Annotated in this window: 103 protein-coding genes (2 of these 103 running past the window's edge); 64 read left to right on the forward strand and 39 right to left on the reverse strand. The window is 66.2% G+C overall.

Annotation, left to right across the window (positions count from 1 at the left end; translation table 11 throughout):
- On the reverse strand, positions 1-1,334 hold the 5' portion of the coding sequence (locus AC3WW4_RS00970; RefSeq protein ID WP_488826475.1) for a DUF1549 and DUF1553 domain-containing protein. It extends 1,009 nt beyond the left edge of the window; the window shows 1,334 of its 2,343 coding nt (coding positions 1-1,334); its start codon is at positions 1,332-1,334; the stop codon falls past the left edge of the window.
- Positions 1,335-1,787: 453 nt separating this feature from the next.
- Between AC3WW4_RS00970 and AC3WW4_RS00975 the strand changes: the two genes are divergently transcribed.
- The 7 genes from AC3WW4_RS00975 to AC3WW4_RS01005 all read left to right on the forward strand — a co-directional run bounded on the left by AC3WW4_RS00975 (position 1,788) and on the right by AC3WW4_RS01005 (position 8,532).
- Positions 1,788-3,395: a hypothetical protein gene (locus AC3WW4_RS00975; RefSeq protein ID WP_488826477.1), complete on the forward strand. Its 1,608-nt coding sequence runs from the start codon at positions 1,788-1,790 to the stop codon at positions 3,393-3,395.
- Positions 3,396-3,423: 28 nt separating this feature from the next.
- A complete protein-coding gene (locus AC3WW4_RS00980; protein ID WP_488826479.1) occupies positions 3,424-4,515 on the forward strand; it encodes an ABC transporter substrate-binding protein in 1,092 nt (363 codons plus the stop codon).
- A gap of 32 nt (positions 4,516-4,547) precedes the next feature.
- Positions 4,548-5,420 carry an ABC transporter permease gene (locus AC3WW4_RS00985; RefSeq protein WP_488826481.1) on the forward strand — a complete coding sequence of 291 codons (873 nt, stop codon included), beginning with the start codon at positions 4,548-4,550 and terminating at the stop codon, positions 5,418-5,420.
- A 61-nt stretch (positions 5,421-5,481) separates the two neighbouring features.
- Entirely contained in the window at positions 5,482-6,288 is an 807-nt protein-coding gene (locus AC3WW4_RS00990; protein WP_488826483.1) for an ABC transporter permease, read from the forward strand.
- Between the two features lie 59 nt (positions 6,289-6,347).
- Positions 6,348-7,157: an ABC transporter ATP-binding protein gene (locus tag AC3WW4_RS00995; protein ID WP_488826485.1), complete on the forward strand. Its 810-nt coding sequence runs from the start codon at positions 6,348-6,350 to the stop codon at positions 7,155-7,157.
- 37 nt (positions 7,158-7,194) lie between these two features.
- Positions 7,195-7,659 (forward strand): rhodanese-like domain-containing protein, encoded by a 465-nt coding sequence (locus AC3WW4_RS01000; protein ID WP_488826487.1) that lies wholly within the window; start codon positions 7,195-7,197, stop codon positions 7,657-7,659.
- A gap of 54 nt (positions 7,660-7,713) precedes the next feature.
- Positions 7,714-8,532 carry a cytochrome b/b6 domain-containing protein gene (locus AC3WW4_RS01005; protein ID WP_488826488.1) on the forward strand — a complete coding sequence of 273 codons (819 nt, stop codon included), beginning with the start codon at positions 7,714-7,716 and terminating at the stop codon, positions 8,530-8,532.
- A gap of 43 nt (positions 8,533-8,575) precedes the next feature.
- Here the strand turns inward: AC3WW4_RS01005 and AC3WW4_RS01010 are convergent, their stop codons facing one another.
- The 4 genes from AC3WW4_RS01010 to ahpC all read right to left on the reverse strand — a co-directional run bounded on the left by AC3WW4_RS01010 (position 8,576) and on the right by ahpC (position 12,944).
- Entirely contained in the window at positions 8,576-9,775 is a 1,200-nt protein-coding gene (locus AC3WW4_RS01010) for a sigma-54 interaction domain-containing protein (protein ID WP_488826490.1), read from the reverse strand.
- Positions 9,776-9,787: 12 nt separating this feature from the next.
- Entirely contained in the window at positions 9,788-10,510 is a 723-nt protein-coding gene (locus AC3WW4_RS01015; protein ID WP_488826492.1) for a helix-turn-helix domain-containing protein, read from the reverse strand.
- A gap of 137 nt (positions 10,511-10,647) precedes the next feature.
- Positions 10,648-12,204 (reverse strand): alkyl hydroperoxide reductase subunit F, encoded by a 1,557-nt coding sequence (gene ahpF, locus AC3WW4_RS01020; protein ID WP_488826494.1) that lies wholly within the window; start codon positions 12,202-12,204, stop codon positions 10,648-10,650.
- 164 nt (positions 12,205-12,368) lie between these two features.
- Positions 12,369-12,944, reverse strand: coding sequence for an alkyl hydroperoxide reductase subunit C (gene ahpC, locus AC3WW4_RS01025; RefSeq protein WP_488826496.1), 576 nt, complete (start codon positions 12,942-12,944; stop codon positions 12,369-12,371).
- Positions 12,945-13,385: 441 nt separating this feature from the next.
- Here ahpC and flhD point away from each other — a divergent pair, with 441 nt between their 5' ends.
- The 7 genes from flhD to AC3WW4_RS01060 all read left to right on the forward strand — a co-directional run bounded on the left by flhD (position 13,386) and on the right by AC3WW4_RS01060 (position 20,590).
- Entirely contained in the window at positions 13,386-13,709 is a 324-nt protein-coding gene (gene flhD / locus AC3WW4_RS01030; protein ID WP_488826498.1) for a flagellar transcriptional regulator FlhD, read from the forward strand.
- A 48-nt stretch (positions 13,710-13,757) separates the two neighbouring features.
- A complete protein-coding gene (gene flhC, locus AC3WW4_RS01035; protein ID WP_488826500.1) occupies positions 13,758-14,294 on the forward strand; it encodes a flagellar transcriptional regulator FlhC in 537 nt (178 codons plus the stop codon).
- A gap of 92 nt (positions 14,295-14,386) precedes the next feature.
- Positions 14,387-15,037: an ABC transporter ATP-binding protein gene (locus AC3WW4_RS01040; protein WP_488826502.1), complete on the forward strand. Its 651-nt coding sequence runs from the start codon at positions 14,387-14,389 to the stop codon at positions 15,035-15,037.
- Positions 15,027-17,729 (forward strand): FtsX-like permease family protein, encoded by a 2,703-nt coding sequence (locus AC3WW4_RS01045; protein WP_488826504.1) that lies wholly within the window; start codon positions 15,027-15,029, stop codon positions 17,727-17,729. The genes AC3WW4_RS01040 and AC3WW4_RS01045 overlap by 11 nt, the downstream gene beginning before the upstream one ends.
- Before the next feature lie 209 nt (positions 17,730-17,938).
- The gene (locus AC3WW4_RS01050; protein ID WP_488829670.1) at positions 17,939-18,985 is read left to right on the forward strand and encodes a lipocalin-like domain-containing protein; all 1,047 of its coding nucleotides are present in this window, start codon (positions 17,939-17,941) and stop codon (positions 18,983-18,985) included.
- 42 nt (positions 18,986-19,027) lie between these two features.
- Entirely contained in the window at positions 19,028-20,251 is a 1,224-nt protein-coding gene (locus tag AC3WW4_RS01055) for an NAD(P)/FAD-dependent oxidoreductase (RefSeq protein WP_488826506.1), read from the forward strand.
- Positions 20,252-20,377: 126 nt separating this feature from the next.
- Positions 20,378-20,590: a hypothetical protein gene (locus tag AC3WW4_RS01060; protein WP_488826508.1), complete on the forward strand. Its 213-nt coding sequence runs from the start codon at positions 20,378-20,380 to the stop codon at positions 20,588-20,590.
- A 57-nt stretch (positions 20,591-20,647) separates the two neighbouring features.
- Here the strand turns inward: AC3WW4_RS01060 and AC3WW4_RS01065 are convergent, their stop codons facing one another.
- From AC3WW4_RS01065 to AC3WW4_RS01075, 3 genes are read right to left on the reverse strand one after another with little or no spacing between them, the layout of a single operon-like run.
- A complete protein-coding gene (locus AC3WW4_RS01065) occupies positions 20,648-21,742 on the reverse strand; it encodes a 6-pyruvoyl trahydropterin synthase family protein (protein ID WP_488826510.1) in 1,095 nt (364 codons plus the stop codon).
- A gap of 28 nt (positions 21,743-21,770) precedes the next feature.
- Positions 21,771-23,111, reverse strand: a complete 1,341-nt coding sequence (locus AC3WW4_RS01070; protein WP_488826512.1) for a sigma-54 dependent transcriptional regulator — start codon at positions 23,109-23,111, stop codon at positions 21,771-21,773.
- A gap of 9 nt (positions 23,112-23,120) precedes the next feature.
- On the reverse strand, positions 23,121-24,407 hold the full coding sequence (locus AC3WW4_RS01075; RefSeq protein WP_488826514.1) for an acetate kinase: 1,287 nt from the start codon (positions 24,405-24,407) through the stop codon (positions 23,121-23,123).
- Between the two features lie 527 nt (positions 24,408-24,934).
- On the opposite strand from AC3WW4_RS01075, the gene AC3WW4_RS01080 reads away from it, so the two are divergent.
- The 4 genes from AC3WW4_RS01080 (at position 24,935) to AC3WW4_RS01095 (ending at position 28,004) form a co-directional block, all read left to right on the forward strand.
- Positions 24,935-26,338: a hypothetical protein gene (locus AC3WW4_RS01080; RefSeq protein WP_488826515.1), complete on the forward strand. Its 1,404-nt coding sequence runs from the start codon at positions 24,935-24,937 to the stop codon at positions 26,336-26,338.
- A gap of 74 nt (positions 26,339-26,412) precedes the next feature.
- On the forward strand, positions 26,413-26,778 hold the full coding sequence (locus tag AC3WW4_RS01085; RefSeq protein ID WP_488826517.1) for a hypothetical protein: 366 nt from the start codon (positions 26,413-26,415) through the stop codon (positions 26,776-26,778).
- Positions 26,779-26,790: 12 nt separating this feature from the next.
- Positions 26,791-27,480: a C39 family peptidase gene (locus AC3WW4_RS01090; RefSeq protein WP_488826519.1), complete on the forward strand. Its 690-nt coding sequence runs from the start codon at positions 26,791-26,793 to the stop codon at positions 27,478-27,480.
- Positions 27,480-28,004: a hypothetical protein gene (locus tag AC3WW4_RS01095; RefSeq protein WP_488826521.1), complete on the forward strand. Its 525-nt coding sequence runs from the start codon at positions 27,480-27,482 to the stop codon at positions 28,002-28,004. The genes AC3WW4_RS01090 and AC3WW4_RS01095 overlap by 1 nt, the downstream gene beginning before the upstream one ends.
- On the opposite strand, the gene AC3WW4_RS01100 is transcribed toward AC3WW4_RS01095, so the two are convergent.
- The gene (locus AC3WW4_RS01100) at positions 28,001-28,969 is read right to left on the reverse strand and encodes an oxygenase MpaB family protein (protein WP_488826522.1); all 969 of its coding nucleotides are present in this window, start codon (positions 28,967-28,969) and stop codon (positions 28,001-28,003) included. The genes AC3WW4_RS01095 and AC3WW4_RS01100 overlap by 4 nt on opposite strands.
- A gap of 403 nt (positions 28,970-29,372) precedes the next feature.
- On the opposite strand from AC3WW4_RS01100, the gene AC3WW4_RS01105 reads away from it, so the two are divergent.
- Positions 29,373-31,883, forward strand: a complete 2,511-nt coding sequence (locus AC3WW4_RS01105; protein ID WP_488826524.1) for an adenosylcobalamin-dependent ribonucleoside-diphosphate reductase — start codon at positions 29,373-29,375, stop codon at positions 31,881-31,883.
- Between the two features lie 275 nt (positions 31,884-32,158).
- On the forward strand, positions 32,159-33,781 hold the full coding sequence (locus AC3WW4_RS01110; protein WP_488826526.1) for a methyl-accepting chemotaxis protein: 1,623 nt from the start codon (positions 32,159-32,161) through the stop codon (positions 33,779-33,781).
- 21 nt (positions 33,782-33,802) lie between these two features.
- Here the strand turns inward: AC3WW4_RS01110 and AC3WW4_RS01115 are convergent, their stop codons facing one another.
- Positions 33,803-35,032: an MFS transporter gene (locus AC3WW4_RS01115; protein WP_488826527.1), complete on the reverse strand. Its 1,230-nt coding sequence runs from the start codon at positions 35,030-35,032 to the stop codon at positions 33,803-33,805.
- A gap of 174 nt (positions 35,033-35,206) precedes the next feature.
- On the opposite strand from AC3WW4_RS01115, the gene AC3WW4_RS01120 reads away from it, so the two are divergent.
- From AC3WW4_RS01120 to AC3WW4_RS01135, 4 genes are all read left to right on the forward strand, one after another.
- The gene (locus tag AC3WW4_RS01120) at positions 35,207-35,800 is read left to right on the forward strand and encodes a hypothetical protein (protein ID WP_488826529.1); all 594 of its coding nucleotides are present in this window, start codon (positions 35,207-35,209) and stop codon (positions 35,798-35,800) included.
- Between the two features lie 204 nt (positions 35,801-36,004).
- Positions 36,005-36,472, forward strand: coding sequence for a (2Fe-2S)-binding protein (locus tag AC3WW4_RS01125; protein ID WP_488826531.1), 468 nt, complete (start codon positions 36,005-36,007; stop codon positions 36,470-36,472).
- A complete protein-coding gene (locus tag AC3WW4_RS01130) occupies positions 36,472-38,751 on the forward strand; it encodes a xanthine dehydrogenase family protein molybdopterin-binding subunit (RefSeq protein WP_488829671.1) in 2,280 nt (759 codons plus the stop codon). Before AC3WW4_RS01125 ends, AC3WW4_RS01130 begins: the two co-directional genes overlap by 1 nt.
- A complete protein-coding gene (locus AC3WW4_RS01135) occupies positions 38,748-39,437 on the forward strand; it encodes a nucleotidyltransferase family protein (RefSeq protein WP_488826533.1) in 690 nt (229 codons plus the stop codon). The genes AC3WW4_RS01130 and AC3WW4_RS01135 overlap by 4 nt, the downstream gene beginning before the upstream one ends.
- On the opposite strand, the gene AC3WW4_RS01140 is transcribed toward AC3WW4_RS01135, so the two are convergent.
- The gene (locus tag AC3WW4_RS01140; protein WP_488826535.1) at positions 39,404-39,733 is read right to left on the reverse strand and encodes a hypothetical protein; all 330 of its coding nucleotides are present in this window, start codon (positions 39,731-39,733) and stop codon (positions 39,404-39,406) included. The two genes, AC3WW4_RS01135 and AC3WW4_RS01140, sit on opposite strands and share 34 nt — an antisense overlap.
- A 116-nt stretch (positions 39,734-39,849) precedes the next feature.
- Between AC3WW4_RS01140 and AC3WW4_RS01145 the strand changes: the two genes are divergently transcribed.
- On the forward strand, positions 39,850-42,189 hold the full coding sequence (locus AC3WW4_RS01145) for an esterase-like activity of phytase family protein (protein ID WP_488826537.1): 2,340 nt from the start codon (positions 39,850-39,852) through the stop codon (positions 42,187-42,189).
- Positions 42,190-42,281: 92 nt separating this feature from the next.
- Here the strand turns inward: AC3WW4_RS01145 and AC3WW4_RS01150 are convergent, their stop codons facing one another.
- Both AC3WW4_RS01150 and AC3WW4_RS01155 read right to left on the reverse strand, forming a co-directional pair.
- Positions 42,282-43,934, reverse strand: coding sequence for an acetolactate synthase large subunit (locus tag AC3WW4_RS01150; protein ID WP_488826539.1), 1,653 nt, complete (start codon positions 43,932-43,934; stop codon positions 42,282-42,284).
- A gap of 139 nt (positions 43,935-44,073) precedes the next feature.
- Complete coding sequence (locus tag AC3WW4_RS01155; RefSeq protein ID WP_488826540.1) at positions 44,074-45,699, reverse strand: FAD-dependent oxidoreductase; 1,626 nt, start codon at positions 45,697-45,699, stop codon at positions 44,074-44,076.
- 76 nt (positions 45,700-45,775) lie between these two features.
- Here AC3WW4_RS01155 and AC3WW4_RS01160 point away from each other — a divergent pair, with 76 nt between their 5' ends.
- From AC3WW4_RS01160 to AC3WW4_RS01175, 4 genes are all read left to right on the forward strand, one after another.
- Complete coding sequence (locus tag AC3WW4_RS01160; RefSeq protein ID WP_488826542.1) at positions 45,776-46,804, forward strand: AraC family transcriptional regulator; 1,029 nt, start codon at positions 45,776-45,778, stop codon at positions 46,802-46,804.
- Positions 46,805-46,902: 98 nt separating this feature from the next.
- Positions 46,903-48,321, forward strand: a complete 1,419-nt coding sequence (locus AC3WW4_RS01165; protein WP_488826544.1) for a coniferyl aldehyde dehydrogenase — start codon at positions 46,903-46,905, stop codon at positions 48,319-48,321.
- A gap of 103 nt (positions 48,322-48,424) precedes the next feature.
- Positions 48,425-48,931 (forward strand): hypothetical protein, encoded by a 507-nt coding sequence (locus tag AC3WW4_RS01170; protein ID WP_488826546.1) that lies wholly within the window; start codon positions 48,425-48,427, stop codon positions 48,929-48,931.
- Between the two features lie 49 nt (positions 48,932-48,980).
- Positions 48,981-50,168, forward strand: a complete 1,188-nt coding sequence (locus AC3WW4_RS01175) for a pyridoxal phosphate-dependent aminotransferase (protein ID WP_488826548.1) — start codon at positions 48,981-48,983, stop codon at positions 50,166-50,168.
- A 79-nt stretch (positions 50,169-50,247) separates the two neighbouring features.
- Here the strand turns inward: AC3WW4_RS01175 and AC3WW4_RS01180 are convergent, their stop codons facing one another.
- The gene (locus AC3WW4_RS01180) at positions 50,248-50,493 is read right to left on the reverse strand and encodes a hypothetical protein (RefSeq protein WP_488826549.1); all 246 of its coding nucleotides are present in this window, start codon (positions 50,491-50,493) and stop codon (positions 50,248-50,250) included.
- Between the two features lie 223 nt (positions 50,494-50,716).
- Between AC3WW4_RS01180 and AC3WW4_RS01185 the strand changes: the two genes are divergently transcribed.
- On the forward strand, positions 50,717-52,129 hold the full coding sequence (locus AC3WW4_RS01185) for a TAXI family TRAP transporter solute-binding subunit (RefSeq protein WP_488826551.1): 1,413 nt from the start codon (positions 50,717-50,719) through the stop codon (positions 52,127-52,129).
- A 51-nt stretch (positions 52,130-52,180) separates the two neighbouring features.
- On the opposite strand, the gene AC3WW4_RS01190 is transcribed toward AC3WW4_RS01185, so the two are convergent.
- From AC3WW4_RS01190 to AC3WW4_RS01200, 3 genes are all read right to left on the reverse strand, one after another.
- A complete protein-coding gene (locus AC3WW4_RS01190) occupies positions 52,181-53,476 on the reverse strand; it encodes a type II toxin-antitoxin system HipA family toxin (protein ID WP_488826553.1) in 1,296 nt (431 codons plus the stop codon).
- Between the two features lie 3 nt (positions 53,477-53,479).
- Positions 53,480-53,791: a helix-turn-helix domain-containing protein gene (locus tag AC3WW4_RS01195; protein ID WP_488826555.1), complete on the reverse strand. Its 312-nt coding sequence runs from the start codon at positions 53,789-53,791 to the stop codon at positions 53,480-53,482.
- A 389-nt stretch (positions 53,792-54,180) separates the two neighbouring features.
- Positions 54,181-55,659 carry a hypothetical protein gene (locus AC3WW4_RS01200; RefSeq protein WP_488826557.1) on the reverse strand — a complete coding sequence of 493 codons (1,479 nt, stop codon included), beginning with the start codon at positions 55,657-55,659 and terminating at the stop codon, positions 54,181-54,183.
- A gap of 74 nt (positions 55,660-55,733) precedes the next feature.
- Here AC3WW4_RS01200 and AC3WW4_RS01205 point away from each other — a divergent pair, with 74 nt between their 5' ends.
- Genes AC3WW4_RS01205 through AC3WW4_RS01215 form a run of 3 tightly spaced genes read left to right on the forward strand, consistent with a single transcriptional unit; the run spans position 55,734 to position 58,041 of the window.
- Positions 55,734-56,348 (forward strand): class I SAM-dependent methyltransferase, encoded by a 615-nt coding sequence (locus AC3WW4_RS01205; protein WP_488826559.1) that lies wholly within the window; start codon positions 55,734-55,736, stop codon positions 56,346-56,348.
- Complete coding sequence (locus tag AC3WW4_RS01210; protein ID WP_488826561.1) at positions 56,345-57,271, forward strand: phosphorothioated DNA-binding restriction endonuclease; 927 nt, start codon at positions 56,345-56,347, stop codon at positions 57,269-57,271. Before AC3WW4_RS01205 ends, AC3WW4_RS01210 begins: the two co-directional genes overlap by 4 nt.
- Positions 57,272-57,297: 26 nt before the next feature.
- Complete coding sequence (locus tag AC3WW4_RS01215; RefSeq protein ID WP_488826563.1) at positions 57,298-58,041, forward strand: HNH endonuclease; 744 nt, start codon at positions 57,298-57,300, stop codon at positions 58,039-58,041.
- Positions 58,042-58,121: 80 nt separating this feature from the next.
- Here AC3WW4_RS01215 and AC3WW4_RS01220 read toward each other — a convergent pair whose 3' ends face one another.
- The 6 genes from AC3WW4_RS01220 to AC3WW4_RS01245 all read right to left on the reverse strand — a co-directional run bounded on the left by AC3WW4_RS01220 (position 58,122) and on the right by AC3WW4_RS01245 (position 60,954).
- Positions 58,122-58,361, reverse strand: a complete 240-nt coding sequence (locus AC3WW4_RS01220) for a hypothetical protein (protein ID WP_488826565.1) — start codon at positions 58,359-58,361, stop codon at positions 58,122-58,124.
- Between the two features lie 14 nt (positions 58,362-58,375).
- A complete protein-coding gene (locus AC3WW4_RS01225) occupies positions 58,376-58,615 on the reverse strand; it encodes a 4Fe-4S binding protein (protein WP_488826567.1) in 240 nt (79 codons plus the stop codon).
- A gap of 26 nt (positions 58,616-58,641) precedes the next feature.
- Positions 58,642-59,973 (reverse strand): HipA domain-containing protein, encoded by a 1,332-nt coding sequence (locus tag AC3WW4_RS01230; RefSeq protein ID WP_488826569.1) that lies wholly within the window; start codon positions 59,971-59,973, stop codon positions 58,642-58,644.
- Positions 59,970-60,236 carry a helix-turn-helix transcriptional regulator gene (locus AC3WW4_RS01235; protein WP_488826571.1) on the reverse strand — a complete coding sequence of 89 codons (267 nt, stop codon included), beginning with the start codon at positions 60,234-60,236 and terminating at the stop codon, positions 59,970-59,972. Before AC3WW4_RS01235 ends, AC3WW4_RS01230 begins: the two co-directional genes overlap by 4 nt.
- Before the next feature lie 180 nt (positions 60,237-60,416).
- On the reverse strand, positions 60,417-60,629 hold the full coding sequence (locus tag AC3WW4_RS01240) for a 4Fe-4S binding protein (protein WP_488826572.1): 213 nt from the start codon (positions 60,627-60,629) through the stop codon (positions 60,417-60,419).
- A complete protein-coding gene (locus AC3WW4_RS01245) occupies positions 60,562-60,954 on the reverse strand; it encodes a nucleotide pyrophosphohydrolase (protein WP_488826574.1) in 393 nt (130 codons plus the stop codon). Before AC3WW4_RS01245 ends, AC3WW4_RS01240 begins: the two co-directional genes overlap by 68 nt.
- Positions 60,955-61,075: 121 nt before the next feature.
- Between AC3WW4_RS01245 and AC3WW4_RS01250 the strand changes: the two genes are divergently transcribed.
- The 3 genes from AC3WW4_RS01250 to AC3WW4_RS01260 are packed head-to-tail and all read left to right on the forward strand — an operon-like array spanning position 61,076 to position 65,603.
- Positions 61,076-62,467, forward strand: coding sequence for a sensor histidine kinase (locus AC3WW4_RS01250; RefSeq protein ID WP_488826576.1), 1,392 nt, complete (start codon positions 61,076-61,078; stop codon positions 62,465-62,467).
- Positions 62,464-62,838 (forward strand): response regulator, encoded by a 375-nt coding sequence (locus tag AC3WW4_RS01255; protein WP_488826578.1) that lies wholly within the window; start codon positions 62,464-62,466, stop codon positions 62,836-62,838. Before AC3WW4_RS01250 ends, AC3WW4_RS01255 begins: the two co-directional genes overlap by 4 nt.
- Positions 62,835-65,603, forward strand: a complete 2,769-nt coding sequence (locus AC3WW4_RS01260; protein WP_488826580.1) for a two-component system response regulator — start codon at positions 62,835-62,837, stop codon at positions 65,601-65,603. The genes AC3WW4_RS01255 and AC3WW4_RS01260 overlap by 4 nt, the downstream gene beginning before the upstream one ends.
- A gap of 14 nt (positions 65,604-65,617) precedes the next feature.
- Here AC3WW4_RS01260 and AC3WW4_RS01265 read toward each other — a convergent pair whose 3' ends face one another.
- A complete protein-coding gene (locus tag AC3WW4_RS01265) occupies positions 65,618-65,758 on the reverse strand; it encodes a hypothetical protein (protein WP_300157981.1) in 141 nt (46 codons plus the stop codon).
- A 48-nt stretch (positions 65,759-65,806) separates the two neighbouring features.
- Positions 65,807-67,984: a C1 family peptidase gene (locus tag AC3WW4_RS01270; RefSeq protein ID WP_488826581.1), complete on the reverse strand. Its 2,178-nt coding sequence runs from the start codon at positions 67,982-67,984 to the stop codon at positions 65,807-65,809.
- A 186-nt stretch (positions 67,985-68,170) separates the two neighbouring features.
- Here AC3WW4_RS01270 and AC3WW4_RS01275 point away from each other — a divergent pair, with 186 nt between their 5' ends.
- Both AC3WW4_RS01275 and AC3WW4_RS01280 read left to right on the forward strand, forming a co-directional pair.
- Positions 68,171-69,697, forward strand: a complete 1,527-nt coding sequence (locus AC3WW4_RS01275) for a flavin-containing monooxygenase (RefSeq protein WP_488826582.1) — start codon at positions 68,171-68,173, stop codon at positions 69,695-69,697.
- Between the two features lie 37 nt (positions 69,698-69,734).
- Complete coding sequence (locus tag AC3WW4_RS01280; protein ID WP_488826583.1) at positions 69,735-70,601, forward strand: metal-dependent hydrolase; 867 nt, start codon at positions 69,735-69,737, stop codon at positions 70,599-70,601.
- Positions 70,602-70,658: 57 nt separating this feature from the next.
- Here the strand turns inward: AC3WW4_RS01280 and AC3WW4_RS01285 are convergent, their stop codons facing one another.
- The 3 genes from AC3WW4_RS01285 to arfB form a co-directional block, all read right to left on the reverse strand.
- Positions 70,659-73,172 (reverse strand): DUF2339 domain-containing protein, encoded by a 2,514-nt coding sequence (locus AC3WW4_RS01285; RefSeq protein WP_488826584.1) that lies wholly within the window; start codon positions 73,170-73,172, stop codon positions 70,659-70,661.
- A gap of 109 nt (positions 73,173-73,281) precedes the next feature.
- The gene (locus AC3WW4_RS01290) at positions 73,282-74,373 is read right to left on the reverse strand and encodes a sensor domain-containing diguanylate cyclase (RefSeq protein ID WP_488826585.1); all 1,092 of its coding nucleotides are present in this window, start codon (positions 74,371-74,373) and stop codon (positions 73,282-73,284) included.
- Positions 74,374-74,521: 148 nt separating this feature from the next.
- Entirely contained in the window at positions 74,522-74,935 is a 414-nt protein-coding gene (gene arfB, locus AC3WW4_RS01295; protein WP_488826586.1) for an alternative ribosome rescue aminoacyl-tRNA hydrolase ArfB, read from the reverse strand.
- 77 nt (positions 74,936-75,012) lie between these two features.
- Between arfB and AC3WW4_RS01300 the strand changes: the two genes are divergently transcribed.
- The gene (locus AC3WW4_RS01300; RefSeq protein ID WP_488826587.1) at positions 75,013-75,660 is read left to right on the forward strand and encodes a SagB/ThcOx family dehydrogenase; all 648 of its coding nucleotides are present in this window, start codon (positions 75,013-75,015) and stop codon (positions 75,658-75,660) included.
- Here AC3WW4_RS01300 and AC3WW4_RS01305 read toward each other — a convergent pair whose 3' ends face one another.
- Positions 75,661-75,951 carry a hypothetical protein gene (locus tag AC3WW4_RS01305; protein WP_488826588.1) on the reverse strand — a complete coding sequence of 97 codons (291 nt, stop codon included), beginning with the start codon at positions 75,949-75,951 and terminating at the stop codon, positions 75,661-75,663.
- 140 nt (positions 75,952-76,091) lie between these two features.
- Here AC3WW4_RS01305 and AC3WW4_RS01310 point away from each other — a divergent pair, with 140 nt between their 5' ends.
- Together AC3WW4_RS01310 and brnQ are read left to right on the forward strand one after the other, a co-directional pair.
- On the forward strand, positions 76,092-76,532 hold the full coding sequence (locus AC3WW4_RS01310; protein WP_488826589.1) for a CBS domain-containing protein: 441 nt from the start codon (positions 76,092-76,094) through the stop codon (positions 76,530-76,532).
- 62 nt (positions 76,533-76,594) lie between these two features.
- Positions 76,595-77,908 (forward strand): branched-chain amino acid transport system II carrier protein, encoded by a 1,314-nt coding sequence (gene brnQ, locus AC3WW4_RS01315; protein WP_488826590.1) that lies wholly within the window; start codon positions 76,595-76,597, stop codon positions 77,906-77,908.
- Positions 77,909-77,919: 11 nt separating this feature from the next.
- Here brnQ and AC3WW4_RS01320 read toward each other — a convergent pair whose 3' ends face one another.
- On the reverse strand, positions 77,920-78,384 hold the full coding sequence (locus AC3WW4_RS01320; protein WP_488826591.1) for a MarR family winged helix-turn-helix transcriptional regulator: 465 nt from the start codon (positions 78,382-78,384) through the stop codon (positions 77,920-77,922).
- A gap of 534 nt (positions 78,385-78,918) precedes the next feature.
- Between AC3WW4_RS01320 and AC3WW4_RS01325 the strand changes: the two genes are divergently transcribed.
- The 3 genes from AC3WW4_RS01325 to AC3WW4_RS01335 all read left to right on the forward strand — a co-directional run bounded on the left by AC3WW4_RS01325 (position 78,919) and on the right by AC3WW4_RS01335 (position 81,328).
- Entirely contained in the window at positions 78,919-79,194 is a 276-nt protein-coding gene (locus AC3WW4_RS01325) for a metal/formaldehyde-sensitive transcriptional repressor (RefSeq protein WP_488826592.1), read from the forward strand.
- Between the two features lie 69 nt (positions 79,195-79,263).
- Positions 79,264-80,376 (forward strand): S-(hydroxymethyl)glutathione dehydrogenase/class III alcohol dehydrogenase, encoded by a 1,113-nt coding sequence (locus tag AC3WW4_RS01330; protein ID WP_488826593.1) that lies wholly within the window; start codon positions 79,264-79,266, stop codon positions 80,374-80,376.
- Between the two features lie 244 nt (positions 80,377-80,620).
- Positions 80,621-81,328, forward strand: coding sequence for a hypothetical protein (locus AC3WW4_RS01335; RefSeq protein ID WP_488826594.1), 708 nt, complete (start codon positions 80,621-80,623; stop codon positions 81,326-81,328).
- Between the two features lie 66 nt (positions 81,329-81,394).
- Here AC3WW4_RS01335 and gyrB read toward each other — a convergent pair whose 3' ends face one another.
- The 3 genes from gyrB to dnaA form a co-directional block, all read right to left on the reverse strand.
- Entirely contained in the window at positions 81,395-83,950 is a 2,556-nt protein-coding gene (gene gyrB, locus AC3WW4_RS01340) for a DNA topoisomerase (ATP-hydrolyzing) subunit B (protein WP_488826595.1), read from the reverse strand.
- Positions 83,951-84,079: 129 nt separating this feature from the next.
- Positions 84,080-85,201: a DNA polymerase III subunit beta gene (gene dnaN / locus AC3WW4_RS01345; RefSeq protein WP_488826596.1), complete on the reverse strand. Its 1,122-nt coding sequence runs from the start codon at positions 85,199-85,201 to the stop codon at positions 84,080-84,082.
- Between the two features lie 870 nt (positions 85,202-86,071).
- Positions 86,072-87,577, reverse strand: coding sequence for a chromosomal replication initiator protein DnaA (gene dnaA, locus AC3WW4_RS01350; RefSeq protein WP_488826597.1), 1,506 nt, complete (start codon positions 87,575-87,577; stop codon positions 86,072-86,074).
- Between the two features lie 326 nt (positions 87,578-87,903).
- Here dnaA and rpmH point away from each other — a divergent pair, with 326 nt between their 5' ends.
- The 4 genes from rpmH (at position 87,904) to yidC (ending at position 90,658) form a co-directional block, all read left to right on the forward strand.
- A complete protein-coding gene (rpmH, locus tag AC3WW4_RS01355; RefSeq protein WP_290729357.1) occupies positions 87,904-88,038 on the forward strand; it encodes a 50S ribosomal protein L34 in 135 nt (44 codons plus the stop codon).
- Positions 88,039-88,146: 108 nt separating this feature from the next.
- Complete coding sequence (locus tag AC3WW4_RS01360) at positions 88,147-88,662, forward strand: ribonuclease P protein component (RefSeq protein ID WP_488826598.1); 516 nt, start codon at positions 88,147-88,149, stop codon at positions 88,660-88,662.
- Between the two features lie 68 nt (positions 88,663-88,730).
- Complete coding sequence (yidD, locus tag AC3WW4_RS01365; RefSeq protein ID WP_488829672.1) at positions 88,731-88,985, forward strand: membrane protein insertion efficiency factor YidD; 255 nt, start codon at positions 88,731-88,733, stop codon at positions 88,983-88,985.
- Positions 88,982-90,658 (forward strand): membrane protein insertase YidC, encoded by a 1,677-nt coding sequence (yidC, locus tag AC3WW4_RS01370; protein WP_488826599.1) that lies wholly within the window; start codon positions 88,982-88,984, stop codon positions 90,656-90,658. The genes yidD and yidC overlap by 4 nt, the downstream gene beginning before the upstream one ends.
- A 105-nt stretch (positions 90,659-90,763) precedes the next feature.
- Here yidC and AC3WW4_RS01375 read toward each other — a convergent pair whose 3' ends face one another.
- On the reverse strand, positions 90,764-91,756 hold the full coding sequence (locus AC3WW4_RS01375; RefSeq protein ID WP_488826600.1) for a sterol desaturase family protein: 993 nt from the start codon (positions 91,754-91,756) through the stop codon (positions 90,764-90,766).
- Positions 91,757-91,928: 172 nt separating this feature from the next.
- Here AC3WW4_RS01375 and mnmE point away from each other — a divergent pair, with 172 nt between their 5' ends.
- The 6 genes from mnmE (at position 91,929) to AC3WW4_RS01405 (ending at position 97,094) form a co-directional block, all read left to right on the forward strand.
- On the forward strand, positions 91,929-93,359 hold the full coding sequence (gene mnmE, locus AC3WW4_RS01380; protein ID WP_488829673.1) for a tRNA uridine-5-carboxymethylaminomethyl(34) synthesis GTPase MnmE: 1,431 nt from the start codon (positions 91,929-91,931) through the stop codon (positions 93,357-93,359).
- A gap of 169 nt (positions 93,360-93,528) precedes the next feature.
- Positions 93,529-93,996, forward strand: a complete 468-nt coding sequence (locus tag AC3WW4_RS01385) for a cyclic nucleotide-binding domain-containing protein (protein ID WP_488826601.1) — start codon at positions 93,529-93,531, stop codon at positions 93,994-93,996.
- A gap of 104 nt (positions 93,997-94,100) precedes the next feature.
- On the forward strand, positions 94,101-95,099 hold the full coding sequence (locus tag AC3WW4_RS01390; protein ID WP_488826602.1) for a KpsF/GutQ family sugar-phosphate isomerase: 999 nt from the start codon (positions 94,101-94,103) through the stop codon (positions 95,097-95,099).
- Complete coding sequence (locus AC3WW4_RS01395) at positions 95,099-95,686, forward strand: KdsC family phosphatase (protein WP_488826603.1); 588 nt, start codon at positions 95,099-95,101, stop codon at positions 95,684-95,686. Before AC3WW4_RS01390 ends, AC3WW4_RS01395 begins: the two co-directional genes overlap by 1 nt.
- Complete coding sequence (lptC, locus tag AC3WW4_RS01400) at positions 95,683-96,288, forward strand: LPS export ABC transporter periplasmic protein LptC (RefSeq protein WP_488826604.1); 606 nt, start codon at positions 95,683-95,685, stop codon at positions 96,286-96,288. The genes AC3WW4_RS01395 and lptC overlap by 4 nt, the downstream gene beginning before the upstream one ends.
- Before the next feature lie 32 nt (positions 96,289-96,320).
- The gene (locus AC3WW4_RS01405) at positions 96,321-97,094 is read left to right on the forward strand and encodes an SDR family oxidoreductase (protein ID WP_488826605.1); all 774 of its coding nucleotides are present in this window, start codon (positions 96,321-96,323) and stop codon (positions 97,092-97,094) included.
- Between the two features lie 48 nt (positions 97,095-97,142).
- On the opposite strand, the gene AC3WW4_RS01410 is transcribed toward AC3WW4_RS01405, so the two are convergent.
- Together AC3WW4_RS01410 and rbp are read right to left on the reverse strand one after the other, a co-directional pair.
- Positions 97,143-97,661 (reverse strand): hypothetical protein, encoded by a 519-nt coding sequence (locus AC3WW4_RS01410; RefSeq protein ID WP_488826606.1) that lies wholly within the window; start codon positions 97,659-97,661, stop codon positions 97,143-97,145.
- A gap of 210 nt (positions 97,662-97,871) precedes the next feature.
- Entirely contained in the window at positions 97,872-98,345 is a 474-nt protein-coding gene (rbp, locus tag AC3WW4_RS01415) for an RNA-binding regulator (RefSeq protein WP_488826607.1), read from the reverse strand.
- 277 nt (positions 98,346-98,622) lie between these two features.
- On the opposite strand from rbp, the gene AC3WW4_RS01420 reads away from it, so the two are divergent.
- Positions 98,623-99,615 (forward strand): hypothetical protein, encoded by a 993-nt coding sequence (locus AC3WW4_RS01420; protein WP_488826608.1) that lies wholly within the window; start codon positions 98,623-98,625, stop codon positions 99,613-99,615.
- On the opposite strand, the gene AC3WW4_RS01425 is transcribed toward AC3WW4_RS01420, so the two are convergent.
- Complete coding sequence (locus AC3WW4_RS01425; RefSeq protein WP_488826609.1) at positions 99,604-100,416, reverse strand: SDR family oxidoreductase; 813 nt, start codon at positions 100,414-100,416, stop codon at positions 99,604-99,606. The two genes, AC3WW4_RS01420 and AC3WW4_RS01425, sit on opposite strands and share 12 nt — an antisense overlap.
- An 18-nt stretch (positions 100,417-100,434) precedes the next feature.
- Between AC3WW4_RS01425 and AC3WW4_RS01430 the strand changes: the two genes are divergently transcribed.
- Positions 100,435-100,842: a YchJ family protein gene (locus tag AC3WW4_RS01430; RefSeq protein ID WP_488826610.1), complete on the forward strand. Its 408-nt coding sequence runs from the start codon at positions 100,435-100,437 to the stop codon at positions 100,840-100,842.
- Between the two features lie 109 nt (positions 100,843-100,951).
- Complete coding sequence (locus tag AC3WW4_RS01435; protein WP_488826611.1) at positions 100,952-101,971, forward strand: sterol desaturase family protein; 1,020 nt, start codon at positions 100,952-100,954, stop codon at positions 101,969-101,971.
- Here AC3WW4_RS01435 and AC3WW4_RS01440 read toward each other — a convergent pair.
- The gene (locus AC3WW4_RS01440) at positions 101,943-102,194 is read right to left on the reverse strand and encodes a YkgJ family cysteine cluster protein (RefSeq protein ID WP_488826612.1); all 252 of its coding nucleotides are present in this window, start codon (positions 102,192-102,194) and stop codon (positions 101,943-101,945) included. The genes AC3WW4_RS01435 and AC3WW4_RS01440 overlap by 29 nt on opposite strands.
- Before the next feature lie 211 nt (positions 102,195-102,405).
- On the opposite strand from AC3WW4_RS01440, the gene mnmG reads away from it, so the two are divergent.
- The 4 genes from mnmG to AC3WW4_RS01460 all read left to right on the forward strand — a co-directional run bounded on the left by mnmG (position 102,406) and on the right by AC3WW4_RS01460 (position 107,506).
- On the forward strand, positions 102,406-104,487 hold the full coding sequence (gene mnmG, locus AC3WW4_RS01445; RefSeq protein ID WP_488826613.1) for a tRNA uridine-5-carboxymethylaminomethyl(34) synthesis enzyme MnmG: 2,082 nt from the start codon (positions 102,406-102,408) through the stop codon (positions 104,485-104,487).
- Positions 104,488-104,828: 341 nt separating this feature from the next.
- A complete protein-coding gene (gene rsmG, locus AC3WW4_RS01450) occupies positions 104,829-105,503 on the forward strand; it encodes a 16S rRNA (guanine(527)-N(7))-methyltransferase RsmG (protein ID WP_488829674.1) in 675 nt (224 codons plus the stop codon).
- The gene (locus AC3WW4_RS01455; RefSeq protein ID WP_488826614.1) at positions 105,500-106,666 is read left to right on the forward strand and encodes a hypothetical protein; all 1,167 of its coding nucleotides are present in this window, start codon (positions 105,500-105,502) and stop codon (positions 106,664-106,666) included. The genes rsmG and AC3WW4_RS01455 overlap by 4 nt, the downstream gene beginning before the upstream one ends.
- A gap of 33 nt (positions 106,667-106,699) precedes the next feature.
- Complete coding sequence (locus tag AC3WW4_RS01460; protein WP_488826615.1) at positions 106,700-107,506, forward strand: ParA family protein; 807 nt, start codon at positions 106,700-106,702, stop codon at positions 107,504-107,506.
- On the opposite strand, the gene AC3WW4_RS01465 is transcribed toward AC3WW4_RS01460, so the two are convergent.
- Positions 107,486-109,585: a hybrid sensor histidine kinase/response regulator gene (locus AC3WW4_RS01465; protein ID WP_488826616.1), complete on the reverse strand. Its 2,100-nt coding sequence runs from the start codon at positions 109,583-109,585 to the stop codon at positions 107,486-107,488. The two genes, AC3WW4_RS01460 and AC3WW4_RS01465, sit on opposite strands and share 21 nt — an antisense overlap.
- Positions 109,586-109,646: 61 nt before the next feature.
- Here AC3WW4_RS01465 and AC3WW4_RS01470 point away from each other — a divergent pair, with 61 nt between their 5' ends.
- The 3 genes in view from AC3WW4_RS01470 to AC3WW4_RS01480 are tightly spaced (at most 44 nt apart) and all read left to right on the forward strand, a layout consistent with a single transcriptional unit that may run on beyond the window.
- Positions 109,647-110,549, forward strand: coding sequence for a ParB/RepB/Spo0J family partition protein (locus AC3WW4_RS01470; RefSeq protein WP_488826617.1), 903 nt, complete (start codon positions 109,647-109,649; stop codon positions 110,547-110,549).
- 44 nt (positions 110,550-110,593) lie between these two features.
- Positions 110,594-111,376: a class I SAM-dependent methyltransferase gene (locus AC3WW4_RS01475; protein ID WP_488826618.1), complete on the forward strand. Its 783-nt coding sequence runs from the start codon at positions 110,594-110,596 to the stop codon at positions 111,374-111,376.
- 36 nt (positions 111,377-111,412) lie between these two features.
- A protein-coding gene (locus tag AC3WW4_RS01480; protein ID WP_488826619.1) for a flavin reductase family protein crosses the window boundary here: on the forward strand, positions 111,413-111,893 show its 5' portion. Its footprint extends 23 nt past the window's final position; only the first 481 of its 504 coding nucleotides appear in the window; the start codon lies at positions 111,413-111,415; its stop codon lies off the right edge, out of view.

The raw sequence follows: 111,893 nt of genomic DNA on the forward strand, positions 1-111,893 counted from the left end.
CACAGGGCGGGGATGCCGGGCTCCACCGCTTCGAGCGGACGCTCGTGGATGCCGCCAAAGCGCACATGGGTGGGTGGGACCTCCTTGTTGCTCAGCTCCAGTGCGGTGGTGTACTGGCCCAGTACGCGGGTGGGCTTGAGCTTGTCGAACTTCTTGAGCTCGACCGACAGGCGCTTGTATTCCTTGTACTTTTCGATGTTGTCCGCGTTGTAAGCCGGGAAGCCGGGCTTGGTCGTGTCTTCCAGATAGCCGGCGATGTCGGCTTCGCTGGCCACGGCATCCTTGCGCCAGTTCACCCAGCGATCGAGCGCGGTCCATTCGCTTTGCGGCTTGAAGATGGCGTCGCGGCTGTCGGTCAGGTAGCGCTCGTTGTGGAACTTGCGACCGGCTTCCCGCACGGAGTCCAGGATGGCCTTTTGCTGCGCGCGGATGTCCTTGGTGGCCTCCTGGTAGGTGGCCAGCGCTTGCTGATACTCCTTGTCGTAGGCGGTCTCCGAGCCCTTGGCCAGCGGCGTCTTCTCGTTGAAAGCGGTGTTGGCAAAGAAGGCCTGCAGCTGGAAGTACTCCTTCTGGCTGACGCGGTCGGCCTTGTGGTTGTGGCAGCGTGCGCAACCGATGGTGCTGGACAAGAACACCTCACCGACCATGTCGGTCAGGTCGGTCTCGATCTGGTACTTGCGCTGCACCAGATCGCGTGAGTTGTAGTTGTCGGGGTAGCCGGCCAGAAAGCCGGTGGCGATGCGCGCCGTCTGGTTGTCGGGCCACAGCTCGTCGCCGGCAATCTGCTCCTGGATGAAGCGGTTGAAGGGCTTGTCGGCGTTGAATGCGTCGATCACGTAGTCGCGGTAGCGCCAGTTGTTGTGGCGGGTGCGGTCTTGCTGGAAGCCGGTGCTGTCGGCATAGCGGGCCAGGTCCAGCCAGCGGCGGGCCTGGCGCTCGCCGAAGCGTTGCGAGGCCAGCAAGCGGTCGACCAGCTTGGCGTGGGCGTCGGGGGACTTGTCCTGCACGAAGGCCTGAATCTCTTCCGGCGTGGGCAGCAGGCCCCAGGCGTCCAGGGTGGCGCGGCGGATGAAGGTGGCGCGGTCGGCGTCCTTGGAGGGCTTCAGCCCTTTGGCCTCGAGTGCCGACAGCACAAAGGCGTCCACCGGGCTCCGGACCCAGCTCTTTTGCTGGACGGTGGGTGGGGCCGGATCCTTCACCGTTTGATAGGCCGACCAGGCCTTGGGGGCCGCCGCACGAGTCGGTGCAGCCGTGGCGCCCGAGGGCGCGTCTGCGGCCCACGCCGATGTCGCGGCGGCGCCCACGACCAGAGACAGATATATCGCCTTATTCATCTTTCATTACCCCTTAGCCCTCATGCGGATTGCGCATGTGTTTGACCGAATTGCACATAAGCCTGTTTGGCTGCGTCAGCGCAGAAGCGAATCTCGGTGTCCGATGTGATTCGTGCTGCTCTGTGCGCGCTGCTGGCCCTTCATTGCAACTATCGAGCCAGCTTTTTTGGGGTGGGGCTTCTGGGTTAATTGTTTTGCCAAGTTGTTGTTTTTATTGTGTATTTGTATTTTTAATATGGGTATGAACAAGGGGCATGCACAAAGGCGTTGAGCAAGCGGTGTGGGCCCTGTTGGTTAATGCGCACGGGGCATGTTGAAAAAACAGCAACCCATATTGATAAGTCAGCAGAAACCCTCAAAAAAACCACCAAAAGGCTGGCACGGCTTATGCGTAATTGGGTTTCAAGTCGATTCGCAATCCATTCGTTCCGGCATATCAAGGAGTCATTCAAGGTGCATTCGTTCAAAACCAACGTGCTGGCCAGTGCTGTGGTGCTGGCGCTGTCCGGCGCAGCCGTTCACGCTCAGCCAGCCAGTGAAATCCGTTCCCTCAAAGGCACGGTGGAAGACCTGCGCAAACAGGTGCAGGAACTCAAGAAGAGCAGTCCCAAAGCGTCGGCCAGCTCTCTGGAGCAGGCCCGCATCGATGAGCTGACCAAACAGGTCAACGAGCTGCGTGCGCTGCTGACGCAGCAACAGCAATCGGCCCAGGCTGCAGCCCAAACCGTGGCCGCCGCCGGTGGGGAAGAAACCAAAGAGGCGCTCGAAGCGCGCACCCCGGCCACCCAGGCCGACATCACGGGCCTGCGCGCTGACATCGAGAACTACAAGTACGACCAGTCCCGCCTGCAGGAGCGCAACATCCCCAGCGTGACCCGCAACACCCGCATCGGCGGCTCGCTCACGCTGCGGCATGACTTCAGCAATCCCGGTGCAGCGAGGTCAGCCTCGTCCAGCGGCAATGGTCCGACCGACCTCCGTCAGAGTGGCTTCAATGCTGCGGCCTTTGGCCTGAACTTCTCAGGGAACCTGTTCCGCGATTACGCCGAAGGTCGCAACCTCACCTATCGCCTGGCGCTGACCTCGGACAACACCGCCGCCAGCGGCAAGACGGGCATCAACCTGACCGACGCCTACCTCCGCTACAGCTTCAACCCCTCCACCGGCAACCCGGAGGACCCGCTGGGCACGATCACGCTGGGTCAGCAGACGGTGGCCTTCGGTCAGGACGCACAGGCGCTGGACCCTGAAGTCAAGGCCGTGATCGGCAATGCCGGCTTCGTCTCCGGTCTGGGCCTGAACAACCGCCAAGTGGGCTTGGTGGTGGCGGGCGACGTCAGCCCCTATGTGGACTTCACCAACAACTACCGCGCGCCGCTGCTGTCTTACTCGCTGGGCTTGTTCAACGGCAACGGTCCCAACAAGGCCGACAACAACGACTACCGCGACATCGCTGCGCGTCTGGTCTACACCTTGCCGGTGGACTACAACAGCTGGTTCCGCCAGTTGCAACTGGGGGCTTCCTATTACCGCGGCTACCTCTCACTGGGCCCGGCCAGCACGACGGCGGTGACCACGGCCACCGAGAAGGGCCGCAACGACATCTTCGGCTTCGACGTCAACTGGACGCACCTGCCGTTCTCGGTGTCCTATGAGTGGGCTTACGGCAAGCAAGAGCTCTACAAGCTCGACACGCTGGTCACCACAGGCAAGAACGCCGATGGCTACAAGCGCGGCGTGGGCCAGTACATCAACCTGGGCTACACCTGGGGCGAACAGTTTCTGGCCAGCTCACGCCAGCAGGGCAAGTTCGACGACTACTGGCCCAAGTCCTACCAGGCCTTCGTGCGCTTCGACACCTGGGACCCCAACCGCAGCGCCCTGGTCAACGACGACAAGAAGGTCGCCACCACGCTGGGTTTGAACGTGTTCTTTGCCGAGACCACCAAGCTCCAGGTGAACTACGTGCGCACACGCAACCAACTCAACGGCAAACCCTCCACCGAGGCTGCGCCTGAAACCAACAACCTGTGGCAAGTCCAGCTCAACGCCACGTTTTGACCCCCTATCTGATTTCGGAGAGATACCCATGAAACGTCGTTCCTTCAACTCGGCAGTGGTCGCCGGCCTCGGTGCCCCCGCCCTGATCGGCCTCAGCAGCCAGGCCCGCAGCCAGGCCCGCAAGCCCACCACCATCCGCATCGCCTTCTCCAACGCCGGCACCGGCGGTCGTCCCATGTCCTCGGGCACCTATCCGGCCAACGCCGCGCTGCTCGGTGACATCGAGAAGGAGTTCGCCGCCGATGGCATCAAGATCGAATACAAGTACTTCATCGGCGCCGGCCCGGCCACCAACGAGAACTTCGCCAACGGCCTGCTCGACTTTGCCTTCAGCCACGGCGACCTGCCCGTGCTGGTGGGCCGCTCCACCGGCCTCAAGCACAAGGTGATCCTGTCCAACGGTCGCCTGGGCGACGTCTACCTGGTGGGCCCCGCCAGCTCCAACGCCAAGAGCGTGGCCGACCTCAAGGGCAAGACCCTGTCGGTGCAAAAGGGCACGGCCACGCAGTTGCAGCTGTACCGCGTGCTCAACAAGTTCGGCTTCGACGATCCGGAAAAAGAGTTCCGCATCATCAGCCAAATCCGCGATGACCAACGTGCCTCGCTGGCCACCGGCAACATCGCCGGCTGCCTCGACACCCCCTTCGGCCTGGAAGCCCGCGGCGTGGCCAAGCGCATCACCGAGGTGTTTGACGACCCACTGATCTCCTCGCCAGGCACCGTCTGGGTGGGCGAGGCGTTCGAGCAGCAGTACCCCGACATCGTGCAGCGCGTGGTCACCGCCCTGGTCAAGCGCGCCCACTGGAGCACGCTGGAGGCCAACCGCGAAACCCAATACCAGCTGTGGACCCGTTCGGGCACGAACACCTACATCGACAACAAGCAGACCTGGGGACGTGTGAAGGACCTGCGCACCCGCATCAACCCGCTGTTGGACGACTACTACGTGGGCGGCCTGGTCAAGGCCATCGAAGAGGCCAAGAAGTACCGCCTGCTGCGCCGCGAGGTCAAGCTCGACGGCTGGATCGAGCGCAAGTACCTCAACCACGCGCTCGCTGAGCTGAAGCTGGAGACCTACTGGCCCACGCAAGACGCCAACGGCAAGTTCATCCGCACCTGATGCGCCGCGTCTGACTTTCTGGAGATTCCCGCATGAGTGCATCCATTGACGACCGTTCGGTCTTCCCAGCCCTGGCGGTGCCGCCTCGGGCCACGCGCTGGCCTGACATCGGCGCCCACGGGGCCACCGCTGCCACCTGGCTGGGCGGGCGGCTGCTGCGCACCGGGCTGGCCTTGATCGTGCCTCTGCTGGTGTGGGGCCTGTGGTGGGTGACGGCCGCACGCCAGTGGCTGCCCGAGCAGATCCTGCCGGCCCCGGCCTACGTGTGGGAGTCTTTCGAGATCGTCTGGGACAGCGGGGAGCTGCTCACCCAGGTGCAGCACAGCGCCCGGCGCGTAGCTTGGAGCTTGCTGCTGGGCGGGGGCAGCGGGCTGATCCTGGGCTTCGCCCTGGGGCTGTCGGCCACGCTGCGCGCCTACCTCCTGCCCACGTTCCGCGCACTCACCCAGATCCCGGTGCTGGGCTGGATCCCGCTGCTGATCATCTTCGTGGGCATTGAGGAGGCGCTCAAGCTCTGGGCCATTTCCCTGGCCGTGCTGCTGCCGGTCACGCTCACCACGCTGGACAGCATCACCGCCATTCCCCGTGCGCACATGGAGGTCGGCCGCGTGTTCGCCTTCTCGCGCTGGCAGACGATCACGCGCATCGTCTTGCCCGCCGCCGTGCCGGGGCTGTTCAGTGCCGTGCGCCAGGGCGTGATGCAGGCCTGGCTGACGGTGATCTTTGTCGAGCTGCTGGCCTCCAGCGAAGGACTGGGATTCTTCATGGCCTACAGCCGCTCACTCGGCCAGATCGACCTGGTGATCGTCTCGATGTTCGTCATCGGCGCCATTGGCCTGGGCGTCGACGCGGTGTTGCGTCTGCTTGAAAGTCGCCTGCTGGGCTGGCGACTTTCGGCCTATTGACAGGATCACCCATTGAGCCAGCGATCGTCCCCCCTTCTTTACACGTCAACGGAGTCTGCCCGTGTCCACGTCTTCTGAATCTTCTGTCCCTCGCTCGGTCGCCAGCGGATGGCCCGACCTGCGTCCCTGGGTCTTGCCTTTTGCCTTGGTGGTGCTGTGGGCGCTCGCCACCTCGCGTGGCTGGGTAGACACCAAGGTCGTGGTGCCACCCACTCAGGTACTGGCCACGGCCTTGCAAGAGCTGTTCAACCCGACTTTCTACAACGGTGTCGCGCTGAGCCTATGGCGCGACCTCTCCGGCCTGGCGCTGGGTGTCACCGCCGGCGTCTTGCTCGGGGTGCTGTTGGGGGTGTCGCCCCTGGCGCGCTGGCTGATCGGCCCCACCTTCCACAGCCTGCGTCAGGTGTCCTTGTTCGCCTGGCTGCCGCTGCTGGCCGCCGTGGCCGGCTCGGGGGACCTGTCCAAGATCGTCTTTGTGGCGTTCTCCGCGTTCTATCCCATGGTGCTGGCCACGCTGGAAGGCGTGCAAAGCGTGAGCGCCGCCCATGCCGAGGTCGCCCGTGTGTATGGCTTCACTCGCACCCAAACCCTGTGCCGCCTGATCCTGCCGTCGGCGGCGCCTCAGATCCTGTCGGGCTTCAAGCTGGCGTTGATCTACGCCTGGCTGGGCACCATCGGTGCGGAGTTCCTGCTCTACGACTTCTCCAATGGCCTGGGCCAGATTGTCATCAAGGGGCGCTCGGCCTTTCGGGTCGACGTGATCCTTTTCGGCCTCTTCGTCATCGGCCTCATCGGCTTTGGCTTCGCACGCCTGACCACCGTGCTGGAGCAGCGCCTCTTGCGCTGGCGTCCTCCCGCACTGCACTGAGCTGTGCGCCGCCCTTCCTCTTTGTTCACCGCATCTTGTTCCCAGAAAGGAGCCTTGCCATGGCCCATGCAGGCACCATCGACATCCGTCACCTTCACAAGCAGTACGACGTCAAAGGCCAGCCCCTCAAGGTGCTGGAAGACATCAACCTGTCCATCCGGCCGGGTGAGTTCATCAGCATCGTGGGCTCCAGCGGCTGCGGCAAGTCCACCCTCTTGCGCCTGATCATCGGCCTGGAGAGTGGCTACAGCGGCGACCTGCTGCTCGACGGCGAGCGCATCCAGGGCACCAGCCTGGACCGCGGCATCGTCTTTCAGGAGCACCGCCTGTTCCCCTGGCTCACGGTCGAGCAGAACGTTGCGCTGGGCCTGCTCAATGCGCCCGGCACACAAGCCGCCAAGGACAAGAGCGTGCAGGAGCACATCCATCTGGTCGGCCTCAAAGGCTTCGAGAAAGCCTATCCCTATCAGCTCTCCGGCGGCATGTCGCAACGCGTGGCCATTGCGCGCGCCCTGGTCAATCGCCCCGAGGTGCTGTTGCTCGACGAGCCCTTCGGCGCCCTGGACGCGCTGACCCGCACCCGCCTGCAACAGGAGCTGCAGCGCATCTGGCAGGCCGAAGGCATCACCGCCATCCTGGTCACCCACGACGTGGAAGAGGCCGTCTACCTGGGCGACCGCGTGGTCATCATGCAGCCGCGCCCCGGGCGCATCCAACGCATCGTGGACGTCGATCTGCCTCGACCCCGTGACCGCGTGGCGGCCAACTTCACCGCCATCAAGGACGACGTGCTGAGCGCCTTCAGCCACGAGATCCACCATGCCACCGTGGCCGAGCGTGCCGAGCGCGCCATTCCTCTGGCTGCCTGACCGCAGCTCTACCTCTGCCCCTCACATTCACCGCATCATGAAACTGCTCTCTATTCTGTTTGCCCTGACCGTCTCACTCGGAGGCAGCACGGCCCTGGCCCAACAAGCCGCCACGCCCGCAGCCCCTGCCGCCAGCGCCTACGTCCCCAAGCCCTGGATCTACAAGACGCCCAAGCTCAACAAGGCCCAGGTCGACGCCTTGCTGGCCAAGCCTGAAAAGCTGTTGATCCTCGACGTGCGCCGCCCAGACGAGATCGCCAAGTGGGGCGGTTTCCAGGCCTACCTGAATGTGCAGCTGGAAGACCTGCCGCACGCCGTGGCCTTCATCCCCCGCGACCGCCTCATCGTGCCCGTCTCCATCCGCGCCAACCGCGGTGGTGATGCGGGCGACTTCCTCACCGCACTGGGCTTCAAGGTCGCAGGTGCCACCGGCACCGAGGACTACCGCGAGGCTGGCGGCACGATCTACAAGCCCCAGCCTCCCGCCCCTGCGGCGAAGTGATCCCATTGCCCGGGCGCGGCCCCACCTCGCCCGGCTTCACCTGAGCTCACCATCATGGAACAGACCCAAACCCTGCCGCCGCATGACACGCTGGTCGGCGCCACCACCGCGTCGGATGCGGCCACCACCTCCACGCCTCGTCATCGCATCCGCTTGTGGGACCTGCCCCTGCGCGTCTTTCACTGGTCTTTGCTGGCGGCCGTGAGCGCGGCCATCGCCACGGGCCTGGCGGGTGGCGAATGGATGCCGTTGCATAGCCAGGCCGGCCTGGCCATCGTCGGCTTGCTGAGCTTTCGCATCGTCTGGGGCCTGTGGGGCTCGACGTATGCGCGCTTTCGCACCTTTGTGCCGTCGCCATCCACCTTGCTGGCCTACCTGCAAGGTCGCTGGCAAGGCGCCGGCCACAACCCGCTGGGCGCCTTGTCGGTGCTGGCCTTGATCGGGGTACTGGCCGCCCAGGTGACCACCGGCCTGGTGGGCAACGACGAAATCGCCTTCACCGGACCGCTGGCATCGCAGGTCGATGAGGCGCTGTCGCTCAAGCTGACCGGTCTGCACCACCAACTCGTCAATGTGCTCTACCTCCTGCTGGGTCTGCACGTTGTGGCCATTGCGGTCCACACCTTCATCAAGAAGGACCCGTTGGTCAAGCCGATGGTCACGGGTTGGAAAGAGGTCCCGGCCACGGCAACGGTGCCCCGTCGTGCCGGGCCGGTGGCCTTCATCGTGGCCTTGGCCGTGGCCTTGGCGGCGGTCTACGCGGCCAGCGGTCAATGGATCGCCTCGGCGCCCGAGCAGGACCAGGTCAGCGAAACGACGTCTGAGGCCCCCGCAGCCAGCTCGGCCCCTCAGCCTCAAACCCCGTCGTGGTGATCACGCGCCCGCGCTCAGGCCGTGAGGCCTCGGCGCGGCGCCGTCAAAAGCCGACCGCGTGGGCCTCGCCCACCTCGGCGCCGGCGTCCTCATCCAGGCTGCCCAGCAAACCGTGACGCTTGAGCTGGGTTCTCAGCATGTTGCGCGTGATGCCCAGCACCTTGGCCGAACGCACCTGGTTGTGCCCCGCAAACGCAAAGGCCGCATGCACCAGGGCCGATTCCACCTTGTTGAACAGATCGTTCTCGCCCTGGGCCAGCAAGGCGCTCAGCACCTCGGTCAGCTGTGCCAGGTCGGTGTCGGGCGCCGTCTCACTGCGCAGCCCGCGGGCGGGATGGTCAATGACCTGGCCGGCGCTGCGCGGCACGCTTTGCGCGGCTACGCCCCCCAGCCCGCCCACCACCAGCTTGCCCTCGGGCGCTGTGCCCGGGTGATGGGCTGTCAGCGGAATCAACTTGATGTCTTCCGGACGGATCAGCTCATCGCGGCAAACGATCAAGGCAAAGTGGATGACGTTCTCCAGCTCGCGAATGTTGCCCGACCAGTGATAGCTCAGCAACGCCGCCTGTGCGGCCTCGCTCAGCTGCACCTCTTGGCGATTCAGCCGCGAGCGGTACACCGTGATGAAGTGACGGGCCAGCGGCAGGATGTCGGCCGGGCGCTCGCGCAAGGGCGGCAGGCGCACGCTGGCCACGCTCAGGCGGTAAAACAGATCGGCGCGAAAATGCTGCGCCTCCACGGCACGGGCCAGGTCGATGTTGGTGGCCGCCACCAGGCGCACGTCCAGCGGAATGCCCCGCCGTGAGCCCAGGCGCACCACCTGCCGCTCCTGCAGCACCCGCAGCAGCTTGACCTGCAAAGCCAGCGGCAGGTCGCCGATTTCATCGAGGAACAAGGTGCCGCCATTGGCCGCCTCGAACCAGCCCGCGCGGGCCTGCGAGGCGCCGGTGAACGCACCGGCCTCATGACCGAACAGCTCCGCATCGATCAGGGACTCGCTGAAGGCCCCGCAGTTCACCGCCACGAACGGCCCCTTGCGGCCGCTCACCTGGTGGATGTGGCGGGCAATCAGCTCCTTGCCCGTGCCGGTTTCGCCCACCACCAGCACGGTGGCATCGCTGTGGGCAATGCGCTCCACGTCCTGCAGCAGGTCCAGGGAGGCGGGGTCATGAAAGACCAGCGCCTTGGCGCGGATCGACAAAGGGGCCGCGGCCGAATCGGGCAAAGTCAGAAGTCGTTCCATGGTGTTTTCTTGTCAGCCCACCGGCAGGGTGCGGATCAGCACAAACGCCTGCACCTGCACCTGTCCGTGGTTGCGCCACAGCAATTCGTGCGACGCCTCGTACTGCAGCGCCTCACGGGGGCGCACCAGATGCCGCACCTCACCGAGCATCACGTCCAGCACCCCGGTGGCAACGGTCACATGGATGCGCCGGGGCACCTGCGAGATCGGCAGACGCAGGCTGGAGCCCGGGGCCAGACGCAGCTCATGAAAGGCCTCGCCCGCGACATCGCCCAGGTGCTGCAGCGAGCGCAACTCGGCCTCTCCCGGGGGCAGCGTGAACGGGCTGTCGGCCGGCGGTTGGAGCAGCAGCACCGGCGCCTCGTGCGAGGCCTCCAGGAACCACGACACCGACACCCCCAGGGCTTGCGACACCTGCCACAGCGTCTTGATGCTGGGGATGCTCTTGCCCTGCTCGATCTGTCCGAGCATGGCCCGCGACACGCCGCTGCGGCTGGCCAGATCGTCCAGCGACAAGCGATGCTGCTTGCGCAGGCGCTTGAGGTTGCCGCCGACCAGCGACAGCACCACCTGCTCCTCGACCCCGGGCTTGCCCACCGGTGGCGGCATCACGCGGGTGGAAACCTCCCGCCGCGGCGAGCCGATCGGCGAGCCCCGGCCCAAAAAAGCCGCATCGCGCCACGGCGTGCTGGGCGGGCTCACGGGGGCGTCCTGGCGATAGATGATGTCCGTCATGGACGCGAACGATAGGCCGGGCCCCGCGAAAAGAAAACGACCCTTTCTGCATGGCCATGTTCGCTTTGCGCATGAGCCTGCGCTGCGCCCATGAAAAAACCCGGCACCAGGCCGGGTTGCATGAGGGGTGACGCCGATCAGGCGCGGATCAGGTGATCGAAGGCGCTCAACGCAGCGGTGGCACCCGCCCCGGCGGCGATCACGATCTGCTTGTACGGCACCGTGGTGCAGTCGCCGGCGGCGAACACGCCCGGCACACTGGTGTGGCCCTTGGCGTCGATGATGACCTCGCCGAACTTGCTCAGCTCCACCGTGCCCCGCAGGAACTCGGTGTTGGGCACCAGGCCGATCTGCACGAACACGCCTTCGAGCTCGACCAGTTGCTCGACACCCGTCGCACGGTCCTTGAACTTCAGGCCGTTGACCTTGCCGTTGGCACCGGTGATCTCGGTGGTCTGGGCGTTGGTGTGGATGGTCACGTTGGGCAGACTTTGCAGCTTCCTGACCAACACGGCGTCGGCCTTGAGCTGGTCGGCAAATTCCACCACCGTCACGTGGGCCACGATGCCAGCCAGGTCGATGGCCGCCTCGACACCCGAGTTGCCGCCACCGATCACCGCCGTGCGCTTGCCCTTGAACAGCGGGCCATCGCAGTGCGGGCAGTAGGCCACGCCCTTGTTCTTGTACTCGGCCTCGCCGGGCACGTTGACATTGCGCCAGCGCGCACCGGTCGAGACGATCACGGTCTTGGACTTGAGCGAGCCGCCATTGGCCAGCTTCACCTCGATCAGGCCACCGGGTTCCGTCGCCGGGATGATGGCTTCGGCACGCTGCAGGTTCATGATGTCCACGTCATAGGCTTGGGCGTGGGCTTCCAGGGCCGCAGCCAAAGCTGGGCCATTGGTTTCCAGCACCGACGGGTAGTTCTCAATGCCCATCGTGTCGTTGACCTGACCACCAAAGCGCTCGGCGGCCACACCGGTGCGGATGCCCTTGCGGGCGGCGTACACGGCAGCCGCGGCGCCAGCGGGGCCACCACCCACGACCAACACGTCATACGGGGCCTTGGCGCTGAGCTTGGCGGCATCCTTGGCGGCGGCGTTGGTGTCCAGCTTGGCGACGATCTCGCCCAGCTCCATGCGGCCCGAGCCAAACATCTGGCCATTGAGGAACACCATGGGCACAGCCATGATCTCGCGCTCGGTCACCTCGTCCTGGAAGGCGCCGCCTTCGATGACGGTGGTCTTGACCTTGGGGTTCAAGATGGCCATGAGCGAGAGCGCCTGCACCACGTCCGGGCAGTTGTGGCAGCTCAGGGACATGTAGACCTCGAAGTTGAAGTCACCGTCCAGACCCTGAATCTGCTCGATCAGGTCTTGCTCTTCCTTGGGTGGGTGACCGCCCGTCCACAGCAGGGCCAACACCAGCGAGGTGAACTCGTGGCCCAGGGGCAAGCCGGCAAAGCGCAGGCTGTTCGTGGCGCCCACGCGCTGCAGCGTGAACGAGGGCTTGCGGGCGTCTTGCCCGTCGGTCTTCAAGGTGATCTTGTCGGCGCGCAGAGCCTGGATGGTCTGCAGCAGGTCCAACATCTCACGGGAGTTCTCAGAGTCGCTCAGCGATGCGACGATCTCGAAGGGTTGCTGCACACGCTCCAGGTAAGCGCCGAGTTGTGCCTTGAGGCTATCGTCCAACATGTGTTTGTTCCTTATGTATCAAGCGACTTTGAGAACCGGCCCCCTTTCTGACAAATGAAAGGGCGACCAGGGGGCACCCCGGCGAGCCTCATGAGCCCGCAGGGTGTGCATCTTCAAGCAAGTGATGAGGTCAGGCCTCAACACAGATCAAACCGAGGTTTGATTTAGATCTTGCCAACCAGGTCCAGCGAAGGGGTCAGGGAGGCGGCGCCTTCCTTCCACTTGGCGGGGCAGACTTGACCAGGGTTGGCGGCAGTGAACTGGGCAGCCTTCAGCTTGCGCAGGGTTTCCGACACGTCACGGGCGATTTCGTTCGAGTGAACTTCCATCGTCTTGATGATGCCTTCGGGGTTGATGATGAAGGTGCCGCGCAGAGCCAGGCCTTCTTCAGGGATGTGCACGCCGAACGCGTTGGTCAGCTGGTGCGTCGGGTCGCCGATCAGGGGGAACTTGGCCTTGCCGACGGCGTCGGAGGTTTCGTGCCACACCTTGTGCGAGAAGTGGGTGTCGGTGGTCACGATGTAGACCTCGGCACCGGCCTTCTGGAACTCGGCGTAGTTGTTGGCCGCGTCTTCGATTTCGGTGGGGCAGTTGAAGGTGAAGGCAGCCGGCATGAAGATCAGCACGGACCACTTGCCCTTCAGGCTCTCTTCGGTGACGGTGATGAATTCACCCTTACCGGCGCGGTTCACGAAGGCTTCGGTCTTGAACGGCTGAACTTGCGTGTTGATCAGAGACATGTGTTTGTTCCTGTGAGTGGTTGGTAATGAGGGTTGAGAAGACAACGAAGTGAATCTTAGGCGATCCGTTTGCATATAGCGAATTGATTGATCGTATTCACCCAATTGCTTGAGGCTATCAGAGGATATGTCATCCGCCTGTCAGACAAACGGCCAGACCTGCCGGGGCTCAAGCGGAATGTCACCGCCCCACGACCGGGCCGTTAGCACGAGATCGTGCCTGACTCGCAGTGCCTGTGCTGACAAATGCACCGGCTTTCCCAAGCAATTGTCTGGATGGCTTCTGGGGTCTTTTTCCGACCTTCTGTCAGGCAAATTCCTACACGCCTTGTAGCCGGGAGCCGACCCGTCTTACAGCCAGTCTCCTATCAAGAAAATTGGCCGTTGTTTGCACAATAAATCCATCGACAACGCGAACGACATCGCGACAAGGAGACCGAGATGAACAACGAACAGATCCTCGCCGAAATCCGCGAAACCAACCTGTCTTACCTGATGCTGGCGCAGAACCTGATCCGCGCCGATCGTGAACAGGCCCTGTTCCGCCTGGGCATCTCGGAAGAGTCCGCCGACCGCCTGGTCTCGCTGTCCCCCGCTCAAGTGTTGAAGGTGGCATCGAGCAACACCCTGGTGTGCCGCATGCGTGTCGACGACGATCTGGTCTGGACCCTGCTGACCAACCATGGCAAGGGCGCCGGCAGCGACAGCACCTCCCGCCTGCACGCCGCCATCCTGATGGCTGGCAAGCATCAGGAAGCTGCTTGAGCCGCCCCCTGATCCAGATCTGACAGAACCACACCCCGGAGTCCCACCATGCGTAGCAAGAGCCTGTTGACCGAAGTCAAGCAAATCGACCGCGCCATCACCCTGATCCACCTGGGTGCCCGCCTGCAGGTGCTGGAGTCCGAGACCGATCTGTCCTACGAGCGCCTGCTGCGCCTGTACAAGGAAGTGGCCGGCAAGTCGCCGTCCAAGGGCCAGCTGCCGTTTTCGACCGACTGGTTCATGACCTGGCAGCCCAACATCCACGCCAGCCTGTTCCTCAACATCCACGAGTACCTGAACAAGGCCTCGGAGATGGACGAGATCGATGCCGTGATCAAGGCCTACCAGCTCTACCTGGAGCAGACCGAGACCCAGGGCCTGGAGCCGCTGCTGTCGGTGACCCGCGCCTGGCGCCTGGTCAAGTTCATCGACAACGGCATGTTGACGATGACCAAGTGCAGCAAGTGCGGCGGCCACTTCGTCACCCATCCCCATGAAATCGGTCGCAACTTCGTGTGTGGCCTGTGCAACCCGCCCGCCCGTGCCGGCAAGGGCAAGGCCGCTGGCGCCCTGCAACTGCACTGATCCCTGTCGTTTTCTCTTGTTGTCGTGTTGAACGGGCCTCTCGGGGCCCGTTTTTTTTCGTGGGTGTGCCGCTTGCCGATATGCTGCGGCTCATGCTGCATGTCCATCAACTGAGCAAGCGTTACGGCACCGAGCCGGTGTTCTCCCACGTCGACCTGGACGTCGCCCCCGGCGAGTTCGTGGCCATCGTGGGCGAGTCGGGCGTGGGCAAGTCCACCTTCCTGAACTGCCTGGCGGGGCTCGACAGCGTCTCGGGCGGCACGGTGCGGGTGCAGGGCACCGACCTCACCGCGCTGGACGAAACGGCGCAGGCGCTGTTTCGGCGCCAGCACCTGGGCTTCGTCTTCCAGGCCTTTCACGTGCTGCCGCACCTGAGCGTGGCGCAGAACGTGGCGCTGCCGCTGATGCTGCTGGGCACGTCCGATGCGCAGCGGGTGGACGCGGCCCTGGCGTCCGTCGGGCTGGGCGGCCTGGGCGAGCGCCTGCCGCAACAGCTCTCGGGCGGGCAGTTGCAGCGTGTGGCGATTGCGCGCGCGCTGATCCACCGGCCCGCCTTGATCCTGGCCGACGAGCCCACCGGCAACCTCGACCCGCAGACCGCCGAGACCATCATGGACGCGTTGGTGGCGGAGACGCGGGCCCACGGCGCCGCCTGCGTGATGGTGACGCACTCCACGGCCGCCGCACGCCGCGCCGACCGCGTACTGCGCCTGACCCGCGAGGGGCTGCGCGATGCGGCCTGAGGGCGGCGCGCCCCGGCTGTCGTCCCCCGTGGGGCGGCTGCTGCGCACCTTCTCCTGGCAGGAACTGCGCCACCACGGCCTGCGCCACAGCACCGCGGTGCTGGCGGTGTTGCTGGGCGTGGCCCTGGCGTTTGCGGTGCACCTGATCAACGCCTCGGCGCTGAGCGAGTTCAGCGCCGCGGTGCGCTCGGTCAATGGCCAGGCCGACCTGAGCCTGCGGGCGGCACGCGGGACACTTGATGAAACGCTGTACCCCAAGGTGGCGCAGCGCCCCGAGGTGGCGGTGGCCAACCCGGTGATCGAACAACAAACCCAAGCGCGTCGGATCGCGGCGCCGCGTCGCGAGGGTCCGGCCGCTGTCCGGGCCGGCGGCGCCTCGGCGGTGGCCGCCTCGCCCGCATCGCAGCCGCTCACGGAGCCCTCATCAGGCGCAGCCTCCCCGCCCGTGGCCCTGCGCGTGCTCGGCCTGGACCCGCTGGTGGCCGGCCCGCTGACGCCGCTGCTGGTGCCGCGCCTGGCCACCGACGTGCCGGGCATCGACCGCCTCCGCCTGTTCGCGCCCGACAGCATTTCGCTCAACGCCGCCGCGCAGCGCCAGCTCGGCGTGCAGGCGGGAGACACCCTCGCGGTGCAGGCCGGCCTGCGCTGGGTGACGCTCAAGGTGGTGGGCACCGTGAACGCAGGCGGGGGCCCCCTCGGCGTGATGGACTTGGCCGGCGCGCAAGACACCTTTGCCCTGCACGGCCAGCTCAGCCGACTGGATGTGCAATTGCAGGGCGGGGCCCAGCCCGAGGCGCTGCTGCAAGCGCTGACCCTGCCGCCCGGCGTGATCGCCGATTCGCCCGAGGCCGCCACGCAGCGCGTCTCCAACGTGTCGCGCGCCTACCGCGTCAACCTCACGGTGCTGGCCCTGGTGGCGCTGTTCACCGGGGCCTTTCTGGTGTTTTCCATCCTGGCGCTGTCGGTGGCCAAACGCCAGCAGCAGTTCGCGCTGCTGGGCGTGCTGGGTCTGAGCGGGCGCGAGCGGCTGCAACTGGTCCTGTGGGAGTCGACCGCCATCGGCCTGCTGGGCGCAGTGCTGGGCCTGGCCGTGGGCACGGGCCTGGCGGCGGCCGCCCTCAAGCTGCTGGCCGGTGACCTGGGTGGTGGCTACTTCCCCGGCATCGCGCCCACGCTGCAATGGTCGCCATGGGCCGCACTGCTCTATGGCGCCTTGGGCGTGGTCGCCGCCATCGTGGGCGGGCTGCTGCCCGCACGCGCCGCGCAGCGACTGGCCCCGGCGCAGGCCCTCAAAGGCCTGGGTGACGCCCCCTCGGGCCGCACTCAGCAATGGGTCGGCCCGCTGCTGCTGATCGTCGGCCTGGGGCTGACCCAGTTGCCGGCAGTGAGTGGCCTGCCGCTGTTTGCCTACCTCGCCGTGGTGGCGCTGCTGGTGGGGGGCATCGCCTGCGTGCCCGCGGCCGTCGGCGCGGTGCTCAGCCTGTGGCCGCGCGCCCCACTGGCCCGCCATGCCGCCTTGATGCTGTCCGTGGAACGCGCCCGGCGGATGCGCCACACGGCCACCGTGGCCACCGCCGGGGTGGTCGCCAGCCTAAGCCTGTCGGTGGCGCTCACCGTGATGGTGACCAGCTTCCGCGGCTCCGTCACCCAATGGCTGGATGTGGTCCTGCCCGCCGACCTGTACGCGCGCACCGCCAAATCCGCCAACGGCGCCGAAGCCATGCACCTGGACCACCGCTTTCTGAACGCCATCGCCGCCTTGCCCGGCGTGCAGCGCGCCACGGGCATCCGCGTCAGCAGCCTGAGCCTGCGCCCTGATCAGCCTGCCGTCGCCCTGCTGGCCCGTCCGGTGGGAGACGGCCCGGGTGACGACGCCCCCGGCCGCAGCCTGCCCCTGGTCAGCGATGCCCTCCCGGCCCGCCCCGGCCTGGTCAGCATCTACGTGAGCGAGGCCATGGTGGACCTGTACGACGCCCGCCCCGGCACCACCTTGCAACTGCCCCTGCAGGCCGGCCAGCCGCCGGTCACCGCCTGGGTGCGCGCGGTGTGGCGCGACTACGCCCGTCAGCAAGGCGCCATCGTGATCGGCGAAGCCGACTACCAGCGACTGACCGGCGACACCGGCCTGAACGACCTGGCCCTGCACCTCGCACCTGAGGCCCGCACCGCCGACCTGCAGACGGCCATCCGCGCCACGGCCGCCGCGCAAGGCTTGGACGGGGCCTTGCTGGAGTTCGCCGAGCCACGCGAGATCCGCCAGACCACACTGCGCATCTTCGACCGCAGCTTCGCCGTCACCTACTGGCTGCAGGCCGTGGCCATTGGCATCGGGCTGTTCGGCGTGGCGGCGAGTTTTTCGGCGCAGGTGCTGGCGCGGCGCAAAGAGTTCGGGCTGCTGGGCCACCTGGGCTTCACGCGGCGGCAGATTTTGGGCATTGTGGCGGGCGAGGGCGCGGCGCTCACCAGCGTGGGCGCCTTGCTGGGCCTGGGGCTGGGCATCGCGGTCAGCATGGTGCTGGTGCACGTCGTCAACCCGCAGAGCTTCCACTGGACCATGGACCTGCTGCTGCCCTGGCCGCGCCTGGCTGCGCTGTGTGCCAGCGTGGTGGTGGCCGGCACGCTGACCGCGCTGCTGGCAGGCCGCACCGCCGTGGGCCGTGACGCCGTGCTGGCTGTGAAGGAGGACTGGTGATGCCGGATTCGGACCCGAACCCGCTGATGACGCCCCCGATGAGTCAGGACCTGGCGGCCCGCCGCCGCTGGCTGCAACAGGCGTTGGGCCTGCCCCTGCTGGGGGTGACACCCACACTGGGACTGGCTCAAACCCTGAGCCAGAATCAGCCGATGGCCCCTGCGCTCCCGGTGCGCCCCGCTGATCCGCTCTCGGCCCCGACCTCGACCATGCCGTCCGGCGACCGCAGCGCCCTGGTGCGCCCGGGCAACCCCCTGCGCTTTCCGCTCGACCACGGCGCCCACCCGGGCACGCGTACCGAGTGGTGGTACCTCACCGGCGCGCTGCAAGGCCGCGCTTCGGCCTCATCACCGGCGCAAACCTACGGCTTCCAGATCACCTTTTTCCGCTCACGGGTAGACGTGGCCGCGCACAGCGCCAGCCGCTTTGCTGCGCGCCAGCTGATCTTTGCGCACGCGGCAGTCACCGACCTGCAGCACGGCGAGCTGCTGCACGACCAGCGCATCGCCCGCGCCGGCTGGGGCCTGGCTGACGCGGCCGAGGGCGACACCCACCTCACGCTGCGCGACTGGCAGCTGCACCGCTCGGGCGAGGTCGACCACAGTGTCTACCGCAGCCGCATCCCGGCACGCGCCTTCCAGCTCGACCTGCGTTTCACGCAGACCCAGCCGGTGCTGCTGCAAGGGCAGGCCGGTTTTTCGCGCAAAGGTCCCGAACCGGGCCAGGCCAGCCATTACTACTCGCAGCCGCATCTGGCGGTGACCGGCAGCCTGCGCCTGCACGGCCAGACGCTGACCGTGCAAGGCCAGGCCTGGCTCGACCACGAGTGGAGCGAGTCGCTGATGCACCCCGAAGCCGTCGGCTGGGACTGGATCGGCATGAACCTGCAAGGCGGCGCCGCGCTCACCGCCTTCCGCCTGCGACGCAGCGACGGCAGCACGCTGTGGAGCGGCGGCAGCTGGCGCGCGCCAGGGCAAGCCGCCCGCATCTTCGGCCACCCCGAGGTGCGCTTCACGCCCGGTCGCACCTGGCTGAGTCCCGCCAGCGGCGCTCGCTACCCCGTCGAGTGGACGGTGGACACGCCCGCCGGCCGCTTCCAGGTGCACGCCCGCCTCGACGCGCAAGAGCTCGACAGCCGAGGCAGCACCGGCAGCACCTACTGGGAAGGCCTGAGCGAGCTACGCAACGCCCAAGGCGCCGTGGTGGGCAGCGGCTACCTGGAGATGACCGGCTATGCCGGCGCCCTGGTGCTGTGAAGCGTCATGGCCCCCTGAGCCGCCGCTACACTGGCGCGCACCATGAACCTGTCCATCGACCTTCTCCCAGCCACGTGTGACGTGCTCATCGTGGGCGCCGGTCCGGCCGGCAGCGCCGCGGCCCTGACCCTGGCCCGCGCCGGCTTGGACGTGGTGCTGATCGACCAGCACACCTTCCCGCGCGACAAAGTCTGTGGCGATGGCCTCATCCCCGATGCGCACCAGGCCCTGCGCGAGCTGGGCGTGCTCGACGAGGTGATGCAGGTGGCCCAGCCCGTCCACCATGTGCGATGCGTGGGCCCGCGTGGCGGTCAACTGGATGTGCCCGGCGAGATGGCCGTGCTGCCGCGCCGCCTGCTCGATGACATCGTCTGTCGCGCCGCCGTCGCGGCCGGCGCCCGCATGCATGCCCCCGTGCGCTTTCAAGCCCCGCTGGAGCGCGACGGTCGCGTGATCGGGGCCCGGGTGCAGCACGGCGACACGCAACGCGAACTCCACGCCAGCTGGGTGCTGCTGGCCAGCGGTGCCGTGCCCCAGGCCCTGCTGGCCGCCGGCATGGCCGAGCGCCAAGCCCCCAGCGGTGTGGGCCTGCGCGGCCACATCCGTCACCCCGGTCTGAGCGACCGCGTCCAGGGCCTGGAAATCGTCTGGCACCGCGCCCTCAGCCCCGGTTACGGCTGGATTTTCCCGTGCGGCGATGGCGTCTTCAACATCGGCGTGGGCCTGACGGACGGCGTCGATGGCCAGCGCGCCAAGGGCAAGCTGAACCTGCGCCAGATCTACCAGCGCTTCACCGAGGTCCACCCCCTGGCCCATGAACTCGTCACCCACGGCACCCCGCTGGGCGAGCTCAAAGGCGCGCCCCTGCGCTTCAGTCTGGAAGGCGCCCGCTTCAGCCGTCCCGGCCTGCTGGTGTGCGGTGAGGCGGCCGGCAGCACCTACTCCTTCACGGGCGAGGGCATCGGCAAGGCGCTGCAAACGGGCATCCTGGCGGCCCGCACCCTGATCGACGCGCGCCAGCAGTCGATGGACGACGCGGCCACCCGCACCCATTACGAAGCCCAGCTGCGTGCCCTGCAACCGCGCTACCAGATGTACCGCAAGGCCAACTGGGTCAACCGCCAGCCCTGGCTGGCCGATCTGGTGATCTGGCGGGCCAAGCGCAGCCCGCGCATTCGCCAGCGCATCGCCGGCCTGCTCAATGAAACCAGCAACCCCGCTCGCCTGCTGACCTTCAAGGGTCTCTACAAGCTGTTCACCGAGTAAACCGACGCCCGTTCACCCCTGCCCGTCCCCGCCCAGGGTCGATACCGACTTGTGTTCAACGACCTTCGGATCTACAACCGCTGTTCAGGCTGCGCTCTTGCGGCCCACGACGGATCAGGAGGCACGATGGACGGCACCCGACCTCACCCCTTGTCGCTGCGCCAACGCCTGCGACAGGTCACCACCCTGGCTTGCGCCCTGATGGCGCTGCTGGGCTTGTGGAACCTGCTGAGCGCCCGACCGATGCACGGCATGCTGGCCTTGGCCGCGTCGCTGTTGCTGGTGCAGGGCAGCATCTGGGGCCGCAGGGCGCGGCACGCGCCCATAAAGCGCCCATAAGCCGGCCGCGAACCGCCCATGAACGGCCCCTGAGGCCGTCGCAATGCCGCGTGGCCCTCAGATCGGCAGGGCCGGCCCTTCGTGGCCGAGCAGCGCAATCGCGCCACTGCCCCGGGTCTCGTACAGGTCCACCCGGTCCACCTGGGGCAGCACCTTGCGCGCCTCGGTCAAGATCCAGTGCGACAGCGACGCTGTGTCGCAATCGTCCAGCCCCGGCAACTCGTGCAGCGGGTGGTGGTCCAGCGCCTTGAAGATCGGGTTGAAGCGGTCCTTCACATCCCCGAAGTCCACCGTCCAGCCCATCACCGTGTCCAGCGGCGCCGACAGGTGCAGGCGCAGCGTGTAGGTGTGGCCGTGGATGTGGCTGAGCGGGTCGTCGCTGGGCGCGTGGCGCAGGAAGAGGGCGCTGTCGAGCGTCATCTCCTTCCAGATGCGGTAGTCCGTGCCATTGAAGTTGGCGCCACACGAGCCGGTCTCGTACACCGTCACCCACGACAACTCCGGCAGCACGTCCTTGAGCCGGTCCCACAACCAGCCCGCGATCACCTCGCTGGTCGGATTGGCCAGGCCCTCGATGACGTTGAGATAGCGCTGGTGCAACTGGTAGTGAAAGGGCGCCCACACCTCGTCGAGGTGGTCGTAGTCGATGCTGATGTCGCGCCCGCCCGCATCCTGGTTGGCGTGCAAGATGACCTCGAAGCCATGGCCATGCAGGCGCCCGCACTTGTGCCCCAGGGGCACGTTGGGCAGCTTGTGCGCCGACTGAAAGCGGTAACGCCGCCAGACATGGGCCTGGTCGTGGCGGTCCAGATCGACACCCTGGTCGGCCGTGCTCTGGATGCCCACCTGCTCCAGCCCCGGCACGTCCAGCCGGTCGCGCAACCAGCGCGCCAGGTTCTCGTCGGTGGGCAGGGGCAGCACCTCGTTGAGCAGGCGGTAGTCCAGCGGCGCGGTGCAGGCCTGCAGGCGCTGGCTCAGCGTGCTCACCTGCGCACCCGGAAACGGCGCCCAGTCGTCCGGCAAGGCCGCGCGAATGCGGGCTACAAAACTGTGGCCATGCAGGCGGTGGCTGGGGTGGTCGTCCGGCAGCACGCCCACCTGGCGGGCCGATTCGAAACCACAGGACGCGGTGTGCAGGGTGGTGAGGCTCATGACCTGTATTGGATCACCATCGTGCCCCTCATTGCGCGCGCGCCTGCAGACCATGCTTGTCCATCAGGCGGTACAGCGTCATGCGCGAGACCCCCAGCTCACGCGCGGCGCGGGTCACATTGTGATCCAGCCGCCCGAGGGTCAGGGTGATGGCCTCCCGCTCGGCCAGCAGACGCGCAGCATCCAGCCCCACCGCCACCGCCTCGCAGGGATCGCCCAGCCCGAGGTCGGCAGGCGAGATCAGCCGCCGCTCGCTCATCACCACGGCACGCTGCACCCGGTTGCCCAGCTCGCGCACATTGCCGGGCCAGGGATGCGCCAGCATGGCCGCGCGGGCCTCGGCGCTGAAGCCGACCACCCGACGGGAGTGCCCCTGTTCCAGGCACTGGTGCAAAAAGTGCTGCGCCAGAATCGGGATGTCGGAGGCACGCTCCCGCAGGCTCGGCACGGCGATGGGCAAGACATTGAGCCGATAGAACAGGTCTTCCCGAAAGCGCCCCGCCGCCACGGCCTGCGACAGGTCCACATGCGAGGCCGCGATCACGCGCACATCCACTGTCACACTGCGCGTCGCGCCCACGCGCTGAATGGTGTGCTCTTGCAAGAAGCGCAGCAAATTGGTCTGCAGCTCCAGGGGCAGATCGGCGACCTCGTCCAGGAAAATGGTGCCCCCGTTGGCCGCCTCGATCAGGCCTTGCCGGGCCGCGTTCGCCCCGGTGAAGGCACCGCGCTCGTGACCGAACAGCTCCGTCTGGATCAAGGTGGGGGCGATCGCCCCGCAGTTGACCGCCACAAAGGGCTGGTCCGACCGCCGCGAACTCTGGTGGATGGCGTGGGCCGTCAGCTCCTTGCCGCAGCCACTCTCGCCGCCAATGAGCACCGGGGCATCGGTGCTCGCCACCTTGCGGATCTGCTGACGCAGGCGGTTCATGGCCGGGCTGTTGCCCGCCATGCCCATGCGCTGAACGTCGCGCTGCAAGGTCGCGGCACACCGGCGCAGCTCCGCCCGGCACAAGGCATGACGCAGCGTGACGCTCAGGGCCGGCCAGTCCACCGGGTGCGTGTGGTGGTCAAACACATGGTCCAGCAACAAATCACACAGGTCGGGCGAGGTCAGCGCGTCCGCCGGCACCAGCCCCACCCACTCCAGCGGCAGATCGTGCAGACACAACTCAACACGGTCGAGCTCCATCGGGGCGAAGTCCCACAGGCACAGGAGCCCGACCAGAATGCGCTCTTGCGCCAGGATGCGCTGCGCCTCGCCCAGATCATCGGCGGGCAAGGCCAGCCAGTCATGGGCGCGCAGCTGCTCGGCGAGCACCGCGACGCTGGCCCCGCGGCTGAGGCACAGAACTTTTTGCAGCGTCATGGGGAACCCTCAAAAGGAACGCGGCATCCTGAAGTTGATGCTGAGGTCCGGGGTGTCACGCGTCAGGCCCGCGCCCACCGAGACGTTGAACGACGTCTTGTCGTTGTAGCGATAGGAATAGCCCATCAGCAGGCTGGCCAGTTGCGTGCGCACCGAGCCGGCCACCGCCTGGCCGTTCTGTTTCGTGCGGCCCACCGAGTTCAGCTCCACACCCAGGCTGAAGGACGCGCGCTCGTTGAGCGCCAGCCCCATGCCGAAGTTCAGCCCGATCACCCCGCCCGGCGCCACCGTGCCGATGAACTCCCGCTCACCGGCCCGCACCAGGCGGTTGATGTTGTTGCGCTTGAAATTGTAGGTGTAGCTCACGCCGCCAAAGAACACCGCCGGGTCGGACGGCATCAACCATGTCAACGAGGGCTGCAAGGAGTAAAAGCCCGATCCGGTGGGCAACTGCAGGGGCAGGCCGGTCCCGCGGTCCGGGCCGTCACAGCGTGTGATGCAGTCCGTCTCCACGTCGAACGGATCCTTGCCCGTGCGGGACTTGAAACGCAAGGCACCAATCAGGTAGGGCCGGGTGTCCGAGCCATCGGTGAGTTGGTAGCGGGCCGCCACCTCAAGGTCACCCAGCGCCTTGCCACGCGCGCCAAACACCTTGTCCGACGCGGCGCCCAGGGCGTACTCCCGGCTGATGGTCGAGTCGCTGCGGTACACATAGGGCACCTTGCCCTCGATCTCGAAGCGACTGGTCAGGCCGTAGCGCGCCGTCAGGGCGCCCGTGAGCGTGTTGCGCTTGATTTCCCGCACGTCGATCAAGCCTATCAACAGCGCCGGGATGATGGTGTAGCCCACCAAGGCCACCCGGTTACTCGACGAGTACGCGTACTGAACGGAGGGCTCCAGCACCAGTTGATTGCGGGGCGTCAGGATGCCGGGTTGCTCGAACAAATTGGCCATGGCCGCCGGCTGAGGCTCGGCGCTGGGGGCCACGCCGACACGAACCGCCCGTGGCTCTCTCTCGGCCGCCGCGCTGGCCTGCGCTGGCGCCACCTCCTGGCCCAACGCACGTTGCAAGGACTGGCGCAAATCCTGCTGGCGCGCCTCTTGCTCGGTCACCGCTTGCTTGAGTCGGCGGATTTCTCGGTCTTGCTCGTCGAGTTGCTGCTGCAGCGCCTGCGGGCTCGCCAGCGCAGGCTCGTTGGAGCCCGTGGCATTTTGTGCATGCGCCGCCAGCATCGGCAGGGCCAGCAGGGCCCCAGCGAGCGCCGTGCACACCCCTGGGTAGGCTTCCTCGTTCATGGCGGACATCCCTGTGTGAAGGTGGTCGTACTGCCATGACCATCGATTAATGCACTGCAGCATAGGCAGGACCCGTTGATGCCCGCAAGCGCAAACATGTAAGTAGACGTAACCGATCGCAGCAAAAATGTCCGAATGTCTCAGTCCTGAGACGGCCTGCTCGCGGGCCGCTCTGAGGTGTGCGCGCCGCGTGCCACCCTGATGGGGGAGGGCGACCGTCACGCCACCGAGACACCTGACAACCCTCACGTCGCGTCGATGTCAGAGGGAGGGCAAGGCACGGCGCGCAGCCCCTTGTCCCGGCCCAGTCACACGGATGTGACAGTGCTGCCAGGCGAAGAGCCCTGCCACCGGCGATGGCGGCGTTGCGCCGTCTGGCTCCTCCGCCTCCGCCCTGAGTGGCTGCGTGTTTCGGACATTTCGTGACGAAGTTGGCACGTTGCATGCAATGGGGCTTCCTGTGGTGCGGTCACGCACCTCACGTGAGGTCTGTTTTCACATCAACGCAGTCAACTTTCGGAGGCTCTATGAAAAAGACACTTCTGGCTTCGGCCATCACCCTGTTGCTGAGCAGCGCTGCCATGGCAGCGAGTGGCCCGATCACCCAAACCAACGGTGAGGGCGACACGGGCACCAACACCAGCACGGTGAACGACAGCAGCACGGCCACCAAGAACGTCACGAGCAAGTCCAACAACACGGACAGCAGCACGAACACCAAGACCGTGACCGAGGACTCGGGCAACACCAAAACCGTGACGAGCAAGTCAAACAACACCGACAACAGCACGTACACGAAGACGGAGGACTCTGGCAACACCAAGACCATCACGAGCAAGTCCAACAACACGGACAACAGCGTCTCGACCAAGACCGAGGACTCGGGCAACACCAAGACCATCACGAGCAAGTCCAACAACACCAGCACCAAGACGTTCACCAAAACGGACACCCGGACCGACAGCAGCACCAACAAGCATTCCGGTGCGGCCAAGGCCATCGGTGATCGCTCGGCCGCCCTCAACAACGGCTCGACCGGCACGTTTGACAACGCCTTCAACGTGACCACCATCACCGCCCACAGCTCCCTCAAGGGCGTGGTGACGGGCAACAGCGCCTACGGCTTGGGCAACAGCGCGACCAACAGCGGATCGGCGGCGGGCGGCAACGCCAAGGGCGGCGCCGCGGGCGACGGTGGCAACGCCGCAGCCATGGGCAAGGGCATCGGTGGCAAGGGCACGGGCGGTGACGGCGCCAAGGGCGGCAGCGGTGGCTTTGCCAAGAACGGCGAGATCGACAACGGTGGCGCCAAGAATGGCGCTGTGGACGGTGGCAAGGGCGGCAGCGGCTTTGGCGGCAAGGCCAGCAGCAGCGATACCGGTGGCTACGCCAAGGCCCACACTGGCAGCGGCGGCGACACCGGCAGTGCCAATGCCAAGAGCAAGGCACCCAACGACAACGGTACCGCCACGTCCTATGGTGGCAACACAGGGGCCGGTGGCGCGGGTGGCGCCAGTGGCACCCAAACCGCGACGGGCCCGGCCAGCAGCCACACCGGCGGTGCCGGCAGCGGTGGCGCGGGCGGGACCGCAAGCAACGGCAATGCCACCTCGACCGGCGGCAGCAACGGCAACAACACCGGCGGTGCCGGTGGGGCCGGCGGCAACGGCTCGGGCGGCGTGGCCGGTGCGGGCAATGGCGGCACCAACACGGCCAGCGCGGGCGCTGGCGGCAGCGGCACCGGCGGCACGGGTGGCGCAGGTGGCTCGAACTCGGTCAACGCCGGCACCTTCAGCCTGGCCAACACCATGACCAGCGTGGGTCAATCGGCCGCCGGCATCATGATCGCCAGCCAGAACAGCGGACTGTCGTCCCTGATCCAGCAGAGCGTGAATGTGCAGGCCAACCTGGGCGTCGGTCGCGGGCAATAAGCCTGTGACCTCGGCATCGACCCCACCGGGTCGATGCCGACTGCACGTCTCCACCACACAAGATGGGAGTAACGATGAAGCCGATCGATACCCGCAGGCTGACGCGTCTGGCCTTGCTCGTCGCATTGCTGCCTGCACACGCACTGGCTCAAACCGAGAGCCTGCCCACCCCGACGACGGGGACCACGCGCAGCGCGTTCGCCCAACCCGTGGCCACGCAAGCCCTGGCCGGCATGCGCGGCGGCAGCGAGTGGGTGAGCAGCAACATCAAGCTGCTCGGCACCACCGCTGGCAACACCGCCGACCATGTGATCACCGGCAACAATGCCATCAGCGCGGGCGCGCTGGCCAACATGAGCGGCATCCCGCTCGTGATCCAGAACACCGGGGCCAACGTGCTCATTCAGAACGCGGTGATCCTGCAACTGCAAATGAACTGAGCGGAGTTCGCCATGCGCACGTTGTTGATCCCGCTGTCACTGGCCCTGATGCTGGGCAGTCCTGCCTGGGGCCAGGCACCTCGGGCCTATCTGCCCTCACTGGGCCAAGGCGACGTGAACCTGCCCTTGGTCAGCCTCCGGCAAGCCAAGATGGCCGGCACGTTGCGACAGCAGTACGACTTCAGTTGCGGCTCGGCGGCGCTGGCCACCTTGCTGACACACCACTATGACCACCCCGTCACCGAGACCGAGGTGTTCATGCAGATGTACGAGGTCGGCGACCAGGCCCAGATCCAGCGCGAGGGCTTTTCGCTGCTCGACATGAAGCGCTTCTTGCAATCGCGCGGCTTCGTGGCCGACGGCTTCGAGTTGCCGCTGGACAAGCTGCTGGAGGCCCGCACGCCGGCCATCGTGCTGATCAACGAGAACGGCTACATGCACTTTGTCGTGGTCAAGGGCCTGCGGGGCGAGCGCGTCCTGATCGGTGATCCGGCCAACGGCACACGCAGCCTGTCGCGTGAGGCCTTCGAGGCGCATTGGCCCAACCGCTTGCTGTTCGTCATCCACAGCCACATGAACATCGCCCGGTTCAACCAGAGCTCCGACTGGGCTGCGGTCCCGACCGCCCCGTTGACAGCCGGCATCAGCCGGGAGGGGCTGATGGGCATCACGCTGCCCAAGCACGGCCCGGGAGATTTCTGATGCAGACGCCCCTTCGCGCGCTCCTATTCAGCCTCGTCGGCCTGTGGGCCTGCGGCGTCAGCCAGGCACAGGAGACCTCGCCCCCGCCGGCCGACCCTCGCCCCATCTGGTGGGCCGTGGGTGATCAGAAGCTGTCGCAGCTGCGCGGTGGCTTTGACCTGGGCTCCGGACTCTTCGTCTCCTTTGGCATCAGCCGGGCCGTCTACATCAACAACCAGCTGGTCACCACCACCTCATTTCAGACCAGCGGTCTGGACAAGTTGACCCAGGTGCGGTTTGCCGAACTGGCCCAGCAACTGAGCGCCCTGCAGCAGGTGGTGCAAAACGGCCCAGGCAACACCGTGGACGCCAGCGTCCTGACCGTCCCGCTGGCCACCTACATTCAGAACACCCTGAGCAACCAGACCATCCGCACAGAGACCGTGATCCAGGCCACCACCAACGGTGCCGCCTTGATGCGGCTCATGAACCTGCAGTCCACGATCAATGATGCCGTGAACCAGGCGATCGGTGGGGCGCGTTAAGCAAACGGGCAGCGACCTGCCGCCGCCGGGTCAGACTCGGCGGCGGCAGGTGTGGCATGAGGCGCTTTGCTCTCCGCCCGCTGCAGGTGCACCGGCTTGAGCTGCTCGATGCGGTAGCGGTTGCCGGGGTAGCTGCGGTTGGGCGTGTCGGCCAGGCGCAGCGGGTAGGCACCCAGGCGGGTGCCACGGCGCAGCCAGCCATGCGCGCGCAAGCCCCCGCGCACCAGCGCAACGAACCAGCGCGGCGGCTTGCGGACGCCCACCGCGGCCAGGAACAGCGCGTCATCGTCGAACAGGCTGTAGACCACCGGCGCCACCAGGCCCTTGAGCGGCCAGGGCAGCCAGGCTTGCCCCACCCGTAGCGTGTCGCGCGCCACCTGGGCACTGGCCTCGCACGGCTTGAAATGACGCTGCTTGTAGCCCTCGATGAAGGCATCGAACGCGGCCTTGGTCGGAGGGATGTCGCTCAGGCCCATGCGCCGTCCGATCTCCACCCAGAAGTTGAAGCCGGCCTCGCGCTCGTGCGCGGTCATGGGCCGGCGTGCGTAGACCTTGCTCCAGCGCAGCGGAAACTCGATGAAAGTCCACAGCACGAAGAGGTAGTCGTCGTTGGGAATGCGGTAGTGCGCGTGGGTGCGGTTGATGCGGTCAAGCGCCTGCGCGCCCGCCTCGCTGTCCCAGCCCGCTTCCAGAAAATGCCCGATCAGCAGACGGGTGTCGTCGTAGCGCTTTTGGCCATGCTCGCGGAACTCGCCCGTGCGGTTCAGCAGGGTGGAGACCGAGTCGCTGCCATAGGTGTAGAACAGCGCCAGCTCCAGCGCGCGCTGCATGTCCCAGGCCATATCGTACTGGCCCATCAGGCGCACGATGCGCTGGCAATCCTCACGCGCATCCAGCGCGGCGATGGTGCGGGCCACCTCGGAGTTGGGGAACAGGCCCCAGCGCTTGCGGAACGGTTCAGACATGGCGGCAACTCCCTGGATCTTCGTGTGCATCGCAGTGTCGCCGCTGCGGGTGCCGCCGCCCTGTTCGGCCCGCCACCACCGGAATGTCCCGGGGAGCAAAAGACGCCAAACCTCACACGAGGGAATACCCTGATCTGCAGGTCAAGCACCCGCTCCCTGCGACGCAGCCGGAGCGGCGCGCAGGCATACTCTCGCCCTCCCTCACGCCCCTCAGGCGCGGCCCGCTCGGCGGCGACCGCCAACAACCCTGGGACAGGCAGGGGTATCCACCCCGTCCCACGAATCGTTGCGGCGGCGCAAAATCCAACCCTCCCGACGTAATACAGTCGAGGCCGTCCTGTGCCGCCGCGTTCCGTCCGCGCCCGCACACTGCGGCCCGTTCAACCCCTCTCATTTGCTTGTCATGACCCACACCACCGATCTCGCGCTCCCACCTCAAGAGGCCTCCATCGACGTCCTGCTGGAGAAGTACGCCGAGCCCGGTGAGACCTCGGTCGACGACGTGCGTCGCCGCGTGGCCCAGGGCCTGTCGACCATCGAAAAGACCCCTGCAGCCCAGCAGCAATGGGCCGAGACCTTCTACACCGCCCAGCGTGACCTGGGCGTGGTGATGGGCGGGCGCATCAACGCCGCCGCCGGCCTGGCCGACACCGCCGCCACCCTGATCAACTGCTTCGTGCAGCCCGTGGGCGACGCCATGATTGGCGCCGACGGCCAGATCGGCATCATGGACGCCGCCTCGCAGGCGGCCGAGACCATGCGCCGTGGGGGTGGCGTGGGCTACAACTTCAGCGCCATCCGTCCCAAGGGTGGTTGGGTCAAGAAGACCAACTCGCGCGCCTCCGGCCCGGTCAGCTTCATGAAGGTGTTCGACCAGGTCTGTCAAACGGTCGAATCGGCCGGCGCACGCCGTGGCGCCCAGATGGGCGTGCTCAACGTCTCGCATCCGGACATCGAAGACTTCATCGTTGCCAAGCGCACACCCGGCACCCTGAACAACTTCAACGTGTCGGTGGGCATCGTCGCGGGCTTCATGGAGGCCCTGGCGGCCGACGGCGACTGGGAGCTGGTGCACGCCGCCCAGCCCCACCCCGAAGTGCCCGACACCTACCAGCGCGAAGACGGCCTGTGGGTCTACAAGGTGGTCAAGGCCCGCCACCTGTGGGACACCATCATGAAGTCGACCTACGACTTCGCCGAACCCGGCGTGCTCTTCCTCAACCGCATCAACGAGGAAAACAACCTCGGCTACTGCGAAACCATTGAGGCCACCAACCCCTGCGGCGAGCAGGCCCTGCCCGCCTACGGCTGCTGCGACCTGGGTTCGATCAACCTGGTCAGCCACGTGCGCAACGCCTTCGAGCCGAACGCCAGCTTTGACTTCGCCTCCTTCGAGCAAGGCATTGCCGTGGCCGTGCGCATGCTCGACAACGTGCTGGACGCCACCGTGTGGCCGCTCAAGGAGCAGGGCACCGAATCGGCCGCCAAGCGCCGCATCGGCCTGGGCTTCCTGGGCCTGGGCGACGCCCTGGTGATGATGGGCCTGCGCTACGACAGCCCCGAAGGCCGCGAGATGGCCGCCAAGATTTCGGCCACGCTGCGCGACGCCTCGTACGCCGCCTCGGTGGAGCTGGCCAAGGAGCGCGGCCCCTTCCCGCTGTTCAACGCCGAGCAGTACCTGAACACCGGTGCGTTTGCCAAGCGCCTGCCCGAGAAGCTGCGCAAGGATATCCGCAAGCACGGCCTGCGCAACTCGCACCTGCTGTCGATCGCGCCCACCGGCACCATCACCCTGGCCTTTGCCGACAACGCCACCAACGGCATCGAACCCGCCTTCTCGTGGACCTACAACCGCAAGAAGCGCATGCCCGACGGCGGCCACCGCATCTACGCCGTGGAAGACCACGCCTACCGCGTCTACCTGAGCCGTGGCGGTGACCCCAAGAGCCTGCCCGAGGCCTTCGTGTCGGCGCAGGACATGAGCGCCATCGCCCACGTGGAAATGGTGGCGGCCGTGGCCCCCTTCATCGACGCGGCCATCTCCAAGACCATCAACGTCCCGGCCGACTACCCCTTCGCCGACTTTGCCGACCTGTACCTGCAGGCCTACCGCATGGGCTTGAAGGGCATCACCACCTACCGCCCCAACGCCACGCTGGGCGCCGTGCTGTCGGTGGACACGCCCGCAGCGGCCCCGGCCGCCAGCACCGCCCCGAGTGGCACCGGCCGCAACGACGACGATCCGCTGCGCAAGCAGTTCGACTCGCGTCCGATGGGCGACTTGGAGGGCATCACCTCCAAGGTCGAGTACATGACCTTTGAAGGCAAGCAGGCCGTCTACGTCACCGTCAACTTCCTGCGCGTGCAGGGCACGATCGACGGCCAGGACGTCACCATCGAGCGCCCGATCGAGTTCTTCATCCCCGGCGGCCAGACCTCGGACGGCCAGCAGTGGATCACGTCGAGCATGCGCCTGCTGTCGATGGTGGGCCAGTCCGGTGGCTCGGTCGCCAAGGCCGTCGCCTCAATGCGCAAGGTGGTATGGGACAAGGGCCCCGTGCGCTTCGGCATGATCGAGCGCGCCGACGGCACCGTGGCACCGCGCTTCCACGACTCCGACGTGGCCGCCATTGGCTTTGCGCTGCAGCAGATCCTGGCCAAGCGCGGCTTCCTGGACGCCGAAGGCAACCAGGTCCCGGCCCTGCAACTGGCCTCCCGCCTGGCACGCCGCGACGAAGAGCTGGGCCACCACCTGCAGCCCACCGATTACAGCATCACCGCGTCGAGCGGCAGCCACGGCCACACCGTGCCCAACTCGGGCAAGAAGTGCCCCGAGTGCGGCGCCCATGAGATGCACAAGGTGGACGGCTGCATGAAGTGCGCCAACTGCGGCGCCATAGGCAGCTGCGGCTAAACCCCCGTCGGCACCACCCGGTGCCCGACGCCCCCTTCGCGCCCCCTGGAACCCAGCGTTCCAGGGGGCGCGGCGCTTTGGCATCGACCGGCCTCACGGGAACACGCCCAACCCAGGGTTAGCGATAGGGAAAGTGGCGTCATTTCACGACAGTTTGGGCCAACCCACCTTTTAGGATCACCAATTTGGTGCGCGAAAGCCGTGCAATGGCCGCCGTTTTGGCGGTGCGATGTGGGCACCCTGATCCTGGAAAGAGACCTATGAATTTTCGAGATATGAAAATCGCCACCCGGCTGGCTTTGGCATTTGGCTTTCTGGTGGTGATGATGGGCTTGGTGGGGGCTCTCAACGTGCACAAGGCCCGCGCGATGGAACACTCGCTGCGCGACACCATCGACCGGCGCATGCAGATCCTGCGCGACCTGGGCGAGTTGCGTGACGCGCACAACTTCCAGGCCCAGAGCCTGCGCAACGCCTTGATGAACACCTGGCCGGACGCACTCAAGGATCAGATCGATCTGATCAACGCGTCCCGCCAGTCGGTCACCGAGGTGCAGGCCCGTCTGGCGCAGCAGATCCAGTCGGACGCGGCCCGGCCGGTGTTCGAGCAGGCCCTCCAGAGCTACCGCCCTTACAGCCATGAGGTGAGCCGCGTGCTCCACGCCCTGGGCCAGGAGGACCTCAAGGCCGACGCCGAGATGATGCTGGACACCGAGGTGCGCCCCCCGCAGGAGGTGTACTTCCAGCACCTTCAGGCCCTGACGCGCATCGAGGGCGAAGAAGCCGATGCCGCCTCACAGGCCTTGATCGCCACCACGCAGAGCATCGTCTGGACCGCACTGGCCGCCGTGTCGCTGGTCGTGGTCGCCGCAGTGCTGATGGCCATCGGCATCATCCGCTCGATCACCCGCCCACTGCATCAGGCGGTGGACGTGGCGCGCGCCGTGGCCGCCGGCAACCTGAACGTGCGCATCGACGCCCAGGGGCGCAACGAAACGGCCCAGCTGCTGCGCGCCTTGCGCGACATGCAAGATGGCCTGCTGCGGGTCGTGAACGCCGTGCGCCAGGGCTCCGACACGCTGCTCAACTCCAGCGCCGAAATCGCCCGGGGCAATCAGGACCTGAGTGCCCGCACCGAAAACCAGGCCAGTGCTTTGCAGGAGACCGCCGCCTCGATGGACGCGCTGGGTCTGACCGTGAGCCAGAACGCTCAGCATGCCCACGCCGCCAACGAGCTGGCGCAGAGCGCTTCGCAGATCGCACAGCAGGGCGGCGAGGTGGTGGCCGAAGTGGTGACCACGATGCGCGGCATCAGCGATGCCAGCACCCGCATTGCCGAGATCATTTCGGTGATCGACGGGATCGCCTTCCAGACCAACATCCTCGCCCTCAATGCCGCTGTGGAGGCCGCACGAGCCGGTGAGCAGGGCCGCGGCTTTGCCGTGGTGGCGGGGGAGGTACGGCACCTGGCCCATCGCAGCGCCGAAGCTGCCCGGGAGATCAAGGGGCTGATCCAGGACAGCGTGACGCGCGTGCAAAGCGGCTCCGCCCTGGTCGACCGCGCGGGCGCCACGATGCAGGAGGTGGTGACCAGCATTGCACACGTGACCCACATCGTGGCCGAGATCACGGCGGCCAGCAGCGCGCAGCGCGACAGCGTTTCTCAGGTCGGCGAAACGGTGGCCCACATGGACCAGTCCACCCAGCAGAACGCTGCCTTGGTGGAAGAGATGGCGGCGGCGGCCCTGGGCCTGAACACACAGGCGCAGGAGCTGGTGCGTGCGGTGGCGGCCTTCAGGGTCAACGATGCTGGACACCCCGATCGCACGAGCACCGCGGTCACCGAGACCGTCACAGGCTGGGGCAGCCTCCCCCGTACCGCAGTGCACCTGGCATGACGGCCTGAACGCCCCCCCGGCTCAGCGCCAGGCCTGCGCCACCCGCGCGTGGGTGGGGTGACGGTCCAGCCAGCCCACCAGGGCCACACAGCCCAGGGCCGACAGCGCCGTGCCGATGCCAAAGGTCCAGACATAGCCCAGCGCGTCGCCCACCACCCCACCGGCGATGCCGCCCAGGCTGCCCACCCCCACGACCACGCTGGCCAGCAAGGTGAAGTCCGTGCCCGCATGGGCGGGGTCGGACGCGTCCATCATCAGCGCGAACAGCGCCACGGTCGCCATCGTGCCCACCACGCCTTCGGCCACCGTCGCCCACCACAGCAGCGGCATGCCGCCCCAGCCCAACGCGGCGGCGATGTAGAGCCCGAAGGTCAGCGCCTGGCCCAGGCCGGTGCACAGCATGGCCGTGCGGCGGTTCACCCGCACCATCAAGGCTCCGCCCAGCAGCGCCCCCGCCAGGCTGGCGCCCGAGCCCACCGCGCCCTTCATCAGCGCAATGGTCTCCTTGCCCACACCCTGGTCACTCACAAACGGGGTGATCAGGCTGCTGACCATCTGATCGCCAAAGCGAAAGCAGAACACCAGCGCGGCAAAGGTCAACATCCCGGGGGCCAAGGCCCGGTGCCACCAGCCCAGCGCCAACTGCTTGGCCGGGAGAGGCCGCGCGGCGGCAAGGGTGGCGCCGGGCTCGGGCACGCGGGCCGGTTCGCGCATGCGCCACACCGGCCAGGTGCTGAGCGCCAGCAGCGCCGCCATCAGGACAAACACCGTGCGGCCATCGCTGCGGGCCCACAGCCATAGCAGGCCGCCGCCGCCCAAGATCATGCCCAGGCGGTACGCCCCCACCTGGATCGCATTGGCCAGCCCCCGTTCGCGCGCCACCAGCAGGCGCACGGCGAGGCCATCGGTGACGACGTCCTGGGTGGCGGCCAGCAGGTTGAACACCAGTACGGCCCACAGCAGCCCCTGGCTCGTGGCATCCAGGTTGAGCGCAGCGAGCGCCAGGGCCGCCACCACCGAACACCCTTGCAGCCCCAGCAACCAGGTGCGCCGTGCGCCCCGGTGGTCGACCCACGGCGCCCACAGGAACTTCAACAACCAGGGCAGGGCCAGCAACTGCAGCAGGCCGATGGCGGTGAGCGACCAGCCCGCCTCACGCATCAACACAGGCAAGGCCAGTGTGAAGAAACCGAAGGGCAGGCCCTGGGCGGCATACAGGCTGGTCAACAGGGCAAGGGGGTGGCGTGACATGGGTCCGACAGGAAATGCGCAGACCCGCATGTTGGCAGATTCGCCACCATGCAACGCCTTCAGGAAAGCGCCACGATTTCTCGTTTCACACCCCGCCGGGACTTGTGCAAGCCCCGGCGGCGGTGGCAAGCTGTGGCTGACGCGTCGTTGTGTGATGCGTGTGCAGGAGGTGCCATGCTGCGTCCTTCGAAACTCTCCCGCTGTGGCTGGGCCCTGTGCCTGCTGGCTGGCCTGAGCAGTGCCCGTGCCGCCTGGATGCCCGATGAGCCGGACACCGTCGCGCACCTCTCCTCGCTCACCGCCTCCCAACCGCCCGTGCTGGGCGCTTTTTTGCGGGCCGAGCGCCCCTGCAGCAGCGCCACCCTGGGCGAGGCGGTGCAGCTCATCTATGAACAGGACGCGCCCGAGCAGGCTCAGGCCTTGGCGCAGCAGTGCCTGCGCGAAGCCCACCACCAGGACCACGCCGTCAAGCGCCTGATCGCCGTGCGCATCCAGGCCCTGCTGGCCATGCGCTTTCGCGACCTGGACACCCTGCATCAGGCCGGACAGGCCCTGATCCACCAACGCGTGCTGCCCGAATATGTGCCCGACGGCCACATGTGCCTGGCCTTCACCTGCCTGGCCCAGGGCGACACGCAATGTGCCCGCCAACACCTCACCGAGGCACGTGCACAGTTCACCGCCCTGCGGATTGCCCACGCGCTCGACCAGCTCGTGCCGCTGGAGCAGGCCTTGCTCCACATGGAGTCGCAAGACCCTGCGCCCTGACCCTGTGCGCCCACAGGCTTCGACCCGGCCATGTCCCTCCTGACGATGGGGTGAAACAGCCCCCTATGGTGCCTCTTGACCCGAGCCGTTAGGGTTCGGTTTGCTTGCGTCAGATGGTTGTCGGCAGCGCCAGCGGCGTGATCGTGTTGCGCCTGCGCTGACCTTCGGCCTGCACCCGAACTGCCCCTCACCCCCACGCCCATCATGACCACCCTTCATATCAACGGCCGTGCGCAGCAGGTTGACCTGCCCGACGAAACCCCCTTGCTGTGGGCCCTGCGCGATGAACTGGGCCACACCGGCACCAAGTTCGGCTGCGGCATGGCACTGTGCGGCTCCTGCACCGTGCACGTCGATGGCCAAGCCACCCGGTCCTGCACCCTGCCCATCGGCACGGCCAAGAACCACAAAATCACCACCATCGAAGGCATGGAGAACGACCGCGTCGGCCGCGTCGTGCAAGCCGCCTGGACCGAACTGGGCGTGGCGCAATGCGGCTACTGCCAGGCCGGCCAGATCATGTCGGCGGTGGCCTTGCTGAAACAAAACACCCGCCCCACCGACAAGCAGATCGACACCGCCATGAACGGCAACATCTGCCGCTGCGGCACCTACCCCCGCATCCGCGCCGCCATCCAGCTGGCCGCCCGCCGCCTGCAAGGAGCCGCATGATGAACGAGACCTTGCACACCACCCGCCGCACCTTCCTGCAAGGCAGCCTGTCGGGCCTGCTGCTGTCGGTCGGCTTCAACGGCTTGGTTCGTGCCGAAGACGCCCGCAAGTACGGCGCCGACTCGATGCCTGGCGGCACCGTGGACAACCCCCACGTCTTCCTCTCGATCGAGCCCGATGGCCGCACCACGATCATCGCCCACCGGGTGGAGATGGGCACCGGCGTGCGCACCAGCCTGCCCATGGTGATCGCCGATGAGCTGGAGGCCGACTGGGCCCGCGTCGCCGTCGTGCAGGCCGATGCCAACGAGGCCCGCTACGGCAACCAGAACGTCGATGGCTCGCGCAGCGTGCGCCACTTCCTGCTCCCGATGCGCCGCGCCGGTGCCGCCGCCCGCCAGTTGCTCGAAGCCGCTGCGGCCGCGCGCTGGGGCGTGCCCGCCAGCGAAGTGCAGGCCCGCCAACACACCCTGCTGCACACGCCTACCGGCCGCCGCCTGGGCTTCGGCGAGGTGGCTGCCGAGGCCGCGCGCCTGCCTCTGCCCGCCCCTGAGCAACTCAAGCTGAAAGACCCGTCCCAGTTCCGCTACATCGGCCAGGGCAAGGTGCGCGCGGTGGACAGCGAGGCCATCGCCCGCGGCCAGGCGCAGTACGGCATGGACATGCGCCTGCCCGGCATGGTCTATGCCGTGGTCGCCCGCCCCCCGGTGCTCGGCGGCAAGCTGCGCAGCGTCGACAGCACGGAAGCCCTGAAGGTGGCCGGCGTGCTGCGCGTGATCGAGCTGCCCGGCTTCACCGGCGCACCGGTGTTCAAGCCCCTGGGCGGCGTGGCCGTGGTCGCCACCAACACCTGGGCCGCCATGCAGGGCCGCAAAGCCTTGAAGCTCACATGGGACGATGGCCCTCACGCCACCTACAACTCGGCCACTTACCGCGCCGAGCTGGAAGCCGCCGCGCGCCGCCCCGCCAAAGTCTTGCGCGATCAGGGCGACGTGATGCAGACCTTGGCCCAGGCGCCCGCCGGCAACAAGATCAGCGCCGAGTACTACCTGCCGCATCTGGCCCACGCCACGATGGAGCCGCCGGTGGCCACCGCCCTGGTCAAGGACGGTGGCTGCGAGATCTGGACCTCGGTGCAGAACCCGCAGGCCGCGCTCGACGGTGTCGCCGCCCAACTGGGCCTCAAGCCCGAGGCCGTGCAGGTCCACCCGCTGCTGATCGGCGGCGGCTTTGGCCGCAAGTCCAAGCCCGACTACGTGACCGAAGCCGCCATGGTCGCCCAGAAGATGCCGGGCACGCCCGTCAAGCTCGTCTGGACCCGCGAGGACGACCTGCAGCACGACTACCTGCACACAGTGTCGGTCGAGCGCCTGGAAGCCGTGGTCAACACGCAAGGGCGCCCCACCACCTGGCTGCACCGCACCGCCGCGCCGTCCATCCTGTCGCTGTTCGTGGAAGGCGGCAAGGGCCAGATGGACCTGGAAGCGGGCATGACTGCCATCAACGTGCCCTACGACATCCCCAACCTGCGGCTGGAAGGCGCCGAGGTCGAAGCCCACGCCCGCATCGGCTGGTTCCGCTCGGTCTCCAACATCCCCCACGCTTTCGCGGTGCAATGCTTCGTGGCCGAACTGGCGCACAAGGCCGGGCGCGATCACAAGCAGTACCTGCTCGACCTCATCGGCGCGCCGCGCAAGCTGGACCCGCGCACGCTGGCGGACAACTGGAACTACAGCGAATCGCCCGAGCGTTACCCGATCGACACCGGCCGCATGCGTGACGTGATCGAGGCCGCCGCCAAGGGCGCGCGTTGGGGCCGCAAGCTGCCCAAGGGCCACGGCCTGGGCCTGGCAGTGGCCTACAGCTTCATGAGCTACACGGCCACGGTGGTCGAGGTGGCGGTGGACGCCCAGGGCGAGCTGAAGGTGGTGGCCGTGGACATGGCCATCGACTGCGGGCCGCAGATCAACCCTGAGCGCATCCGCGCCCAGATGGAAGGCGGCGCGGTGATGGGCCTGAGCCTGGCGCTGAGTGGCGAGATCAGCTTCGACCAGGGCCGCGTGGTGCAGAGCAACTTCTTTGACTTCACGGTGCTGCGCCACGCCGAAAGCCCGCGCACCATCCGCACCCACCTGGTCAACAACAACCACGAAGTGCCGCCCGGTGGCGTGGGTGAGCCGCCGGTGCCTCCGGTGGCGCCCGCGCTGTTCAACGCCATCTTCGCGGCCACCGGCAAGCGCATCCGGCAACTGCCGCTGCGCGACCAGCTGCTGGCATGAGTCCGACGCCCGCGTGGGGCGCCGTGATCCTGGCGGCGGGCGAGGGCCAGCGCATGGGCGGCCGGCCCAAGGGCGCCTTGCGCCTCGATGGCATGCCGGTCTTGCGCCGCAAAGTGATGGCTTTGCAGGCCTGTGGGGTGGGCCACATCGTGGTCGTGCTGGGCCGCCATGCCGCGGCGCTGGCCCCGCTGGTGAGCGACCTGGCGGTACAGACCGTGCAGTTGCCACCCAGCACGTCAGACCTGAGCGCGTCCCAGCGCGCCGGGCTGGCCCAACTGCCACCCACCGTGGACACGGCCATGCTGTTGCTGGCCGACCAGGTTCTGCTGGGCGAGGCCGACCTGCGCGAGATCCAGGCGGCCTGGACTGGCCGGGATCCGGCGGTGCACAGCCTCTACCCTGTGGTGGCGGGTCAGCGCGGCCATCCCGTGCTGCTGTCAGGCAACGCCGTGGCGGCGGTGTGTGCACAGGCTGAAGGGCAGGGCGTGCGCCAATGGCAGCAACAAGCGAAGCCTGCAGCGGTGCAGGCCTGGACCTGCGGCAACCCACACTTCGTCACCGACGTCGACACGCCGGAGGATGTGCATCGTCTGGATGCGGCGCTGGGCGGCGGGCGGCTGGCTTGGCCCGAAGACGGCGACGAGATGCCCGCTCAAAGCGGCTCGTCGCTGTCGGGCATGGGGTAAGAATCGGCCTTGTAATTCGGCCCCTTCATCAGCATGACGATGACGCAGCCGATGGCCACCGTCAGCACCAGCGTCCAGTGCAGGATCACCAGGCCGATCATCACGAACTCGAACCGCATGATGGCCGGGTCGCGGGCCCCATCGGGCTGCGCCGGCGAGAAGTACCAGGTGGCGCCCGCCAACACCAAAGGCACCACGGTGCCCACCAGCCAGATCAGCGGCAACTTCTTCCAGATGCGCCATTCCAGGCCCGCGGGTGAGCGGATGGAATGCGGGTCTTTTTTCAGCCAGGCCATGGAAAGATTGGGCCACACAGCGCCCCGCCCGTCTTGAATTGTTCAAAAAACTGTCACGTCATTTTCACGACACCCCCATACCTTCCGACGGTTTGTTCCACTTTGTGATCACCGTCGTGAAAAAAACCGCCTCCGCCCTCGCTGCCAGCCTCGCGTTGTCCTCCCTTTTGGTCGCCTGTGGTGGCGGCGGAAATGACGCACCGTCTGCCCTCCGCCCTGCCGCCTCCGTCAGCGACAACACCCAGTTCTTCAACCGCGTGGCCACTTTTGCCGTGTGCGAACAAATCGGCTCTTCCTGCGAAGACCGTGTCGCGACCGCCGCTGAGATCGTGGCCGCCAGCACCGACGGCATGACGCTGATCTACACCAACAGCCCGAAGGACGAGGTGGGCTTTGTGGACATCACCGACCCCGAAGCCCCTCAGGCCCTGGGTGCGCTGGCCATGGGTGGTGAGCCCACCTCCATCACCGTGCAGGGCAACTACGCCTTGGTTGCGGTCAACACCTCGCCCAGCTTCACCGCCCCGGACGGCAAGCTGGTGGTGGTGGACATCGCGACCCGCAAGGTCGTGCACGAAATCGCGTTGGGTGGTCAACCCGACTCCATCGCCATCAGCAAGGATGGCAAGTTCGTGGCCGTCGTGATCGAGAACGAACGGGACGAAACGGCGGGGACCGGTCGCCCGGCCCAGCTGCCCGGCGGCAAGCTGACGATCATCGACTCGGTCGGCGCCCCCAGTACCTGGAAGACCCGAGCCGTGGCCCTCACCAACCTGGCCATGCTGTACCCGACGGACCCCGAGCCCGAATACGTCTCCATCAACGACAACAACGTCGCGGTGGTCACCCTGCAGGAGAACAACCACGTCGTGCAAGTGGACCTGGCCACCGGCAAGGTCACCCGCGACTTCACGGCGGGCAAAGTTTCGCTGACGCAGCTCGACCTGACTTCCGTTAAAAGCGGACCGACCGAAGTCAGCCTGACGGAAAGCCTCACCGATCGCCTGCGCGAGCCGGACGGTGTCACCTGGGTGTCGACCAGCCAATTTGTCACCGCCAACGAAGGCGACATGGACGGGGGCAGCCGTGGCTTCACCCTGTTCAACACCGACGGCAGCGTCGCATATGACGCGGGCAACACGATGGAGCACCTGATGGCGCGCATCGGCCACACCAACGACAAGCGCTCCAACAAGAAGGGCAACGAGCCCGAGAACGTCGCCACCGGCCGATTTGGCAGCACCGACTACCTCTTCGTGGCCTCCGAGCGCTCCAGCGTGCTCGCCGTGTACGACCTGAGCAAGGCCAATGCCCCAGCCTTCAAACAGGTGCTGCCCTCGGCCCAGGCGCCCGAAGGCGTGCTGACCATCCCCTCGCGCAACCTGGTGATCACGGCCAGTGAAGAAACCAACCCCGTCGCAGGCGGCCCGGCGGTGTTCGCCGCCCTCAACATCTACCAATACCAGAAGGCCGCCCCCAAGTACCCGAGCATCGAATCGGTCAACCGCGCCGATGGCACGCCGATCCCCTGGTCGGCCCTGTCCGGTCTGGCCGCAGCGCCCACGGGCTCGCTCGTCTACGCGATCGACGACTCCTTCTTCAAGGGCAACCGCATCTTCGAGATCGACACCAGCTTCAAGCCCGCCAAGCTGCAGCGCGAAATCCGCATCACCGACCCGAACGGTCTGATTGCCAAACTGGCCGACGTGTTGCCTGACACCGCCAGCGGCACCACCTTTGATGACGCCGACCTGGCCGCCCTGGTCAACGCTGACAAGAGCGTCAACATCGACCCCGAGGGCATCGCCGTCGCCTCGGCTGGCGGCTTCTGGATCGCATCGGAAGGGGCCGGCGGTGTCGCGGCCAACAACGTCAAGAGCGCCAACCTGATCTTCAAGGTCTCGGCCACCGGCGTCATCGAAGACATCATTCAGTTGCCTGCCGACGTGAACGCCAAGCAGACCAACAATGGCTATGAAGGCATTGCCGAGTCCGAAGGCAAGCTGGTGGTGGCCTTCCAGCGTGCCTGGACGGGCGACACCCATCCGCGCATTGGCGTGTACGACCTGACGGCCAAGACTTGGTCCTTCCTGTTCTATCCGCTGGACCTGCCCACCTCGCCCAACGGCGGCTGGGTCGGCTTGTCAGAGATCGTCGCACTGGGCAACAACCGCTTCGCGGTGATCGAGCGTGACAACCAGGCCGGCCCCGACGCCACCGTCAAGAAGATCTACCGCATCGACCTGACCGGCAAGGTCGATGGCAGCACCCTGACCAAGACCCTGGTGCGTGATGTTCTGCCTGACCTGCGCGCCACCAAGGGCCATGTGCTGGAGAAAATCGAGGGCCTGACCCGCCTGGCCAACGGCGACGTCTACCTGGTCAACGACAACGACGGCGTAGACCTGGGCAGCGGTGAAACCCAGCTGATCAACCTGGGCAAGATCCTGAACTGATCGGCACCCAGCATTCGCCGCTGACAACCGCCCGGCTCACCACCGGGCGGTTTTTCATGGCCGACTCGAACCGCACCCGTGTGCAGTCTCCATCACGGCGCCACCTTGCGCTTGATCGCCTGCGCCAAAGGCTGCGGCAGGCTGCCCAGAGCATTGAGCACGTGCGGCAGCACGCGCAGCTTCAGCCCGGTGTAGGCATTGGGCACCACGGCCTCGATCAGGTGCGGCCCCGGCGTGCGCAGGGCGTTCTCCAGCGCGCGGTTGAACTCTTCGGCGGTGGCGGCCCGCACCGCCTGCACGCCCATGCCCTGGGCCAGTTGCACGAAGTCCAGGCCCGGGTTACCAATGTCCAGTTGCGAGCGAGCCTTCTCCCCCTTGCCCGTGGCGCCCACGCGCTGCAGCTCCATGTTCAAGATGGCGTAGGACTTGTTGTTGAAGACAACGGTGGTGACGTTGAGCTGCTCGCGCGCCATCGTCCACAGCGCCTGGACCGTGTACATGGCAGAGCCATCGCCCACCAGCGCCAGCACGGGGCGGTCCGGGCAGGCAATGGCCGCGCCCACGGCATTGGGCAGGCTTTGGCCAATGGCCCCGCCCGTCAAGGTGATCACGTCGTGGCGAGGGGCCCCGCGCGTGAAGGTCGGCAGCTTCACGCCCGAGGTCTGGGCCTCGTCCACGATGATGGCCCGCTCGGGCAACAGGGCACCAATGGCCTGGCACACCTTCTCGGCGCTGAGCTCGCCGCTCGGGTGCTCGGGGCGTTGCGGGGTCTGCAGTTCAGGCTGAACGTCCTGCGCCCCCAGCGCGGCCACCAGCTTGTCCAGGCCCGCCACGGCGTCTTGCTCGTAAGTGGCCAGGCAGTGCACCGTGCAGCCCTCCGGCACCAGGTCGCTGGGCTTGCCGGGGTAGGCGAAGAAGGACACCGGTGACTTGGCATCGACCAGCACCAAGTGCTTCAAACCCGCCAACTGCGTCGAGGCCAGCTCGGCCAGATAGGCAATGCGCTCCACATGGGGCAGGCCGGCACCGCGCTCGATGCGGGTCGGGAACACCTCGGCGTACAGCTTGACCCCGGTTTTCGCGGCAATGCGGGCGGCCGCCATCAGGGCCGGCTCGCGCAGGGCACGCGCGCCCAGCAACAAGGCGGTCTTGCCGCCGCCTTGCAGGGCCTTCGCAATGGTCGCCACCACCGCATCGTCGGCCACCGGGGGCACCGTCAGCGTCGGCATGGGGGCAGGCACGCCGCCCTCGCTCCACGACACGTCGGCTGGCAAGATGAGGGTGGCGACCTGCCCCGGGGGGCCCATCGAGGCGGCCACGGCTTCCACCGCGTCCTGACACAAGGCGGCCGTGCTCTGCGAAGTACGCACCCACTTCGACACATTGCGCGCCACCGTTTCGATGTCGGACTGCAGTTGCGCGTCGTACTGCACGTGGTGGGTGGCATGGTCGCCCACGATGTTGACGACCGGCACGCGCCCCTTGCGCGCGTTGTGCAGGTTGGCCAGGCCATTGCCCAGGCCGCAGCCCAGGTGCAGCAGCGTGGCAGCCGGCTTGCCGGCCATGCGCGCATAGCCATCGGCGGCGCCCGTGGCGACACCTTCGAACAGGGTCAGCACGGCGCGCATCCGAGGCTCGTGGTCCAACGCGGCCACAAAGTGCATCTCGGACGTGCCGGGATTGCTGAAACACACTTCCACCCCGGCATCGGCCAGGGTCTTCATCAAAGCTTGCGCACCATTCATGGTGTTCTCCTCGGGGTCCGTCAGATGTCTGATTTCAAAGGTGGCTGGGCGCCGCGGCGGGTGTGCCGACGAAGCGGCGCATGGTGAACGCAAACAGCAAAACGCCGGAAACGATGTCATCTTGCATGGGTACTCCTTGTCAGGCGCCGGCTGTGATGGCTTTGGCCGCCGCGCGCGCCGTCAGAATGCAGCCCGGCAGGAAGGTGCCCTCCAGCGAGCGCTTGCCATTGGCCCCGCCCCCGCCAAACCCCGCGGCCTCGCCCACGCAGTACAGACCGGACACAGGCTGGCCCTGGCCATCGAGCACCCGGCTGTGCAGATCGGTCTGCAGGCCGCCCAGGCTCTTGCGCGTGATCAGTTGCATGTGGATGGCGATGAACGGCCCCGCCCCCTTCATCTGCAACGGCGCAGGCGCGCAGGTGCGCAGCTTGTCCGATCCCCATTGGCGCGCATGCAGCACACGGCGAATCTGGTCATCGTTGTGCAGCTTGCTGCCGTGGGCGAAGTTCGCATCAAAGGCGTCGGCGGTAGCCTGCAACACAGCAGCGTTCACGTCCTGCTTGCCATACAAAGTCTGGGTCAAGGCGTTCATCTTTTGGGCCAGCCCCTGCAGGGTGTCGTCCACCAGGAAGTGCGGGCTCTCGCGCTGCATCTGCCGCACCAGGCGGTCGTTGTGGGTGAGCATCTCGAACACAAAGCGAATGAACTGCTTGTCGCGGATGCGCGGGTTGTGCTCGGCCCCCGAGATGGCGAACTCTTTGGCAGCGATGCGCCAGTTCAGCAGCTGCCAGGTGTACGGTTGGGCCTGCGCCGCCACACGCTGGCACAGCTCATGGGTGTCAAAGCCCGTCACCAGCGGCTCCGGCCCGATGCGCCGGCCGGTGTGATCCAGCCACAGCGCCGACTTGCACGGAATCAGCGACAAACCATGTCCTTCGAAATGAGGCTGCGGATGCGGGATGCCGGCGGCGTAATTCCACATCTCGCCCGCATGCGTGATCTGCCCGCCCAAGGCATCGGCCACCAGGTGGTGCAACTTGCCATCGGCAAAGGGGTGCGCGCCGTTGAGCATGCTCGCCGGGCGCGGGCGATGCGCGGGCCAGTTCGCCACCGTCTCAGCATGTGAGCCATTGAAGCCGCCCATCGCCAGCACCACCACCGGCGCTTGCACGCGCACCTCGGCCCCGGTGGCCTCGTTCACCATCACGGCCCCTGACAAGGCCCCGGCCGTGCGCTCCAGGTTCGTCACGCAGTGGCGACTCAGCACCTGCAAACGCCCGCCGGGGTCCGCACCCTTCATGGCGGCGATCATGCAGCGCGTCAGCTCGCGCGAGGTGCCCCACACCACGTGGTAGCGCGGCACGCTGTTGCCGCCCCCATACAGACCACGCTCCACCCAGTTCACGGCCGGCATGAACTTCAGGCCATGCTGCACCAGCCAGTCATACACCTCGGTGCGCGAGTGCTGCACGTAGTACTCGGCCCAGCGCCGGGGCCACACATCGGCCTCGCCCAGCTCGCCAAAGCGCAACCAGTCTTGCAAGGCGCGCTCGGGCGTGTCGGCAATCTTCATGCGGGCCTGCAAGGGCGTGCCCACCAGGGCCATGCCACCAAAGGCCCACAGCGCCAGGCCGCCCAGGCGCTCGGGCGTGTCCCGATCCACCAGAGTCACGTGTTGGCCTGCGCGCAGGCATTCCAGGGCCGCGACGATGCCAGCCAGGCCGCCGCCCACCACCAGCACATCGGTACGCAAAGCTGAAGCCATGAGCCTCATTCCTCCATCACAGAACGAGCATCCAGATTAGCCATTTATGATCCGATCAGATTGACTTGGCAGGACATTGGAATTGACTTTGCAGGCCACCGTGTCGATGAGCTGGGTGCACACCGTGCTGGGCGAAGCGCGCCGGCAAGGGTTGAGCGAACACGCCTTGTTGACGGCCGCCGGCATCCGCCCCGCCGAGCTGACCCAGGAGCGCTGGCCCATCGACCACATCACCCGGCTGTGGCGGGCGGCGGCACGGCTGTCGCACGACCCCGCCTTCGGTCTCAAGGCCGGGGCCCTCGTCGGGCCGGCCAGCTTCAACGTCGTCAGCTTCATCCTGCAATCGGCCGCCAGCCTGCGTCAGGCGCTCAACATCATCCAGAAGTACCAGACCCTCATCTCTGACGGGGGGCGGTTCCAGCTGCTGGCCGGCCCCCAGGCGAGCTGGCTGGTGTACCACCCCCGCCAAGGCGACCTGGCCTTCAGCCCGCACCAGATCGAGGCCGTGCTGGCCGCCGTCGTCAGCGCCACCCGATGGATCACGCAACGCCCCATCCGGCCCCACCTGGTGCGCTTCAGCCACGAACAGGTCGGCCCCCTGCAGGGCTACCGGCAGGTGTTCAGCGGCCCGATCGAATTCAGCCAGGCCTACAGCGGCCTGCTCATTGCCAACGACGTGCTCGACCACGCCTTGCCGCAGGCCAACACCCAGCTGGCGCAGCTGCACGAACAGTACGCCACCGCCCAGTTGCACACCCTGGCGCAAAGCCAGACCTTCGACCAGGCGCTCTCCACCTGGATCCGCTCTCGCATGGGCCCCCCCCCACCCACCCGCGCCGAAGCCGCCCTGGCCTTCGACCTGAGCGAACGCACCCTGGCAAGACGCCTGCACGCGCTGCACACGTCCTACATCGACATCCTCGACCACGCGCGCCGCGACCTGGCCTTGCAACAGCTCAGCGACACCACCCGCTCGCTGCACGACATCGCCCACAGCCTGGGCTTTGCCGAGCTCAGCCCGTTCTACCGGGCGTTTCAGCGCTGGACCGGCACCACACCCGGGCAGTGGCGCCGTCAGCTTCCCGCCCCCGTCCAGGAGGCCTGACAGGCCCCCGCGCATAGCCCCGGCGCGCACGGGGCGAACAGCGCTGTGATAAACCTGCGTCACAAAACCTTCCCTCTCAGCCCCCTGGAGACACGACCTTGAGCACCCCTGTCACCGCCACGAGCCTGGCCGCCACCGTTGCCGCCATGAAGCGCGCCCACATCCAGGACGGCCCCGCCAGCGCCGAGCTCCGTCAGGACCGCCTCAGCCGCGCCATGACGCTGCTGAGCGCCCACCACCGCGAACTGGTCGCCGCCGTCAACGCCGACTTCGGCCACCGCGCCGCCTACCAGACCCTGGCCGCCGACATCATGTCCTCCCTGGGTGCGCTGCGCCACGCCCGCGAGCACCTCGTGCAGTGGATGCAGCCCGAAGAGCAACCCGCTCCGGCGCCCGGCATGCAGGCGCGCATCCAGTACCAGCCTCTGGGCGTGGTGGGCATCATCAGCCCCTGGAACTTCCCCATCAACCTCGCCTTCAGCCCGCTGGCCGGGGTGCTGGCCGCCGGCAACCGCGCGCTCATCAAACCGTCCGAGCTGACCCCGCGCACCGCCGAACTGCTGGCCGAGCTCTTCGCCCGCTACTTCGACCCGATGGAGATCGGCACCGTGCTGGGCGACGCCAGCGTGGGCGCCGCCTTCAGCGGCCAGGCGTTTGACCACCTCATCTTCACCGGCGGCACCAATGTGGGGCGCCAGGTCATGCGCGCCGCCGCCGAAAACCTCGTGCCCGTCACGCTGGAGCTGGGCGGCAAGTCCCCCGTGCTGGTCGACACCGATGCCGACGTGCAGACCGCCGCCGAGCGCGTGCTCACCGTCAAGACCTTCAACGCCGGCCAGATCTGCATCGCGCCCGACTACGTGCTGCTGCCCGCCAGCGCGCAAGACGCCTTTGTGACGCACGCCCGCGCCTTCGTGGCCCGCGTCTTCCCGACGCTGCACACCAACCCCGACTACACCGCCATCATCAGCGAGCGCCACTTCCAGCGTTTGCAAGCCCTGTTGGACGACGCCCGTGCCCAAGGCGCCACCGTGGTCGAGCTGCAGCCCGCTGGCGAGCCCCTAGCGGACACCACCACCCGCAAGATGGCCCCGACCCTGGTGCTGGGCGCCACCGACGCCATGCGCGTGATGCAGGAAGAAATCTTCGGCCCCATCCTGCCGCTGAAAACCTACGCTCAGCCCGACGAAGCCCTGGCCTACATCAACGCGCACCCGCGCCCCCTGGCGGCCTACTACTTCGGCCCCGACGCCGCCCGCCAGCAACGCTTTGCCGACCTCACCACCTCCGGCGCCCTGGTGGTCAACGACGTCATGACCCACGCCTCCATCGAAAGCGTGCCCTTTGGCGGCGTTGGCCCCTCGGGCACCGGTGCGTACCACGGCCTGCATGGCTTCCGGCGCTTCAGCCACGCCAAGGCGGTGGTGGTGCAAAGCCCGGGCGGGGAATACAACCTGCGCCTGCGCGCGCCCTATGCCGGCGCTCAGGCCCACATCGAAAAAATGCTGGGCGGGTGAGAAAACTCACACCCTTGTCACACGCATGCGCCCAAACTGGCCCAATTTCTGCATGATGTAGCTAGCCGCCTGAAACCTCAGGCGCTCTCAAGGAGGATGACGCATGAACCACCATTTCGGCAACATCTCTTCAGACAGCGATCAATGGGTCGCTGCGGCCCGGTTGTACGTGGGCCACTGGCGCCACCCGCTGCATGCGCATGGCAAGCCCGTGCTCTGCCAGGTCGTGATCGACGCGGCCGACTCCCGCTTGGTGGCCGCGCAAGTGGCCGAGCACGGCGTGGCCCGCGAGGCCGACCGCCGCATGCTCCACACCCTGGACAAGGCGCTGCGCGCCCAGAACGTGTACGACCAGCCCAGCGCCTGGGGCTTCACCCTCTGCACCGTGCTGCCCGTCTGGGCGCGCCCCAGCTTCAGCGAAAGCCAGATTGAAGAGCTCGAGCGCATCCAGGGCTACCTGATCGAAGCCCCAGAGCACAAGGTGGACACTGTGCTGGAAGTGCGCGACGCCTTCCTCCAAAACATCGGCGTGACCGAGCGGCACATGTGCCGCGCCGTGCGGGAAGGCGGACGCTACCTGCCCAAGAACGGACGTTCCACGCTCAACTGAGCGCGGGGTGTGGCAGGGCGGAGAGGTGCCCGATGGCACACTCTCCGTCATGCATTTCTCTCAACGCGCCCAGTCGATCACGCCCTTCCTGGCCATGGAGTTCGGCAAACACGCTGCCGAACTGGAGGCCGCCGGCCACCGCGTCATCAAGCTCAACCTCGGCGAGCCCGATTTCGGTGCCCCGCCTGCCGTCCTGACCGCGCTGCAGCGCGTGGCCCAACAGGCTGCCTTGCCCTACACCAGCGCCCTCGGCCTGCCTGCGCTACGTGAAGCCATCGCCGGCTTCTACCAGTCCATGCACGGTGTCACCATCGCGCCCGAGCGCATCGTGGTCACCGCGGGGGCCTCGGCCGCGTTGCTGCTGGTCACCGCCGCCCTGGTCGATCCCGGTGACGAGGTGTTGGTGGGCGATCCGTCCTATCCCTGCAACCGCCAGTTCCTCAGCGGCTTCGGCGCCAACGTGCGCCTGGTGCCCACCACGGCCGCCTCACGCTTTCAGCTTGACCTGGGCGCCGTGCAACGCCACTGGTCGGCCCGCACCCAGGGCCTGATGCTGGCCACGCCCTCCAACCCCACCGGCACCTCCGTGCCTGCGGCCGAACTCGCCGCCCTCTGCGACTGGGCCCGCCGCCACGGCGCCTGGCGCATCATCGACGAGATCTACCTCAACCTCAGCGACGCCGACGCCCAGGGCCGCCCGGCGCAGACCGTGCTCGCGGTGGACCCCGACGCCATCGTCATCAACAGCTTCTCGAAATACTTCGGCATGACCGGCTGGCGCCTGGGCTGGGCCGTGGTGCCCGAGGCCATGGTGCCGGTGATAGAACGCCTGGCACAAAACTACTTCATCTGCGCCTCCACCCCAGCGCAGCTGGCCGCGCTGGCCTGCTTCACGCCAGAATCCCTGGCCGTGTGCGAAGCGCGCCGCGCCGAATTTGCCGCCCGCCGCACCTTGGCACTGGAGGGACTCGCCCGTGCCGGCCTGCCCGTGCCCGTGCTGCCCGATGGCGCCTTCTACGTCTACATCGACGTCAGCCACACCGGGCTGGACTCGATGCAGTTCTGCCAACGTGCCCTGCAAGAAGCCCACGTGGCCCTCACCCCAGGACACGATTTCGGCCCCAGCAGCGGCGGCGCGCATGTGCGCCTGTCGTATGCCGCGTCACGTGAGGACCTGCAGGAAGGGTTGGCGCGCCTGGCGCGGTTCGTGGCGGGGCTGACACCTGGCCCGGCTTGAACGTCCGGCCGCACTGCGGACGCAAAAAAGCCAGGCCCACAGGCCTGGCTTTCACAGGTGATCCAGTGATGCGCTGGATTTACTTGGTCTTGGCGCCCGAAGCGGCAGCGGCCGGTGCGCTGGCCTTGGCTGCAGCTTCCGCCTTCACCGCATGCTTCTTGGCCACATGCTTCTTTTCAGCCTTCTGGTGCTTGGGCTCGGCCTGCTTGACCGTGGAGGCAGCTTCGGCGGGGGCCTTGGGCGCAGCAACAGCGGCCGGCGCCTGAGCGAATGAAGCGGCAGCAAAAGCAGACAGAACGGAAGCGATAACCAGAGTCTTCTTCATCGTGATCTCCAAAGAGACAAGCTCATATGCCTGAGCGGAGGGGCGAGCCCTGCTTGAAAAGTGTGTCGGGCCTGAGTCTTCAACGCCATGCGGTCTCCGCGCGTTGACGTGATGTCGCTGTGAAGTTTTGTAACCACCATGACAACATGTGAACGACCCAGGCCATGCTCCCTGAGGCATCGGTACGGCGCGACATCCATGCGCTGCTTGTACAGTCCAGTCCATGTCTGAGCCCCACACCTCCCTCACCCGCCGCCTGAAACAGGCCTTGCACCTGTGGCTGCTGTCTGTGCGGGACATGATCACCTCGGCCGGCCCGGTGGTCGTGCTGGCTTTTGGTCTGCTGGCCGCTGCGTATTGGTGGCTGGACCCGCAGCCCCCCCGCACCGTCACCCTCGCCACCGGCCCCGCGGGCAGTGCCTATGCCGACTTCGGGCAACGCTACGCCCAGGCCCTCGCGCGTGACGGCATCCGCGTCCAACTGCTCGCCACCGACGGCCCCGTGGCCAACCTGCAGGCCCTGCGCGAAGGCCGTGCCGACGTGGCCTTCGTGCGCGGGGGCAGCGTCGACATGGTGCAAGACGCCAGTGCCGGCATCATGTCCTTAGGCGCGCTGTTCTACGAGCCTGTGTGGCTGTTCTACCGGCCCGCCGCCCTGAAGACCGCGCACAAGCGGGGCAAGGTGGACGCCGCCGAGACGCCTCAGTTGACCTCCCTGACCCAACTGCGCGGCCTGCGTGTCAACGTGGACGAGGACGGCAGCGGCGTGCCCGACCTCATGCGCCGCCTGCTCGACGCCAATGGCCTGAGTGGCAAGGCCTTGCGCCTCAACCATCTGCCCCCCGACAAAGCTGCCCAGGCCTTGCGCAACGGCCATCTCGATGCCTTGGTGCTCGTCACCGCGCCCGAGTCCCCCGTGGTGCAGCGCCTGCTGCAAGAACCCGGCATCACCCTGGCCGAGTTGCCCCAGGGCGATGCCCTGTCGCGCCGCTTCCCCTTCCTGCAAACCGTCACGCTGCCGCGCGGCATGGTGGACCTGGCACGCGACCTGCCCCCGCAAAACATCGGCCTGATGGCCGCCACCACGGCCCTGCTCACGCACGACGAAACCCATCCCGCGCTGCGCCAGTTGTTTGCCCAAGCTGCACAGAAAATTCACGGCGGAGCAGGGTGGTTCAACGGCGCGCGCGACTTCCCCAACACCCGCACCAGCGAACTGCCCGTCACCTCCGAGGGCGACCGCGCCATCAACGGCACGCCGCCCTTCTGGCAACGCTACCTGCCGTTCTGGGCCAGCAACCTGCTCGAACGCATGTGGCTGGTCATCGGCGGTTTGATCGTGTTGTTGCTGCCCTTGTCACGCGTGGTGCCCCCGCTCTACACCTACCGCGTACGCCAGCGCGTGTTCCGCTGGTACGCGCGCCTGCAAGCCGTGGAGGCCCGCATGGACGAGGGCGATGCCGACACCACCGAACTGCGCAACGAGCTGGACGAACTGGACCGCGTGGCCAGCCAGATCACCGTGCCGCTGGCCCATGCCGATGAGCTGTATGCGCTGCGGAACAACATTGAGAAGACGCGCAGGCGGTTGTTGGTGAGGCAGGGTGGCGCGGCAGTTGCGGGACCACAGCAATGACGAACAGCGAGCACCGCTGCGGCAACATCCACTGAGGCCGGCGGACGGTACTCAGCGCTTGTTGGACCTGCGGCGCGTTCGGGCCTGCTTCGCCGCTTCCACGGCCATGGCCAGGTCATCTGGCCTGGACTCGATCTCAGACGCCAGCCCAAACGAGCATCGCACCGATGCGACCACCTCATCGTGCACACCCGGCAGCGGCGCCAACGCCTCGCGCATGAGTGGCTCCCATTGGCTCGCCACGGCTTGCGCTGCCGCCGACAGCCAGGCCGCTGCCACCTCCACCTCAAGCCCGAAGTGCGCAGCCACGCCCAGGAAGCGGCCGAGGCCTGTCTCACCGTGGCCATCCAGCCCTGTGGCCATGGACAGACTGGGCCGGTCCCCATGACGCACGGTGAACATCGGCGTGATGTCAAAGGCCGGTGACAAGCGCCAGCCATGCCCATCATGAAGCAAGCCATGGTTGCGGGGGTGATCGTCCACGTTGCCAACCAGTGCATTGAAGACCATGCGCCGCCAAAGCTCTGGCGTCTCCCCTGCGCCCCATCGCCTCATCGCATCCGCCAAGTGCAGATACGAGCGCCGTGGGTCACCGCGAACGGCCGAGGGTTCCAGTTGCAGCACAGAATGCGCGCTGGCAAAGAGCCGGCGTTGGGGGCAAGCCGGATCGCCCTCTCGGTCGAAACGCTCGATCATGAACACCTGGTGGGCGCCGTGCGTGCGCAACGCAATCTGCGGCACCGTGAGCCCGACCTTGCCCGCCAGCGACATGGCCACGAACTCACGCGCTGGCATACACGGCAAGTCACCGCGGTCTTGCATCTTCACCAGCCACAACTTGCCCTCGTGCTCAAACGTGGCCTTGGGGCGCTCCCCGCCGGCACTCGTCCCCGCATCACCGTTGACACGGCGGATGGCTCGCGAAGAAGGTGAACCCTCTTCCAGTCGGTCCAACTCGCTGGCCAGCGCCGATACCGGCTTCGGACGCCATGCGATCTTGACCTCCATCTGCTCGCACACCTCGATGGCGCCCACCGTATCGGGAGGCCCCACCTCCAGCAGCTCGATCGCGGACAAGTCTCTGCCGGCGTTGGCACACAAACGGTCTTGCCCGTACCCCGCGGGCTTGGCGTCCTGAATGACGAAGGGCAGGCCTGCGATCTTGGGAATGGGGACGTTGCCCTTCTTCAAGCGCAGCTGCACCGGATCCAGCGCCACCGCCTGCGGATGGGACAGGTATTCAGGCAGGTAACGGAACCCCGCAGGAGACTCGTGCACCAGCTCACCGGCCTGAACGGGCACGCTGCTGCCTGGCAGCCAGACCCACACCGGAACAGCGCGGCCCATGCGTCAGTCCTTTGCGCCTGCCAGCGCGCTGCGGGCGTAGGCGGCGATCTCAGGATCAGTCTGGAGTGAGAACAGCTCGTCCGCCTGCGCGAGCAAGCCCATGGCGTCGAGCACCTTCAGGACGTTGCCAAAGGCAATGCCATCGAAGCCCCCCTCAATGGAGGCCACCGTGCTGATGCCAACGCATGCCAACTGAGCCAACTCGGCCTGGGTCATCTGCCTCGCCTTGCGGGCCACCTTCACGCGCTCACCCAAGCGCAACAGCGCATGCTGGATGAGCACCGGAACCGGCTGCTTGCGTGGCATCGTTGTCATGGGAATGAATAGTACGGATAAATCATTCCTTTGACAATGATCAGCCTGAATCCGCCAGCAGCAATCCTTGAGTCGCCTGACCGATGAGTTGCATGCGCTACGGCGCAAAATTGAGAGCGAGTTGCGCGGGCTCGTATTCGCTGTTCGCGAATAGCGAATGACGGGGTGATCACGGTCCCGGGCGGCGTGGCACTTTTCCAGGCGGCACATTCTCGACGGGTTTCGACAACTCATCCGTTACGAGCAAGGCGGTCAGTCGCACCACATGCGCTTGAGCCGACTCGACCACACAACGACCCGCAGCCCTGTCAGCCTGACTTTGCGCCCAGGCCTCGCCCAGCTCGTTCAAGCCATCCGTCTTGTGATCATCGGCATCTGGTGCGGGCATCTCAATTCCGGGTAAGTGCGCTGGGTCTGTCGATGATAGGTGCTCTCACCGCCACCCGCTTCTCCAACTCCACCACCACCCGCCGCAGCGCCTCATACCGCTGCCGCTTGTTGCCCCCATACGTGGCCAGCCAGTTCGAGCCCACGCCCACGGCCAGACCCAACCACCAGGTGTTGGTCGCCACCAGCACCGTCTTGGCCGCCGCGCCCGTCACGCCCAGCTTGGCGGCACGCCCGCCAAACTCGGCGCCGCGCTGCTCCATCGTCAGGCTCTTGTCCATGAACGACGACAAGGCCACCACCGCCAGGCCCACCGCCGAAGGCACCAGGTCCGACACGCCCAGCCCCTGGCCAGCCTGCCCCATGTGCCCGATGTGCCCCGCGCTCACCGCCGCCTCCACCTGCTGCTGCAACACCGCCTCGCTGATGCCGCTGTCCGCCACACGGTCGGCCGCGCCCAAGGCCACCAGCTGCGCGTGCACCTCGGTCGTCGTCGTCACGTCGATGTCGGGGTAGCGCTGCAAAGCCTCTTGCACATACGCCACCGACTCCGTCGCCTTGGCCTGCAGCAGCTCCACCACCTGCCCGTTGGCGTCCACGATCTCGATGTCGTGCCCCGGCTGCGTGGCCGAACCCGCCAACTGCGCCTGCACCCCATCGGGCAGGTTGCCATCGTTGAGATGCGACACCAGCTCCATCTCGAACAGCTTGCCCTTGACGCCATGGACCAGGCCGACCACCTCGTCGGCCGACATGCGCTGCACCGCGTCGGTGAAGGTCTCGCCACTGGCGGCCAGACCCGGATACGCCAGCTCGAACGCGCGCGCCACCTCGGGCGGCACCGCAGCCGGGTCGCGCACCAGAGCGGCCAGCGACACCCCGCCCACCACCAGCAGGTCCAGCAAGTCCTTCTTGCGGCGCTCATGCTGCGCCAGCTCGATGGCCGCCAGGCGCCGCTGCGACCGCGCCCGCACCTCGGTGCTCGCGTGCTGCAAGCGCCGGCGCAGCTTCTCGAAATCGCGCTCGGTGAGGGCCACCGTGTCCACCGCGCCCGACACCGTGCCCACCACGCCACTCATCGCGCTGGCCGTGGCGCTGCCCACAGTGGGTGCCGCCTTCTGCGCCGACGAGCCGATGCTGCCCGCCGCCCGGCCGACCACACCCACCGCATCGGCGGTGTAGCCCGCCACATGGCCAGCGACCTTGCCCAAGGCGCCCCCAGACTGCGCGCCCGCCTGATGCGCACGCGCCGCCACCGAACCCGCGCCGGCCGCCAGTGCCTGCCCGGAGGCCTGCAGCGCACGCCCGCTCAAGGCCACCGCCGCCTTCGCGACCGAGCCGATCTCATGCTCATGCGCCTTCACGATCTGGGTGGTGCCGTGCAAGGCATCGCCCGACAGCTTGACGGCCTGGACGCCGAGCTGGCCTGTGAGCTTGGCGGCACTGCCCAGGATCTTTCCGGTTTTTTTGAAGAAGCTCACCGTCACCACCTCCTTGCCAACTCACACATCGCGCCACACAGCCACGCCCTCAAAAGGGCACACACAATACTGCCATGAACCCGCCCAGCAGCCCAGTGAGCCCCGGCTACTACACCCAGCACGCCGAAGCCTACGCCCACACCACCCGCACGGTGGACATGGCCCCGCTGTACGCACGCTTCCTGCCGCATGTACCCGTAGGCGGCCTCGTTCTGGACGCGGGCAGTGGCTCAGGACGTGATGCGCTGGCCTTCCTGCAACAGGGCTACGCGGTCGAAGCCTTTGATGCCAGCCCTGAACTCGCGCAACTGGCGTCGCTGCACGCCGGCATCCCCGTCAAGGTGATGCGTTTTCAGGACGTGGACGACACCGGCCGCTTCGATGCCATCTGGGCCTGCGCCAGCCTCTTGCATGTCCCTGAACGTGAGCAGGCCGAAGCCTGGCGCAGACTGTGGCGTGCGCTCAAGCCCGGTGGCGTGGTGTACGCCAGCTACAAGCTGGGGAAAACTGAGCGTGTGGATGAAGCGGGCAGGGCATTCACTGACGCCGATGAAGCGCGCCTGTCCGAATGGCTTAACCCACTGCGAGGTATCGCGCGTGTGGAGACCTGGTTGACCACCGACCAGCGCCCCAGCCAGATGCAAACGTGGTTGAATGCCCTGGTATATCGACAAACCGCCCCGCGATGACCCTCACCAGCCAGGACGTTCTGAAAGCCTTTGAACGCATCCGCGTGTTTCAGCGTGGAGAACAACGTGCCGTCCACAAGCCGCTTTTGATCCTGCTGGCCCTGGCCCGCATCGCTCAGGACGCCCCGCGCATGGTCACCTTCGAAGACATCGAAGGCACCTTCAAGAATCTGCTGGCCGAGTTCGGCCCCAGCAGCGCGCCAAACTCCCGGCACTATCCTTTCTGGCACCTCGCCACCGATGGCGTCTGGCAACTCGATGGCCCGGCCGACTTTCTCAACCGGCCCGCGGGCGCCACACCCAACCTCAGCGAGCTGCGCAATCTGCACATCGCCGGAGGCTTTTCGCCCGAGGTGGACGCCGCCCTGCGACGCGACCCCGCTCTGCGCGCCCAACTGGCCCACCAACTGCTGGATGCCCACTTCCCCGAAACCCTGCACGGCGACATCCTGTCGGCCATTGGGCTGGACCTGAGCACGCCACGCACCGGAGAGTCCACCGATAGCGATCGCCAGGCTGCACCACGCCGTGATCCGAAGTTCCGCGAACGCGTGCTGCGCGCCTATGAGTACCGCTGTTGCGTGTGCGGTTTCGACCTGCGCATCGGCAACATCACGGCCGGCCTGGAGGCCGCGCACATCAAGTGGTTCCAGGCCAAGGGGCCAGACATCGAAGCCAACGGACTGGCGCTGTGTGCCCTGCATCACAAGGTGTTCGACCTGGGCGCTTTCACCATCCTGCCCGACACGTACAGCATGGTGTTCAGCCAACATGCCGTTTCCGGCGAAGCCTCACGCAAGATGCTGCTGGGCTTTCATGGTGCCGGGATCATCCTGCCGCAGAGCAAGGACTACTTCCCGAAGACGGAGTTCTTGCATTGGCATGAGAAGGAAGTGTTCAAGAAGCCGGGGAGGGAGATGTGAGACGCGATTGGACACGTGACGAAGTATTGGCCGCACTTCACCTCTACACCCAATTGAGCTTTGGGCAACTCCATCAGCGAAATCCCGAAATTCAGTCTCTGGCGCAGCACATGGGCAGGACGCCCAGTTCGGTTGCGATGAAGTTGACCAATCTGGCCAGCCTTGACCCACAGATCACCGCCAACGGGCGAAAGGGCCTAGCTGGTGCATCGGCCCTGGACCGCTCAGTATGGGCGGAACTCCAGTCCCACTGGGACGTGACTGCCACACAAGCCGCTAACGCATTTGAGCGACTCACTGATCAAGTTGATGTGGTTGTCAACGCTGATGAAGACTCAAGCCCTCTGCCCGATTTTGCGGAAGGCCAAACACGAGCAGCCATTGTGCAAGTGCGAAAGAACCAGCACATCTTCAGGCGAGCGGTTCTCAGCAGTTACAACAACAAGTGCTGCATCACCGGCCTGGCAGAGGAGCGCCTGCTGATCGCCAGTCACATCGTGCCTTGGAGCGAAGACAAAGAGAATCGGTTGAATCCGCAAAATGGCTTGTGCTTGTCCGCGCTGCATGACAAGGCGTTCGACCTGGGACTTATCACCGTGACGCCGGAGTATCGGGTGCTCGTGTCGCCCAGCATGAAACGAAAAAGTGCTGACACGTTCATGGCCGACAGCCTGCTGAAGTTTGATCAACACAAGATTGACCTACCAGAGCGATTCAAACCGAAGGCTGAATTCCTTGCATGGCATGGGCAGCGGTTTGGATTCAACTGAAGCTCACAACATGAGCCATGCAGGATCGAGGTGCGATCACCGAGCTCCGCCCCCTTTGATGCATCCGTCAGTTTTCGTGCTCACCCCGCGAGCCCCCGAACACCTTGGCCGCGCCCAGTCACCAACATGGCCTTGCCCGGAACAATGCCCAGGTTGAACGGCCACAAAAAGGCACGGGCCGCGAACAGGTACACCAGCACGCCCACCACGATGGTGGCAATGCAAAAGCCCAACCAGACCAGGCCCAACGCCAGGCCGAGCGCCCAAAGCCCCAGCCCGCACAGCATCTGTAAAGCCCCGATGATCTCCCTCTGACGCATACGGACCCCTCCATTCAGCCAGGTGGGCTGGAACTGGTCTTCACCATCCTGACCGCATCAAACGGGCACACCACCACGCACTGCACACACACCGTGCAGCCGCTCTCGTCGTGCAGCACCGCGCGCTTGCGGCCCCAGCCGTTGGGTCCATCGGTCTCCAGCCACAGCACTTTGGGCTCGCACGCGGCCACGCAGCGGCCGCAGCCGGTGCAGCGGTCGGGGTCAATCTCGGGCAGGGCTTTGGGGAGCGCCATCTGTGGCTGGGGCTACTTGCGCCGACTTAGAGGTATGTTGGATCGACCTTCGCCACGTTCTTGGCCGCATCGGCCACAGCCTGACAAGCGGCCACGACATACGCCTGGACTCGGCCGGACTCTTCCTTCGGAACCCCTGCTTGAGTGGCCTCGTCAACGGCGGCATCCAACCCATAAAGCGTCTTCTTGGCCAGATCCTGCATTTGTCTGGCCATCGCGGCCATTCGCACTCCTGCCTGGCGCCCCAACTGGGCCCAGTCGAAGGGCGTGATCTCACTGGCTGTAAAGGCATCACCAATGGCCATGGCCAACGTGCGGTCCAACTTGGCATCTTCCAAAGCGGGAATGCACACAAGATCGTATGTCGGCGCCAGCACGAGTCCGCCGGGCGAGACGAAAAAGGAGACGTTCTTGCCGTGGGCATCGCAGTTGCCAATGAGCACCTGGAAGATGGCCCACCGAAGCAGGGCCATTCGGTCTACGACCGGCTGCACGCTGTATTTGTTGATGACCTCGAACAGCAGCCTCAGGCTGGCTCCATCTCGTATCTCGCGCACGTCGGGCTTATCGCCATAGGGCCGCTCGTACTTCATCCCTACCGACAACCCGAGTGCCTGGCATCCGTCGATCATGTGCAGCCGATCGACGGCCTCATGTCGCTCCAAACGATCAAAGCGACGTACGAACAGGACTGGTTGCGGCAGGTACTCAAGCCAGACATCGGCCACAGGCAAGCCCGCAGCTCGAGCGAGTTTCATGCACAGGAACTCGTTACCTGGCAGGGCCGCCAGTTGGGGTCTTGCCGGTACCGGCTTGACGATCACCGTGGAGGCCCGAAGCCCACCGTTGACCAGATACAGGCGTCTCTCGTGCTCGTAGACGGCAATTTTGTCCTGGTGGCCGGCAATCGACAGGCGCACCTGGCCATCCCACACGGAGAAGGGCTCCTTCGTGCGATCGGCGATCCGTTGCGACAGCTCTGGGCGGCCGATCTCGCGCAATACCTCGGGCTCTGACGGCGGGGTGTCACCGGCCGACAGCCTGATCGCGCCTGCTGTCTCGCGGCCAAGCGCCAGGGCCAGGCCAATGAGGTTGGACTTGGAGATGCCATTGACCTGGGCTGCATGATCCAGGGCCTCCCCCTCTGGCAAGAGGTTCTCGAAGAACTGGCGCACGATGGCGCTGTGCTGCTCGCTGCTGATCTCGTCTTGCCGAATGGGCAGCTGAGGGCACAGGGGGAATGCATTGCGCAGCCGTGCCCACTCATCCGTGTAGGCAAATGCAAACCGGTTGGTGCCCGGATCGTGAGAGAGGTGTCCGACAGCGTGTCTGCCAGCCCAAACGGTGAGGGAGGTCACTCTTGACCTCCATCATCCGCGCCCAAGTCCATCAAGGTCTGTCGGACTGCTTCTCGTTGAGCGGGCTGCACCGCGAAGACGCCAACACCGAGTTCTCGCGCGATGCGCAGTGCGATCGCCAGGCCCACGGATCCAGTGGCCTTTTCCAGATCACTGAGCGTCTGCTTGGAGACCCCCAAAGCCGAGGCTGCATCGACCAGGGTCATGCCGGCAGCCGTGCGCGCTGCACGGATCGCCTGACCAAAGGACGCGGGGTCGTGCATCCAGGGGTCAGTGGGAGCAGGGGTGGGAACGACGCGCTTCATAAAAGCCACGATAGCAGGATTTAACCGGCAAGTCATCTGTTCCGGTTCTTATGGGCTGCTTTCGTAGGACTTTATATGAAAACTGAGCCAGCTGGGTCAAAAAAGATGCAATGCTGGGCTTATTGGTGGTGGACGCCTTCAATGACGGCCAAAGTGCCGTCGGGAGGAGCAGTCGTGGCTGTTGAACACCCTGAAGTCTTGCGCGAATTGCACCCCTGATCCAAGTGGCAGCTGATATCTCGCAGCGGCCACGCAGCGGCCGCAGCCGGTGCAGCGGTCGGGGTCAATCTCGGGCAGGGCTTTGGGGCGGGGCATGGCCATCTCTCGGCGCCACCGGATACTTGCGCGCATTGATCACCATCTTGCGCTGCGCCGCATCCACCAGGTCCACGTTCAGCACGTTGGCCAGTTGCACCAGGTACAGCAGCACGTCGGCCATCTCCAACGCTACGGCTTCTTTCGTGTCAGGCGGCAGCTCGCGGCTTTGCGCTTCGCTCAGCCACTGAAAGGGCTCCAGCAGCTCGCCGGCTTCCACCACCAGGGCCGAGGCGAGGTTCTTGGGCGCATGAAACGGCCCCCAGTCGCGCTCGTCGGCAAAGCGTTGCAGGGCCTGGGCCAGCTGCGCCAGGCTGTCACGCGGGGTGTCGTTCGGGGTGTCAGCCAACGGGGCGCTCATGGCCGTCATCTTAGTTGAGCCGGGATGACGCTGATTGTCGCGCCTGATGTTCTTGGCTATTCTGGATCGCCGCTCACCCCCTTTTGAGCTTGCGTCCAATCACAACAAGGACCCCTCGCCGATGAAGCACTTCAACCGGTACACGCTTCGCGTTGTGATCCCCTATGCGGCCTTTTCTGCGTTGTGGATCTTGTTGTCCGACAAGATCCTGGAAGCGCTGATCAGCGACACGACCACCCTGACCCGTCTGTCCATCTACAAGGGCTGGCTTTTTGTGCTCGTCACCTCCCTGCTGCTGGTGGGCTTGATGCGTCGGCAGTGGCAGGTGCGCCAGCGCGATTTTGCGCGCTTGGAAGCGCGCGTGGCGGAGCGGACACGCGAGCTGGCTGAAACCACGCGCTTTCTGGACGCGCTGGTCGACCACATCTCCAGCCCCATCTTCTACAAGGACGCCACGCTGCGTTTCAAGGGCTGTAACCGGGCGTATGAACAGGCGTTTGGCGTGTCACGCGAGCTGTTCATTGGCAAGACGGTGCTGGAGCTGGCGTACCTGCCACAAGCCGATCGCGACGTGTACCAGGCCGAGGACGCGGCCATGCTGGCGTCAGGCCAGACGCTCAGCCGGGAAGCCATCATGCCCTTTGCCGACGGTCGCGAACACCAGACCCTGTATTCGGTCAGTGGCTTTCGTGCGCCAGATGGCTCCCCAGGCGGACTGGTCGGCATCATTGTGGACATCACCCCCATGAAAGAGGCGGAAGCCGCGCTGCGCGAGGCCAAGCTCGCAGCCGAATCCGCCGATCGAATCAAGTCGGCCTTCCTGGCCACCATGAGCCACGAACTGCGCACCCCCCTCAACTCCATCATTGGCTTCACGGGCATCATCTTGCAAGGCTTGCCCGGCCCGCTCAACGACGAGCAAAAGAAGCAAATCGGCATGGTGCGAAACAGCGCGCGCCATTTGCTGTCCCTGATCAACGATGTGCTCGACATCTCCAAGATCGAAGCCGGTGAACTCACCATTGCCCACGAGCCTTTCGAGCTGGAGGCATCCATCAACAAGGTGGCGGGCATTGTCAAGCCGCTGGCCGACAAGAAGCAACTGGCCTTGCGCATGGACGTGGCCGAGGGGCTGAGCCCCATGACCGGCGATGTCCGGCGGGTCGAGCAGATTTTGCTGAACCTGCTCTCCAACGCGGTGAAGTTCACAGATTCTGGGTCTGTCACTTTGGCAGCCCGGAATGTGCAGGGCTACACTGGTCCGGCAGTGCGCATCAGCGTGACCGACACCGGTGTGGGGATGGCCCCCGAACACCTGACGGAGTTGTTCCAGCCCTTCCGTCAGATTGACTCCGCACTGACGCGCCGCTATGAGGGCACCGGATTGGGGTTGGCCATCTGTCAGCGTTTGGCCACCATGATGGGTGGACAGATCGAGGTCAAGAGTCGCCTGGGCGAGGGCAGTGAGTTCTCGGTCACATTGCCTTGTGACGTGCAAGGAACGCGGACATGAGCGGTCATATCCTTCTGATTGAAGACAACGAGCAAAACGCCTACCTTGTGTCCTACCTGCTGAAGGCGCGCGGCTGGCAGATCGTGCATGCCCTCGATGGCCCCACCGGGCTCTCGATGGCGGGCGACGCCGTCCCTCTGATGGTGCTGCTCGACATCCAGTTGCCGGGCATGGACGGTCATGAGGTGGCGCGGCGTCTGCGCAGCAATCCCACGCTCGCCAATGTGCCCATCGTGGCCGTGACGTCCTACGCCATGCAGGGCGACCGAGAGCGCTGCATGGCGGCCGGATGCAATGGCTATATCGAGAAGCCCATTGATCCTGATACTTTTGCAGATCAGGTGGAGCACTTCTTGGGGGCCCTGCCATGACATGCGCTCTGGTGGTCGATGACCGGGAAGACAATGTGTACCTGCTGCAGTCTTTGCTGCGCGGGCATGGCTTTACGGTTTTCACGGCTGCCAACGGCGCCGAGGCCCTGAGCACCGCACGATCACACCCGCCTGATGTGATCATCAGCGATCTGCTCATGCCGGAGATGGACGGCTACACACTGCTGCGCGAGTGGAAGAGCGACGAGTCGCTGGCCCACATTCCTTTCATCGTCTACACCGCCACCTACACCGAGCCCAAAGACGAGAAGCTGGCACTGGACCTGGGTGCCGAGGCCTTCATGGTCAAGCCCGAGGAGCCAGAGGTCTTCATGCAGCGGCTCAATGAGGTGCTGCGTCAGAATGAAGGCGGCACGCTGCCTTTGCGCACCCCCGTTCTGGACGAGACCACCGCCCTGCACCATCACCGGGATGTCTTGGTGCACAAGCTGGCCGAGAAGGCCGACCAACTTGAACAACGGGTGGCCGAGTTGGCCGTCTCCGAGAAGCACATTCACCGCCTCAACCTGCTGTACCGTGTCTTGTCCGAGACCAATCAGGCGATTGTTCATCTGGCTGACGAGGACGAGTTGTTTCAGACCATCTGCCGCACAGCGGTCGAACGCGGTGGCTTCGCCATGGCCTGGGTCGGCCTGCTGGATGCACAGCGAGAGCGCATCACACCCGTGGCGTGGTCGGGGCCAGTCGAGGCGTGGTTCTCGACCATGGGCGACTTCAGTCTGCATGGGCCCCTGCGCGCCCCGGTCGAGATCGCCGTGCGCGAGAACCGCATTTACTTCAGCAACAACCTGACGAGCGAGCCGCTGCTGCAGCCCATCCACGCCGCATTGCGGCAGTCGGGCTTGAATTCGGCCATCTCTACCCCGCTGCATACCAACGGGCAATTGGTGGGCGCACTGACGCTGTTTGCCACCGATCCCGATTACTTCGACCCGGCCATGCATGAGCTGGTCGTTGAAATCGCCTCCGACATCTCTTTTGCCCTGGGCAACTTCGAGAGAGAAAAGCAACGCCGTCTGGCCGAAGAGCGGCTGCGGCAAAGCGAAGAAGCCAACCGCCTGACACGGCGCGCCGTCGAGGCCTCGGCCAACGGCATCATGATCACGGTCATTGAGCCGGGCGGCAACCCGATCTGCTACGTCAACCCGGCCTTTGAGCACATCACGGGCTACAGCAGCAGTGAGGTCATCGGGCGCGACCCGAGGTTCCTGCGTGGGCCCGACCATCAGCAAATTGGCACCACCATCATCAACGCTGCTCTCAAGGACGGCCGCGATGGCAAGGCCATGATGCGCAACTACCGCAAGGACGGCAGTCTGTTCTGGAACGAGCTGTCGATTGCCCCGGTGCTTGATGCCAACGGCCTGTCCACCCACTATGTGGGCATCATCAACGACGTCACCGAGCGCAAATCCTACGAAGCCCAGCTCGAACGCCAGAACAACCAGGATGCGCTCACCGGTCTGGCCAGCCGGAACCTGTTGCGCGACCGAACGATTCAGGCCATTGCCTATGCGACGTATCACAAGCGTTTTGTGGCCATGCTGTTCATTGATCTGGACAAGTTCAAGCGCATCAATGACAGCCTGGGGCATGGCTCGGGTGACGCCATGTTGCGCATCATTGCCGAGCGCATCTCGACCTGCGTCAGCAAGCGCGACACACTGGCACGTCTGGGGGGCGACGAGTTCGTGCTGCTGCTCCCCGACATGGCCAGTTCGCAAGATGCCTCACTGATGGCCAATCAGGTGCTGAAGGCGATTGCGCAGCCCATTTCCGCCGATGACCGAGAGTTCGACTTCTCCGGCAGCATTGGCATCAGCGTCTTCCCGACCGACGGGAACGACTACGACACCTTGCTGCGCAACGCCGATGCGGCCATGTACAAGGCCAAGCAGAGCGGAGGCAATGCCTTCCGGTTCTACACAGGCAACATGAACGTGGAGGCCATGCGCCGCCTGGAGTTGGAAACCGGCCTGCGGCAGGCGTTGGGACACGGTCGGTTGATTTTGCATTACCAGCCGCTGCTCAACCTGTGTTCGGGCCAGGTGGCGGGCGTCGAGGCGCTGCTGCGCTGGCGCGGGCGCGACGATGTTCTGGTGTCACCTGCAGAGTTCATTCCGGTGGCCGAGGAAACGGGGCTGATTTTGCCGATTGGCGAATGGGTGCTGCAGACGGCCTGCCGGCAGGCTCAACAATGGCGGCAAAACGGCATGGACTTGTGCATTTCGGTGAACCTGTCCACCCGCCAGTTTCGAGACCACCATCTGCCCGACACCGTACGGCGTTGCCTGCTCGACCAGCAGTTGCCCGCCCACTTCTTGAAGCTGGAGATCACCGAAAGCTCGGTGATGGAGGACCCCGAGGCCGCCACCCTCATCCTGACCGAGCTCAAGGCATTGGGCATCCAGATCTCGGTGGATGATTTCGGCACGGGGTACTCCTCGCTGGCCTATCTGCGTCGCTTCCCGATCGACCAGATCAAGATCGATCGATCCTTCATTGTGGACATGGCCGACAACGCCGATGCCGCCGCCATTGTGGAGAGCATCATCGCGCTGGCGCGCAAGCTGCGACTGCAAACGGTGGCGGAAGGGGTGGAGACCGAGGCGCAGCAGGCTTTCATCAAACAGGCCGGTTGCGATCTTTTGCAAGGCTTCCTGTTCAGTCGGCCCTTGCCAGCCGAAGACATGGCGGCCCTGCTGCAGCGGATGACGGCAAGCCCGAGCACACCGACGCCCTGAGCCGACGGTCGCCCTCAGCCCAGCAGCTTGGCCAGCCCCCAGATGGCGCAGGCGCCCGACACCGCGGCGGTGATGGTGCGCAGGCCGCGGTGGGTAGAGAACAGAGCCAGCGCGCTGCTGGCCAGGATGATGCCGAAGAGGTAGGTGAACTTCATGAGCGCCATCTTAGTGGAGGCAGCCCGGTCTCATCGCCACACGCCGTCTCAATCGGCCAGGCGCTCGATGCGGACCTTGGGCTGGCCCACCGGGTCAACGATGTAGCCCAGGGCCTGGCCCATGATGTCGATGGCGTTGTCAAAGCAGCCGTGTGTGGCGGGCTCGGACCCTGCGCCGTTGGACACGCGGCGCGCGGTCAGCACATTCAGGTTGGTGGCGCCCACGCCCAGGTCGCCCCAGAAGCGCTGCCACTGAGCCACGTCTTTGCGGTGCTCGCGCGCCCACATGTCGTCGGCGGCGTCCGGCGCCACGGTGGCAGGGTCGAAGCTGCGCTGCATGCCCAGAATCGGCATCTTGTGGGCATCTTCGAACGAGCGGCTCACCAGGTAGAGCAGGGACTTGCGGTACGGCCCCACGGCATCGTCGCGCTCGTTCTGGTCCGACAGGACATGGATGTGGAAATGCTGGGCGTCCAGCACCTTGTCTTTCAGCACGGCCCCCGCGTAGTGCTGGTTGGCAAACTGCACCGTGCAGGCCGGCGCAAACAGGCGCACGCTGGCCGCCTTGAGCTTGACGCTGGCCATCTGCTTGAGCATGGACCCGAGCACGATGCTGCCCGCCGAGTGGCCGATGAGGTGGATTTCGAGCTTGGGCAGTTGCGCCTGCAAGGCCTTGAGGTGCGGCACCATCAGGTGCAGCCCACCGTTCTCATGGATGCTGGCCCGCTCGGCGTTGACCTTCATCTGCCCCCACATCGCCCCGCCGGGAGCGCGCAGCACGGGCTCGAGCATGCGGTCGGTGCCTTCGGTGATGCGGTCCAGCCAGCCCTTGGCCGGCGCCACGCCGCGCACGCCCAGCCCCAGCCGGGCGGCCCATTCTTCGGCCAGGTCCGAGACGGTTTCCATCGCGCCCGAGCGCCAGCTGATGAACAGCGGGTAGATGCCGTTGGCCAGCGCGTAGGGCGCCATGACGCGGATGCGGCTGATGGAGTCGCTCTCGCTGTTGAGGCCGCCGTGGGCATAAATCATGAGCTTGACGCTGCCGCGCTCCTTCAGCCAGGCCAGCGGCCGGTGCAGGGCCGCGGCCTCCAGCGCGGTGAAGGCGTTCTCGGCGGTGATGTCGTTGCGCACCGGAAAGCCGCGGTCCAGCACCACGGTGTGGCGGTAGGCTTGCTCGGCGTCCAGCGGGCGGTGTTCGGGCTTCTTGATGTCACGGTAGCGGCGCGTCAGGGCGTCGTCGCCGGCAATGAGGCCCGCGGGTCGGTCGGGCGTGCCCTCGGACATGGCCGAGCTGAAGGGCACCAGAAAATGCGGTGAACGCGTCACCGGCTCCTTGCCCGTACGCGCACGGTGCGAGGGCACGCCCAGGGTGAAGACCCAGGCATCGTTGCCGTGCATCACCCAGTCTTCATAGGGCAGCAGTGCAAAGCCGTGCGAGCCCCAGCCCACGCCCCAGGAGTTCTGCACCACAAAGCCCGACTCGTTGTAGCCCACCAGCGCAAAGGCATGCCCCCCGGCCTCTTTGGGGCGGGCCACCGGCTTGATGCGCACCAGGTCGGCATGGCCGCGCAGCGTCTTGCGCGTGGGCACGGCCCAGCCTTCGTGCACGGTGGCGGCCACGTAGATGGCGCCGTTCTGGCGAATGGCGGCCTGCATGTCCACCACCGAGCGCATGTCCACCCGGTAGTACACGCCCAGCGTGCAGCCCAGCGCGTCGACGTCCCAGTTGCGGTCGGGGTCATCGGCCTGGCTGGGGTCTTCCAGCGGCGTGGCGGGCTGGCGCCGCCCCTTGGCATCGAGCACATAGGGCCACAGCGCCTCGCGGCACACGCCATGGCGCTGCCAGCCTTTGAGCGCGCCGCGGCAGCTAGAGCCCTCGTAGTCCTCGCCCGGCCATTCGTCGTACATGCGTGCGAGCTGGTAGAGCATGGCCGGGCTCACCCGGCGCACCTGGTCGTCCGGCCCCGGCACATCGCGCACGAACAGCAGGTAGTTGACGACGGCGGCCAGACCAAAGCCGGTGCAGGCGCCTTCCGAGCCCTGGTCCAGCAGGTGGCCGCCTGCGGCATAGGCGGGCAACCAGTGCTGCACCTCGGTGTCCGACGGCCACTGCGCCGGCAGGTTGCCCAAGGGCGGCTGGTAGGGCCGATCACGCAGGTCCAGGCGATCGGGGCGGGCGTCCAGCGACACGGCGCGCTGGCCGATGACAACCTTCTTGGTGGGCATGCCCGGCCTCCTCGTGTGGTGATCGTGAATGAGCTTGTCACCTTGTGAGATTTCATCTTATCGACCGGGAGGCTGGTGCCCATCACTAACCTTAGGGGGGCCCACGGAAACCCCTACTTGTCAGGGGCGGTCTTTCTCCACACCATCACATCTGAAATCAATTGATGTCAGTTTGAAGGAGTCACCGTGTCCGTCCACCCCTTTCCCACGCCCGAGCACACCGATGTGCTGATCATCGGCGCGGGCCTGTCCGGCATCGGCGCGGCCTACTACCTGCAGCGCGACCAGCCGGGCAAGTCCTTCGTCATCCTCGAATCGCGCACCGCCTCGGGTGGCACCTGGGACCTGTTTCGCTACCCCGGCATCCGCTCTGACTCCGACCTGCACACCTTCGGCTACGAGTTCAAGCCCTGGGTGCACGACAAGGCCATTGCCGACGGCCCCGACATCCTGGCCTACCTGCGCGAAACCGCTTCCGAGAACGGTATCGACCGCCACATTCGCTACCAGCGCAAGGTGAGCGCGGCCGCCTGGTCGAGCGAGGACGCGCGCTGGACCGTGACGGTGCAGCACACCGACACCGGCGAGACCCACACGATGACGTGCAAGTGGCTGTTCTCGGCCGCCGGCTACTACCGCTACGACCAGGGCTTCACGCCGCGCTTCGAAGGCATCGACCACTTCCAGGGCCAGGTGATCCACCCGCAGCACTGGCCCGAAGACCTGAACTACCGCGGCAAGCGCGTGGTGGTGATCGGCTCGGGCGCGACCGCCGTCACCCTGATCCCCTCGATGGCCAAAGAGGCCGGCCACGTGACCATGCTACAGCGCACGCCCACCTATGTGATGAGCCTGCCCTCGCGCGACCCGATTGCCAACCTGGCCCGCAAGCTGATGCCGGCCGACAAGGCCTACGCCTTCGCACGCCGCAAGAACATCGGCCTGCAGCGCGGCATCTGGCGCTTTTGCCAGAAATACCCCAACGCGGCACGCCGCGTCATCCGCTTCGTCAACAAGGTGTCGCTGCCCAAAAACTACCCGGTCGATGTGCACTTCAACCCGCCTTACAGCCCCTGGGAGCAGCGCCTGTGCGCCGTACCCGATGGCGATCTGTTCAAGTCCATCAAGGCGGGCAAGGCGTCGGTCGTCACCGACCACATCGACACCTTCACCGCCAGCGGCATCCGCCTCAAATCCGGCCAGGAGCTGCCGGCCGACATCATCGTCACCGCCACCGGTCTGAACCTGCAGCTGTTTGGCGGCATCGCGCTCACGGTGGACGGCGAGCCGGTGGACCTGTCCCAGAAGGTGGCTTTCAAGGGAATGATGCTCAGCGACGTGCCCAACTTCGCCTTCATCGTGGGCTACACCAACTCGTCATGGACGTTGAAGGTGGGGCTGCTGTGCGAGCACTTCTGCCGCGTGCTGGCCCACATGGACCAGTACGGCTACGCGGTGGTGCGCCCGCGCCTGCCTTCGCCCGACATGCCCACCCGCCCGCTGCTCGACTTTGGCGCGGGCTACGTGAAGCGCGCCCTGTCCAGCCTGCCTCGCCAGGGCACCAGCGGCCCGTGGGTGATGGCCATGGACCCCAACCACGACGCCCAGGTGTTGCGCCACGGCCCGGTGGCAGACCCCTGTCTGGTGTTTGACAGCGGCCCGCGCCAGCGTCATCCTGTGTCTGCCTCCGCCCAGGTGGCCGTCAACGCCTGACGTGGCAGTGAAGTAGCAGTGAAGTAGAAGATCGACCATGACTCACCCTGACATCGTCCCGCGCGAAAAACTCGCCTTCGGCTTTGAGCAAGACATCCCCAAGTACTGGTTGGGCGGTGACCCGTTCAAGACGCGCTTTTGCGACGCCATGTCCACCATCTTCCCGGAAGGCGAGCGCTTCTTCATCTCCTGCGTGCGCGACTTCCGCGATCAGGTCACCGACCCGCAGCTGCTGGCCGAGATCAAGGACTTCATCCGCCAGGAAGGCCAGCACGGCATCGTCCACAGCCAGTTCAACGCGCACCTGACCAAGCAGGGCATCCCCGTCGCGCGGCTGGAAGGGGTCATGAAGTGGTGGCTGTTTGATGTGCTGCGCAAGTACATGCCCAAGAAGCACACGCTGGCGCTGACCGCCGCCTCGGAGCACCTCACCGCCATCATGGCCGAGGCCCTGTTCACGCGCAAAGAAGTGATGGGCTCCGCCGACCCCCGCATGTTCGCGATGTACGCCTGGCACGCCATGGAGGAGATGGAGCACAAGGCCGTGGCCTTCGACGTGATGCAGAAGGTGGCCAAGGTCTGGTACCCGCGCCGCGTGTTGGCGCTGATCGAATGCACGCTGGCTTTCAACTTCAACGTGCTGTCCTTTGCCAACGTCATGCTGCGCCGCGATGGCTTCAGCCGCTGGCAACGCGTCAAGCTGTTCGCCAAGGGCATGGGCTGGGTCTATGGCCCTGGCGGCATGTTCATGGGCTGCTGGCGCTCTTATCTGCGCTACTACAAGCCCGGCTTCCACCCCTGGCAAGAGGCGCCCACGCCCATGTACCAAGTATGGCTCAATACCTTCAACCGCACCGGCGATCCGGTGGAAGCCGGCCGCGTGGTGTACGCCGCCGCAGACTGAGCCAGCGCCTGGATCCCGGCGCCTTGCCGGGGGCTCGTCCCCGTGCGGCCTCGGCGCTCAGCGCTCGGCCGGCGGCATGGGCGCCAGGTAGCCCGCCAGCAAGAACAAGCCGCCCATGCTCAACAGGCTGAGGGCCGCTCCCAGCGGTGAAAACAGCGCCCCGCCCACCAGCGCCAGCAATTTCAACGACGACAGCACGCAGGCCGCCGCCGACACCAGCCAGGCCTGACGCCGCTGACGGCGCGCACTCAGGAACAGGCACGCCACCCCGACCGCGGCCACGAGCACGGGCAACAAGATGCTGTGGCGCGCCAGGCTCCAGCCCATGCCCTGCCATTCGGCCACCCAGACATAGGTGAACACCACGGCCGTCAAGGCCCCCAGCACCCGGCGCACATCGTGCGACAGGCCTTCCCCGGCGCGCACCCACACGGCCAACATCAGCAAAGCCACCGGTCCGGCCAGCGCCTGCGCCATCGGAGCCACCTGTCCGATCAAGGCCATCAGCATGGCGGCGGCCACCAGGCCCAGGTGAGCCACCTCGGTGGCCGTAGGGCGCACCTCCACCTCCGCCGGCACCTGCCACACCCGGTCCAGCCAGCCCCCCGCGCGACCCTGCGCGTGCAGCGCCAGCCCCAATGTGCTCAAGGCCAGCGGCATTCCCGGTGCATCCAGCAACTTCAAGGCGGCGATGGCCGGCAGCTGGCACAGCAACAGCTCCACCCCGCCCAGCAAGGCACCGTGCCAAGGCGGTGGGCACAGCGCCTCACCCGCATGGCGGCGCAGCCCCACCCCGGCCGCCAGCACCGGCACCACCAGTGCGGCCAGCTGCCATCCCCCCACCGCACCCGGGCTGTGCACCAGCACCGCGCCCCATTGCATCGCCGCGCTCAGCGCAAACAGCGCCGGAGCCGGCACCCAGGCCACCGGCCGACGCCACAGGGCCAGCGCCACCATGCCGCTGAGCAAGGCCAGCTGGGCGGCCACCCGCAAGGCCGTCTCGTCCACCGCCAGCGAAAGCCACAGGCTGCCTGCCACCAGGGCCACAAAGGCAAACAACCAGCCATCCACATCGCGCAGCGAACGCGCATGGCGCAGGGACAAGGGCAGGGCGACCAGCCACACCAGCGCCGCCGCCCAGGCCGTGTGCGTGCCCATCGTCGCAAAGCCGATGAGCACCAACGCGCGCGCCAGCCACGGTCGCACCAGCGAGCGACGGTCCACCGACAGCGTCATGATCACGCCCTCGGCAAACAGGCTCAGCCCCATCACCGCCGGGGTCAGGTCGGCCTGGGCGATGGCCATGGCCACACTCAGGGCGCACAGCACCCAGGCCGTCTCACGCAGCACGGCCGCGTGAAACACCCGCAGCGCCAACACGGCCAGCACCAGCGCCTGAGCCACTGCCGCGCCTTCGAACACCGTGCCGGTGGGCCACAGCCAGTTCTGCATCGCCAGGTACACCACGGCCACCATGGCCAGGCAGGCCGCCAGCAGGCCGGTCTCGCGCTCGTCATCGGTGTGCGTGCGCGCCCAGGTCACGCACCACACGCCAAACTGGAACAGGTAGGCATGCAGCAAGCCTTGCTGAGCACCCACCGACAGGGGTTCGGCCTGCGTGGCCCAGCGCGCCGCATAGGTGACGGCCGCCAGCCCGGCGGCACACAGGTGCGCGTGCACGGCGATCTCGATCCAGCGACGACGCCAGCTCAGCGCCAACGCAAAGGCCGTCACCAACAGGCCATAGCAAAGGTTGAACCACAGACTCTGCTGCGCCTGGATGGCCAGCACCGGCGCCGCATACGCCCCCAGAAAGCCCACCCCGGCCAGCACCTTCGCGTCTTCGCGCACCGCACGCCACACCAGCGCCGCCGACAAGGCCGCAAACAGGCCCAGGGTCGTCGTCTCCGAAAACAGCCCGTAGGCATGGCCGCCCACATAGGTCGCCAGATAGGCCACCGCCGCCGCGCCGCCTTGCAAAATCTGCCCCCACAAGGGGTTGCGCCGGCCAAAACGCCAGCCTGCATAGCCAATGCCCGCCGCCGCCAGCCAGGCCAGGCCAATGCGCATGCCGGGCGAGAGCAGCTCGCGCCACGACAGCGCGCTGAGCAGGAAGGTGAAGCCCAGCAACAGCAAGCCAATGCCCGCGCTGGCAAACAGATTGCGCTTGATCAGCCCCATGAAGGACAGGCCCGCGGCCTCGCGAACCTCGGCCGACCGCACCGGCTCGGGCACCGAGATCGGTGCCACCAGCGGTTCGGGCCACGCGGTCGGTGCAGGCATGGGCACGGTATCGCGGAACGCAGGCCGCGTGCTGCGCGCCGGCCCCAGCGAGGGATCCAGGTCGACCTCGGCGTGCTCTGGCGACAGCGGCTCCGCTGACGCGATCTGCGCAGGCGCCACCTCGGACGACGTGGCCGTCGCACCGGTCTGCACCGGGGGCTGCGACGCCTTCAAGGCCAGCGCCTGCAGCTGGCGCTCCAGTTCACTCAAGCGCTGATTCAACGTAGAGAGCCGCGAGCCCAGGGTCACCCAGGTCACCACCAGTGCCAGAAAAAGAAACACGCTCATGGAAGGATGCCATCGTCAGTGGTTTGAAACCATTATCGATGGCACACCCTGCGCGCACCTGGCCGATGCCGCCGCCTCCCCCTTCAGATGGAGGTCGACCCCACCCGGTTCAGGCGACCGCCCGTGCGCTCGGCGCATCGGCCACGCACACCCGGTTGCGCCCCTCCGCCTTCGCCCGGTACAGCGCCTGGTCGGCCAGCGCGATCAAGGCCTTCGGCGTCATCTGGGCCTGGGGCGCGCACGCCACCCCGATCGACAGGGTGACCCCGACCGACTGCCCCTCGATCTCCCAGCACTGCGCGGCCATCAGCTCGCGCCAGCGTTCGGCACGCTCGCACACCGCGTCCAGCCCCATGTCGGGCAGGAACAGCAGGAACTCCTCGCCCCCATAGCGGCAGCACAGATCGCTGGTGCGCATGTGCTGGGCCAGCAGGCTCGAAACCCGGCATAACACCGCATCGCCCATGGCGTGGCCATGCTGGTCATTGATCTGCTTGAAATGGTCCAGGTCGATCAGCAGCAGGCTGACCGGTGCCCCGTCCCGCGCGCAGCGGTCGAACTCGCGCTGCAAGGAATCGTTGAGATAGCGCCGGTTGTAGAGCCCGGTGAGCGGGTCGCGGTTGGCCTGCTCGGTCAGCTGCGCCTGCAAGGCCTGCACGGCCTCCAACTGGCCCTGCAAGGCCAGCTCGCTCTGGCGCAACTTGACCCGCGTGTCGTTGAGCACCACGGTGCGCCGGTAGGTGCTGCGCGCAAACAGCACCAGATAGGTGCCCAGGGTGCCCAGGCACATCAAGCTCACCAGCAAGGATGTGTCGGGCGCGAACGGTGCGGCACCACCCAGTAACATCACCAGCGCGGCCCCGGCCACCGTGGCCGCCAGCGCCTGCCCCACGCCCACGCCACCGCGGAATGCGGCCAGGTTCATGCACCCGCAGATCACCAGCAAACCCGTGATCCACAGAGGAAAACCCAGCAAGGCCGCCCAGACGCCGAAACAGAAGTTGTCCAGCTGCATGTTCTGGATTTCGGCCTGCAAGGGATCGGCCGCCCGGCGGGCCCGCCAGAACACCACATGGGGATAGACCAGAAACTGCAGGCCCAATGCCACCCACATCACCAGGCCCTGCCCATGCGCCTGAAAGTACGCCGCAAAGATCGCCATCGCCAACAGCCATGACGCCGAGCGGTTGCGGTGATTCATGCGAACAGCCCAGTGGAGCGTTTTGGCGGACACAGTGCGGACCCAGGACGAGGCAGACGATGCTGCAAACAGGCACAAAATGTGCCATTGCCCGCAATTTTGCGTCAATTCAGGCCGCAGAACGCGCTGCATCCATCAGATTGCGTTCTCAATCCCGCACCTTGCCCCGTGCGGCCTTCACCTCGGCCCGCACGGCCTTGCCCTGCAAACGGCGCTGCTTCGAGCCCCAGGTGGGTTTGGTGGGGCGCCGCACCGCCTGCACCTGCGAGGCCTCGGTCACCATGGCCTGCAAACGCCCCAGCGCCTCGGCCTTGTTCTGCTCCAGGCTGCGCGCTGATTGCGCCTTGATCACGATCACGCCCTGCTTGTTGATGCGCTGATCGGACAGGGCGAGCAAACGCTCCTTCACCTCCGACGGCAGCGACGAGGCGCGCACGTCAAACCGCAACTGCACCGCACACGACACCTTGTTGACGTTCTGCCCTCCCGGCCCCTGCGCGCGGATCGCCAGATAGGCGACTTCGTGTTCCCACACGTGGGAGTGGTTTGAGAATGAGGACATGGCGGTCTGGATGATAAGGCGTGCCCCTTGTCAGGGATGGGGCGGCGGCGTACGCTGTGCCGCTGCGGAGGTGGCCCATGAACACACTGACGAAACTGGCGCAGGGCCTGATCGGCCAACTCAAGCCCCGAGCGCTGTCGGACCCGGCCCCTGAGGCCCGGGCCTTGCCTGCACCGGTCATGAAGGGGGGCATGCCCTTGCGCGATGCCTTGCACCAGCGTCAGTCCCTGCGCGCGTTCCGCACCGATGCCTTGTCCGACCAGTTGCTGTCGGACCTGCTGTGGGCCGCCAACGGCATCAACCGCCCCGACGTGGGTGGCCGCACCGCCCCCAGCGCCATGAACACCCAGGAAGTCGATATCTACGTGGCCCTGGCCAGCGGCACCTATCTTTATGAGCCCCAAGCCCACGCCCTGAGCCTGGTGGCCAGCAGCGACGTGCGCCGGGTCACCGGTTACCAGGACTTCGTCGACGAGGCCCCGCTGGACCTGGTCTTCGTGGCCAACCACAGCCGCATGAGCCTGGTGCCGGCGGCACAACGCCAGCTGTACGCCGGGATGGCGGCAGGCGCCATTGCCCAGAACGTCTACCTCTTTGCCGCCGCTTCAGGGCTGGCCACCGTCTTGCGCGCCTGGATCGACCGCGAGGCCTTGACCGACGCACTCAACCTGAGCACCGATCACCAGGTGCTCCTGTCTCAGACAGTGGGCTACCCCCAGGTCTGACTACACCGGCAGCGTGTAGACGTCGGCGGCCAGGCGCTCCTGAGCGCTGTGCGCTTGCAGTGCCCGATCCCACTCGGGGCCGGTGGCGCCCTTGACCGGCACCAGCCCCTGGATCATCTGCACCACCTCGGGCGTGCCGCCCTCGAACTCCTGAACCTGCTCACGCGTCTCGAGCATCAGTCTGGCGACGGCCGAGCCGCCCCCATCAATGATGACCACATAGCGCACAGGCAGGCGCGACGCCCCCGCATGGTGCTTGCCGGGTGATTCCATTCCGTATGTTTGGCTCATGCATTGATGTTGTCACGCTCGCTGACGCGGCACAAGTCCCTGTCCCTGATTCCTGAAAAATCACGGTTCCCCTCTTGTCTTGGCGAATCACCGAGACGATGATGGTTCGGCACAGGTATGGATCATTCAGGAGAACTTCCGTGACGACAGCCGCAGACATTCTCAGAAGCAAGCCGACTCAGGCCATCTACGCCATCGGACCCCGCGCCTCCGTATACGACGCCCTCAAGCTGGCCGCGGACAAGGGCGTGGGTGCCCTGCTGGTGATGGAAGACGAACGCGTCGTGGGCATCGTCACCGAGCGCGACTACGCCCGCAAGGTGGCGCTCCATTCCCGCTCGTCCAAGGACACGGCCGTCAGCGAGATCATGACCTCGGCGGTCATGTATGTGCATCCCAGGCAAACCAACGCGGAGTGCATGGCGCTGATGACGGACAAACGCATCCGCCACCTGCCGGTCATGGACGAGGGCAAGCTGCTGGGCCTGATCTCCATTGGCGACCTGGTCAAGGACATCATCTCCGAGCAGGAGTTCATCATCCAGCAGCTGCAGCACTACATCGCCGGCGAGCGCGCCTGATTTCACCGGGCCCTGGGGCCCCCTGAGCCAGTATGCTCACGCCATTGCTTCTGAAGTTGAACATGGCGCGTCTGAATCATTCCGATCTGTTGGCACTGGGGTTCATGACCTTTGCGCTGTTTCTGGGCGCGGGCAACATCATTTTTCCGCCCCTGGCGGGCCTGCAGGCCGGCGCGCATCTGCTGCCTGCCGCCATCGGGTTCCTGATCACCGCCGTGGGCCTGCCCTTGCTGACCGTGGTGGCACTGGCCCGGGTGGGCGGCGGCATGCCTGCCCTGACCGCGCCCTTGGGGCACAGGGCTGGCACGGCGCTGGCGGTGGCCGTGTACCTGGTGATCGGCCCGCTGTTTGCCACCCCGCGTACGGCGGTCGCTTCGTTCGAGATCGGCATCAGCCCCTTCAGCGGCGTGGGCCCCCTGGCCCTGGCGCTCTACACCAGCGTGTTTTTCCTGGCGGTGTGGGCCTTGGTGCTGTTTCCCGGCCGCCTCATCGACATGGTGGGCAAGCTCATCACCCCGGTGCTGATCGTGGCGCTGATCCTGCTGGGCGCCGCCGGCCTGTACCTGCCCGCCGGCCCGGTGGCTCTGCCCCAGGGCGACTACGTGGCCCAGCCCCTGCTCAAGGGCTTCCTGGAAGGCTACCTGACCATGGATGCGCTGGGTGCGCTGGTCTTTGGCATCGTCATTGCCACGGCGGTGCGCGACCGTGGCGTCTTCGAGCGCCGACTCGTCACCCGCTACTCCGTGATCGCCGTGCTGATTGCCGCCACCGCGCTGGCGCTGGTCTACCTCTCGCTGTTCTACCTGGGCGCCGGCAGCGCCGTCCTGGCGCAGGGTGCCAGCAATGGCGGCGAGCTGCTGACGCGCTATGTGCAGCACACCTTTGGCACACCGGGCCTGCTGCTGCTGGCCGTGGTCATCGTGCTGGCCTGCCTGACCACCGCCGTGGGCCTGATGGCGGCGTGCGGCGAGTACTTTGGTGAGTTGCTGGGCCAGCCCTACCGGCGGGTCGCCACGGTCTTCGTGCTGCTGAGCCTGCTGATCTCCAACGTCGGGCTCACCCAGCTGATTCAGTTTTCCATCCCGGTGCTGGTGGGCCTGTATCCGCTGGCCATCATGCTGGTGGTGCTCAGCCTGGCCGATGGCGCCTGGCGCGTGCCCGAGCGGGTGTTCCGGCCCGTCATGGCCGTGACCTGCGTGTTCGGTGCCGCCGATGGCCTCAATGCGGCAGGCATCGGGCTGGGGGTGGCCAGCCGCTTCTTCCAGAGCCTGCCCCTGGCCGACGTGACCATGGGCTGGGTGCTGCCCGCGGCCATCACGCTGCTCATGGCGGCGGGTGCCGATCGGCTGCGGGCGCTGCCTGCCTCGGGTCGTTGACAGGGCGCAACTCAGCGTTGCGACGCGATCAGCAGCTTGCGCGCCATCTCCTGTAGCTGCTCGAATTCGATCACGCTCAACCCCTGAAAGAGTTGCTGCGCGAACTCGGTCTCGATCGCCACGAACTGTTGTGCGTGTTGCTGGCCCGCAGCGGTGGCGCTCAGGCGCAGGATGCGGCCATCCTGGGCATCGGGGGTCCTGCTCAGCAGGCCGCGGCCCTCCAAGGCGTGGATGAGGTGGGCAACCTGCCCCTTGTCCCGGCTGATCTGGTTGGCCAGATGCTGCTGCGTGCAGCCTGGCTGCTCGACGCACAGGCACAGCAAGCGCATGTGCAAGGGACCCAGTCCGTCGACATCCACCGCGCGCAGCCGTTCATTGAGGCGCTGTTTGGACGTCCCAAAGAGGGTCATCAGGGACACGAACGCCGCATAGGCGGCTTCGTCAGAGGGCACGAGGCAGGGGGTTGGATTTGTCATGACTCAGTCCGTTGAGAAACTCAACCATATCACCTACACTGTTGAGCTTCTCAACGTTCTTCCCAAAAATGTCCTCTCCCACCCCGAAGCCAAGCGCGGCCCGCCGGCCGTCGTTGCGCGCCATGAGTCGCGCATGACGGATGCGATCTGCGACGGGCACAAATCCTCGCTTATCAATCGGAATAATGTGGGGCCCTGCGCGCCCGTAGGGCGCCACAGTCAATGCGTCCAGCGTCGTGGCAGATCAAGCACTTGGCAATGGCCGCGCCACAGCGCACTCAGAGAGTGCGTCACATTTGCTGCGACAGCCCTACATCGCACCAAAGTTGTTAAAACAGCAAATTCACACTCTGCTGATGCCAACCGGACAGTCACTTGAAGGACGCGCACACCAGAAGGAATGACACCTCCAACTCGCTGCTATGAGGCCGTCCACCCAGCCTGTGCTGCGAGGCATGCCCGCGTCGTGCCTTCAGTTGCATTTTCGTGGGTCCGTTAATATACTACCCCCCAGTACATTGCGTCAGCCTTTTCATGCCCCATACCCCTCAGGAAAAGAAGCGCGTCATCACCAGGCTGCGTCGCATCCGTGGACAAGCCGAGGCGCTGGAACGCGCCGTGGAAGCCGGCACGGACTGCGGATCACTGCTGCAGCAGCTGGCAGCCATGCGAGGCGCAGCCAACGGGCTGATGAGCGAGGTGCTGGACAGCCATTTGCGAGAGACCTTTGGCACGACCCAGGACGCCAAACCCGATATGGATGCCGAAATCGAACGGCTCATGCGCCTGGTTCGCTCCTACCTGAAGTGAGAAAGCCTGCTTGACTGGCATTCATGATCAATTTTCTGTCCACCCAATCTGCCCATTTCTAGGACCGCTATGAAATCCCGTGCCGCCGTTGCCTTCAAGGCTGGAGAACCCCTGCAAATCGTTGAAATCGACGTCGCGCCGCCCCGCAAGGGCGAAGTGCTCGTCAAGATCACGCACACCGGCGTGTGCCACACCGACGCCTTCACGCTCTCGGGCGATGATCCCGAAGGCATCTTCCCTGCCGTGCTCGGACACGAAGGCGCCGGCATCGTGGTCGAAGTGGGCGAAGGCGTCACCAGCGTCAAGCCTGGCGACCATGTCATCCCGCTCTACACCGCCGAGTGTGGCGAGTGTCTGTTTTGCAAGAGCGGCAAGACCAATCTGTGCGTCGCGGTGCGCGCGACCCAGGGCAAGGGTGTGATGCCCGACGGCACCACGCGCTTCTCGTACAACGGCGAGCCCATCTACCACTACATGGGCTGCTCCACCTTCAGCGAGTACACCGTGGTGGCCGAAGTGTCGCTGGCCAAGATCAACCCCGACGCCAACCCTGAGCACGTCTGCCTGCTGGGCTGCGGCGTGACCACCGGCCTGGGCGCGGTCAAGAACACCGCCAAGGTGCAAGAGGGTGACTCCGTCGCCGTCTTCGGGCTGGGTGGCATTGGCCTGGCCGCCATCCAGGGCGCCAAGCTGGCCAAGGCCGGCCGCATCATCGCCATCGACACCAATCCCGACAAGTTCGGCCTGGCCCGCGTGTTCGGCGCCACCGACTGCGTCAACCCGAAAGACCACGACAAGCCGATCCAGCAGGTCATCATCGAGATGACCGGGTGGGGCGTGGACCACAGCTTCGAGTGCATCGGCAACGTCAACGTCATGCGCGCCGCCCTGGAATGCGCGCACCGCGGCTGGGGCCAGTCGGTCGTCATCGGCGTGGCCGGCGCCGGCCAGGAAATCTCCACGCGCCCCTTCCAGCTCGTGACCGGCCGCCGCTGGCTGGGCACGGCCTTCGGTGGCGTCAAGGGCCGCACGGAGCTGCCCGGCATGGTGGAAGACGCGATGGAAGGCCGCATCCAGCTCGCCCCCTTCGTCACCCACACCATGCCACTGACCGACATCAACAAGGCCTTTGACCTGATGCACGAAGGCAAGTCGATCCGCTCCGTGGTGCACTACGAGTGAACAGGTCTCCAGTGTTGTGAGATGAAAAAGGCCACCTTCAAGGTGGCCTTTTGCTTGGATGTGCTGATCAAGCTTCGATTCAATGCGAACCGCAATGCCGACACCTGCATCGGAGGTGCGATACCTGCAATGCCAATAACCATGCGACGCCCACAGCTAAACTCATCTGATCAACAAACAGGCGGTTCATGATGCGTGCCAAAGCCCTCATGAATGACCGACCACGATCAAAAAAGAGGGAAACATGAAACATAAGAATTGGGCCGTATTGGTGGTTGGTCTGTACACAGCGTTGACGGCTCAGGCCAGTAGCACGGTGACGTTACCCACCATCCAAACGCCCGGCACAGGCATCGCAGTCAACCCAATACCATCATCCTCTTCGGGTGGCAACATGGGGACTGCGGCACCCGCTAACGCCATCCTGCGTCCTTTTTCCATTGCCGCAGACGAGTATTTGAACGTTACCTTGTCGTACACGCATGCCGCCGATCACAACATGCTGGCATTCAACATCAGTCAGTTGGCCCCGTTTCAAGGCGATTTGCTCATCAAGGCTTTTCACGATGATCAGCTGCTGGGTGAACACCTCAAATCATGGCACTACCTCAAGAGTGCATTCGTCAACCATGGCGTCGAGGTTGATTTCGCCGTCACCCCGCTCACCATAGCTGGCGCGTCGATTTTGGACATCAATCGCCTGGAGATCTATCCCTTGCTGCGTCCCGAAGACGCCAATGAGGTCACCACGATTGAGTTTTTGTTGTTCGACGCTGGCATTGTCACCCCCACGTCTTGGGACGTGTCAGTGGGCACCGTTTCGGCATATGGCAGGGTGGTGAGCGCGGTGCCTGACGTCAGCGCACTCACGTCCATGTCGATGGGCCTGTTGGGCTTAGCGGCAATCGGCAGACACCGTCGCACACGCAAACAGGTTCATCAGGCTCATTGAGCTGTACGCGCTCAGCCGCCAACGTTGCCCCGTCAAGACGGGGCACATCCATGCACCGTCAGTCCCTTACGCGTCGATGTTCGTCGCCCGCAGCGCATTGGTCTCGATGAAATCGCGACGCGGCTCCACCTCGTCGCCCATCAGCATCGTGAACACCTTGTCCGCCTCGATGGCGTCTTCGATCTGCACGCGCAGCAGGCGGCGCACGGTCGGGTCCATCGTGGTTTCCCACAGCTGGGCGGGGTTCATCTCACCCAGACCCTTGTAGCGCTGGCGGCCCACCGAGTTCTCGGCTTGCTGCAGCAACCAGGCCATGGCCGCGCGGAAGTCGGCCACCTTGCTTTCCTTGGCCTTCTCACCTTCCCCGCGGCGCACCACGGCGTCTTCGCTCAGCAGGCCCTTGAAGGTCAGACCGGCCTTGCTCAGCGCCTCGTAGTCGGCACCGTGCACAAAGTCGGCATTGATGATGCTGTACTTCGTGTTGCCGTGGAAGATGCGGCTGATGCGCAGCACCTGCTTGTCATTGCGCGGGTCCAGCTCGGCCGTGACTTCGGCGTTGTGCAGGGCAGCCTTCAAGGCGGCAGCACTGGCCTGGGCATCGGCTTCGGTGTCCAGGTTCAGCGTCAGGCCGTTGGCCATGGCGCGCAATGCCTCGACGTCCATCCAGTTGCTCAGGCGGTCGGCCACGTTGTGCGCCACCACATAGGCATGCGCCAAGTCGGCCAGCGCCTCGCCACTGATGGCCGGCTTGCCGGCACCGGGTTCGACCACGGCACCGTCCAGTGCCACCTTCATCAGGTACTCGTCCAGTGCGCTGGCGTCCTTGAGATACTGCTCGTGCTTGCCGTGCTTGACCTTGTAGAGCGGCGGCTGGGCAATGTAGATGTGACCACGCTCGACCAGCTCCGGCATCTGACGGAAGAAGAAGGTCAGCAGCAGGGTGCGGATGTGGGCGCCGTCCACGTCCGCGTCGGTCATGATGATGATGCGGTGGTAGCGCAGCTTGTCCGGGTTGAAGTCGTCGGTGCCGGCGCCGCGGCCAATGCCCGTGCCCAGCGCCGTGATCAGCGTGAGGATTTCATTGCTGGTCAGCAGCTTTTCGTAGCGGGCTTTTTCGACGTTCAGAATCTTGCCGCGCAGCGGCAAGATTGCCTGGAACTTGCGATCACGGCCTTGCTTGGCGGAACCACCGGCGGAGTCACCCTCCACGATGTAGATTTCGCACAGCGCCGGGTCCTTTTCCTGGCAGTCGGCCAGCTTGCCGGGCAAACCCATGCCGTCGAGCACGCCCTTGCGGCGCGTCATCTCGCGGGCCTTGCGGGCGGCTTCACGGGCGCGGGCCGCTTCCACGATCTTGCCGCAGATGATCTTGGCGTCGATCGGGTTTTCCAGCAACCAGTCGGTCAGCAGGCGGCCGACGATGTCTTCCACCGGTGCGCGCACTTCCGACGACACCAGCTTGTCCTTGGTCTGGCTCGAAAACTTGGGTTCGGGCACCTTGACCGAGACCACGCAGGCCAGGCCTTCGCGCATGTCATCGCCGGCCACATCGACCTTGGCCTTCTTGGCCAGCTCGTTGTCTTCGATGTACTTGTTGATGACGCGGGTCATCGCGGCGCGCAGGCCGGTCAGGTGGGTGCCACCATCACGTTGCGGGATGTTGTTGGTGAAGCAGAGCACATTCTCGTTGTAGCTCTCGTTCCACTGCATCGCCACTTCAACGCTGACGTTGGTGCCGTGTTCCGACACCTTGTCGCCCTGGGCGTGGAAGATGTTCGGGTTCAGGGTGTTCTTGCCCTTGTTGATGAACTCCACAAAGCCCTTGACCCCGCCAGCGTAGGCGAAGTTGTCTTCCTTGTTGTTGCGTTCATCGACCAGGCGGATCTTCACGCCGTTGTTCAGGAAGCTCAGCTCGCGCAGACGCTTGGCCAGAATCTCGTAGTGAAAATCGATGTTCGTGAAGATGGTCTCGTCGGGCAGGAAGTGCACCTCGGTGCCCCGCTTGTCCGTTTCGCCCGTGACCTTCATCGGGCTGATCTCGAAACCGTCGCGCATCTCAAGCACGCGGTTTTGCGGCACACCTTGCTTGAATTCGAGCAGGTGAGCCTGGCCGTCGCGTCGCACCGTCAAGCGCAGCCACTTGGACAGCGCGTTCACGCACGACACACCCACGCCGTGCAGGCCACCCGAAACCTTGTAGCTGTTTTGGTTGAACTTGCCCCCGGCGTGCAGCTCGGTCAGCGCGATTTCAGCGGCCGAGCGCTTGGGCTCGTGCTTGTCGTCCATCTTGACGCCGGTCGGGATGCCCCGGCCGTTGTCGGTCACCGAAATCGAGTTGTCGGTGTGGATGGTGACGACGATGTCGTCGCAATGGCCCGCCAGCGCTTCGTCGATGGAGTTGTCTACCACCTCGAAAACCAGGTGGTGCAGACCGGTGCCATCCGACGTGTCGCCGATGTACATGCCCGGACGCTTGCGCACCGCTTCCAACCCTTCGAGGATCTGGATGCTGCCTTCACCATAGCCCGCCGAAATCTGAGCCTCGGTCTGCGGCACAGGCGCCTCAATGGGCTGGTCTGGCTGCTGTTCAGGCTGTTGATCGGGGTGGATGGCGTCGGTCATGGGTACAAGCGCTAGGTAAGGTGGGACCAGCGGTGGGGGGCCCAGAGATGAAAAAGGTCCCGGCATTTGACAATGCGGGACCCTCATTCTATCCCCTGCGGCAAGGGGTCAATTTTGCGATGTCACTCGTTAAATGCGCATCGGCATCACGACGTACTTGAAACCCTCGTACTCGGGGTTGGTGATCAGCGCCGAGCTGTTGGCATCCTGCAGGGAGACGGTCACCATGTCCTGGCTCATGTTGGCCAGCACGTCCATCAGGTAGCCCACGTTGAAGCCGATCTCGAAGCTGTCGCCGCCGTAGTCGATTTCGAGCTCTTCCTTGGCCTCTTCCTGCTCGGCGTTGCTCGACGCAATGCCCATCAGGCCCGGCGCGAACGACAGGCGCACGCCCTTGAACTTCTCGCTCGTCAGGATGGCGGCGCGCTGCAGCGAGGCCAGCAAGGTGGTGCGGCCCAGCGTGATGTGGTGCTTGTGGTTCTTGGGGATGACGCGGTTGTAGTCGGGGAACTTGCCCTCGACCAGCTTGGTCACGAACTCCAGACCGCCAAACGTGAACTTGGCCTGGTTGCCGGCAAAGCGCATCTCGATGAGCTGCTCTTCTTCGCTCTTGCTGTCGTCCTTGAGCAGGCGCTGCAGCTCCAGCACCGTCTTGCGCGGCAGGATGACTTCCTGCTTGGGCATCTCGACGTCGAGCGTGGCCTGCGACAAGGCCAGACGGTGGCCGTCAGTGGCCACCAGCGTCAGTGTCTTGCCTTCGGCGACGAACAGGATGCCGTTGAGGTAGTAGCGGATGTCGTGCACGGCCATGGCGAAGTGCACCTGGCTGATGAGCATCTTCAGCGTCTTCTGCGGCACGTTGAATGCCGGACCGAAGTCAGCGGCTTCCTGCACCAGCGGGAAGTCTTCGGCCGGCAGGCTTTGCAGCGTGAAACGGCTCTTGCCGCCTTGCAGCGTCAGCTTGGTCTGGTTGGCCGTGAGCGAGACGATCTGGTCCGAAGGCAGGCTTTTGAGGATGTCACCCAGCTTTTTGGCCCCAACGGTGATGGCGTAGTTGCCTTCATCACCATCGAGTTGCGCCGTGGTGCGGATCTGGATTTCCAGGTCGCTGGTGATCAGTTCGAGCTCGGCGCCTTGTTTGCGAAGCAGCACGTTGGCCAGGATGGGCAGGGTGTGGCGGCGTTCCACGATGCCGGCCACCGATTGCAGGGCGGCAAGAACTTTTTCCTGAGCTGCTTTCAACACAATCATCTGAAGTCTTTCCCGTTGGTCCTTGCTTGCACGACGTCATCCACCCCTTGAATCGACATGGATCGGCCAAGGTGAATGCGCAAGCCCGTCGATCGTACCTCGGTTCCGCCTACCTCTGCGAGTCAAGCATTCCCGCAATGCACAGATCGTGCAGATGAGCGTCATGCAGGCCTTTCGCCTGTTTTTTTGTGCGGCGCGGGCGCGGCACTGTATTCATAACTGTTTTTATCTTTCTAATTCGTTGTAGTAGTAGAGGGCGCATCTGGCTGTGGACAAGTCACTTTTGTCTTTTCAGATCAAAGACATGCCAGGGCTTCAACCATGTGGAACCTGGACCTGATTGCCGCAACGCGAACCTGCAACAACTTTGAAAATGAGGGCTCGCCTGTGGACAAGTGGGGACTTGTTCGGATCTTGTCCACAACGTTGTTGTCTTGACAGGGTTCATCAGCCTGTGGCTTGAGATTGGAAAACAAGGTCGAGCGCTCACGACGTTCCATTCAACGAGTTTGTTTGTCATGGAATGTCATGACTCTGAAAACAGACTTTTTTTGAGGTGCCCAGCGCTGCACTGTCTTCATAACCATCTTCATCTTTCTAACTGGTCGTAGTAGTAGAGAGGCCCTGAATCTGTGTACAAGTTGATTTTTGTCTTGTCAGATCAATGACTTGGGCTCAGGACAAGCGTGTGGAGGCGGGGGGCCTTCGTGACGTGCGTCCATGACAACAACTTTTGAAAAGCCGCCTGGCCTGTGGACAAGCTCTGACTTGTTCAAAAGTTGCCCACAGACTTGTTGGCTTGACAGGCCGAAAAAAAAGAGGCCGAAGCCTCTGATTTTTGGGGTGCCTGACCGGCTTGGGGGGGCGGGATCAGCCTTTGAGCGTCTGCTCCAGCACGTGGAGTTGCTGGTTGAGCTCGGAATCCTTGCCCCGTTCGCCCCCGATCTTGCGCACGGCGTGCAGCACGGTGGTGTGGTCACGGCCGCCAAACAGCTCGCCGATTTCGGGCAGGCTCTTTTGCGTGAGTTCCTTGGCCAGGTACATGGCGATCTGGCGCGGCCGGGCGATCGAGGCTGGGCGCTTCTTGGAGTACATGTCTGCGACCTTGATCTTGTAGAAGTCGGCCACGGTTTTCTGGATGTTTTCCACCGAGATCTGGCGGTTCTGGATCGACAGCAGGTCCTTGAGGGCCTCGCGCGCCAGGTTGATCGTGATCTCCTTGTGGCTGAACTTGGCAAAGGCCAGCACCTTGCGCAGCGCGCCTTCGAGTTCGCGCACGTTGGCACGCACGTTCTTGGCCACGAAAAACGCCACGTCTTCGGGCATCTCGATGGCCTCTTGCGCGGCCTTCTTGATCAGGATGGCCACGCGCATTTCCAGCTCGGGTGGCTCGATGGCCACGGTCAGGCCGGCGTCAAAGCGCGAGGTCAGGCGTTCATCGATGTTGGCCAGCCCCTTGGGATAGGTGTCGCTGGTCATGATGATGTGCGCCTTCTTGGCCAGCAGGGCCTCGAACGCGTTGAAGAACTCTTCCTGCGTGCGGTCCTTGCCGGCGAAGAACTGCACATCGTCGATCAGCAGCAGATCGAGCTGGTGGTACTTGGCCTTGAGCTCGTCAAAGGTCTTGCGCTGGTAGTTCTTGACCACGTCCGAGATGAACTGCTCGGCGTGCAGGTACAGGATGCGCGCGTCCGGCTTGTCGGCCAGCAGCGCGTTGCCCACGGCGTTCATCAAGTGGGTTTTGCCCAGGCCGACGCCGCCGTAAATGAACAGCGGGTTGTACATCTGGCCGGGGGCACCGGCCACGTGCAGCGCGGCGGTGCGGGCCATCTGGTTGGCGCGACCGGGCACGAGGTTGTCAAAGGTCAACGCCGGATTGAGGCCCATGACCTGAGGTTGTGCCCGAGCGGTGCGGGCCGGCTCCGAGGTCTGTGGATAGGCCGCGCCCGCTGGCCCCTGGTTGGCAGCCTGAGCCTGTGCTGTGTGCGCCGGCAAGGCCGCACCCGACTGGGCGTTGGAGGGCAGGGCCCGACCGGGCATGACCATGCCGGGGCGCAGGCCACCGACCGGTGCGGCCATGCGGGGCGCCAGGGCCAACTCCAGCCGGATCTCGCCAGATTGCAACTCGGCCAGGATGGCTTCGAGGCGGGCGCTGTACTGGGTGCGGATCCAGTCAAGCATGAAGCGGTTGGCCACGCGCACCGACACCAGGGTGCTGCCCTCGGCCTGGCTCACTTCGGCCGGTGGCAGGGGGCGGATCCAGGTGTTGAACTGCTGTTCAGGCAGTTCGGTGGCCAGGCGCTCACAGGTCCGTTGCCACAGGGTGGCGGGGTCGTTGGGGCTCTGGCCGGCGGCGGTCATTTCGGCGGCACTCATGTGTGGACAAGTCTTTCTTCGGGGAGCGAATTCTAAGCGCATGAGCACAGGTCATTGACAGGTTATCCACAGTTTTTTCCCGGGGTTTGTGATTTGGGGTGATCGGCTCGCGCCGTGCCGGTTCGATGCGACGGAGGGGCCTGGACGGCAAAGGCATTGACCCTGAAACAAAAACCTGTTGTAATCGCGGGTTCGTCCGGTCAGCAGAATGCTTTGGCATGAAGTTGGGCCGGGTGCCACCTGGGCGGCAATTGCATCGCATCAGGGATCACAGATAACAGATAGGGCCGCTCCCATCGAGGTGCGGCCTCATGAAGGACCATCTCATGAAGCGTACTTACCAACCCTCCAAGACCCGCCGCGCCCGCACCCATGGTTTCCTGGTGCGCATGAAGACCAAGGGTGGCCGCAAGGTCATCGCCAACCGTCGTGCCAAGGGCCGCAAGCGTCTGGGTCTGTAATTCCCCGCCCCGGTCTGGTCGGTGCCGTGAGGGCGTCTGACCAGTACAGGTGTGAACGAGGCCGGGCCCCTGCCCGGCTTTGTTTCGACTTGACCTTTGTGACACACCGTGCGGCCACCCAGCCTGAAAGCTGCTGATTTTCAGAGGGCTTTGGGTTCGCGCCCGGTTTCGCGCACGACGCATTTCGTCTTGCATGCGCTGCCGCTGGTGCGCGCTGCGGATGCTGCTTCGGCAGGGTCCGAGCCTGATGCGCTCGCTTGCCCAGCCCCTTTGTCCACAGACGAGGGGCTGCAGGCTTCGCCGTGTGTGGATGAGTGTGCACTCACTTTGCCCAGTTGTGGCCCCGCGGGCTGGCGACTGGGCTTGGTGCTGCCTAAAAAACAGGCACGCCGTTCGGTCACCCGTTCGCTGATCCGTCACCAGGTCCGTGAGGCCCTGCGTCGACATGGGCCCGACATCTGGGCTGCCGGACGCCATGGGGCCGAGGTCGATGGCTGGGTCGTGCGTCTCAAGGCCCCGTTTGACCGCCAGCTCTTTCCCAGCGCGGCCTCGCCGGCCTTGAACGTCGCCGTGCGCGACGAACTGGACGAACTCTGGTCCCGTTTGGCCCGGAGTACGGCATGATGCACACGCTCCTCCATGTGCTCCGCAAGGGTCTGGCTGCGCTGTGCACCGGTCTCAATGCGGTGCTGATGGGGGTCGTGAAAGCGTATCGGCTCTTCCTCAGCCCCTGGCTGGGGTCGGCCTGCCGTTTCACGCCCACCTGTTCCCAATATGCTTTGCAGGCGCTGGAGCGTCATGGTCCGGCCGCAGGGTCGTACCTGACGGCACGGCGTCTGCTGCGTTGTCACCCGGGCTGTCCGGGTGGCCATGACCCGGTGCCCGACCAGGCGCCGCGTCTGTTTTCCCGTTTTTGCAACCCTTCGTCGGATTCCAATCGCCCATGAATGATCTGCGTCGCACCCTGCTGTGGTCGGTCTTTGCCGTCTCACTGCTGATGTTGTGGGATGGCTGGCTGCGTCACAGTGGCCAACCTTCCTTGTTCGCACCCGCAACGGTGGCTTCGGCTCCCGCTTCGTCGGTGCCTGGCTCGCCGTCCACCCTGCCCACGCCCAGCGCGGCCCTCGGAGCGCCGGGCGCTGCGGTGCCGGTGGCAGGCTCGGCCAGTGCGCCGGTCATCCCTGTCAGCGAGCAGATCACCGTGACCACCGACGTGGTCAAGGCGACGTTCGACACGCTGGGCGGCAGCCTGGTCAAGGTCGAGCTGCTGCAGCACCGCGCTCAGGATGACTTCAAGCAGAACATGATTTTGCTGAACAAGTCGGCCGGCCACACCTATGTGGCCGAGTCGGGTTTGATCGCCACGACCGGCCTGCCCAACCACAAGACGCCCTTCACGGTGCTGAGCACCGAGCGTGCACTGGCCGACGGCGCCGACAAGCTGGTGGTTAAGATGGCCTCGGCCCCGGTGGCTGGGGTGCAACTGGTCAAGACCTTCACCTTCCACCGTGGCAACTACGCCATCGATGTGAAGCAGGAAGTGGTCAACGCCTCGGCCGTGGCCGTCAGCCCGCAGCTGTATGTGCAGCTGGTGCGCGATGGCTCGGTGCCCACCGCCGAAGGCCCGACCATGATCGGGGCCCCTCAGGCCTACCTGGGTGGCGCCGTGTACACGGGCGAGTCGAAGTTCCAGAAGGTCGAGTTTGCCAAGATCGAAAAGAACGAAGCCGAATTCCAAAAGAGCGCCGACAACGGTTGGGTCGCCGTGGTGCAGCACTACTTCACCGCCGCCTGGTTGAACAACCAGAAGACGGCCCGTGAGTTCTACGCCCGCAAGATCGACACCAACCTGTATGCCCTGGGCATGCTGTTCCCGGTGGGCGAAGTGGCCCCGGGTCAGACCAAGGCCATTGACACGCAGCTGCTGGTCGGTCCGCAGGAAGAGGTCAAGCTGGCCAAGCTGGCCGAGGGTCTGGAGCTGGTCAAGGACTATGGCTGGACCCACCTGATGGCCAAGCCGCTGTTCTGGCTGCTGAACTGGCTGCACACTCTGCTGGGCAACTGGGGCTGGTCGATCGTGGCCCTGGTGGTGCTGTTGAAGGCGGCCTTCTACTGGCTCAACGCCAGTGCCTACCGTTCGATGGGCAAGATGAAGGCGCTCAACCCCCGCATCCAGGCCATGCGCGAGCGCCTCAAGGACAAGCCTCAGGAGATGCAGCAGGAGATGCTGAAGATCTACCGCGAGGAGAAGGTCAACCCGATCGGCGGCTGTCTGCCCATCCTGATCCAGATCCCCGTGTTCATCGCGCTGTACTGGGTCCTGCTGTCGTCGGTCGAGATGCGCAACGCGCCCTGGATCGGCTGGATCACCGACCTGTCGATCAAGGACCCTTACTTCGTGCTGCCGGCCCTGATGACGCTGTCGACCCTGCTGCAGACCTGGCTGAACCCGACGCCGCCGGATCCCCTGCAGGCCAAGATGATGTGGATCATGCCGCTGCTGTTCAGCGTGATGTTCTTCTTCTTCCCGGCCGGTCTGGTGCTGTACTGGCTGACGAACAACATCCTGTCGATCGCCCAGCAGTGGATGATCAACCGCCAGCTGGGTGTGACGAAGTAAGTCACGGTCCACGCTGACAAAAAAACCGCCTGAGCGCATCGCGCCAGGCGGTTTTTGTTTGAGGGTGTGGCGGTTGGTGTGACGGTCTTGGGGGCCCCGCGCGGTTCAGCGGTCGGCCGGCAGCGGCAGCGTGTCGAGGAACTCCGGGCCGTCGGCCATGCGGGTCATCGGGCCGGCATCGGCCTCGTCCTGAGCGCGGTTCTGTGACAGATCCGTCTGGGCCTGGCGCGCCTTCATGCGCGACCAGGTCAACGGCACCAGCAGCTGGCCCAGGTAGTGGTGCACGGGGTAGGCGTGCTCGTTGAACAGGCCCATCTGGGTGGGGAGCCGGCGGTGCTTCGGGTAGACGAAGGTGCCAAAGAGGTGGTCCCAGAGCATGACGACGCTGTAGTTCTGGGCTTCGTGCAGCTGGTTGGAGTGGTGCCAGCGGTGGATCTCGTTGGTGCCGATCAGGTAATTGAGCGGGCCGAAACGGAAGCGCACGTTCATGTGGGTGATGGTGGCCAGCACGCTGCTGATCATGCCGCTCATGATAAAGGCCTCGGGGCTGACCCCGGTCTGGAAGGTGACGAAGACCGGGATGAGGCGGCGCCAGATCAGGTCGAGCGGGTGGGCGCGGCTGGCGTTGAGCACGCTCAGACGGTGGGCGCAGTGGTGCACGCTGTGCAGGCGCCACAGTGCATCGATTTCATGGGCCATGCGGTGCGTGACGTAGAACATGAAGTCGAAGGTCAGCCAGGCGATCAGCACCTGGGCCCACAGCGGCAGGTGGTGCGCGGCCCAGCTCTCGGGCAGCACGCCAAAGTGAAACAGCAGGCCGATGCCGGTGGCCGCGATCAGCACATGGATGAAAAAGTCGGTCAAGCCGGTGATGGCCAGCAGCGCGACGTTGTGCAGGCTGTCGGTGAGCACCTCGCCTTTTTCAAAACGATTGGCCTGCTCGGGCCACACATACTGCAGCGCCGTGCACAGGAGGTAGTAGGGGATGAGGAAGGTCAGCGCGATCTGGCTGGGGTCGAACTGGGCGTTCAAGACGGTGTAGATGCCCAGGCCCAGGGCGCCGAAGATGAAGCCCCAGCTGGCGACGAGTGGCAACATGATGCTTTCCTCCGCGGTGTGGTGGGAGGCAGGGTAGGGGGCCGGGCGGCCCGGGCCATCGGGGTTTGCGCGCAAGGCCCCGTGCTTGGGGGAGTGGACCACCTCGGGGGACAATGTCGCTTGGACCGTGCGCGCGATGCGCGTGGAAGGCATGTCGGAGTGGAGCAGCAAGATGGCCTGGAATGAGCGCAATGTGCCGATCGTGGCGGTGGCCACGGCCTCGGGGCGCGGGGCGGTGGGCATCGTGCGGGTGTCGGGCCGGGGCTTGATGCCCTTGGCCCAGGCCCTGTGTGGACGGGCGCTGGCGCCGCGCATGGCCACTTATGGGCCTTTCCGCGATGCGCGGGGGGAGGCGATCGATCACGGTCTGGCCCTGTACTTTCCGGGCCCGCACAGCTACACCGGCGAGGATGTGCTGGAGCTGCAGGGCCACGGGGGCCCGGTGGTGATGCAGCTGCTGCTGGCACGTTGCCTGGAGGCGGCGGCCGAGCTGGAGGCCGACACCGGCCGCGCGCGCCTGCCCGGCCTGCGCCTGGCCGAGCCGGGCGAGTTCACGCAGCGCGCCTTTTTGAACGACAAGATCGACCTGGCCCAGGCCGAGGCCATTGCCGACCTGATCGACGCCAGCACCGAGGCGGCGGCCCGTTCGGCCAGCCGCTCGCTGGGCGGGGCCTTCAGCCACGAGATTGAAGCCTTGCGTGAGCGCCTGATCAACCTGCGCATGCTGGTGGAGGCCACGCTGGACTTCCCCGAAGAGGAGATCGACTTTCTGGAAAAGGCCAACGCGCGTGGCAAGCTCGACCGCGTGGCCGAGACCCTGGACGCCGTGTTGCGTCAGGCCCGTCAGGGCGCCTTGCTGCGCGAAGGCCTGCAGGTGGTGCTGGCCGGTCAGCCCAACGCGGGCAAGAGCTCGCTGCTCAATGCGCTGGCCGGGGCCGAGTTGGCCATCGTCACGCCGATTGCGGGCACCACGCGCGACAAGGTCAGCGAGACGATTCAGATTGAAGGCGTGCCCCTGCATGTGATCGACACGGCTGGCTTGCGCGCCGACCATGAGGCCTCTGACGAGGTCGAGCGCATCGGCATGGCGCGCAGCTGGGAGGCGATCGGGCAGGCCGACGCGGTGCTCTTCCTGCATGACCTCACGCGGGTGGACGAGGCCGACTATGCCCAGGCCGATGCCGACATCGCTGCCCGTCTGCCCGAGGGCGTGCCGGTGGTGCATGTGTTCAACAAGGCCGATGCGGGCCACCTGCGCGCGACGGTGCAGGCCGGCGTGCAGCCGCAGGGGCCGGTGTTGGCCCTGTCGGCGAAAACCGGCGAGGGCTTGCAGGCCTTGCGCCAGACCTTGCTCGACATCGCCGGTTGGCAGGCGGCGCCGGAAGGGGTGTTCATCGCGCGCCAGCGCCATGTGCAGGCGCTGCGCACCGCACGGGCGCATCTGGAGGCGGCCCAGGCCCACGCGGCGCTCAGCGATGGGGCGCTGGACCTGTTGGCCGAAGAGCTGCGCCTGACACACAACGCGCTGGGCACCATCACCGGTGCCTTCTCGGCCGACGACCTGCTCGGTGAGATCTTCACCCGCTTTTGCATCGGCAAGTGAACCCGCGATGTGGGCGCGGCGCGTCGGGTTCAGGGTATGACCTGAGCCCTTGGCATGTCAAAAGCGGATGCGTGGCACAAATAGCGCACACCATTTGTGTCTGATCGTTTAAATTCCAAGATGTGAAGAATGAAGCGGATATGCCGCAGATAAGAACACAGAGGCAACGATGGATTCCACGGAACTGATTCAGGCAATTCAAACGCTCAATACGGAAGATGCCTTTCGTCCGCGTCTGGACCCTCAGCAGTGGCGTACCTTCTGCCAGTATCTGACGCGCCATGAACTGCGCTCGGGTGATTTGTTGATCAAGCAGGGCGATCAGGACCGCACCGTGTATTTCCTGGGCCAGGGCTCGCTGCAGGTGTTTGTCACCGGCGCGGCACCGGGCGCCTCGCGCATTGCCATCCTGCGTCCGGGCGCCATCTGTGGCGAACCCGGTTTGTTTGGCGAAGGCACGCGCAGTGCCAACATCGAGGCCATGACGCCCTGCGTGGTCTATGCCTTGCGCCTGCCGCGTTTCGAAGAAATGGCCGCTCGTGTGCCGACCATTGCCATCGAGTTGCTGCGCGCTGCCGGCAGCATCATGGCCCTGCGCATGCGCGCCAACCTGCACAAGCAGATTCCCTCGGCCTGAGCGCACCACCGGTGAAAGACGGCCTGGGGGCGGCGGCACGGCCCGCTTGTCCCTAGAATCTCGGGGTGCGGCCTGGGCCGCGGTTTGCAACTTTCCCGATTGCCATGTCTGCCACTTCCCTCTCTCAAGACGCCATCGTGACGCTGGCCCGCCAGGCCCTCGACATCGAAGCGCGTGCGATTCACGGCTTGGCCGAGCGCCTGCTGGGGGACGCTGGCGGCGCGTTCGCCCGTGCGGTGCAGGCGATGCTGAGCTGCCAGGGCCGCGTCGTGGTGATGGGCATGGGCAAGAGCGGCCATGTGGGCCGCAAGATCACGGCCACGCTCGCCTCGACCGGCACGCCCGCGATGTTCGTGCACCCCGCAGAGGCCCACCATGGCGACCTGGGCATGGTCCAGCCCGGTGACGTCGTGCTGGCGATCTCCAATTCCGGCGAAAGCGAAGAGCTCACCGGCCTGCTGCCCGTGCTCAAGCGCCAGGGCGTGACCCTGCTGGCGATGACCGGCAAGCGCAGCTCCTCGCTGGCCCGCCATGCCGACATCGTGCTCGACAGCGCGGTGGCCCAGGAGGCCTGCCCGCTCAACCTTGCGCCCACGGCCAGCACCACGGCGCAGATGGCGCTCGGTGATGCGCTGGCGGTGGTGCTGCTGGACGCGCGCGGCTTCAAGGCCGAAGACTTTGCCCGCTCGCACCCGGGCGGCTCGCTGGGCCGCAAGTTGCTGACCCACCTGACCGACGTGATGCGCAGCGGCGAGGCCGTGCCCCGCGTGGCCCCCGAGGCCCCGTTTGGCGACGTGATGCGCGAGATGAGCGCCAAGGGCCTGGGTGCCACCGCCGTGGTGACGGCCGATGGCGCCGTGCTGGGCGTGTTCACCGACGGCGACCTGCGTCGCAAGATCGAAGCCGGGGTGGAGCTGCGCAGCGCCACCGCGCGCGAGCTGATGACCCCCTCGCCCTTGACCATCCGTCAGGATGTGCTGGCCGCCGAGGCCGTGGCCCTGATGGAGGCGCGCCGCATCAACACCTTGCTGGTGGTGGATGCCGCGGGCGCGCTGGTGGGGGCCGTCAGCACCAATGACCTGATGCGCGCGAAGGTGATCTGATGCAAGCCCTGGTGCCCACCCTGAGTTTTCCGGCCTGCCTGCGACAGCAGGCGCGGCCCATCCGTGCGGCCATTTTCGATGTGGACGGGGTGCTGACCGATGGCACGCTCTACATCTCGGAAGCGGGCGAGACCCTCAAGGCTTTCCACGCGCTGGACGGTCATGGGCTCAAGTTGCTGGCGCAAGGCGGGATCACGCCCATCGTCATCACCGGGCGCGATTCACCCGCAGTGCGCCGCCGCTTGAAAGACTTGGGGCTCGTGCATGCCGTGTTCGGCGCACATGACAAGCTGGCCGCCGCCGAGCCGGTGCTGGCTCAGCTCGGCCTGAGCTGGGCCGAGGTGGCGGTGATGGGCGATGACTGGCCCGACCTGCCCCTGCTGGTGCGCGCCGGCTTGGCGGTGGCGCCGGCCAACGCGCATGCCGAGGTCAAGGCCATTGCCCACCACGTCAGCGCCTTGTGCGGTGGACAGGGCGCGGCCCGCGAATGCTGTGACCTGCTCTTGTGGGCCACGGGCCGCTATGCCGCGCTCTTGCAGGGCCACCTGGAAACGCTGGACACCACCGCCGCGGGAGCGCGACCGTGAACCCGCGTTGGTGGTTGGTGCTGGAGCGGGCGCAGGCCAGCCTGCCGGTGCTCGCCGCGGCCGGCCTGGCCGGCTTCACCTGGTGGCTGGTGCAGTCGTCCCCGCAAGACGAAGGTCCGCCGCGCGCCGCCCAGGTCTCGTCGGCGCCCGACTACGAGTTGCAGGAAGCCCGTGTCGCCCGGTTTGACGCCAGCGGCCGGCTGGAAGCCGTGGTCGATGGCCAGGTGATGCGCCACTACCCGGTGCCCGACCGCCTCGTGATCGACGAGGTGCTGTTGCTGGGCCGCGATGAACAGGGCCAGGGCCTGCGCGCCACGGCCCGCCAGGGCGAGGCAGACCAGAGCGCCGAGGTCGTCACCTTGCGGGGCGGGGCGCTGGTGGTGGCCACGCCGGCGGTGGGCAAGCCTGGCGGGCCGGTGCGCTTTCAGGGCGAGACGCTCAGCGTGGACACGCGCGAGCGCATCGTCAGCTCGCAGCAGCCGGTCACCTTGAGCCAGGATGGCAATGTGGTGCGCGGCCAGACCCTGCGCCACGAGGAACGCACCGGCGTGACCTTGCTGGGCGGGCGGGTGACCGGGCAGTACCAGGTGCCGGGCCGGTGAGAGTGCTGACTCCCGCTCAAGGTGAGGCGCCGTTGGTGTTTATCACCGGGGCGTCCAGCGGCATCGGGCAGGCCCTGGCCCAGCGTTATGCCCAGGCGGGCTGGCGCCTCGCGCTGGTGGCGCGCCGTGGCGCCGTGATGCGCGAGTGGGCCACGGCACAAGGGTGGCCCGTGAGCCGGTGGGCGGTGTACGAGGCCGATGTGCGCCGCGAGGCCGAGGTGGCCGAGGCCGCGCGCGCCTGTCTGCAGACGCAGGGGCTGCCCGAGGTGGTGATCGCCAATGCCGGCATCAGCGTGGGGGTGGACCTCAGCCTGGCCGAAGACCTGGCGGTGCTGCGCGACCTGTTCGACACCAATGTGATCGGCTTGGCCGCCACCTTCCAGCCCTTCATCGACGGCATGCGCACCCGCCAGCGCGGCACCCTGGTGGGCATCGCCAGTGTGGCGTCGGTGCGGGGCTTGCCGGGCCATGCGGGCTACTGCGCGGCCAAGGGGGCGGTGGTGCAACTGTGTGAAACCCTGAGGGGCGAGCTGCGCCCCCATGGCGTGCGCGTGGTCACGCTGGCACCGGGCTACATCGACACGCCGTTGACGCGCGAGAACGACTACCCCATGCCTTTTCTGATGACGCCCGAGGCCTTTGCCGAGCGGGCGTTCCGCTCGATTGCGGCCGGAGAGCGCTGGCGCGTCATCCCCTGGCAGATGGGCGTGGTGGCGACGGTGTTGCGCTGGCTGCCACGCAGCTGGTTCGACGCCTTGGTCGGGTCACAGCGGCATCGCAAAAAACGGCGCCGTGACGGGGTTTGAGCCCCATCCCGAGCGCCGTCGTGGCCGAGCGCGGTCAGCGCTCAGGCTTCAACGATGGCCGTGACCATGACCATGACCGTGGTCCTTGTCACGCCCCTTGCCGGGATGACCCCGGTCATCGCGTCGGTCGTCACGGCGATCACGACGGTCGTCCCAACGGTCATCACGGCGGTCATCGCGCTGGTACATGCGGTGATCGTCATGCCGCGGGGTGGGAGCATAGGCGTTGGGGTGAGGCCGGCCGCCATTGACGAAGTACACCGGCTGGTTGCAGGCGTTGTACCGATCGCAGTAACGGCTCCACTGCTTGTAGTGGCCCGGCGGCACGCGCATGTAGATGGGGCGTTGACGTGAGCTGTAGGCGCCTTGGTGGATGATGACGGGCTGCGGGTAGATCAGCACGGGTCGCTGGTCACCGATGTCCACACGACCGTAGAAGCCGGGCTGGTTCACGCTGATGCTCACGCCGACATCGGCGGCCTGTGCGGGCGCGGTCAACACCAGGGTGGAGGCCAAGGCGGCTGCCGCCGCCAGGGAGGCCAGCAGGGAGCGGGGTTGTTGCGACATGAAGGGATCCTGCAAAGAGGCCGATGCCGGGTGGCGTCGGCGGAATCCTCGGAGGTGGGGCCATATGCCACCGCCGTCCCGAGGGCTGGTGCTTTTATAACGCGCAGCCCATGAAAAAAGGCGACACCGGGAGGTATCGCCTTTTTGCTGGGTGTATCAGTTTGTGTGTCAACCGTCAGTGAGACAGGTCACACAGGGCTGAGACACAGATCAGTAGCCGCCGCCGTAGCCGCCGCCATTGCCACGGCCACCACCGCCGTAGCCGCCGCCACCGGAGCGACCGCCACCACCGTAGCCACCGCCGCCGCCTTCACGGCCGCCACCACCGTAGCCGCCGCCACCGGAGCGACCGCCGCCGTAGCCGCCGCCACCACCTTCACGGCCGCCGCCACCGCCGCTGCCACCGTAGGGGCTGCGGAAGCCAGCAGGACGCTCTTCACGAGGACGGGCTTCGTTCACGACGATCGCACGACCGGCCACGGGCTGACCGTTCAGGCCGTTGATGGCAGCTTGCGCTTCAGCGTCGTTGCTCATTTCAACGAAACCAAAGCCCTTGGAGCGGCCGGTTTCACGGTCCATCATGACCTTGGCCGACGACACGGCGCCGTATTCGGAGAATGCGTCTTGCAGATCTTGATCGCGCACGGAATAGGCCAGATTGCCCACGTAAAGTTTGTTGCCCACGAGAGAGCCCCTTTCAAAGTAACAAAGTAACCATGTGGAGCTTCAACCCATCCGGACCTATTCCAACGACGGTGCCGCTACCAGACACAGACGAATCCATTATGGGTGAATCAGCCATACAGTTCTAGAGTTTTCAACCCTCTTTTTTCAGCGCGTGTCAACCGGCGATCGAAAATGTTGCGCCTGGCCCTCAGTGCGGCCCTAGGGTGAGCCCCTATCATCGCCAGATATTTGGGCATTGCGCCCGTGTTTTTGTCCTCTTTTACCTGGGTTCAGCATGTCGGACTGCCTCAAGGATGTGAATGTCATTGCACAGGTGGAGGCGCCTGCGCCGCGTCGGCGCGGGTTTGACTGGTGGGGCAGCCTGGGTCGGGTGCTGGCCAGCGTCGAGGCCGTTCGCGATGGCCGGGCCTTGTATGTGCTGTTGGCGGCCTTTGTCGGCGCGGGGCTGGCGCTGGCTTCGGCTCGGGCCTCACTGGGGCGCAACGAGCTGACCTGGGCCATCGGGCAGGGCGCTGCGGCCCTGTTTGTGGCCTTTTACGGGGCCCAGGCGGCCGGTTTGCTGCTGATGGACCGGGCGATGGGGCGCGTGCCCCGCGAGGTGGGCGACGCGCTGGAGGATGCGCTGGGCATCGGTCACCGCACCTTGCTGGCCCTGTTGGTGCTGGGCGGCGTCGGTGTCGGGGGGGCGGCGCTGCTCCTGGGTCTGTACTGGCTGTGCAGCCTGCCGGGGATCGGGCCCTGGTTGTTCGTGGTGGTGGTGCCCTTGACCGTCATCGTCATCGGGCTGGCCTTCATGGCTGGCGCGGCGGTGGTGGCGCCCCTGACCGGGCCGACGGTGTGGGCCGGGGCGTCGTCGTGGCAGGCGGTGCGCCGGGTGGGCCGTCTGATCCGTGTGCGTCTGCTGCAGGCGACCGTGCTGGCCGGGGCCTTGAGCGTGGTCACGGCGGTGGTCGGGGCGGCGATCAGCCTGGTGGTGTTGCTGGGCGGCCGCATCATGGCCGAGGTGTCGGTGTGGATCCTGGGGGTGGACATCCCGCCGCAGGCGTTCATGGCGGGGTTGGTGGGCCGCACGGTGCAGGTGGGCAGCGCGGTGCAGGTGCCTGCCGAGGCCTTGAGCTACATCTCGGCGGCCACGGTGGGCGGGGGCGTGGTGTTTGCCATCGCGCTGGTGTTGCCGACCCTGGTCTACCTGCGCGGGGTGTGCGAGATTTACCTGGCGCTGCAAGCTGGGCTGGATGAGCCGGCCAGAGGTGCCTCAGAAGTGTGACAGGTAGCCGCCGTCCACCGCCAGGGTCTGGCCGGTGACATAACTGGCGGCGGCACTGGCCAGAAAGACCACGGCCCCGGCGATTTCGGCGGGCTGCCCCCAGCGGCCCAGCGAGGTGCGCCGTGACAGCCAGTTGGCCACGTCGGCATCGGCCACCATCTCGGCGTTGGCTTCGGTGGCGAAGTAGCCGGGGGCCACGGCGTTGACGGTGATGCCGCGCGGGCCCAGTTCGGCCGCCAGCGCGCGGGTGGCGGCGTCCAGGCCGCCTTTGGCGACGGTGTAAGCCACATCCCCGGCGCGGGCAATGGGGCCGGCAATCGAGGTGATGTTGACGATGCGGGCGCTGCCCTGGCGGCAGGCCCCGCAGTCGGCCATGAGCCGCGCGGCCTCACGCGACAGGGCCAGCGGGGCGACCAGGTTGATGTCAAGCAGGCGGCGGATGTCGTCGAGGGCAAAGGCGTCGAGCGCGCGGCGGTCGCGCTGGCCCACGTTGTTGACCAGGATGTCGAGGCGGCCGGACTGGGCCCACAGGTGCTGCAGGGCGGCGGCGCGGGCCGCGTCGTCCTGGAGGTCGAAAGGCAGGGCGTGCACGCGGGGGCTGCGCAGGGACTGGGCGGCGGCGTTCAGCGCAGCCGGGTCACGGCCGTTGAGCCAGACGGTGGCGCCGGCCTGAGCCAGCGCCTGGGCCATGGCCAGACCCAGGCCGCGACCGGCACCTGTGACCAGGGCCACGCGGCCGTGCAGATCGAAGGGCGAACCCGCAAAAGGGGCGCCCGCAGGCGAAGGGGACGGGGTGTGCATGTCATGATTGTGCCCCTCATGCGTCACCGATCTGTTGCCCCTCCTCTGGCCGAGGCCTGCCCCTGTGGCCGCCCGGCTGCCTATGCCGATTGCTGCGGCCGCTATCACGCCGGCCCACTGGCGCTGCAGGCGCCCGACCCGGAGTCGCTGATGCGCTCGCGTTACAGCGCCTTTGTCAAAGACCTGCGGCCCTATCTGCTGGCAACCTGGCATCCCGAGACCCGGCCCGCCGAGATCGAGGCCCCGGAGCCGGGGCTGCAGTGGCTGGGGTTGGACGTGCGCCGCGCCGGACAGACCGATGCCGATCATGGGGTGGTCGAGTTTGTGGCGCGCAGCAAGCTGGGCGGGCGGGCGCACCGCCTGCATGAGGTCAGTACCTTTGTGCGCGAGAACGGCCACTGGCTGTACGTGCGGGCGCAGGACTGAGCCCCTCATTCTCGGGGTTTAACGCACTTCAGCAGGGCTTCCCCTCGGGACGGGGGGAGAGGGGCGGCTTATCGTGGCGCGACCTTTCACGCGCGCGAGGCGGTGCCCCATGTTCGAACAACTCACCCTGATCCAGATGGCGATGGTGGCCGTGGGCCTGGCCGCGCTGGGCATCATCACCGTGGAGGGGGTCCTGATCAGTCGCCGCCGTGGCGGTGAGCCTTACGACTGGGCGGCTTTCTGGACCACGGTGCGCATCAACCTGTGGCGCGCGGTGGTCGAGTCGCTGCCGATGGGGGCGGTGCTGGGGGTGGCCTTGCCGTTTGGCGCGTGGATGTATGAGCATCGCCTGTGGACGGTGCCCATGGACACCGCCTGGGGCTGGGGGGCGATGTTCTTTTGCACCGAGTTTTTTTATTACTGGCTGCACCGCACGGGGCACCGGGTGCGCTGGTACTGGGCCTCGCACCAGGTGCATCACACCGGCAACCAGTACAACCTGGCGGCGGCCTTTCGCCAGTCGATCACCGGCAAGGTCTCCGGGGGGTTCGTGTTCTTTGCGCCGCAGTGCCTGCTGGGCTTTTCGCCCGATGCGGTGCTGCTGTCCTATGTGGTCAATCTGGTCTACCAGTTCTGGATCCACACCGACCTGATCGGCAAGCTGGGCTGGATGGAGGGCGTGCTGAACACGCCGTCGGCCCACCGGGTGCACCATGCGGCCAACGTCGAGTACCTGGATTGCAACTATGGCGGCACCATCATGCTGTTCGATCGTTTGTTCGGCACCTATGTGCCCGAGCAGGATGGGGTGCCGATCCGCTATGGCCTGGTCAAGCCTCAGCTGTCCAACAGCGCCTTGAAGATCTGCCTGGCTGAGTGGTGGGCGATGGCGAAAGACCTGCCCAAGGTGCGCGGCCCGCGCGACCTGGTGGGCTATCTGTTTGGCCCGCCGGGTTGGGCCCCGCATGGGCAAGGTCTGACGACCGAGGCCTTGCGTGCGCACATGACCGCCTTGACCGGGCAGCCGGCCGGTGTGCCACCGGAGTGGCTGCTCGATGGCCGCGTGCCTCCCGAGGAAGACAACGGGCCGGAAACGGTGTTCAGCGCGTCGCCATTTCCAATGCGGTGAGCCAGCGCAGGGCCTGCTCGCGCGCGTCGCCGCACATCTCGGCCGAGGGCTGCAGGGAGCCGCAAACGGCTGGGCGATCGGGCTGGCCGAAGAGGCGGCAGCGCAGCTCGGCATCCAGATGCGGGCAGGGCACGCCGGCAGGCTTGCCGTGTGGCAGGCCGGGCAGGGGGGAGCTGATGGAGGGCGCGATGCAGCAGGCGGCGCAACCGGGGCGGCAGTTCATACCGTGATTGTCGCAGGGCGTCGGGCCGGCCCGGTGATGGCGGTGTTTCACGTGAAACAGCAAAGGACTCAGTGCGGTTCGTTGCGCGGCCGTGGGGCCACAAAACCGTGGACTTTGAAGCGGCTTGGAGCGGGAATGCCCTCAAGAGTGGGGCGCCTCGGTACAATGGAAGGTTGCCCAAAAAAGAGGCAGATTTCCCGAGGCGCAGCCCATGCTTTATCCCCAAGAATTTGATGTCATCGTGGTCGGCGGCGGCCACGCCGGTACCGAGGCCGCGTTGGCGGCTGCCCGCATGGGCTGCGCCACCTTGCTGCTGACCCACAACATTGAGACGCTGGGGCAGATGAGCTGCAACCCGTCGATCGGCGGCATCGGCAAAGGGCACCTCGTCAAGGAAGTGGACGCGCTGGGCGGGGCCATGGGCGCCGCCACCGACGAGAGTGGCATCCAGTTCCGCATCCTCAATGCCAGCAAGGGGCCGGCGGTGCGTGCCACCCGGGCGCAGGCCGATCGCATTCTTTACAAGGCGGCCATCCGCCAGCGCCTGGAGAACCAGCCCAATCTGTGGCTGTTCCAGCAGGCGGTGGATGACCTGATGGTGGAGGGCGACCGTGTGGTGGGCGCCGTGACCCAGGTGGGCATCCGCTTCAAGGCCCGCACTGTGGTGCTGACGGCGGGCACCTTCCTGGACGGCAAGATCCACGTGGGCCTGAACAACTACAGCGCGGGTCGCGCGGGGGATCCGCCCGCGGTGTCGCTGTCGGCACGCCTGAAGGAGCTGAAGCTGCCGCAGGGGCGCCTGAAAACCGGCACCCCGCCGCGCATCGACGGCCGCAGCATCGACTTCAGCAAGCTGACCGAACAGCCCGGCGACGGTGTGCCGCTGGTGGGCCAATGGGGTGAGTCGGCGTCCAGCGGGCCGGATGTGCCGGTGTTCAGCTTTCTGGGCTCGCCCACGCAGCACCCCAGACAGCTGCCCTGCTGGATCACCCACACCAACACCCGCACCCACGACATCATCCGCTCGGGCTTCGACCGCAGCCCGATGTTCACCGGGGTGATCGAGGGGGTGGGGCCGCGTTACTGCCCGTCCATTGAAGACAAGATCAACCGTTTTGCGGACAAGGACTCGCACCAGATCTTTCTGGAGCCTGAGGGCCTGACGACCAACGAGTTCTACCCGAACGGCATCAGCACCTCGCTGCCCTTTGACATCCAGCTCAACGCGTTGCGCACCATGCCGGGCCTGGAGAACGCCTACATCCTGCGCCCCGGCTACGCGATCGAGTACGACTATTTCGACCCGCGCGAGCTGAAGTCCAGCTTCGAGACCAAGGCCATCCAGGGGCTGTTCTTTGCCGGCCAGATCAACGGCACCACCGGCTACGAAGAGGCGGCGGCGCAGGGTCTGTTCGCGGGCCTGAACGCTGCCTTGCAGGCCCAAGGTCGCGACGCTTGGACGCCGCGCCGTGATCAGGCCTACCTGGGTGTGCTGGTGGACGACCTGATCACCAAGGGGGTGACCGAGCCTTACCGCATGTTCACCAGCCGGGCCGAGTTCCGCCTGCAGCTGCGTGAGGACAACGCCGACATGCGCCTGACGGAGATCGGTCGCGAGCTGGGCCTGGTGGACGACGTGCGCTGGGCCGCCTTCAACCGCAAGCGCGATGCTGTTTCACGTGAAACAGCGCGCCTGAAAGCCACCTGGGTGCGTCCGGCGACGCTGCCCGCGGCCGATGCCGAGCGTCTGCTGGGCAAGGCGCTGGAGCGCGAGTACAACCTGGGTGACCTGTTGCGTCGCCCGGGCGTGAGTTACGACCAGATCAATGAGGCGGGGGCCATCGCCGCCACGCGCCATGCCGAGCTGCGGGCCGACGCGGGCAAGACCGCCTCGACCGAGGGGGGGGGGAGTGTTCCACGTGAAACACCGACCCGTGCGACCCTGCGTGCCGAACTGGGCGATGCCCTGGCGGATGCGGTGATCGAGCAGGTGGAGATCAGCATCAAGTACGCCGGCTACATCGACAAGCAGAATGACGAGGTCGAGCGGGCGTCCTACTACGAGAACCTGAAACTGCCGGCAGACCTGGATTACCTGCAGGTGTCGGCCCTGAGTTTTGAGGCGCGTCAGACCTTGAGCAAGCATCGCCCGGAGACCTTGGGGCAGGCGTCCCGCATTTCGGGCATCACGCCAGCGGCGGTGTCGCTGCTGCTGATTCACCTGAAAAAGGGGCGTTTCAAAGGCTTCGCGACCACCGAGGGGCAGGGCGCGTCCGCGGCGCCAGAGGCCTGAAAAGGACCCGGTCTGGATGGCGGGAGCAGGGGCCGTGGCCGCCTGGGTGATGTGAACAGAACTTGAATGGCCCGGCTGCACGCGCACATCTGCGCGGCGGCAGGGCAGAGGACACAGTGATGGCAATGAACAAACGGGGCCCGGGTGGCAAGTCTGGTGGGGGCGGTGGCAGGGGGCATCGCCCTGGTGCGGTGGATCACAGCGTGCTGACCGGCTACGAACTGCGCGGGGGCAAGGTGAGCGCGCCCGCGCGCAAGGCGGCGCCACTCAAGCGCCCCGTTCCGGCACGCCCCACGGTGGTGTGGAGCGAGGCCCAGTGGCTGGAGGCCCTGCCACCCGTACTGGCGCAGTTGCCCTCGGAGGTGCTGGACCAGAGCTTGAGCGCAACCCTGAGCGAGGGGCAGCAACGGCAGTTGGCGGCCTACATGGTCATGCTGGCGCACTGGAACAGCACCTTCAACCTCACGGCCTTGCGCGATGCGCCCGAAATGCTCAGCCACCACCTGAGCGACTGCCTGCGGGTGCTGGCGCCCTTGATGCGTCACCTGCAGGGCGCAGGCTTGCTGGCCCGTGAGACGCCGCCACGTTTGCTGGACGTCGGCAGTGGGGGCGGTTTGCCCGGCGTGGTCCTGGCCATCTGCTGCCCTCAGGTGCAGGTCACCTGCGTGGACACCGTGGGCAAGAAGGCGGCCTTCATCCGTCAGGTGGCGGCCGAGTTGCGCCTGCCGAACCTGAAAGCCGAACATGCCCGGGTCGAGCAACTGCAAGGCCGCTACGACCTGATCACCTCGCGTGCGTTTGCCTCGCTGCCCGACTTCGTCGGTCTGACCCGCAGCCTGCTCGCCGAGGGGGCGGTGTGGATGGCCATGAAGGGCAAGGCGCCCGATGAAGAGTTGGCCGAGTTGCCCGCTGAGGTGTCGGTGTTTCACGTGGAACCGATGCAGGTGCCCGGCCTGGATGCGGAGCGCTGCCTGGTGTGGATGAAGCCGGTGGATGGGGTGCAGGAGGCGGCATGAAGTGTGTGTGCTGGGGCCTGGGTGCGACCCTGCTGCTGAGCGGTGCGGCCCTGCTGTCGCCGGGCATGGTGGCGGCGGCGGGGGTCAGTCAGGCCCGTGAGGTGGCCGCTCCGCCAGGGGATCGAGGGGAGCTTTTGTACGAGTTACCCGGCGTGTCGGCCGTGCCTGACCAGAGGCCCGGCGGCGCGCCTGCCAGCGCGGTGGCGCCAGGTCGCCGAGCTGTGATCCCGGCGCCCATTTCGGCGCCCGTCCCGCTCGCCGCAGCTTCTCGCCCTGGTGCGTCGGCGCCATCGCGTGCGTCGCAGAAATCGGTGGCCCTCCCGGCGGCAAGCCCGGACGCGCACCCTCGGCGCGAGCGGGGCGTGAGTGACGCCCAGGCCACGCCTCCCAAGACGGGTTCGACCCAGACCACCGCGACGAAGCCGTCGGTGGCCCTGACCCCGGCGCGTCGCGTGCGCCAGGCCGAGGCGACTGCGCCGGCCCCCCAGGGCAGCCGCCGGGCGGCTGACGCATACGCCCATCCATCGAGCACGAGCCAGACGCCACCGAAGATGCCACGCAAGGCGTCGACCCAGAAGCTGGACAAGTCGGCAGGCAAAGCGATCGCCCAGGTCTACCCCCAGGTCGGTGTCACGCGCGCACGGTCGTCCTCGGCGGCGCGTTTGGAGGGGCGCAGCCGTGCGCAGACCCAGTCCCCGCAGACGGTGCCCAAAGGCCAGGCCCAACAGAAGGTGACGGCAGCGCAGGGCGCACCACAATCCTTGCGGCAGGCTGGACGGCCTGCTCAGCCTTCGTCGGCGCGGGCGTCGCGCGTGAGCGAGGCACCTTCCCGCAAGGTCATGGGGCCCAAGCCCAAGACCGGGTCTCGTGCGCCCCAGTCCGAGGCCCGTGATGGGGGCCGGGACGCGGCCCGCTCGGTCGACACGCCGCGCCGTGCCACGCGCAGCGCGTCACCGACCGCATCGAACAAGAACTCACGTGAGCGGCGTGTTTCACGTGAAACATCGCGGCGTCCCGCGCCGAAGGTGACTGGGACATCCGGGGCCAAGGTGGCGGTCAAGCCGAAGGCCACCAAGACATCCACCAAGGCGTCCACCCAGAAGGCCGCGAAGCCAGACGCGAAACCGAAGCCGAAGAAGGCCGTTCGGCCTTCACCTCGGTGAGCGCAGCGGCCGTGCAGCGGGGATAATGCCCCCATGCCGCACATCTTCTGCATTGCCAACCAAAAGGGCGGGGTGGGCAAGACCACCACCACCGTCAACCTTGCCGCGGGCCTGGCCCAGATCGGTCAGCGGGTGCTGATCATCGACCTGGATCCGCAGGGTAACGCCACCATGGGCTCAGGCGTGGACAAGCGGACCCTGACCCACAGCGTCTACGATGTTCTGCTGGAAGACGCGACGATTGCCGAGGCGCGGGTGCGCAGCCCCAAGGGGGGGTATGACGTGCTCGGTGCCAACCGCGAGCTGGCCGGCGCCGAGATCGAGCTGGTGACGCTGGAGCGGCGCGACCGGCGCCTCAAGACCGCCCTGGAGGCGGCTGCGGCCGATTACGACTTTGTGCTGATCGACTGCCCGCCGTCGCTGAGCCTGCTCACCCTCAATGGCTTGACGTGCGCCCACGGCGTGATCGTGCCCATGCAGTGCGAGTACTTCGCCCTGGAAGGGCTCACCGACCTGGTCAACACCGTCAAGCAGGTACACGCCAACCTCAACCGCGAGCTGCAGCTCATCGGTTTGTTGCGCGTGATGTTCGACCCGCGCATCACGCTGCAGCAGCAGGTCAGCGAGCAGCTCAAGGGGCACTTTGGCGACAAGGTGTTCGACACCGTGATCCCGCGCAATGTGCGCCTGGCCGAGGCGCCCAGCTATGGCGTACCGGGTGTGGTGTTCGATCCGGCCAGCAAGGGCGCGCAGGCCTTCGTGACCTTCGCCCACGAGGTGGTGGCCCGTGTGGCGCAAACCGCCGCCGGCGCCCCCGTCTCAGCCGGCGTGCAAGCCTGAGGGCAGGCATTCGTCCAGGCAGCGCAGCAAGGCCATCACGTCCAGCGGTTTGGTCAGGTAGGCCTTGAAGCCGCGGGTCTCGGCCGCATGGATGCGGTCCGGCATGGCATCGGCCGACAGCGCCACGCGGGGCACCATGCGCAGGCGGCCGTCCCGGTCCAGGGCATCGGCCAGATCGAAGCCCGTCATGTCGCCCAGGTGCATGTCCACCAGCATCAGGTCAGGAGGGTGGGCCTGGGCGAGCGCCAAGGCCTGGGCACCGCTGCGGCCCACGTGCAGTTGCCATTGGGGCCGCATGCGGATCACCTCTTGCACCAGCAGCACGTTCACCTCGTTGTCTTCGGCATAGAGGATGGTGGCGGTCATGGGGGCGTCCGTGGCAGGGGTTGTGGGGGCGTCGTCCAGCGGCATGGCGCCAGAGTCGATGGGTGTGTCCGAGGCGGCCGGCAGCCAGATCTGAAAGCAGCTGCCCTGACCGGGCACGCTGCGGGCCTCGATCTGGCCCTGCATCAGGGTCACCAGGCGCTGCACGATCACCAGTCCGATACCGGTGCCCTCAATGCCGGTGCGCTCGGCCCCGAGGCGGTTGAAGGGCTCGAACAGGTGGGCCAACTGCGTGGGGTCCATCCCGATGCCCGAGTCTCGCACCTCCAGCAGGATGCGGTCGCCGTCTTGCCAGCTGCTCAGGGCCACCTCGCCACCCGGGCGGTTGTACTTGATGGCATTGACCAGCAGGTTGACCAGCACCTGACGCAGACGCACCCGGTCGGCCTGCACCGTGAGGTGGGGGCTCATGCCGTCGGCGCGCAGCGTGACGCGGTGGCGTCGGGCCAGGTCGGAGACCAGGTGCAGGGCGTCATCGACCACGTGCGCGCTGTCTTGCGCGGTGATGCTCAAGGGCAGGCTGCCCGCTTCGATGCGGGAGAGATCGAGCACATCGCCCAGCACCGACAGCAGGTGCTGGCCGGCTTTCTCGATCAGGCGCACATGGCCGCGCTGGGTCTCGCCGAACTCGGTGCTGCGGTCCATCTGCAGCAGCTGCGCAAAACCGATCACGGCATTGAGCGGGGTGCGCAGCTCGTGACTCATGCGTGAGAGGAATTCGCTCTTGGCGCGGTTGGCCCGCTCGGCGGCCTCGGCCGAGATCACCGCGTCGGCATAGAGCTTCTGCTCGGTGATGTCGGCCGTGTAGCCATACCAGGACACGCTGCCATCGGCCTCGGGCATGGGCATCGCTTGTCCGCCCAGCCAGCGCAGCCCCTTGCTGGGCAGCAGCACCCGGTACTCGTAGGAAATGGGTTTGCCGGTGTCGAGACCCAGGGCGCTCGTCAGGCGGCGCACCATGTCGATGTCGTCCGGGTGAATGTACCGGTAATGAGCCGACCAGTCGTCGGGCCGGATGTCCACAGGCAGTTCGTACAACTGCTTGACCTGGGCACTGACGTACTGCAGTTGGGGGGCGCCTTGCGGGGGGGCCCACATCTTGTAGAGCACGCCAGGCAGGTTACGCCCCAGGCTCTTGAGCAGGGCATCGCGCTCAAGCAGGCGGTGCGCCATCTGCTGGCGCACTGTGACGTCCTGCAGCATGCCGTACCAGATGCGGTGCCCCTTGTCGTTGAGCTGAATGCCCAGCTGCATGGCGATCCAGCGCTCCTCGCCGTTGGCGCAGACGATCTGGAAGTCGCCGCTCAACACGGGGGCCCCGCCGGCCGCGGCAGCTTCCCATTGCTGGAGGATGCCGCGGTGATCGGGATGCAAGCGGTGCACCAGCGCCAGGAAGAGCGCGTCGGGATCCTGCCGCAGGGCGGGGTCCAGATCGAAGAGGGTGAACAGGCCATCGCTGGCATAGGGGATGCGACGGTGGCCGTCGGGCAGGCGGTCCAGCATCATCAGCCCGCCGGGCACATGGCGGCTCAGGCCCTGCACCAGCTGTTCCTGGGCCTGCAACTGCGCCGTCAGCTCGGCCTCGCGGGCCTGGCTGAGGGCCAGGGCGGTGCGCAGACGGTCGAGCTCGTCCAGCGTCGCAGCCCCCGGGGAACTGGGAGACGCGGCAGCAGAGGAGGGGCCGTGTGCATCCATGTGACCCATTATGGGATGCCGGGGCCGGCAATGGGGGTGAAACAAGGGACAATCCTGATCTATGGCGACCAAGAAATCCAAAGGCCTGGGCATGGGCCTGGAGGCCCTGCTGGGCCCCAAAGTCAGCGACACCGCACCCGCATCGGCCGTGGGGGCGCCCTCGGTGCTGCGCCTCGACCTGATGCAGGCGGGCAAGTACCAGCCGCGCACGCGCATGGACGAGGGCTCGCTCTACGAGTTGGCCGAGAGCATCAAGGCCCAGGGCATCATGCAGCCCATCCTGGTGCGCCCGGTGGGTGAGGGCCGCTACGAGATCATCGCCGGCGAACGCCGCACGCGCGCCGCGAAGCTGGCGGGCCTGACCGAGGTGCCGGTGCTGGTCAAGGACGTGCCCGACGAGGCCGCGGCCGCGATGGCCCTGATCGAGAACATCCAGCGCGAGGACCTCAACCCGCTGGAAGAGGCCCAGGGTCTGCAGCGCCTGACCGCCGAGTTCGGCCTCACCCATGAGCAGGCCGCGCAGGCCGTGGGTCGCTCGCGCAGTGCCGCGTCCAACTTGTTGCGCCTGCTCAACCTGGCCGAGCCGGTACAGAGCATGCTGATGGCCGGCGACATCGACATGGGCCATGCCCGCGCGCTGTTGCCGCTGGACAAGGCTGTGCAGATCACCACCGCCCACGAGGTGATCGCCAAGAAACTCAATGTGCGCGAGGCGGAAAAACTGGTCGCCAAGGTGCAGGGCGTGGGCCGCCAAGCCCCCCTGCTGCGCGTGAAAAGCGAGAAGTCGCGGGACGTGCAGCGCCTGGAAGAGCAGCTGTCGGACCTGCTCACGGCGCAGGTCGAGATCCGCACCAAGCGCCAGACCGCGCGCGGGCTGCAGGGCGAGGTGGCAATCCAGTTTGGCAGCCTCGACGAGCTCAACGGCCTGATCGACAAGCTGCGCGGCGGGCGCGGCGAAGCCTGAGCCGGCCTGACGGTGTGCGCGTTCGCGGCGTGGCGCCGGACCCCATGCACGCCTGGCTGACCCGCCTGCTCGCCTGGCCGCTGGCGGCCTTGTGGGTGTGGGGCGGGGCCTGGGTTCTGGCTTGGGCCTTGCGCGCCGCTGGCGCCCCGCTGTGGGCCTGCCTGACGCTGCCCACGGCACTGGGTGCCTTGGCCGCGCTGTGGCCGGCCGTGGCAGGGACGAGCTGGCGCCGGCTGTGGGTGGCGGGCGGATTTCCCTTGAGCGTGCTGGCCCTGGGGCAGGGCGCCGGTGTGGCGGCGGTCTGGTGGCTCTTGCCCCTGGCGGTGCTGCTGTTGGCCTACCCGCTGCGCGCCTGGCGTGATGCGCCCATCTTTCCCACACCCCGCGGTGCCCTGCAAGACCTGGCGCGTCGGGCGCCTTTGCGCAGGCCCACCGGTCGCGTGCACGATGCCGGCTGCGGCATGGGGGACGGTCTGATCGAGCTGCATGCCGCCTATCCGCAGGCCCAGGTGAGCGGGGTGGAGTGGAGCTGGTTGTGGCGCACCGTGGCGGCCTGGCGCTGCCGTTTCGCCCAGGTGCGCCAGGGCGACATGTGGGCCGACCATTGGGGCGACTGTGAGCTGGTCTACCTGTTTCAGCGGCCCGAAACCATGCCCCGCGCCCTGGCCAAAGCCCGCGCCGAGATGCGCCCGGGCACCTGGCTGGTCAGCCTGGAATTCGAGGGCGTGGACGCCCAGGGGCGGTCGGTGCCTGCTCACGCTCGCCTGGACCTGCCGGGCGGGCGCCCTGTGTGGGTGTATCGCATGGGGCCGGCACACCGCCACTGAGGGCACTACACTGTGCCCCTTGCCACGAAAGCCGACATGAGCCTGCCGTCCGATTCGCCCCCTTTCACCGCCGAAGAACTGCGTGCCACGCTGGGCCAGTTCGCCACCGGGGTGACCATCGTTACCGCCCGCGATGCGCAGGGGCAGCTGGTGGGGCTGACGGCCAACTCCTTCAACTCCGTGTCCCTGTCGCCCCCGCTGGTGCTGTGGAGCCTGGGTTGCCAGTCGGCCACCTTGCCGGGTTTTCGCTCGGCCACGCATTACGCCATCAACGTGCTGGCGGCCGATCAGCGCCTCCTGGCCGAACGCTTTGCCCGCCGTGGCATCGACCGTTTCGAGGGCACCGCCTGGCGCCCTGGGCTGACCGGTGCCCCGGTCATCGACGGTGCGGTGGCGGTGTTCGAGTGCAGTCACCACGGCCAGCATGAGGCGGGTGACCACATCGTGTTCGTCGGACGCGTGGCGCATTGCCGTCGCCGTGTGGGCGTGGCCCCGCTGGTGTTCCACGGCGGCCGTT

It is taken from the genome of Aquabacterium sp. TM01, from assembly GCF_057808345.1.

Coding starts and splice junctions, on each gene's coding strand:
- AC3WW4_RS01235 (WP_488826571.1), bottom strand. CDS start 60,236: ATGCACGACCCCGCGTCCTTTGGTCAGGCGATCCGTGCAGCGCGCACG.
- AC3WW4_RS01090 (WP_488826519.1), top strand. CDS start 26,791: ATGCGCACGTTGTTGATCCCGCTGTCACTGGCCCTGATGCTGGGCAGT.
- AC3WW4_RS01055 (WP_488826506.1), top strand. CDS start 19,028: ATGAACCTGTCCATCGACCTTCTCCCAGCCACGTGTGACGTGCTCATC.
- AC3WW4_RS01130 (WP_488829671.1), top strand. CDS start 36,472: ATGAACGAGACCTTGCACACCACCCGCCGCACCTTCCTGCAAGGCAGC.
- AC3WW4_RS01320 (WP_488826591.1), bottom strand. CDS start 78,384: ATGACAAATCCAACCCCCTGCCTCGTGCCCTCTGACGAAGCCGCCTAT.
- AC3WW4_RS01455 (WP_488826614.1), top strand. CDS start 105,500: ATGAAGTGTGTGTGCTGGGGCCTGGGTGCGACCCTGCTGCTGAGCGGT.
- AC3WW4_RS01080 (WP_488826515.1), top strand. CDS start 24,935: ATGAAAAAGACACTTCTGGCTTCGGCCATCACCCTGTTGCTGAGCAGC.
- yidC (WP_488826599.1), top strand. CDS start 88,982: ATGAATGATCTGCGTCGCACCCTGCTGTGGTCGGTCTTTGCCGTCTCA.
- AC3WW4_RS01465 (WP_488826616.1), bottom strand. CDS start 109,585: ATGGATGCACACGGCCCCTCCTCTGCTGCCGCGTCTCCCAGTTCCCCG.
- AC3WW4_RS01305 (WP_488826588.1), bottom strand. CDS start 75,951: ATGAGCCAAACATACGGAATGGAATCACCCGGCAAGCACCATGCGGGG.
- AC3WW4_RS01110 (WP_488826526.1), top strand. CDS start 32,159: ATGAAAATCGCCACCCGGCTGGCTTTGGCATTTGGCTTTCTGGTGGTG.
- AC3WW4_RS01425 (WP_488826609.1), bottom strand. CDS start 100,416: ATGCACACCCCGTCCCCTTCGCCTGCGGGCGCCCCTTTTGCGGGTTCG.
- flhC (WP_488826500.1), top strand. CDS start 13,758: ATGCGTAGCAAGAGCCTGTTGACCGAAGTCAAGCAAATCGACCGCGCC.
- AC3WW4_RS01175 (WP_488826548.1), top strand. CDS start 48,981: ATGCATTTCTCTCAACGCGCCCAGTCGATCACGCCCTTCCTGGCCATG.
- AC3WW4_RS01335 (WP_488826594.1), top strand. CDS start 80,621: ATGAAACATAAGAATTGGGCCGTATTGGTGGTTGGTCTGTACACAGCG.
- AC3WW4_RS01195 (WP_488826555.1), bottom strand. CDS start 53,791: ATGACAACGATGCCACGCAAGCAGCCGGTTCCGGTGCTCATCCAGCAT.
- flhD (WP_488826498.1), top strand. CDS start 13,386: ATGAACAACGAACAGATCCTCGCCGAAATCCGCGAAACCAACCTGTCT.
- AC3WW4_RS01210 (WP_488826561.1), top strand. CDS start 56,345: ATGACCCTCACCAGCCAGGACGTTCTGAAAGCCTTTGAACGCATCCGC.
- AC3WW4_RS01240 (WP_488826572.1), bottom strand. CDS start 60,629: ATGCGCGCAAGTATCCGGTGGCGCCGAGAGATGGCCATGCCCCGCCCC.
- ahpC (WP_488826496.1), bottom strand. CDS start 12,944: ATGTCTCTGATCAACACGCAAGTTCAGCCGTTCAAGACCGAAGCCTTC.
- AC3WW4_RS01100 (WP_488826522.1), bottom strand. CDS start 28,969: ATGTCTGAACCGTTCCGCAAGCGCTGGGGCCTGTTCCCCAACTCCGAG.
- AC3WW4_RS01265 (WP_300157981.1), bottom strand. CDS start 65,758: ATGAAGTTCACCTACCTCTTCGGCATCATCCTGGCCAGCAGCGCGCTG.
- AC3WW4_RS01260 (WP_488826580.1), top strand. CDS start 62,835: ATGACATGCGCTCTGGTGGTCGATGACCGGGAAGACAATGTGTACCTG.
- AC3WW4_RS01430 (WP_488826610.1), top strand. CDS start 100,435: ATGCGTCACCGATCTGTTGCCCCTCCTCTGGCCGAGGCCTGCCCCTGT.
- mnmE (WP_488829673.1), top strand. CDS start 91,929: ATGGCCTGGAATGAGCGCAATGTGCCGATCGTGGCGGTGGCCACGGCC.
- AC3WW4_RS01105 (WP_488826524.1), top strand. CDS start 29,373: ATGACCCACACCACCGATCTCGCGCTCCCACCTCAAGAGGCCTCCATC.
- AC3WW4_RS01085 (WP_488826517.1), top strand. CDS start 26,413: ATGAAGCCGATCGATACCCGCAGGCTGACGCGTCTGGCCTTGCTCGTC.
- AC3WW4_RS01045 (WP_488826504.1), top strand. CDS start 15,027: ATGCGGCCTGAGGGCGGCGCGCCCCGGCTGTCGTCCCCCGTGGGGCGG.
- AC3WW4_RS01060 (WP_488826508.1), top strand. CDS start 20,378: ATGGACGGCACCCGACCTCACCCCTTGTCGCTGCGCCAACGCCTGCGA.
- AC3WW4_RS01460 (WP_488826615.1), top strand. CDS start 106,700: ATGCCGCACATCTTCTGCATTGCCAACCAAAAGGGCGGGGTGGGCAAG.
- AC3WW4_RS01285 (WP_488826584.1), bottom strand. CDS start 73,172: ATGAGCGTGTTTCTTTTTCTGGCACTGGTGGTGACCTGGGTGACCCTG.
- AC3WW4_RS01245 (WP_488826574.1), bottom strand. CDS start 60,954: ATGAGCGCCCCGTTGGCTGACACCCCGAACGACACCCCGCGTGACAGC.
- AC3WW4_RS01390 (WP_488826602.1), top strand. CDS start 94,101: ATGTCTGCCACTTCCCTCTCTCAAGACGCCATCGTGACGCTGGCCCGC.
- AC3WW4_RS01190 (WP_488826553.1), bottom strand. CDS start 53,476: ATGGGCCGCGCTGTTCCGGTGTGGGTCTGGCTGCCAGGCAGCAGCGTG.
- AC3WW4_RS01300 (WP_488826587.1), top strand. CDS start 75,013: ATGAACACACTGACGAAACTGGCGCAGGGCCTGATCGGCCAACTCAAG.
- AC3WW4_RS01435 (WP_488826611.1), top strand. CDS start 100,952: ATGTTCGAACAACTCACCCTGATCCAGATGGCGATGGTGGCCGTGGGC.
- AC3WW4_RS01270 (WP_488826581.1), bottom strand. CDS start 67,984: ATGCCCACCAAGAAGGTTGTCATCGGCCAGCGCGCCGTGTCGCTGGAC.
- AC3WW4_RS01205 (WP_488826559.1), top strand. CDS start 55,734: ATGAACCCGCCCAGCAGCCCAGTGAGCCCCGGCTACTACACCCAGCAC.
- AC3WW4_RS01155 (WP_488826540.1), bottom strand. CDS start 45,699: ATGGCTTCAGCTTTGCGTACCGATGTGCTGGTGGTGGGCGGCGGCCTG.
- AC3WW4_RS01075 (WP_488826514.1), bottom strand. CDS start 24,407: ATGAACGAGGAAGCCTACCCAGGGGTGTGCACGGCGCTCGCTGGGGCC.
- AC3WW4_RS01115 (WP_488826527.1), bottom strand. CDS start 35,032: ATGTCACGCCACCCCCTTGCCCTGTTGACCAGCCTGTATGCCGCCCAG.
- AC3WW4_RS01010 (WP_488826490.1), bottom strand. CDS start 9,775: ATGGAACGACTTCTGACTTTGCCCGATTCGGCCGCGGCCCCTTTGTCG.
- AC3WW4_RS01280 (WP_488826583.1), top strand. CDS start 69,735: ATGACTCACCCTGACATCGTCCCGCGCGAAAAACTCGCCTTCGGCTTT.
- AC3WW4_RS01385 (WP_488826601.1), top strand. CDS start 93,529: ATGGATTCCACGGAACTGATTCAGGCAATTCAAACGCTCAATACGGAA.
- arfB (WP_488826586.1), bottom strand. CDS start 74,935: ATGTCCTCATTCTCAAACCACTCCCACGTGTGGGAACACGAAGTCGCC.
- gyrB (WP_488826595.1), bottom strand. CDS start 83,950: ATGACCGACGCCATCCACCCCGATCAACAGCCTGAACAGCAGCCAGAC.
- AC3WW4_RS01395 (WP_488826603.1), top strand. CDS start 95,099: ATGCAAGCCCTGGTGCCCACCCTGAGTTTTCCGGCCTGCCTGCGACAG.
- AC3WW4_RS01325 (WP_488826592.1), top strand. CDS start 78,919: ATGCCCCATACCCCTCAGGAAAAGAAGCGCGTCATCACCAGGCTGCGT.
- AC3WW4_RS01255 (WP_488826578.1), top strand. CDS start 62,464: ATGAGCGGTCATATCCTTCTGATTGAAGACAACGAGCAAAACGCCTAC.
- AC3WW4_RS01290 (WP_488826585.1), bottom strand. CDS start 74,373: ATGAATCACCGCAACCGCTCGGCGTCATGGCTGTTGGCGATGGCGATC.
- AC3WW4_RS00985 (WP_488826481.1), top strand. CDS start 4,548: ATGAGTGCATCCATTGACGACCGTTCGGTCTTCCCAGCCCTGGCGGTG.
- AC3WW4_RS01150 (WP_488826539.1), bottom strand. CDS start 43,934: ATGAATGGTGCGCAAGCTTTGATGAAGACCCTGGCCGATGCCGGGGTG.
- AC3WW4_RS01225 (WP_488826567.1), bottom strand. CDS start 58,615: ATGGCGCTCCCCAAAGCCCTGCCCGAGATTGACCCCGACCGCTGCACC.
- AC3WW4_RS01120 (WP_488826529.1), top strand. CDS start 35,207: ATGCTGCGTCCTTCGAAACTCTCCCGCTGTGGCTGGGCCCTGTGCCTG.
- ahpF (WP_488826494.1), bottom strand. CDS start 12,204: ATGTTGGACGATAGCCTCAAGGCACAACTCGGCGCTTACCTGGAGCGT.
- AC3WW4_RS01470 (WP_488826617.1), top strand. CDS start 109,647: ATGGCGACCAAGAAATCCAAAGGCCTGGGCATGGGCCTGGAGGCCCTG.
- AC3WW4_RS01250 (WP_488826576.1), top strand. CDS start 61,076: ATGAAGCACTTCAACCGGTACACGCTTCGCGTTGTGATCCCCTATGCG.
- brnQ (WP_488826590.1), top strand. CDS start 76,595: ATGGCGCGTCTGAATCATTCCGATCTGTTGGCACTGGGGTTCATGACC.
- AC3WW4_RS01140 (WP_488826535.1), bottom strand. CDS start 39,733: ATGGCCTGGCTGAAAAAAGACCCGCATTCCATCCGCTCACCCGCGGGC.
- AC3WW4_RS01005 (WP_488826488.1), top strand. CDS start 7,714: ATGGAACAGACCCAAACCCTGCCGCCGCATGACACGCTGGTCGGCGCC.
- AC3WW4_RS01070 (WP_488826512.1), bottom strand. CDS start 23,111: ATGACGCTGCAAAAAGTTCTGTGCCTCAGCCGCGGGGCCAGCGTCGCG.
- AC3WW4_RS01095 (WP_488826521.1), top strand. CDS start 27,480: ATGCAGACGCCCCTTCGCGCGCTCCTATTCAGCCTCGTCGGCCTGTGG.
- AC3WW4_RS01220 (WP_488826565.1), bottom strand. CDS start 58,361: ATGCGTCAGAGGGAGATCATCGGGGCTTTACAGATGCTGTGCGGGCTG.
- mnmG (WP_488826613.1), top strand. CDS start 102,406: ATGCTTTATCCCCAAGAATTTGATGTCATCGTGGTCGGCGGCGGCCAC.
- AC3WW4_RS01000 (WP_488826487.1), top strand. CDS start 7,195: ATGAAACTGCTCTCTATTCTGTTTGCCCTGACCGTCTCACTCGGAGGC.
- AC3WW4_RS01125 (WP_488826531.1), top strand. CDS start 36,005: ATGACCACCCTTCATATCAACGGCCGTGCGCAGCAGGTTGACCTGCCC.
- AC3WW4_RS01170 (WP_488826546.1), top strand. CDS start 48,425: ATGAACCACCATTTCGGCAACATCTCTTCAGACAGCGATCAATGGGTC.
- yidD (WP_488829672.1), top strand. CDS start 88,731: ATGGGGGTCGTGAAAGCGTATCGGCTCTTCCTCAGCCCCTGGCTGGGG.
- AC3WW4_RS01375 (WP_488826600.1), bottom strand. CDS start 91,756: ATGTTGCCACTCGTCGCCAGCTGGGGCTTCATCTTCGGCGCCCTGGGC.
- AC3WW4_RS00995 (WP_488826485.1), top strand. CDS start 6,348: ATGGCCCATGCAGGCACCATCGACATCCGTCACCTTCACAAGCAGTAC.
- AC3WW4_RS01040 (WP_488826502.1), top strand. CDS start 14,387: ATGCTGCATGTCCATCAACTGAGCAAGCGTTACGGCACCGAGCCGGTG.
- AC3WW4_RS01135 (WP_488826533.1), top strand. CDS start 38,748: ATGAGTCCGACGCCCGCGTGGGGCGCCGTGATCCTGGCGGCGGGCGAG.
- AC3WW4_RS01050 (WP_488829670.1), top strand. CDS start 17,939: ATGCCGTCCGGCGACCGCAGCGCCCTGGTGCGCCCGGGCAACCCCCTG.
- AC3WW4_RS01475 (WP_488826618.1), top strand. CDS start 110,594: ATGCACGCCTGGCTGACCCGCCTGCTCGCCTGGCCGCTGGCGGCCTTG.
- AC3WW4_RS01440 (WP_488826612.1), bottom strand. CDS start 102,194: ATGAACTGCCGCCCCGGTTGCGCCGCCTGCTGCATCGCGCCCTCCATC.
- AC3WW4_RS01410 (WP_488826606.1), bottom strand. CDS start 97,661: ATGTCGCAACAACCCCGCTCCCTGCTGGCCTCCCTGGCGGCGGCAGCC.
- AC3WW4_RS01065 (WP_488826510.1), bottom strand. CDS start 21,742: ATGAGCCTCACCACCCTGCACACCGCGTCCTGTGGTTTCGAATCGGCC.
- AC3WW4_RS01185 (WP_488826551.1), top strand. CDS start 50,717: ATGTCTGAGCCCCACACCTCCCTCACCCGCCGCCTGAAACAGGCCTTG.
- AC3WW4_RS01330 (WP_488826593.1), top strand. CDS start 79,264: ATGAAATCCCGTGCCGCCGTTGCCTTCAAGGCTGGAGAACCCCTGCAA.
- AC3WW4_RS00980 (WP_488826479.1), top strand. CDS start 3,424: ATGAAACGTCGTTCCTTCAACTCGGCAGTGGTCGCCGGCCTCGGTGCC.
- rpmH (WP_290729357.1), top strand. CDS start 87,904: ATGAAGCGTACTTACCAACCCTCCAAGACCCGCCGCGCCCGCACCCAT.
- AC3WW4_RS01015 (WP_488826492.1), bottom strand. CDS start 10,510: ATGACGGACATCATCTATCGCCAGGACGCCCCCGTGAGCCCGCCCAGC.
- AC3WW4_RS01420 (WP_488826608.1), top strand. CDS start 98,623: ATGTCGGACTGCCTCAAGGATGTGAATGTCATTGCACAGGTGGAGGCG.
- dnaN (WP_488826596.1), bottom strand. CDS start 85,201: ATGATTGTGTTGAAAGCAGCTCAGGAAAAAGTTCTTGCCGCCCTGCAA.
- dnaA (WP_488826597.1), bottom strand. CDS start 87,577: ATGAGTGCCGCCGAAATGACCGCCGCCGGCCAGAGCCCCAACGACCCC.
- AC3WW4_RS01180 (WP_488826549.1), bottom strand. CDS start 50,493: ATGAAGAAGACTCTGGTTATCGCTTCCGTTCTGTCTGCTTTTGCTGCC.